Origin of the sequence: Mobilitalea sibirica (genome assembly GCF_015999265.1) — a bacterium.
Taxonomy (GTDB): Bacteria; Bacillota; Clostridia; order Lachnospirales; family Lachnospiraceae; genus Mobilitalea; species Mobilitalea sibirica.
In genome coordinates, this window is sequence record NZ_JAEAGR010000003.1 from 115344 (window position 1) to 230686 (window position 115343).

General features: G+C 36.5%; 98 protein-coding genes, 3 tRNA genes and 1 riboswitch (1 of these 102 only partly in view). Of the genes, 77 read left to right on the forward strand and 24 right to left on the reverse strand.

Annotated elements, in window-relative coordinates:
* Positions 1 to 139 precede the first annotated feature (139 nt).
* From I5677_RS04095 to I5677_RS04115, 5 genes are all read left to right on the forward strand, one after another.
* Positions 140 to 1066, forward strand: coding sequence for an alpha/beta hydrolase (locus tag I5677_RS04095; protein WP_197660301.1), 927 nt, complete (start codon positions 140 to 142; stop codon positions 1064 to 1066).
* A gap of 333 nt (positions 1067 to 1399) precedes the next feature.
* Complete coding sequence (locus tag I5677_RS04100; RefSeq protein WP_197660302.1) at positions 1400 to 1942, forward strand: D-lyxose/D-mannose family sugar isomerase; 543 nt, start codon at positions 1400 to 1402, stop codon at positions 1940 to 1942.
* 336 nt (positions 1943 to 2278) lie between these two features.
* Positions 2279 to 3547, forward strand: coding sequence for a hypothetical protein (locus tag I5677_RS04105; protein ID WP_197660303.1), 1269 nt, complete (start codon positions 2279 to 2281; stop codon positions 3545 to 3547).
* A 152-nt stretch (positions 3548 to 3699) separates the two neighbouring features.
* Entirely contained in the window at positions 3700 to 4365 is a 666-nt protein-coding gene (locus I5677_RS04110) for a DUF6320 domain-containing protein (protein ID WP_197660304.1), read from the forward strand.
* A gap of 42 nt (positions 4366 to 4407) precedes the next feature.
* The gene (locus I5677_RS04115; protein ID WP_197660305.1) at positions 4408 to 5088 is read left to right on the forward strand and encodes a TraX family protein; all 681 of its coding nucleotides are present in this window, start codon (positions 4408 to 4410) and stop codon (positions 5086 to 5088) included.
* A gap of 3 nt (positions 5089 to 5091) precedes the next feature.
* Here the strand turns inward: I5677_RS04115 and I5677_RS04120 are convergent, their stop codons facing one another.
* Positions 5092 to 5268, reverse strand: a complete 177-nt coding sequence (locus I5677_RS04120) for a hypothetical protein (protein ID WP_197660306.1) — start codon at positions 5266 to 5268, stop codon at positions 5092 to 5094.
* 399 nt (positions 5269 to 5667) lie between these two features.
* Between I5677_RS04120 and I5677_RS04125 the strand changes: the two genes are divergently transcribed.
* The 6 genes from I5677_RS04125 (at position 5668) to I5677_RS04150 (ending at position 12622) form a co-directional block, all read left to right on the forward strand.
* Positions 5668 to 6168 carry a DUF5721 family protein gene (locus I5677_RS04125; RefSeq protein ID WP_197660307.1) on the forward strand — a complete coding sequence of 167 codons (501 nt, stop codon included), beginning with the start codon at positions 5668 to 5670 and terminating at the stop codon, positions 6166 to 6168.
* 497 nt (positions 6169 to 6665) lie between these two features.
* Positions 6666 to 8828 carry a molecular chaperone HtpG gene (gene htpG, locus I5677_RS04130; RefSeq protein WP_197660514.1) on the forward strand — a complete coding sequence of 721 codons (2163 nt, stop codon included), beginning with the start codon at positions 6666 to 6668 and terminating at the stop codon, positions 8826 to 8828.
* A 583-nt stretch (positions 8829 to 9411) separates the two neighbouring features.
* Complete coding sequence (locus tag I5677_RS04135) at positions 9412 to 10248, forward strand: DegV family protein (RefSeq protein ID WP_197660308.1); 837 nt, start codon at positions 9412 to 9414, stop codon at positions 10246 to 10248.
* 448 nt (positions 10249 to 10696) lie between these two features.
* Positions 10697 to 11473 (forward strand): sugar phosphate isomerase/epimerase family protein, encoded by a 777-nt coding sequence (locus tag I5677_RS04140; protein ID WP_197660309.1) that lies wholly within the window; start codon positions 10697 to 10699, stop codon positions 11471 to 11473.
* Positions 11474 to 11919: 446 nt separating this feature from the next.
* Positions 11920 to 11993: transfer RNA gene (locus I5677_RS04145), tRNA-Pro, on the forward strand.
* A 128-nt stretch (positions 11994 to 12121) separates the two neighbouring features.
* Complete coding sequence (locus tag I5677_RS04150) at positions 12122 to 12622, forward strand: GNAT family N-acetyltransferase (protein ID WP_197660310.1); 501 nt, start codon at positions 12122 to 12124, stop codon at positions 12620 to 12622.
* Positions 12623 to 12823: 201 nt separating this feature from the next.
* Here the strand turns inward: I5677_RS04150 and I5677_RS17410 are convergent, their stop codons facing one another.
* From I5677_RS17410 to I5677_RS04165, 3 genes are all read right to left on the reverse strand, one after another.
* The gene (locus I5677_RS17410; protein WP_197660311.1) at positions 12824 to 13945 is read right to left on the reverse strand and encodes a glycoside hydrolase family 11 protein; all 1122 of its coding nucleotides are present in this window, start codon (positions 13943 to 13945) and stop codon (positions 12824 to 12826) included.
* 311 nt (positions 13946 to 14256) lie between these two features.
* A tRNA-Thr gene (locus I5677_RS04160) sits at positions 14257 to 14329 on the reverse strand.
* A 256-nt stretch (positions 14330 to 14585) separates the two neighbouring features.
* Positions 14586 to 15455 carry a DegV family protein gene (locus tag I5677_RS04165; RefSeq protein ID WP_197660312.1) on the reverse strand — a complete coding sequence of 290 codons (870 nt, stop codon included), beginning with the start codon at positions 15453 to 15455 and terminating at the stop codon, positions 14586 to 14588.
* Between the two features lie 893 nt (positions 15456 to 16348).
* Here I5677_RS04165 and I5677_RS04170 point away from each other — a divergent pair.
* From I5677_RS04170 to I5677_RS04180, 3 genes are read left to right on the forward strand one after another with little or no spacing between them, the layout of a single operon-like run.
* Complete coding sequence (locus tag I5677_RS04170) at positions 16349 to 17278, forward strand: Hachiman antiphage defense system protein HamA (RefSeq protein ID WP_197660313.1); 930 nt, start codon at positions 16349 to 16351, stop codon at positions 17276 to 17278.
* Between the two features lie 4 nt (positions 17279 to 17282).
* Positions 17283 to 19655 (forward strand): DEAD/DEAH box helicase, encoded by a 2373-nt coding sequence (locus tag I5677_RS04175; protein ID WP_197660314.1) that lies wholly within the window; start codon positions 17283 to 17285, stop codon positions 19653 to 19655.
* Between the two features lie 30 nt (positions 19656 to 19685).
* The gene (locus I5677_RS04180; RefSeq protein ID WP_197660315.1) at positions 19686 to 21338 is read left to right on the forward strand and encodes a recombinase family protein; all 1653 of its coding nucleotides are present in this window, start codon (positions 19686 to 19688) and stop codon (positions 21336 to 21338) included.
* On the opposite strand, the gene I5677_RS04185 is transcribed toward I5677_RS04180, so the two are convergent.
* A complete protein-coding gene (locus tag I5677_RS04185; protein ID WP_197660316.1) occupies positions 21225 to 22028 on the reverse strand; it encodes an ABC transporter permease in 804 nt (267 codons plus the stop codon). The genes I5677_RS04180 and I5677_RS04185 overlap by 114 nt on opposite strands.
* A complete protein-coding gene (locus I5677_RS04190) occupies positions 22012 to 22788 on the reverse strand; it encodes an ABC transporter ATP-binding protein (protein WP_197660317.1) in 777 nt (258 codons plus the stop codon). Before I5677_RS04190 ends, I5677_RS04185 begins: the two co-directional genes overlap by 17 nt.
* A gap of 291 nt (positions 22789 to 23079) precedes the next feature.
* On the opposite strand from I5677_RS04190, the gene I5677_RS04195 reads away from it, so the two are divergent.
* The 7 genes from I5677_RS04195 (at position 23080) to lpdA (ending at position 32836) form a co-directional block, all read left to right on the forward strand.
* On the forward strand, positions 23080 to 25239 hold the full coding sequence (locus I5677_RS04195) for a methyl-accepting chemotaxis protein (protein WP_197660318.1): 2160 nt from the start codon (positions 23080 to 23082) through the stop codon (positions 25237 to 25239).
* A gap of 142 nt (positions 25240 to 25381) precedes the next feature.
* A riboswitch (glycine riboswitch) is annotated at positions 25382 to 25477 on the forward strand.
* A 199-nt stretch (positions 25478 to 25676) separates the two neighbouring features.
* A complete protein-coding gene (gcvT, locus tag I5677_RS04200) occupies positions 25677 to 26771 on the forward strand; it encodes a glycine cleavage system aminomethyltransferase GcvT (protein WP_197660319.1) in 1095 nt (364 codons plus the stop codon).
* Positions 26772 to 27060: 289 nt separating this feature from the next.
* Positions 27061 to 27435 carry a glycine cleavage system protein GcvH gene (gcvH, locus tag I5677_RS04205; protein WP_197660320.1) on the forward strand — a complete coding sequence of 125 codons (375 nt, stop codon included), beginning with the start codon at positions 27061 to 27063 and terminating at the stop codon, positions 27433 to 27435.
* Between the two features lie 59 nt (positions 27436 to 27494).
* On the forward strand, positions 27495 to 28826 hold the full coding sequence (gcvPA, locus tag I5677_RS04210) for an aminomethyl-transferring glycine dehydrogenase subunit GcvPA (RefSeq protein ID WP_197660321.1): 1332 nt from the start codon (positions 27495 to 27497) through the stop codon (positions 28824 to 28826).
* Complete coding sequence (gene gcvPB, locus I5677_RS04215; RefSeq protein ID WP_197660322.1) at positions 28823 to 30262, forward strand: aminomethyl-transferring glycine dehydrogenase subunit GcvPB; 1440 nt, start codon at positions 28823 to 28825, stop codon at positions 30260 to 30262. Before gcvPA ends, gcvPB begins: the two co-directional genes overlap by 4 nt.
* A gap of 154 nt (positions 30263 to 30416) precedes the next feature.
* Positions 30417 to 31412 (forward strand): lipoate--protein ligase, encoded by a 996-nt coding sequence (locus I5677_RS04220; RefSeq protein WP_197660323.1) that lies wholly within the window; start codon positions 30417 to 30419, stop codon positions 31410 to 31412.
* A gap of 17 nt (positions 31413 to 31429) precedes the next feature.
* Complete coding sequence (lpdA, locus tag I5677_RS04225) at positions 31430 to 32836, forward strand: dihydrolipoyl dehydrogenase (RefSeq protein WP_197660324.1); 1407 nt, start codon at positions 31430 to 31432, stop codon at positions 32834 to 32836.
* Between the two features lie 132 nt (positions 32837 to 32968).
* On the opposite strand, the gene I5677_RS04230 is transcribed toward lpdA, so the two are convergent.
* Positions 32969 to 33595, reverse strand: a complete 627-nt coding sequence (locus tag I5677_RS04230) for a response regulator (RefSeq protein ID WP_197660325.1) — start codon at positions 33593 to 33595, stop codon at positions 32969 to 32971.
* Positions 33592 to 34710, reverse strand: a complete 1119-nt coding sequence (locus tag I5677_RS04235) for a sensor histidine kinase (RefSeq protein ID WP_197660326.1) — start codon at positions 34708 to 34710, stop codon at positions 33592 to 33594. Before I5677_RS04235 ends, I5677_RS04230 begins: the two co-directional genes overlap by 4 nt.
* A gap of 342 nt (positions 34711 to 35052) precedes the next feature.
* Between I5677_RS04235 and I5677_RS04240 the strand changes: the two genes are divergently transcribed.
* A complete protein-coding gene (locus I5677_RS04240; protein ID WP_197660327.1) occupies positions 35053 to 35598 on the forward strand; it encodes a hydrolase in 546 nt (181 codons plus the stop codon).
* A 52-nt stretch (positions 35599 to 35650) separates the two neighbouring features.
* Here the strand turns inward: I5677_RS04240 and I5677_RS04245 are convergent, their stop codons facing one another.
* Positions 35651 to 36085, reverse strand: coding sequence for a GNAT family N-acetyltransferase (locus I5677_RS04245; RefSeq protein ID WP_197660328.1), 435 nt, complete (start codon positions 36083 to 36085; stop codon positions 35651 to 35653).
* Between the two features lie 255 nt (positions 36086 to 36340).
* Between I5677_RS04245 and I5677_RS04250 the strand changes: the two genes are divergently transcribed.
* The 7 genes from I5677_RS04250 (at position 36341) to I5677_RS04280 (ending at position 46020) form a co-directional block, all read left to right on the forward strand.
* Positions 36341 to 37273 carry an ABC transporter ATP-binding protein gene (locus I5677_RS04250; RefSeq protein WP_197660329.1) on the forward strand — a complete coding sequence of 311 codons (933 nt, stop codon included), beginning with the start codon at positions 36341 to 36343 and terminating at the stop codon, positions 37271 to 37273.
* Between the two features lie 32 nt (positions 37274 to 37305).
* On the forward strand, positions 37306 to 38439 hold the full coding sequence (locus I5677_RS04255) for an ABC transporter permease (RefSeq protein ID WP_197660330.1): 1134 nt from the start codon (positions 37306 to 37308) through the stop codon (positions 38437 to 38439).
* Positions 38426 to 39601 (forward strand): ABC transporter permease, encoded by a 1176-nt coding sequence (locus I5677_RS04260; protein ID WP_197660331.1) that lies wholly within the window; start codon positions 38426 to 38428, stop codon positions 39599 to 39601. The genes I5677_RS04255 and I5677_RS04260 overlap by 14 nt, the downstream gene beginning before the upstream one ends.
* 382 nt (positions 39602 to 39983) lie before the next feature.
* Positions 39984 to 41393: an ABC transporter substrate-binding protein gene (locus I5677_RS04265; protein ID WP_197660332.1), complete on the forward strand. Its 1410-nt coding sequence runs from the start codon at positions 39984 to 39986 to the stop codon at positions 41391 to 41393.
* Between the two features lie 125 nt (positions 41394 to 41518).
* A complete protein-coding gene (locus I5677_RS04270) occupies positions 41519 to 42868 on the forward strand; it encodes an FAD-dependent oxidoreductase (RefSeq protein WP_197660333.1) in 1350 nt (449 codons plus the stop codon).
* A gap of 233 nt (positions 42869 to 43101) precedes the next feature.
* A complete protein-coding gene (locus tag I5677_RS04275; RefSeq protein ID WP_197660334.1) occupies positions 43102 to 44055 on the forward strand; it encodes a 2-hydroxyacid dehydrogenase in 954 nt (317 codons plus the stop codon).
* Positions 44056 to 44439: 384 nt separating this feature from the next.
* Entirely contained in the window at positions 44440 to 46020 is a 1581-nt protein-coding gene (locus tag I5677_RS04280) for a glycoside hydrolase family 43 protein (RefSeq protein WP_197660335.1), read from the forward strand.
* A gap of 322 nt (positions 46021 to 46342) precedes the next feature.
* Here the strand turns inward: I5677_RS04280 and I5677_RS04285 are convergent, their stop codons facing one another.
* Together I5677_RS04285 and I5677_RS04290 are read right to left on the reverse strand one after the other, a co-directional pair.
* A complete protein-coding gene (locus I5677_RS04285; RefSeq protein WP_197660336.1) occupies positions 46343 to 47029 on the reverse strand; it encodes a response regulator transcription factor in 687 nt (228 codons plus the stop codon).
* A 191-nt stretch (positions 47030 to 47220) separates the two neighbouring features.
* Complete coding sequence (locus I5677_RS04290) at positions 47221 to 48756, reverse strand: sensor histidine kinase (RefSeq protein ID WP_197660337.1); 1536 nt, start codon at positions 48754 to 48756, stop codon at positions 47221 to 47223.
* A gap of 581 nt (positions 48757 to 49337) precedes the next feature.
* Between I5677_RS04290 and I5677_RS04295 the strand changes: the two genes are divergently transcribed.
* From I5677_RS04295 to I5677_RS04310, 4 genes are all read left to right on the forward strand, one after another.
* Complete coding sequence (locus I5677_RS04295; RefSeq protein WP_197660338.1) at positions 49338 to 50777, forward strand: putative DNA modification/repair radical SAM protein; 1440 nt, start codon at positions 49338 to 49340, stop codon at positions 50775 to 50777.
* 89 nt (positions 50778 to 50866) lie between these two features.
* Positions 50867 to 51646, forward strand: coding sequence for a TIGR03915 family putative DNA repair protein (locus tag I5677_RS04300; RefSeq protein ID WP_197660339.1), 780 nt, complete (start codon positions 50867 to 50869; stop codon positions 51644 to 51646).
* 189 nt (positions 51647 to 51835) lie between these two features.
* Complete coding sequence (locus tag I5677_RS04305; protein WP_197660340.1) at positions 51836 to 52282, forward strand: DUF3788 domain-containing protein; 447 nt, start codon at positions 51836 to 51838, stop codon at positions 52280 to 52282.
* 141 nt (positions 52283 to 52423) lie between these two features.
* Complete coding sequence (locus tag I5677_RS04310; protein ID WP_197660341.1) at positions 52424 to 52804, forward strand: hypothetical protein; 381 nt, start codon at positions 52424 to 52426, stop codon at positions 52802 to 52804.
* A gap of 40 nt (positions 52805 to 52844) precedes the next feature.
* Here the strand turns inward: I5677_RS04310 and I5677_RS04315 are convergent, their stop codons facing one another.
* The 3 genes from I5677_RS04315 to I5677_RS04325 form a co-directional block, all read right to left on the reverse strand.
* A complete protein-coding gene (locus I5677_RS04315) occupies positions 52845 to 53264 on the reverse strand; it encodes a Fur family transcriptional regulator (RefSeq protein WP_197660342.1) in 420 nt (139 codons plus the stop codon).
* 125 nt (positions 53265 to 53389) lie between these two features.
* Complete coding sequence (locus I5677_RS04320) at positions 53390 to 54574, reverse strand: GNAT family N-acetyltransferase (RefSeq protein WP_197660343.1); 1185 nt, start codon at positions 54572 to 54574, stop codon at positions 53390 to 53392.
* 434 nt (positions 54575 to 55008) lie between these two features.
* Entirely contained in the window at positions 55009 to 55404 is a 396-nt protein-coding gene (locus I5677_RS04325) for a putative ABC transporter permease (protein WP_197660344.1), read from the reverse strand.
* An 87-nt stretch (positions 55405 to 55491) separates the two neighbouring features.
* On the opposite strand from I5677_RS04325, the gene I5677_RS04330 reads away from it, so the two are divergent.
* The 10 genes from I5677_RS04330 (at position 55492) to nifJ (ending at position 67743) form a co-directional block, all read left to right on the forward strand.
* Positions 55492 to 55986, forward strand: coding sequence for a CYTH domain-containing protein (locus I5677_RS04330; RefSeq protein ID WP_197660345.1), 495 nt, complete (start codon positions 55492 to 55494; stop codon positions 55984 to 55986).
* A gap of 172 nt (positions 55987 to 56158) precedes the next feature.
* Positions 56159 to 56293, forward strand: coding sequence for a hypothetical protein (locus I5677_RS17305; protein WP_279380740.1), 135 nt, complete (start codon positions 56159 to 56161; stop codon positions 56291 to 56293).
* A 14-nt stretch (positions 56294 to 56307) separates the two neighbouring features.
* Positions 56308 to 56472: a hypothetical protein gene (locus tag I5677_RS04335; RefSeq protein ID WP_197660346.1), complete on the forward strand. Its 165-nt coding sequence runs from the start codon at positions 56308 to 56310 to the stop codon at positions 56470 to 56472.
* Entirely contained in the window at positions 56469 to 57107 is a 639-nt protein-coding gene (locus tag I5677_RS04340) for an HDIG domain-containing metalloprotein (RefSeq protein WP_197660347.1), read from the forward strand. The genes I5677_RS04335 and I5677_RS04340 overlap by 4 nt, the downstream gene beginning before the upstream one ends.
* 519 nt (positions 57108 to 57626) lie before the next feature.
* Positions 57627 to 58514: a sulfide/dihydroorotate dehydrogenase-like FAD/NAD-binding protein gene (locus I5677_RS04345; RefSeq protein WP_197660515.1), complete on the forward strand. Its 888-nt coding sequence runs from the start codon at positions 57627 to 57629 to the stop codon at positions 58512 to 58514.
* Between the two features lie 121 nt (positions 58515 to 58635).
* The gene (gltA, locus tag I5677_RS04350) at positions 58636 to 60021 is read left to right on the forward strand and encodes an NADPH-dependent glutamate synthase (protein ID WP_197660348.1); all 1386 of its coding nucleotides are present in this window, start codon (positions 58636 to 58638) and stop codon (positions 60019 to 60021) included.
* A 39-nt stretch (positions 60022 to 60060) separates the two neighbouring features.
* A complete protein-coding gene (locus I5677_RS04355; RefSeq protein ID WP_197660349.1) occupies positions 60061 to 61620 on the forward strand; it encodes a putative bifunctional diguanylate cyclase/phosphodiesterase in 1560 nt (519 codons plus the stop codon).
* Positions 61621 to 61633: 13 nt separating this feature from the next.
* The gene (locus I5677_RS04360; protein ID WP_197660350.1) at positions 61634 to 62380 is read left to right on the forward strand and encodes a hypothetical protein; all 747 of its coding nucleotides are present in this window, start codon (positions 61634 to 61636) and stop codon (positions 62378 to 62380) included.
* Positions 62381 to 62747: 367 nt separating this feature from the next.
* Positions 62748 to 63707, forward strand: a complete 960-nt coding sequence (locus I5677_RS04365; RefSeq protein WP_197660351.1) for a DUF5688 family protein — start codon at positions 62748 to 62750, stop codon at positions 63705 to 63707.
* A 493-nt stretch (positions 63708 to 64200) separates the two neighbouring features.
* Complete coding sequence (gene nifJ / locus I5677_RS04370; protein WP_197660352.1) at positions 64201 to 67743, forward strand: pyruvate:ferredoxin (flavodoxin) oxidoreductase; 3543 nt, start codon at positions 64201 to 64203, stop codon at positions 67741 to 67743.
* Between the two features lie 241 nt (positions 67744 to 67984).
* Here the strand turns inward: nifJ and I5677_RS04375 are convergent, their stop codons facing one another.
* The gene (locus tag I5677_RS04375) at positions 67985 to 68236 is read right to left on the reverse strand and encodes a hypothetical protein (protein ID WP_197660353.1); all 252 of its coding nucleotides are present in this window, start codon (positions 68234 to 68236) and stop codon (positions 67985 to 67987) included.
* A 190-nt stretch (positions 68237 to 68426) separates the two neighbouring features.
* Positions 68427 to 68500 (reverse strand) — tRNA-Arg (locus I5677_RS04380).
* Between the two features lie 260 nt (positions 68501 to 68760).
* Here I5677_RS04380 and I5677_RS04385 point away from each other — a divergent pair.
* From I5677_RS04385 to I5677_RS04405, 5 genes are all read left to right on the forward strand, one after another.
* Positions 68761 to 69558, forward strand: a complete 798-nt coding sequence (locus I5677_RS04385; RefSeq protein WP_197660354.1) for a hypothetical protein — start codon at positions 68761 to 68763, stop codon at positions 69556 to 69558.
* A gap of 330 nt (positions 69559 to 69888) precedes the next feature.
* Positions 69889 to 70647, forward strand: a complete 759-nt coding sequence (locus I5677_RS04390; RefSeq protein WP_197660355.1) for a pseudouridine synthase — start codon at positions 69889 to 69891, stop codon at positions 70645 to 70647.
* A gap of 86 nt (positions 70648 to 70733) precedes the next feature.
* Positions 70734 to 72737 carry an NAD-dependent DNA ligase LigA gene (ligA, locus tag I5677_RS04395; protein WP_197660356.1) on the forward strand — a complete coding sequence of 668 codons (2004 nt, stop codon included), beginning with the start codon at positions 70734 to 70736 and terminating at the stop codon, positions 72735 to 72737.
* 130 nt (positions 72738 to 72867) lie between these two features.
* On the forward strand, positions 72868 to 73773 hold the full coding sequence (metA, locus tag I5677_RS04400) for a homoserine O-acetyltransferase MetA (RefSeq protein ID WP_197660357.1): 906 nt from the start codon (positions 72868 to 72870) through the stop codon (positions 73771 to 73773).
* A 213-nt stretch (positions 73774 to 73986) separates the two neighbouring features.
* On the forward strand, positions 73987 to 75393 hold the full coding sequence (locus I5677_RS04405) for a bifunctional diguanylate cyclase/phosphodiesterase (RefSeq protein ID WP_197660358.1): 1407 nt from the start codon (positions 73987 to 73989) through the stop codon (positions 75391 to 75393).
* Between the two features lie 238 nt (positions 75394 to 75631).
* Here the strand turns inward: I5677_RS04405 and I5677_RS04410 are convergent, their stop codons facing one another.
* Positions 75632 to 77209 (reverse strand): putative polysaccharide biosynthesis protein, encoded by a 1578-nt coding sequence (locus I5677_RS04410; RefSeq protein WP_197660359.1) that lies wholly within the window; start codon positions 77207 to 77209, stop codon positions 75632 to 75634.
* A 492-nt stretch (positions 77210 to 77701) separates the two neighbouring features.
* Between I5677_RS04410 and I5677_RS04415 the strand changes: the two genes are divergently transcribed.
* From I5677_RS04415 to mnmA, 4 genes are all read left to right on the forward strand, one after another.
* Positions 77702 to 78178 carry an RrF2 family transcriptional regulator gene (locus I5677_RS04415; protein WP_197660516.1) on the forward strand — a complete coding sequence of 159 codons (477 nt, stop codon included), beginning with the start codon at positions 77702 to 77704 and terminating at the stop codon, positions 78176 to 78178.
* A gap of 29 nt (positions 78179 to 78207) precedes the next feature.
* Positions 78208 to 79386, forward strand: a complete 1179-nt coding sequence (nifS, locus tag I5677_RS04420; protein ID WP_197660360.1) for a cysteine desulfurase NifS — start codon at positions 78208 to 78210, stop codon at positions 79384 to 79386.
* 218 nt (positions 79387 to 79604) lie between these two features.
* Positions 79605 to 80042 (forward strand): Fe-S cluster assembly scaffold protein NifU, encoded by a 438-nt coding sequence (nifU, locus tag I5677_RS04425; protein ID WP_197660361.1) that lies wholly within the window; start codon positions 79605 to 79607, stop codon positions 80040 to 80042.
* Positions 80043 to 80088: 46 nt separating this feature from the next.
* A complete protein-coding gene (mnmA, locus tag I5677_RS04430) occupies positions 80089 to 81255 on the forward strand; it encodes a tRNA 2-thiouridine(34) synthase MnmA (RefSeq protein ID WP_197660362.1) in 1167 nt (388 codons plus the stop codon).
* 512 nt (positions 81256 to 81767) lie between these two features.
* Here mnmA and I5677_RS04435 read toward each other — a convergent pair.
* Together I5677_RS04435 and I5677_RS04440 are read right to left on the reverse strand one after the other, a co-directional pair.
* Positions 81768 to 82583, reverse strand: coding sequence for a histidinol-phosphatase HisJ family protein (locus I5677_RS04435; RefSeq protein WP_197660363.1), 816 nt, complete (start codon positions 82581 to 82583; stop codon positions 81768 to 81770).
* A 63-nt stretch (positions 82584 to 82646) separates the two neighbouring features.
* On the reverse strand, positions 82647 to 84419 hold the full coding sequence (locus tag I5677_RS04440) for an Rqc2 family fibronectin-binding protein (protein WP_197660364.1): 1773 nt from the start codon (positions 84417 to 84419) through the stop codon (positions 82647 to 82649).
* Positions 84420 to 85075: 656 nt separating this feature from the next.
* Here I5677_RS04440 and gdhA point away from each other — a divergent pair.
* The 11 genes from gdhA to I5677_RS04495 all read left to right on the forward strand — a co-directional run bounded on the left by gdhA (position 85076) and on the right by I5677_RS04495 (position 97196).
* Entirely contained in the window at positions 85076 to 86410 is a 1335-nt protein-coding gene (gene gdhA / locus I5677_RS04445; RefSeq protein WP_197660365.1) for an NADP-specific glutamate dehydrogenase, read from the forward strand.
* Between the two features lie 342 nt (positions 86411 to 86752).
* Positions 86753 to 88630 carry an urease accessory protein UreH domain-containing protein gene (locus tag I5677_RS04450; RefSeq protein ID WP_197660366.1) on the forward strand — a complete coding sequence of 626 codons (1878 nt, stop codon included), beginning with the start codon at positions 86753 to 86755 and terminating at the stop codon, positions 88628 to 88630.
* 132 nt (positions 88631 to 88762) lie between these two features.
* Positions 88763 to 89263 carry a DUF2318 domain-containing protein gene (locus I5677_RS04455; RefSeq protein WP_243456493.1) on the forward strand — a complete coding sequence of 167 codons (501 nt, stop codon included), beginning with the start codon at positions 88763 to 88765 and terminating at the stop codon, positions 89261 to 89263.
* Positions 89264 to 89397: 134 nt separating this feature from the next.
* Positions 89398 to 89604 carry a copper chaperone CopZ gene (copZ, locus tag I5677_RS04460; RefSeq protein WP_197660368.1) on the forward strand — a complete coding sequence of 69 codons (207 nt, stop codon included), beginning with the start codon at positions 89398 to 89400 and terminating at the stop codon, positions 89602 to 89604.
* Positions 89605 to 89838: 234 nt separating this feature from the next.
* Positions 89839 to 90540: a response regulator transcription factor gene (locus tag I5677_RS04465; protein WP_197660369.1), complete on the forward strand. Its 702-nt coding sequence runs from the start codon at positions 89839 to 89841 to the stop codon at positions 90538 to 90540.
* Between the two features lie 3 nt (positions 90541 to 90543).
* Positions 90544 to 91932, forward strand: a complete 1389-nt coding sequence (locus I5677_RS04470; protein ID WP_197660370.1) for a sensor histidine kinase — start codon at positions 90544 to 90546, stop codon at positions 91930 to 91932.
* A gap of 119 nt (positions 91933 to 92051) precedes the next feature.
* Positions 92052 to 94532, forward strand: a complete 2481-nt coding sequence (locus I5677_RS04475) for a heavy metal translocating P-type ATPase (protein ID WP_197660371.1) — start codon at positions 92052 to 92054, stop codon at positions 94530 to 94532.
* Positions 94533 to 95028: 496 nt separating this feature from the next.
* Positions 95029 to 95346, forward strand: a complete 318-nt coding sequence (locus I5677_RS04480) for a PadR family transcriptional regulator (protein WP_197660517.1) — start codon at positions 95029 to 95031, stop codon at positions 95344 to 95346.
* Between the two features lie 132 nt (positions 95347 to 95478).
* Entirely contained in the window at positions 95479 to 96132 is a 654-nt protein-coding gene (locus I5677_RS04485) for a hypothetical protein (protein WP_197660372.1), read from the forward strand.
* The gene (locus tag I5677_RS04490) at positions 96129 to 96983 is read left to right on the forward strand and encodes a DUF4097 family beta strand repeat-containing protein (RefSeq protein WP_197660373.1); all 855 of its coding nucleotides are present in this window, start codon (positions 96129 to 96131) and stop codon (positions 96981 to 96983) included. Before I5677_RS04485 ends, I5677_RS04490 begins: the two co-directional genes overlap by 4 nt.
* Positions 96984 to 97013: 30 nt before the next feature.
* A complete protein-coding gene (locus I5677_RS04495; protein ID WP_197660374.1) occupies positions 97014 to 97196 on the forward strand; it encodes a PspC domain-containing protein in 183 nt (60 codons plus the stop codon).
* 280 nt (positions 97197 to 97476) lie between these two features.
* Here I5677_RS04495 and I5677_RS04500 read toward each other — a convergent pair whose 3' ends face one another.
* The 3 genes from I5677_RS04500 to I5677_RS04510 are packed head-to-tail and all read right to left on the reverse strand — an operon-like array spanning position 97477 to position 98919.
* Complete coding sequence (locus tag I5677_RS04500; protein WP_197660375.1) at positions 97477 to 97632, reverse strand: hypothetical protein; 156 nt, start codon at positions 97630 to 97632, stop codon at positions 97477 to 97479.
* Between the two features lie 30 nt (positions 97633 to 97662).
* On the reverse strand, positions 97663 to 98019 hold the full coding sequence (locus I5677_RS04505) for a response regulator (RefSeq protein ID WP_197660376.1): 357 nt from the start codon (positions 98017 to 98019) through the stop codon (positions 97663 to 97665).
* A 12-nt stretch (positions 98020 to 98031) separates the two neighbouring features.
* Positions 98032 to 98919, reverse strand: coding sequence for a chemotaxis protein CheX (locus tag I5677_RS04510; RefSeq protein ID WP_197660377.1), 888 nt, complete (start codon positions 98917 to 98919; stop codon positions 98032 to 98034).
* A 362-nt stretch (positions 98920 to 99281) separates the two neighbouring features.
* Between I5677_RS04510 and argS the strand changes: the two genes are divergently transcribed.
* The 6 genes from argS to pyrF all read left to right on the forward strand — a co-directional run bounded on the left by argS (position 99282) and on the right by pyrF (position 106754).
* Positions 99282 to 101051, forward strand: a complete 1770-nt coding sequence (gene argS, locus I5677_RS04515; protein WP_197660378.1) for an arginine--tRNA ligase — start codon at positions 99282 to 99284, stop codon at positions 101049 to 101051.
* Positions 101052 to 101101: 50 nt separating this feature from the next.
* On the forward strand, positions 101102 to 102457 hold the full coding sequence (locus I5677_RS04520) for an ATP-binding protein (protein ID WP_197660379.1): 1356 nt from the start codon (positions 101102 to 101104) through the stop codon (positions 102455 to 102457).
* 14 nt (positions 102458 to 102471) lie between these two features.
* Entirely contained in the window at positions 102472 to 103806 is a 1335-nt protein-coding gene (locus I5677_RS04525) for an ATP-binding protein (RefSeq protein WP_197660380.1), read from the forward strand.
* 56 nt (positions 103807 to 103862) lie between these two features.
* Positions 103863 to 104255, forward strand: coding sequence for an NUDIX domain-containing protein (locus tag I5677_RS04530; protein WP_197660381.1), 393 nt, complete (start codon positions 103863 to 103865; stop codon positions 104253 to 104255).
* A 77-nt stretch (positions 104256 to 104332) separates the two neighbouring features.
* Positions 104333 to 105622, forward strand: a complete 1290-nt coding sequence (locus I5677_RS04535) for a dihydroorotase (RefSeq protein WP_197660382.1) — start codon at positions 104333 to 104335, stop codon at positions 105620 to 105622.
* A gap of 202 nt (positions 105623 to 105824) precedes the next feature.
* Positions 105825 to 106754 (forward strand): orotidine-5'-phosphate decarboxylase, encoded by a 930-nt coding sequence (gene pyrF, locus I5677_RS04540; RefSeq protein WP_197660383.1) that lies wholly within the window; start codon positions 105825 to 105827, stop codon positions 106752 to 106754.
* A gap of 254 nt (positions 106755 to 107008) precedes the next feature.
* Here pyrF and I5677_RS04545 read toward each other — a convergent pair whose 3' ends face one another.
* Positions 107009 to 107533 carry a peptidylprolyl isomerase gene (locus I5677_RS04545; RefSeq protein WP_197660384.1) on the reverse strand — a complete coding sequence of 175 codons (525 nt, stop codon included), beginning with the start codon at positions 107531 to 107533 and terminating at the stop codon, positions 107009 to 107011.
* Positions 107534 to 107629: 96 nt separating this feature from the next.
* On the reverse strand, positions 107630 to 108886 hold the full coding sequence (locus I5677_RS04550; RefSeq protein ID WP_197660385.1) for a cytochrome P450: 1257 nt from the start codon (positions 108884 to 108886) through the stop codon (positions 107630 to 107632).
* Positions 108887 to 109090: 204 nt separating this feature from the next.
* Here I5677_RS04550 and I5677_RS04555 point away from each other — a divergent pair, with 204 nt between their 5' ends.
* From I5677_RS04555 to queA, 8 genes are all read left to right on the forward strand, one after another.
* Complete coding sequence (locus I5677_RS04555; RefSeq protein ID WP_197660386.1) at positions 109091 to 109495, forward strand: secondary thiamine-phosphate synthase enzyme YjbQ; 405 nt, start codon at positions 109091 to 109093, stop codon at positions 109493 to 109495.
* Between the two features lie 184 nt (positions 109496 to 109679).
* Positions 109680 to 110450, forward strand: a complete 771-nt coding sequence (locus I5677_RS04560) for a dihydroorotate dehydrogenase electron transfer subunit (protein ID WP_197660387.1) — start codon at positions 109680 to 109682, stop codon at positions 110448 to 110450.
* Positions 110447 to 111349 carry a dihydroorotate dehydrogenase gene (locus I5677_RS04565; RefSeq protein WP_197660388.1) on the forward strand — a complete coding sequence of 301 codons (903 nt, stop codon included), beginning with the start codon at positions 110447 to 110449 and terminating at the stop codon, positions 111347 to 111349. The genes I5677_RS04560 and I5677_RS04565 overlap by 4 nt, the downstream gene beginning before the upstream one ends.
* Before the next feature lie 214 nt (positions 111350 to 111563).
* On the forward strand, positions 111564 to 112241 hold the full coding sequence (pyrE, locus tag I5677_RS04570) for an orotate phosphoribosyltransferase (RefSeq protein WP_197660389.1): 678 nt from the start codon (positions 111564 to 111566) through the stop codon (positions 112239 to 112241).
* 26 nt (positions 112242 to 112267) lie between these two features.
* A complete protein-coding gene (locus I5677_RS04575; protein ID WP_197660390.1) occupies positions 112268 to 112420 on the forward strand; it encodes a hypothetical protein in 153 nt (50 codons plus the stop codon).
* A gap of 284 nt (positions 112421 to 112704) precedes the next feature.
* Positions 112705 to 114078 carry an endo-1,4-beta-xylanase gene (locus I5677_RS04580; RefSeq protein ID WP_197660391.1) on the forward strand — a complete coding sequence of 458 codons (1374 nt, stop codon included), beginning with the start codon at positions 112705 to 112707 and terminating at the stop codon, positions 114076 to 114078.
* A 298-nt stretch (positions 114079 to 114376) separates the two neighbouring features.
* Complete coding sequence (locus I5677_RS04585) at positions 114377 to 115018, forward strand: undecaprenyl diphosphate synthase family protein (protein ID WP_197660392.1); 642 nt, start codon at positions 114377 to 114379, stop codon at positions 115016 to 115018.
* 223 nt (positions 115019 to 115241) lie between these two features.
* Positions 115242 to 115343: the 5' portion of a tRNA preQ1(34) S-adenosylmethionine ribosyltransferase-isomerase QueA gene (gene queA / locus I5677_RS04590; protein WP_197660393.1), read on the forward strand. The gene runs 954 nt beyond the window's last position; the window shows 102 of its 1056 coding nt (coding positions 1-102); the start codon lies at positions 115242 to 115244; its stop codon lies beyond the right edge, outside the window.

A 115343-nucleotide genomic window follows, 5' to 3' on the forward strand; every position in this document is an offset into this window, starting at 1 on the left:
AAAGGTAAAATTATATATGGTTCATGAGTTTATACTAATTGATATCTTTCAATCCTAATACAAGCCTGTGATATTGTTTTCGTTTGACTTTTAGATTTAACTTGGTTAGAATGTAGTTAACAAATATTAGGGGGATTTTATGGCAATCAATAAAGCTATGAGGTTAGCACTGAAGGCATTGTCGTATCCGGACTTAGACCTTAAGAAGACCTATAAGTTGCAGAGGCAGATGACGAAGGCCATCCATCCGTCACTTAAGCCTCTTTATGAGATGTGGGATCATAAGATAGCCGGAACAGACCATGAAATCCCGGTAAGGATATTCTTCCCGCCGGAGACGGAGGAAGAGAATAAGATCCTGATATTTTTTCATGGAGGAGGCTGGGTAATCGGCAATATTGACAGCTATTCCACTGTATGTTCTAATATGGCGAAGATAACAGGGCATATTGTAGTATCCGTGGATTATCGGTTAGCCCCTGAGAATCGTTTTCCGGCAGCCCCGGAGGATTGTTATACGGTTGCAAGAGAGATATTTTTGGATTCAGAACTTTTTGATGTGAAGAAGGAGAATATTACTTTGATTGGTGACAGCGCCGGAGGTAACCTAGCAGCCGTCGTCTCTATGATGGCCAGAGATCGGGGTGAATTCTTACCATCCAAGCAGATTCTTATCTATCCGTCCACCTATAATGATCACAGTAGCTCATCTCCATTTGCCTCTGTTCATGAGAATGGAACAGGGTATTTACTGACATCGAAGAGGATATGCGATTTTATTGAGCTTTACATTAGTTGCGAGGAGGATCTTAATAACCCTTATCTGGCCCCCTTGTTAGCCAAGGATTTATCTGGGCAGCCAAAGACCCTGATCATCACAGCGGAATATGATCCCCTTAGAGATGAGGGTGAGGCTTTCGGAAGGAAACTTCATGAACATGGGAATCAGGTAGAGGTATACCGGATGAAGGATGCTCTTCATGGTTTTATCTCACTTCCAAAGCATTTTGTCCATGTGAAGAGAAGCTATGAATTAATCAATCGCTTCCTACGCAATGAGGACTAAATCCAGCTATACTATAATGATATGTCTGGTATTTGTTAATATATAGATTATGTATCATTGACTCTTCATCAAATAGTAGCGATTAATATGATGGGACTACTTACAAAGGAATTTTCACAAAGAAAACACTCACAAAAAACTCACAAAGAAAACATTTTCAAAGAGAATTTATATAAATAATACATTTTCACGGTTATTTGTGTGATAAAATAGATTTTAAATTAATTGATAAAGGTAATTATCTTAGTATGATAATATGCTTTCATGAATTTGTGTATGGATTACAAAAAATAATTTGAAGCAGATTAAGTTTGTTTGCATATGGAGGTTTTTATGAAACATGATGTATATGAAGCGGCAAGATTAAGAGCGATTAAGCTCTTTAATCGGGCAAGTATTGTACTGACAGAGGAAGAGAAGTCATCAATTGAGGTGGCTGATTTTGGATTAGATGATTTAGAACACGTAGGTCTTCAACTGGTGACTTATGTGAATACGAAAAGGTGCTGTGCGAAGGAGTTGGTGCTATTCCCAAGACAAACCTGCCCGGAGCATCGCCATCCCAGGATAGGGGAATATCCCGGTAAGGAGGAGACCTTCCGAGTTCGTTACGGTGAAGTCTATCTCTATGTGGATGGACCGGATACAAAGGATATCAAAGCCAGAATTCCGGACAATGGCAAAGAATATTATACGGTGTTTCATGAAATCGTTCTAAAACCCGGTGAACAATACACCCTTGCACCAAACACAAAGCATTGGTTCCAGGCCGGTGATAATGGGGCAGTGGTTTCAGAATTCAGTACGACCAGCTATGATGAGGATGATATCTTTACGGATGTTAGGATACAGAGAATTCCGGAAGTTGAAGATTAGAAGAGATTTTATTCGTTATATATATTAAATAGGATAAATGAATTGTCCTAAGACTACACTTGGTATAATTAACGAACTGTTTACGCTAATCAATATCACATTCGTTATAATCGTAAGCTGATACAGAGAAAGCGAAGTATAGGAATATTCTTGGGACAATTGTTTACAATCAAAGGATAATCAAATGAAACAAATGATATTTTTAATACAATATTTGCTCTGGACGAATTAAATGATGTTCAAATGATAATGAATCATATTTTTCATATAAAATTAGTTTAGACGAAGGATGTCTATAAAAGAAAAGAACCGGAAGGGAGGTTGGGAATAGGTTTTATGACGAAAAAGATGCCCGTAGAATGGACAAGACTTGATAATGCGGCCAAGATATTTCCTCCAACCACGAATGAGAAGGATACGAAAGTATTTCGTTTTGTATGTGAGCTTAAGGATGACATAGAACAAAAAAGTTTGCAGGAAGCCTTGGATAAAACCATGGTGTTATTTCCGTTTTACCGTTCGGTACTTAGACGGGGAGTTTTTTGGTATTATTTTGAGAGTACGGATATAAAGCCTGTGGTTATGGAAGAACATAAGCTACCCTGCAGCATGCTATATCACCACAACCGAAGAAACCTGCTTTTTGAGGTCACCTATTATAAAAAGCGTATTAATCTGGAGGTTTATCATTCTCTGACCGACGGTACCGGTGCTTTGGGATTTTTAAAAACCTTACTTTATTATTATATAATTATAAAATATAAAGAAGATTTTGGTGATAAGCTTCCCACTTTGGATTATGATGCCTCCATCTCACAAAAAATGGATGACAGCTTTTTAAAGAATTATAACGGAGATCAAATTCCAAAACGATTCAAGCTTACAAAGGCTTATCACATCATGGGAAGGCGTTCTATTGATAACCGGCTTAAGGTAATTGAAGGGGTGATGCCGGTGAAAGAAGTGATTGATCTGGCCCATCGATATGATACCACTATGACCATATATTTAACGGCTTTATTCTTAAAAGCAATTCATCAGGAGATGCCCCTTAGAAGCAGAAGATATCCAGTAGTTTTATCTGTACCGGTTAATCTGCGTACTTATTTTCCTTCGGTTACGGCCCGTAATTTCTTTACCACGATTAACATTAGATATAATTTTAGCAAAATGGGAGATGACCTGGAGGATATTTTAAAAGAGGTTAAAGAGGGTTTTGCCAGGGAGTTAACCCAGGATAAGCTTCGAGAGCATATGAACCGCCTATCGGCCCTAGAACATAATGCATTCATGCGGGTGGTTCCGTTATTTCTGAAGGATGTAGTTCTTCGCTTTGCTAACTTCTTAAACGATAGGGGAATAACGGCTGCCTTATCCAATGTTGGTAAGGTGAATGTAACGGAGGAATTAAGTACCTATATTCATATGTTTGATTGTTTTACCAGCGCGAAAAGACCTCAGATTTGCATCTGTTCCTTTGGGAACAATCTGGTCATCAGTTTTGCTTCCCCCTTTGTCGGTACAGATATCCAGAAGAATTTCTTTCGAATGCTCTCTCAGGAGGGAATTTCTATTACAGTGGCTTCCAATACAAAGGAAGTATAAGAACTCCGGTAGCATAGAAGATGGATGAAGGGTTACCAGGAATTGCTTATTCTAGGTGGATTGACTAGGTTATGTGGGTTTTGTGTGAACCTATGAAGTAAGAGATCTTTTAAGCTATAGATTATAATTTCCTATGAAATGGAGGAAATAAAGTGCAGACTTGCGAGTATTGTAAGATAACAACAAAAGGAGAGAACAGTATCTGTCCTCTCTGTGGAGGTATCCTTAAGGGACAGGGTGATTTAGAGGACGAAGTATTTCCTCATATCCCTACGATATATCAGGAATTTAACATTTTCATCAGGGTTCTGATTTTAATCTCCATCGTTGCCATAGCGGTAAGCTTTTCGATCAACGCGATATTTACGAAGGATTCGAGATGGTCTCTATTGGTGGCAGCAGCTATTTTGTGTATGTGGGTAAGCTTGTTTTTTATTATCCGAAAGAAAAACAATATACCAAAGACCATTGTATGGCAGGTTGTATTAATCAGTGTGTTATCTGTGTTATGGGATCGCTCCATGGGATGGCATGGTTGGTCCATTGATTATGTAATACCGTCGATGTGTGTTATAGCCATGATTGTAATGGCAATCGGAGGGAAATTACTAAAAATCGGAGCACGGGATATGATTGTTTATCTTCTGGTAGATGTTGTGTTTGGATTTATTCCGGCGATCTTTATTCTCTTGGGAGTCTTGAATGTCTTATATCCGTCCATTATCTGTGTAGCGGCCAGTGCAATATCCTTATCTGCATTGATTTTATTCCAAGGGGATAATATCAGGACTGAATTGAATAAGAGAATGCATATATAAATTAATAGATAATAAGAAAATGTAAATTGAAAGGAAACCTATATGAGCTCATTTGTACTAAAATTAATTGCCATTATTACTATGTTAATCGACCATGTCGGAGCAGTGTTTATCACGAACAGTAACACCATTGAATGGTTGGTGTTTCGTGGAATCGGACGTCTGGCATTTCCGATCTTTGCTTTTTTAATTGTAGAGGGATTATATCATACGAAGGATGTATATAAATATATTACCAGAATGGGTATCTTTGCATTGATTTCAGAAATCCCCTTTGATCTGGCGTTCTATGGATCGGTACTTGAATTCAAACATCAGAATATTTTCTTTACCCTGACCTTGGGTCTGATTGTTATAAATATTATGCACACGGTAGAAGAAAAGTATCAAAAAGATATATTAAGGATTAATATTATCAACGCTGCCTTAACATTAGCATTTAGTTTCTTAGCAGCTCTTTTAAATTTGGATTATCAGCATCTTGGAATTCTTTTGATTGTAGGTTTTTATCTGTTCAGAGGAAATAAAGTTCTTAACGTTATGTCCATCCTGATTGTATTAGGATATCTAAACGGTGACTTTTTGTTCGGCATCCTAGCTGCCTGTTCCATGTTCTTTATCGGCTTTTACAACGGCGAACGGGGCAAAAACATAAAATATTTATTTTACGTCTTTTACCCCGCACATTTGGTAATCATATACCTGATTGATCGGTTCGTATAAATATTAAAGATCGTATTGTTTTTCTCGTTCCTGTACATGGTTTGTGGTCTTGTTTTCTAACCGGGTACTTTCTTGTGAATATCCGGGTTTATCGGGGAAATAGTATCTTGAATCAAGGGCATTTATACTATCTGTGGAAGGGAAACGATAATATGTTTTTTTTGATGGCTGAAAATACATGATTACAATCCTCCTAACTGATGAGAGAGTATTATAACTTCTGATTTGAAAAGTCTATGATATTATTGTTCGTAATTCAAAAAATTATATACTAGTAAATTGATGAACACCTTGAATTTACGTGAAGTTTACGCATTTATTCGTGAAAAATCGATAAGGTTATTGTATCTAATAAAAAGATTAGAAAACATTTAATCCATTAAAATAAATATTTAAATTTTTGTATAATTATTTTAGTGAAAGAAAGTGTATTATGTAAAATGAAACTGTAACATATTTAATATATGAAATTTTTTGAATGCTATTAAAATCTTTTGTACTGTTGTTAGCAAAACGAATTTAAAATCGTTTTAGGCAAACTTTTTGTTCTAACTAAAAAATGATTACCGGGAGATACTTATGATATCAGTTAAAATATCTGAGGTTAAGAACTTTATGGCAAAGCTTCTTACCAATTCCGTATTTGATCATCTTCTGTTAAGGGAAATGGATGTTCAGACCTTTACAGGATTTCAGATCTCAGGCCAGTTAAATGATGCCTTCTTTTCATCAGAGGAACTGGAGGAACGGGGCAACCAAAAATATATATTATGGGGTGAAGTTAGAGGAATTGCTTATTCTATGATTAAAGGAAGTAAGACTCCTTTGTCCTTAAAGATTGTGTTTCAACTGCCGCCGCAGTATACCGAGGAATTGGTGCAGAAACTGGCAGGAAGATTTCGAAACGAGGATATCGGCGGCTTATATATGAATATCCGCTTCGAAAAAGGCGGACTCCATATCATTACCGGAACTGCAATAAAAACCTTTACTATGGATAAGTCACTGGAACAGGAATGGGATCATATGGTGAAGGAGTTTTTGAAGAAGCAGGAAATCGCCTTTGAAGAGGAAACTTAAGACAATGATATAGAAAAAAATTATCAATTATTAGCACTCTAGTTAAATGAGTGCTAATTTTTTCTTGACATTTTTTTTCAGACGTATTATCATATCAAAGGAAGGCGATTTCTTACATTCGATAGATAAGCCGGTTTATATGGAGCTGTTTCAGTTTGGTTTAGTAAACTGCTTCGGAGATAAGCTTCTGTGATTTAAGTAAGATTTTCCTAAACATATTTAGGATATCTGATTATTCATGAAAAGTGAAGTGGCTTGCCGGTTTTCTCTTGTTTCGGTTCTATTAATATGCTGATAATATGCTGATTTTTCAGCATGAAGGCAACATGGTGAGTAGTATATTAGGGATAAGACGAACTTTACGAAAACTACAGCTATAAAACAGCAGGACGATTAAGAAATTGCCCATTACGAAAAAAATAAAAAATTAGAATAATAACAGTAGGAAAGGAGGATTTATTAAGTGCTTTAAAAGAACGCACTTGATAAAGCAAAATATGAGTACAGAACGCGGTAGTTTATCAATTCATTCAGAGAACATTTTTCCTATTATCAAGAAGTGGTTGTATTCTGACCATGATATCTTTGTCAGGGAGTTAATCTCCAATGCCAGTGATGCAATTACGAAACTTAAGAAGTTAGAAATCATGGGAGAAGCCAATATTCCTGAGGATAATAAATTCAAAATCACAGTAACAGTAAATCCTGAGGAAAAGACGATTCGTTTCAGTGATAACGGTATCGGTATGACAATGGAGGAAGTGAAGGAGTACATTAACCAGATTGCATTTTCCGGTGCACAGAAGTTCCTTGAAAAATATAAGGATAAGACGAATGAGGATCAGATTATCGGTCATTTTGGACTTGGTTTCTATTCCTCCTTTATGGTAGCAGGTAAGGTAACTATTGATACCCTGTCCTGGCAGCCGAATGCAGCTCCGGTTCACTGGGAATCCGAAGGCGGCACAGAATATGAGATGGGTGAAGGAACCAGAACCGAGCGGGGTACTGAAATCACTCTCTATTTAAATGAAGACAGTTATGAATTCTCCAATGAGTACCGGGTAAAAGAAATTTTGAAAAAATACTGTTCCTTTATGCCGTTTGAGATTTATTTTGTGAACGCCAATGCTCCTGTGGAAGAAGAGAAGGAAGCGGATGAAGATATCATTGATACCACAGTGGATGAAGATGGCAAAGCCTCTGAGGATGGCAAAGCGGATAATAAAGCAAATGAGAAGAAAAAACCGCAACCGATTAATAATCCAAATCCTCTCTGGGCAAAACATCCGAATGACTGTACCGAAGAAGAATATAAAGAGTTTTACCGTGATGTGTTCCACGACTATAAGGAGCCTTTGTTCTGGATTCATCTGAATATGGATTATCCGTTTAACTTAAAGGGTATCTTATATTTCCCTAAGATTAATACAGAATATGATTCCTTAGAGGGCTTAATCAAATTATACAGTAACCAAGTATTTATCGCTGATAATATTAAGGAAGTTATTCCTGAGTTCTTAATGTTATTAAAGGGTGTAATTGACTGTCCGGATCTACCCCTTAACGTATCCAGAAGTGCACTGCAAAATGATGGATTTGTAAAGAAAATCTCGGATTACATCTCTAAAAAGGTTGCAGATAAACTCTCAGGCATGTATAAGGTAGAAAGAGAAAACTATGAAAAGTATTGGGATGACATCAGTCCTTTTATTAAATTCGGTTGCTTAAAGGATGATAAATTCAGGGATAAGATTAAGGATTCTATCATCTATAAGAATCTGGAAGGTAAATATATCACCCTGGCTGAATATGTGGAGGCCGCGAAGGGCAAGAAAGCGGAAGATAAGGAAGAAGCCGCTGATAAGAAGAACAAGGATGAAAGTGTTAATGAGGTAACAGATGCGGATACAAAAGAAGCATCTGTTGATGAAAAAGATAAAGATGTTCATGCAGCAGAATGCACCCATGATCATGAGCACGGAGAAGAATGCGGCTGCGGACACGATCATTCTCAGGATAACGGCGAAGAAGTAAAAGAAGAGGATAAAACACTGGTTTATTATGTGACTGATGAAAAACAGCAGAGTCAGTACATTAATATGTTTAAAGAGGCTGGGCTGGATGCGTTAATCCTTACCCATAATATAGATCAACCGTTTATTACACAAGTTGAATATCAGGATCAGAAGATTAAATTCCAGCGGATTGATGCGGATATCACCGACAGCTTTAAGGAAGAAACGAAGAAAAAGGATCAGAAAGTATTAAAGAACAATACTGATGCTATGACCAAGTTATTCCGTAAAGTATTAGGAAAAGAAAAACTGGAGGTTAAGGTTGAGAAATTAAAGAATGAAAAGGTATCCTCTGTTATTACCCTTTCCGAAGAAAGCCGCAGAATGCAAGAGATGATGCGTATGTACAGTATGAACGGTATGGATCCTAACATGTTCGGTGGTGGCGGAGAGACCTTGGTACTTAATGCCAATCATAAGTTGGTTCAATATGTTATTACGAATGAAAATTCTGAGAATACACCTATGATTTGCGAACAGCTGTATGATCTGGCACTCCTAAGTCATAAATCTCTGGAACCGGAAGCTATGACGAAGTTTGTTCAAAGAAGCAATGAAATTATGATGTTACTGGCGAAATAAATGATATCATTCTTTCATAATAAATAGAATAGGAAAATTACTAGTGATAGGAGTCTCCTTTTTTGGGAGACTCCTTTTTATGATGGGTTATAAGTCACAAATAAAGGAAAAACGTTACCATGATAAGTTATATTATTACCATGTCGTAAGAGAAAATTAGAATTTGGAAAACCTCATTAACTAGAAAACGATTTGTGTTGTTAGATTGAATTTAAAGAAGAAGTAATAAATAATTAATTTATAAATTAATCAACATAAAGATCAATATTAAAATTAACATATAAATAGTTACCTAAGATTTTAAATGATATTCCTTCGATTATATACCGCAATTTTGGAAATCCTATTAATTAAAATATAATACACTTAAGTGAATGCTGCTTCCTAGATAAAACATAAAATTTCTATAAAATACTTTTCAAAATATAATGTTTGTGCTATTATATATAGTAATTAAAACTACATTGTATAGAATTGTTTCTGCAACACGCGTCTTTGATATTGCGACATGTAAATATATGGGTGATAGTTGAGGGAACATCTGAATATAGAAATATTACGGATATAGCAGGAGGATGAGCAAATGTCATATAGGATAATAGGAGACAGTTGTACGGATTTACCAAAGGAATTGAAAGAAAACGAGCATTTTAGACTAGTACCGCTTACGCTTATTGTTGAAGAAGAACAAATCAGAGATGATGAGACCTTTGATCAAAAGATGTTTTTAAGCAAGGTGAAGGCAAGCCCTCACAGTCCAAAATCGGCATGTCCTTCACCGGAGGATTACATGAAAGAGTTTGACTATGATGGGGATATCTATGTGATTACGTTGTCATCGAACTTAAGCGGTTCTTATAATAGTGCTCAATTAGCTAAGAATTTATATCTGGAAGAGCATCCGGATAAAAACATAGAGGTGATAGACTCCCGTTCTGCTTCTGTTGCTCAGACCTTGATCGCGATGAAAATTAAGGAACTGATTGAAGGAGGAACACCTTTTGATAAAGTGGTAGAGAAAATTCATACCTTTAGGGATAATATTAAGACGAAATTTGTATTAGAGTCATTAGAAACCTTAAGAAAGAATGGACGTCTTACCGGTCTGCAGGCAATTATAGCCAGTGCACTTAATATCAAGCCTGTTATGGGAGCAACACCTGAGGGAACTATCTATAAGTTGGATCAGGCAAGAGGAATTGTCAAAGCACTGATAACAATGGCAAAGCAAATTGAGCAGGATGTATTAAAGCCCCATGAAAGAATACTGGGAATTTCCCATTGTAATAATTATGAGAGAGCCCTCTTTGTTAAGGAGGAGATTCTTAAGAGAGTACCGTTTAAAGATTGTTTTATCGTTGATACAGCGGGAGTCAGCTCATTATATGCCAACGAAGGCGGAATAATTACAGCTTATTAATTCAATAGCTATCTACTACCAATAAAGTCCTACAATGAGCATAAACGGTTCTACCACAAGTATAAATAATAATTTCATAGACATTAGTTCTAAAACGCAGGAAAAGTCGTGCCTTTCGCACACCTTCACCTGCGTTTTTGTCATAGACAAATAAGCCTTCCAGGCAGGATGAACACTCGCGCGTAAGGAATTTTGTCGGTTTACCGAACGCGTGCAGCGCGGGAGTATGCCAAGGCTAACTCTTTGTTCTGCTTTATCCCATAATCAGAGTAATTCCAAACATCTGTACATGAGTAATTATGGAATAACACAGTAGTAAAATGTAGACTTTAATGTTATTATGAATTAATAAAAGGTAAGTGGATATATTTGATTTATAAGATTAGGTTATCAATGGAGCCAGAGTACCGATTTACTATTTAAATTAGTCTTGTGGGGAGGATATATAATGCAATTTGGTATGCCAACATTGATTGAAAATAAAGATTTGGAAGAAACGGCTCTCTTATGCAAAGAGTTAGGTTTGGGTTTTATTGAATTAAATATGAATCTCCCACAGTATCAGATTGAATATCTTGAAAAAACAGATGCATTTAATAAGATAGCAGATCAATATGGAGTTTACTATACAATACACCTAGATGAAAATTTGAATTTTTGTGATTTTAACCGAACGGTTTCAAAAGCATACTTTGATACTGTAAAAAGAACGATAAATGTTGCAAAGAAAATGAGAGTACCTATAATAAACATGCACATGAATCGAGGTGTTTATTTTACGTTGCCGGATAAAAAGATCTATCTGTTTGAGAAATATAATTTAAGTTATATGTCTGATATTAAAGATTTCAAAGAGCTATGTAATGAGGCTGTTGGTAATTCGAAGATTAAGATCTCAATAGAGAATACAGATGGATTTCAGGATTTTGAATTAACGGCAATTGAATGTCTATTAGAAAGTGAAGTTTTTTCACTAACATGGGATATTGGACATTCCTATACAGCCGGTAATATTGATGAGCCGTTTATTTTAAAACATTCAGATAAGTTAGGGCATTTTCATATTCATGATGCGGTTGGTGATAAAAACCATTTAACCCTTGGAAGTGGCGACATCAATTTGAAAGAGAGAATAAAAATAGCCAATGAATATAATTGCAGATGTGTTATTGAGACGAAAACAATAGAGGCATTAAGAAAATCAGTAAAATGGCTTCAAAAGTAATAATAGAGAAAAGATAGAGTGTAATATATTTATCTACGTTATGTATAACTATTTAATCACCTACGATAGAAGAACTGTAAATTAGTATAAGTGTATGCCTTGGGGGTAAAAGCTGATGAAAAACAAAAGACTATTCTATGGAATCATTGGAATACTGATCCTTGCTATTGTACGAAACAGGTAGCAGTGTATCTGAATGGAAAATATATAGGGAAAAAGAGATAAAAAGTGATAAAATAACTTATTATAAAGAAGGAAATGTTAGAAGAAAAGGTATCTGAAGATGGTAGTGAACTGATTCAAATTCGCCCTATGGATGAGGAAGGTAATGTGATATCTTCCGGTGGTTTTCAGTTAAAAACCTTAAATTAGTAGTTGACTTTTTCGCCTTTTTGATAGATAATATCTATTGCGGTGCTTTTATAAAAGCACTTAAATATCTAATTCGAGGCGTGGCTCAGTTTGGTAGAGCGCTGCGTTCGGGACGCAGAGGCCGTGGGTTCGAGTCCCGTCGCCTCGATGCTTTGAAACCTGTAAGATTAGTAACAATCTTATGGGTTTTTTGATTCTTGTTGACAACAGATCTATTCAGGTATTATTATTACTTAACCTGAAATATAAAAATGATGAAAGCGATGGGAAGTTAACATGGATATTATACTTAGGGACATGAAAAGAGAAGACTGGGAAGCAGTTGCTTCCATATATCAGGAAGGTATGGATACAAAGAGAGCTACTTTCCAGACGAAAGCTCCGTCCTATGAGGAATGGGATAGAGCACATCTATCATATTGTCGTTTTGTTGCAGAGTTTGAGGGTGAAGTTGTTGGTTGGACGGGTATTAGTCCTTATAGTTCTCGCCCAGTTTATTCCGGAGTGGCTGAGGAAAGTATTTACATAAAAACAGGTTATCGTGGTAAGCATATCGGAGAAAAACTGTTAAGTAAATTAATTGAAGAATCTGAAAAACAGGGTATATGGACGTTACAAGCAGGCATTATGGAAATCAACGAAGCCAGTATTGCTCTTCATAAGAAGATGGGCTTTCGTATAGTGGGACATCGTGAACGAATAGGTAAAGATAGTAACGGCGTATGGCAGAATACAGTACTTATGGAGAGAAGAAGTAAAACAGTTGGTATTATATAAAAATATATGACTATAATTATCTATCATAAGAACAAGGGTACCGTTTTCTCATATCAATAGGTGAATACAACGTAAAAACCCGGCAGGAAAGATCCCGCCGGGTTTTTGTTTAATCATACGGAGTTCCTTCAAGATGAATTGATAAGGCAATTCTCTTGTTTGATTTAGCACTTAAAAATAATATATATTACTTCTTAGGATTTACCTGATTTCCAGGTAATCAATGAAAGCATCCCATGATCCGTTATCAGCAGTAACAACAAGCTGAATCTGTTGATTACCGGTTCCATGGCTGACATTATTAATGGTGTAGGACGCAGGATAGCTACCGCCAAAGTAGAAGGTACCCTTCGTCTGTCCTCCTATTCTTAAGTCAACCCTTGCCATATTGGAGTTGTTTGAACAGCCACGAAGGGTGAAACTATGGTTGCCGCTAGCAAAATACTGCGTATAGCTTACCATATCATTGTTAGCATATAAAGCGACTCCATTGAAAGGCGAGCTGATATTACCGGTGTACTGACCACTCTTACTCATACTCTCGCATTCCGTTCTCGTAGCTGTTCCGCCACCGCCACCACTTGGAGGAGGGGTAGGGGTAGGAGTAGGATTAGTGCCGCCACCGCCGCCGGAGCTACCACCAACGCTAAAGGTATTGCTATACACATTAGCACTACCGCTACTCTGGTAACCTTCTACACAAAGGGATACTTCATACATTTTTCCTAAGGTCATCCCTCTGCTTGCCCATGCATTGAAATGTTGGGTAACAGAGATGGTTCCGCTGGTACGTTTTGACGTACGAACACTCCAAAATTGCTTAAAAGTTGCAGTACCTTTAATGGATGGCTGGTTGGTACGAGTAGTTTCGTATATGTCATATGTACCTCCGTCAACGTTAATGGTACCCTTTGAAGATGCCCCCGGCGGACGCCAGTTACCCCAGCTGTCAACAATGTAAAACTCTACGAGAGGGTCAACAGACCAACCATAGATGCATAAATAGGAATTGCCGTTTGGATTATAAGTGGCACCGTAGTTAACTGATATGTTTCCGATTTGCTGATAGGTCTGTGTCTCGTTGAATTTTCTGCCTTTACGGAATAGCGCATTATTGATGTTACTCCATTGGCAACTGAATGTACCGCCACTGTTGAGAGTCATACTTGTGGTTCCGTTGTCCTTCCACAACTCATAATAATAACCGTCTTGTGTACCACTCTGATTTGACGTAATCGTTGTAGCCGCCAGTACGTTTACAGCAGGTAATGTAAGCGCGATGCACATTAAGATTGCTAAAAATGCCTTCTTGGATTTCTTCATAACGAACACTCCTTTCATTAAAAATAATAGTTACATTGCTTGCAAGCAACATTATCATAACACAAAATTTGGAAATATACAAGCATTATTGTACAAAAATACTTAATAATATACTACAATGTAAAATAATTTATAGCATTATTTTATAATATTGTACACAAATATACATATTGAACTGATATTATATTCATTTAATACATTTATCCCAATTTATTTACAAATTAATTTATATTTTATATAGCTTATAAAAATAAACAACAAAAAAACACTCTGAAGAGTGCTTTTATTTTTGAATTATTGAATTCCTTAAGAGCTGGAAATCGGACTTGAACCGACGACCCCTTCATTACGAGTGAAGTGCTCTACCGACTGAGCTATTCCAGCATAAAATTTCATGACATATACAGTCAGGAACTGTTACTCAACTATTCTATTATAAACCATAAAAAAATTCAAGGTTTTTTTTAATAGTAGCAGGCAATATGGTAGTAAGTTTAGAGATAAAATTATACAGTAGAGAAAAAACCGGTAGACTTAGACACATAAAAACGGAAGCTGGCAATTAATGATAACAGCTTCCGTTTGAGACTTTAGAAGTATTTTATTATTAAAAAATATAGTGCATCAAATATGAAAACACCTATCTTTTTTCTCCCCTAAAGCATAAACCAATTGCTCCCGGACCGGAATGAGCACCGATACTGGGGCTTATCGTATTCATGATAATTGTTTTATGAGGAAGACGTTCCTTAATTAAGTCAGCTAGGTACATTGCGTCCTCTAAATCATCTCCATGGGCAATACAGACAATGTCTTTCTCTTCCTTAAATTTACCCATGCTATTCATCATATTATCACAGATAGCAGTTAAAGATTTTTTTCTGCCTCTTGCCTTATCCAAAGGAACTAATTGTCCTTCATTATTCAGATATAGTATGGGCTTTACATTTATCATAGAACCAACAAATGCAGTTGTTTTCGAGATACGTCCGCCTCTTTGTAGATGACCTAAATCATCAACGACAAAGCGTACACAATACTCCAGCTTGTGGGTTTCGATCCATTCAGCGATTTCATCGATAGTTTTGCCTTCTTCTTTAAGCTCAACCGCTTTCATGACAAGCATGCCTTCACCCATGGATGCATTGAGGGTATCTAAAACTATAATTTTAGCACCGGGATTTTCCTCACATATTTCTATCCCTCCGGTCATAACATTACTGCAACCACCACTTAAGGCAGAGGAGAAACTAATATGTAAGATGTCCAGATCACGATCAACATAACCTTGGAAGGTTCTTCGGATTACCTCAGGATTACTTGCCATAGTTGTAGGCATAATACCTCCCCGCATCTTGTCATAGAACTCTTTCGGAGTTAGGTTAACTTCATCTCCGTAGGTCACACCTTCTAAATCATAATAATGGGGTATAATACCGATTTCTTTATCTTTTATGTAATCTTCCAGTAAGTCGGAGTTCGAATCCGTTGTTATAACAAAATCTTTCATATTTTTATAACCCTCCTTCTTAATATTTATACAGTTATATTCTACTAAATGAGCGGACAAACCGCAACTGGATTTTATATATTCTTTATCATATGTTTATAAAAAATTAATGCACAAGCTTTCAGAGGGTATGATATAGCTGAACTTTATGATTGACTTTATAAATCTACCATCTACTAAAGATAAGTTAAATATTACCCATACTATCATTTAGTTTGAATATTATTACTAAGCGAGGTTGTTTGATAAGGAAAAGTTCTTCAATTAATAGAAGTATGACTTACCGTAATAATTTTATGAAGGACATTGTTGTTATGTAACCTGACTCGAACAAACATGTTCGATTATGCAGACATAGACAATAATGTCCTTCGATCTATGAGTCAGGTAAGCCAGATTATTTCTTTTAAGACTAGGAGGTTGTATCTCTTGAATATTTCTTCTCAAAGAAGGCTAATATTTTATACAGTCCGGTTGCGACAATACAGAGAATTACAATTGACATGATAACCCAGTCCAGTTTAAACACCTGAGACTTATATCTAGTAATTACCTAAGAAATAAAAAATTTGGATTTATGTTATATTATTTTAATAATTCACTTATTAATAATTAATTTCATAGAATATATCCATTTGAATAGATTATATTAACATATAGTTTTTTAATGGGTGAATAAATTGAAAGAAAAAGAAAAAAACAACAAGTATGAGTTAGAACGTTTATTATACATATTTAAATATATATTTAAAATTGATTTGATATCAGAAGCTGAATATAAAAGAATATTAAAAGATACAAATACAAAATAAGAAAATCTCACCAATATATTGATATAATTTACAATAAGGTGTAAAATTTTAGTATATTATACGATTATTGGAGGAAAAAATATGGATTACAAAACACTATATGATAATATGATTTGCCAAAAGACAAAGATTGTTATTGTAAAGTATCAAGCATCTAAAAATAATTTTGAATATATACCATTTAGCCACCATTCAAATAAGAATTGGTTAGACGATATGTATGATTTATTAATAGATAATATAGTATTTTATGCATTTTCAGAAGATGAGATTTTAGAACGTAACAAAAAAATAGGATTACTTAATGATTTAAAAATAGCAGCTAAATATGCATGTGAGAATAGGCTACCTAAAAGAAAAAATCCTAATACTGACGGTATAGTAGGAGAGTTATTATTAGATTTGTTGATACAAGTTTATGAAGTGACCTGTTCTAAAATGTTAGCAAGAACAAAGTATAATCAAATGGGGGATAACTCAGAAATTAAAGGATATGATTTGCTGTATTTTGTTAAGGATGAAAAAGGTAAAATTAGTATGTGGCTGGGACAAGCTAAAGCAGGCGCATATAAATATTGTAAGGAGGGAATCCGCGATGATTTAAATCAAAAGTATATTAATAAATATTTCGCAGATTCTATGTTTTATGTTGCTGATAAATCTGACAACTTAGATTTAAGTTACCTTTTAGATGGAATAAATAATATTTTATTTGAAGCAATTGACTATAAATATAAGGTTGATGAAAAAGAAAAAAAATTATTTGAATATTTAAAAAAAGAGAATGTTTCAATTAAAATACCATGCTTATTAGCATATACCAATGATATTTATAAATGCGAATCCGAGTTACAAATGAATATAAATGAGTGTATTGATAGTATAAAAAAATATTTCGATACAAAAGTTTTTAATATAGAAATTGACATTGATTATGAGATAATATTTTACGTATTTCCAATAAAAAGTGTTCCTGAACTAAGAGAAAAAATAATGTACTTTAAGAGGTGAGAATATGAGTTATTTACAAAGATTATTATATTGTATTAATCATTTTGATAATTCGGATAAATTAATAAGTGAGATGAGAAATCTAATATGCTTTTTATCTGATAATGAAAATTATAGATATAATGAACCATATCGTTCAATAATTTTTGAAGCGGCACAAAAAATGAGAACTTTCGGTTATATTAAGGGAGTTAATAAAATCTCCATAGATGATCTTGCTTCTAATGATATTATTGATATAAAGCAACAAAGTATTCAGAGCTATTATTCTTCTAGTGTATACCCTAATAGCATTTTAGATAAAAGACAGAAAGATATAATTAATTTATTTCAAGAATTACATATAAAAAGGTTGCTTGTAAGCGCACCTACTTCTTTTGGCAAAACATTTCTTTTAAATGAAATAATTTATCTAAACAAAGAACGATATAAAAATGTTTTATTAGTTTTTCCAACAGTGGCATTACTTAATGAAAATACAGAAAGAATTAAAAAGCTAATTGAGGATAGAAACCTAAATTATAAAGTTATAAATAATGTTTATAGTGATGTTAACGAAAATGACCGTAGTATTTTTATACTGACACCTGAACGAACATTAAAGATTCTTTCAGATAAAAAATATCTTAATATAGATTTTTTCTTCTTTGATGAAATGTATAAGATTGACGAAGATTTTAATGTGGATGAAGAAACATTAAATGGAGATGAACAAGAGTTACAAAATAAAAAAAATAAAATATTAGATAATAGAGCAAAAGCATTTAGAATAGCTTTATATATTTTATCACGTGAGGTAGGTGAATATTATATTGCTGGCCCATATCTAAATATTAACAATTCTAAAGAGGGTATGAAAAAATATCTTAAAGAAAACAATATTACATGTTTTCAGGTAGATTTTGAACCTACTATGAGAGTTGAATTCGATGCATGGAAAAAGAATACAACATGTCATCATCCTATACTAGGATTAAAACATATTGATATATTTGATAATAGTAAATTAAAAACGATAGATAAGATAAGGGGGGTTATAACGTATATAGTACATAACAAGTTAGGTCAGGCTATATTATATTGTTCGAAACCAGCTAAAACCATTGAGTATTCAATGCAAATAATTAAAGAGCTACCTAATGACAACATGATAGTAAAAAAATATGAGGATTTTATTAATCATTTAAAGAAAAGATATGGTGTTGAAAAATACCTTAATAACAAAAGAATTTTCACTACAGATTATTGGAGTCTTATAAAAATACTTCAATCAGGATATGGAATACATCATGGAAAATTTCCTAAGTATATTCAAAAAGAAATTCTTAATATGTTTAATAATGGTGATATTAATTTTTTGTTTTGTACTTCAACAATAATAGAAGGTGTTAATACAAATGCGAGAAATGTAATAATTATTAATTCTAGTGTTGGTAGGAACAAACTAACTTCGTTTGCATTAAAAAATATAAAGGGTAGGGCTGGAAGATACTATCATCATTTTATAGGTAATGTGTTCTATTTAGCAAAGGAACAGAGAGAGATAGAAAATGAAAAGGATAGAGAACTAGACTTTTCTATTTATAGTAATCGTAGAATTTTAGATGTAGATATTGATAATGCAGAGTTTGGTAGTTTAAGTGAAGTTAATAAAAAAGTTAAAAAAGAAAGAGAAGATATTCTCAATAAAGATAAACTACCAGATTATGTGTTCATTAAAAACCGTTTATATGATAGAAAGCTTCAAGAGCATTATTTATACTATCTGTTAAAGAATGATATTTTTAATCAATTTGTTTGTATAATCAATCAATCTACAAATATAAAATTCATTTTAGAAAAAAAGATTATTAATACTATTTTAGATACTTTAGTTGTTACTGGTATTATTGATGAGTATAAAGGAGTTTATTATCAGGGCGTTATTACGTCATATAGTTTTAAAGGAATTGTAGGATTACTAGAATATCAGTTAAATAATATAAGTCAACCAGAAAAACAGATTGATAGTATTTATTTGAAAGTATTTGAGCAAATCAAAACGGTGGTTGAATATGAAGTACCTAAATTATTGTGCTTGTTTGAAGCAATTTACTCTTGCGCAGGTGAAATAAAAGGGTATGACATGAGTGGTTTTTCTTTATCCGCATTAATTCGTTTTTACGAACTTGGGGTAATGACTGCTTTAGGGCTCAGGCTAGTAGACTATGGGTATCCTATTGATACTATTAGAGAACTAGAACGGAAATTTCCTTTACTAAATACTATGGATTATGAACAAAGTAGAGCGTTTATAATAAGTCAAAAAAATGTAATCAAGAAAGCGCTAGATAATTATGAATGGAATTTATTAAAGTTAGCTTTGAAAATAGACTAAAATTTATATGACAGAAAAGGGTGAGATATAATGAAAGCAGTTTATTATTGCAGAGTTAGTACAGAAGAAGAGAGTCAAATTAATGCGTTGGATAAACAGGTACAAGAAGCGGAAAATTGTATTAAAAATAATAATTGGGAGTTAATAGATACTTATATTGATGAAGGCAAAAGTGGTACATCTACATATAAAAGAGATGAATACATAAGGCTTTTTGAAGATATTAGTACAGATAAATTTGATATAATTGTTATTAAATCTCAAGATAGATTGATGCGGAATGTAAAGGATTGGTACCTATTTATTGACAAATTGGTAGTAAATAATAAAAAGCTATATTTTTATCTTGAAAACAGATTTTACACCCCAGATGATTCTTTGATTACTGGAATTAAAGCTATTTTAGCCGAAGAGTATAGTAGAGAATTAAGCAAAAAGATAAAAAATGCCCATAAAAATAGACAAACCAGTAAGGGTAAACCTGTCATTACATCAAATACATGGGGATATGATAATATTAATAAAGAGATACATATTAATGAGAAAGAAGCAGAAATAGTTAGATTAATATATGATTTATGTATAAAAGGCTATGGTAGTAGGTCTATCAGTAAAGAACTTAGTAACAGAGAGGTAAAAAGTAGGACAGGAAATGATTTTGCGGAAATAACTGTTAGGCGTATAATTAGAAACCCCTTGTTTAAAGGAACTGTCGTTATGAATAAACGACGTATAGATTTTAATACAAAAAAAACTGTTCATGTACCTGAAGATGAGTGGATAATACATGAAAACGCAGTTCCAGCAATTGTTTCTTCAGATATATGGGAACGTGCAAATAGTATGATGGATGCTAGATCTACAGAAGTAAATGCAAACGAATTTAAACAACAAAGAAACGGTAAGAACATAGGAAAATATAATCTGTCAGGTAAAATTTTTTGTGGTATGTGTGGAGAGGTGTTCTGGAGAAGATATAGGAGAAAAAAAAGTAATTATGAGCAAATAGTAGAATGGTCTTGTTGTGAATATATACGTAGAGGGAGAAAGACTAAAACTGATAACAGGGGTAAAGAAAAACAAAAGGTAAGTAATGAAAAATCAGGATGTGATAATATTCATATCAAAGAAGAAGACTTATATAACCTCTTACTTGAAATATCGAAAGATATTTTTGGAAATAAAAAGGAAGACATTATAAATAAAGCCATTACAATTTTAAGAGCTATTTTTTCAGAAGATACTATAGCTGATGAGAGAAAAAGTATAGATGACGAAATGAAAAAAATACTTAATCAAAAAGATTTATTAATGGATAAACTATTAGAAGGGGTTATTACTAATGAAGATTATAAGCGTAAGGATGCTGATTTAGAGAAAAGACTTACTAATATTCGAAATCAGGAGTTAGAACTTATAGAAAAAGAAAAGGAAGCAAATGATATTGAAAACAGACTATTATCTATAAAAAAAATACTTGAGAATAGAGGTGCAGATTTAGCATGTGTAAACCAATTAGTAGACCATATAGAAAAAATCATTGTATTTAACGAACATTTAGAAATATATTTAGATTTCTATGAGCCTATTCAGGCAAAGATATATGGACAAGGGAAGGCGAAAAAGTACCAGTATGTAGACACAAGTAAACACCTGACTTCCATAGATAATCAGATAACCTAAACCAGCTTTTGCTGCCAGGAATTCTCCGATTACTACACCGACTAAGGATAAACCGATATTAACTTTCATCTGACTGATAATTGAGGGTATATTAGATGGAATGATAACTCTGAATAAAACATCCCGTTTATTTCCCCCAAGAGTATGAATTAATTTAATCCTGTCCTCTTCAACCGACTTAAAATCATTGTAAAGGTTTATAATTGTTCCGAACACCGCAACTGAAACCGCCGCTACTATAATCGTCTTCACATTATTACCCAACCATACGATAAAAACCGGTGCCAGAGCTGATTTTGGTAAACTGTTTAATACAATTAAATAAGGTTCCAAGACCTTAGAAAGGCTATAATTCCACCATAGGATAACTGCTACAGCAATTCCAAGAAAGTTAACCAGGAAAAAGCTGACAAGGGTTTCCAATAGGGTGATACCGGTATGATAAAAAAGCTGCCCACTGGCGCCCATTGAAATAATAGTTTTCATTACCCTGGAAGGACTGGAAAAAACAAATGAGTTAAGTATTCCATAATGCGCTGTTACTTCCCATAAGGAGATAAAACCGATTAAAATAACTATTTGATAAATCCTGATCCTACGAGTACGTAAAACGTGTCTTCTGATAAAGGCTAGTTGAGCAGTGGAAATGTCTAAGCTTTCACTTGAAACGTTTCTATTCTTTCTGCTCATTATGATTTAACTCCTTCCATATCATATTAAAATAATCCTTGAACTCAGGAGCACTTCTGGCGGCAAAGGGAGTTCGATTTTCTATGGAAAGATTAATATCAAAGGTTTTCTTTACAGTTCCCGGGCGAGAGGATAGAACGATTACCCGGTCTGCCATACTAATCGCTTCTGAGATGTCATGGGTGATAAGGATGGCTGTTTTTTTCTCCTTTCGAATGATACCCCAGATATCATCAGCAACCTCTAGTCTTGTCTGATAATCCAAGGCTGAAAAAGGTTCATCCAGAAGTAAAATATCCGGTTCTAATAAAAGTGTACGGATGAGAGCCACCCGTTGTCTCATGCCACCGGATAATTCAGAAGGATATGAATTCTTAAAGGTGATTAACCCGTAGGTATTCAATAAATCATTAATCTGGACGTAGCTGTTATCCGTTAGCTTATGTTGGATTTCCAAACCCAGTGTTACATTTTTTAGGGTATTACGCCAGTCTAACAAATGATCCTTCTGTAGCATATAGCCGATATTTTTTCCGGAAGATTTGATATCCTTTCCATTAATATATATAGAACCGCAGCTTGGAGAGAGTAAGCCTGCAATCAATGACAGCAAGGTAGATTTTCCGCAACCACTTGGTCCGACGATACCTAGGAATTCACCATCCATAACATTAAAAGAAACATCGAATAACGCCGGTGTCTCTCCTTCAAGGCTATGATAGGAATAACTAATATGATCAATTTTTAGAAGTTCGCTCATATTGTTCCTCCATTTTTGCTTATACAGTATTATATGAAAGGACAAATGAGAGGTTACATTGGATGTATATGAAAGCGTAGCTACAGGGGTTGGAGGTGTTTAAGTGTTATTACATAAATAGTAATATGAAGAGTGATTAGATTATAAACTTGTTAGGTTGTTCAACAATAGAATTGATTTATCCAATTATTATTTGATAATAATTGACAAAGGATACTGTTTTTGCTATAAATAGAAATGTATTTGATGGATAGATTAACTTATTATAATACTTAATTAAGGGGAAAAAGCATGGCAAAAAGACAGAAGAGTAACAGAAAGATCACTTACTTAATTCAAACAATTGTTCGTAAATTGAGTCAAACAAAACATCAGGCTAATCAAGGGACACGGAAGAAAAAGAAGAACCGTTTTAAATCGAAACTTATGACAAGATTCTCTGGTATACGGGCTAAGTTATTATTTGCTTTTGCAATACCAATTATCTTAATGTTGGTGTATGGTATCGTTTCATATAATAAATCTTCCGATGCAATTATATCAGGTTATGAAAAAAGTGCTACCGATACTCTGGAATCAGTAAAAGATTATTTATCCATAGGTGTTGATGCGGTTGCGTCCAAAGCATACGAAGCTGTTTATAATGAAACGTTAAAAAATTACTATAATAAAGCAGACGAAATGAGTAATGAAGAAGAGAAAAGTAATTTTAATGCGGTGAAGGGTATCTTAGCCTCTACAAAATCCTCTCACCCCTTTATATATGCCGTACATGCAATCGGCAAATTAGGTAGTAGTACATCTACGGTGGGAGCTTTTCCGGATGGAATATATGAAGGGTTTCTTGAGAGCCCCTTAGGACAGCAAATTCAGACATCGACACAGCGTCTTATGTGGATTGGGAATCATAGTTACATAGATGAGAAGCTTGAGAATAAGCAAACCTCATACTCGTTATCCATCATTAGAAAGATGGCGGAAAACAACGGTTTTATTGTCGTTGATATCCAAACGAACGAAATCTTAAAATCATTATCGAAAATCAATTTTGCCGAAGGAAGTATTATCGGATTTATTACGGCAGATGGAAAGGAAACCTTGGCAGAAGCTAAGGATACGAATGTATTCGTTGATTTACCTTATTACAAAGCGCTTGCGGATAGCAAAGAGCCCAGTGGTTTTTCCTATGAAGAATATAATGGTGAGAAATATATTTTCCTATACACGAAACTTGGTGATACTGGAGCAGCGTTATGCGCCTTAGTACCGGAACATGCAATTTTGGCACAGGCAAATGAAATTCGTTCATTAAATGTTATCTTTGTAACGATTGCATGTATTATAGCAGGGATTATAGGTACTATTATAGCAGCCGGAATAGGAAGAGAGATAACGAAGTTATCCGGATCAATTGCGAAGGCTGCCAATGGTGATTTAACAACCAAGTTTGAAACCAAACGTAAAGATGAGTTTCGTATTCTGTCAGACAGTTTAACTGATATGATAGGAGGTATGAGAAAACTAATTGAAGAGGTTTCTGCTGTCGGGACAAGGGTGAGTTCTTCTGCAGACAATCTGTCCCATACAACTTCTGATATTTTGGGTTCTACAAAAAATATATCTTTTGCGATAGAAGAGATAGGTAAGGGAGTAGTGCAACAAGCTACGGATACGGAGCAGTGTTCCAATCTAATGTCCGGCTTATCTGAAAAAGTGAATCATGTATATGATAATACGAATGAAATTGAGCAAATTGCAATTGATACAAAATCCATCGTCGGAGAAGGTATTGTAACAATTGATGAACTTAGTAAAAAGTCCAGTGCAACAACCGATATCACCCATGTTGTAATTGATGAGATAGAAGAACTGGAGTTTAAATCCCGCAGTATAGAACAAGTAATCTCAGTGATTAATGATATTGCATCACAGACAAATCTTCTTTCGCTGAATGCTTCCATTGAAGCGGCCAGAGCCGGAGAAGCAGGTCGGGGATTTGCTGTCGTAGCTGAGGAAATCAGAAAGTTGGCAGATCAGTCAGTGGCAGCATCAAATCAGATTAAAGTAATTATTCAGGATATCCAAACTAAGACGCAGGGAACGGTAGCTTCAGCTAAGAGAGCAGAAAGTATTGTGGAATCTCAGATGGAAGCACTGGATAAGACCATAAGTACCTTTGAGGATATTAATCAACATGTGGCGAAATTGGTTCATAACCTTGATAATATCTCACAGGGTGTGAAAGGGATTGAAGCGGCAAAGGATGAGACCATGGATGCGATTAGTAATATATCAGCTATTTCAGAAGAGACGGCTTCCTCCTCAGAGGAGGTAAGTGCAACAGCAATAGAGCAGATTACATCCGTTGAATACTTAAGTAACTCAGCAATAAAGTTGGCAGAAGACGCCAAGATATTAGAAGAAGCTATAAGGCAGTTTAAATTGTCATAGTAAAACTATAACAGCGATAAATTATATTTAAAAAATTTGTTTTGTAGCTATCCATAAATTATCCTGGGATTGTTCATAAATTCTCTTGATGGGATGTTATTGACTTAATGAATTCTTCATACTATAATAAAACTATCATCGGATGAAGAATTTGGGAGAGACTGTAGAAATAATATATTATGCTACAGCGCCGAAGGGGAATGCGAAAACTCTCAGGCAAAAGGACCAGATTTGGACGATACTCTGGAAAGCGTAATGGCACCGACGAAGCAAATCTTTCAGGTAAACCAACAGAGGCGTATTGATTGATTCAGTACGCCTTTTTTTGTTGTAGAAAATTCTCCGGATTTCCTATAGCATTGGCTTTTACATTAAGTAATCATCGGTGTATATAAATCAATCACATAAGTAAATTGAATAATATAGGAGGAGACAGTATGGAGATGAAAACTCCGCTTTATGAATGCCATGTTAGGGCTAAGGGTAAGCTGGTTCCCTTTGCCGGGTATTTATTGCCCGTACAATATGAAACCGGTGTGATAGAAGAACACATGGCAGTTAGGACTGCGGCGGGATTATTCGATGTATCTCATATGGGGGAAGTAACTTTGACGGGAAATGATGCGCTTTTCAATGTACAGAGGTTGGTTACGAATGATTGTAGTCAGATGGTAGACGGACAGGTAAAGTATAGCCCGATGTGTAACGAAGAGGGAGGTATCGTGGATGATCTTCTGATTTATCGAAAAAGCAGAGATTCCTATCTGTTAGTTATTAATGCGGCAAACCGCCATAAGGATGTTGCGTGGATAAAGGAACATCTAACCGGTGAAGTTGATTTCGAAGATATTTCTGATCAAGTGGCTCAACTTGCCCTACAGGGACCGATGGCAAAAAGTATATTAGGTAAGATAACCGAGGAAGCCCAGCTTCCCGTGAAGTATTATAGCTTTGCCGAACACCTTATGATTGCAGGAATTGATTGTCTGGTATCAAGAACCGGTTACACCGGGGAAGACGGATATGAACTCTATTGTCATAGTCAGGATGCTGTAAAGTTGTGGAAGGTTGTGATGGAAGCCGGAGAGCAATTAGAAGCAGGTTTAATTCCTTGTGGCTTGGGAGCCAGAGATACCTTACGACTGGAAGCAGCTATGCCTCTCTATGGTCACGAAATGGATGATACAATCTCACCGTTGGAGACCGGTCTTGGCTTTGCGGTAAAACTTAATAAGGAAGATTTCATTGGGAAAGCAGCGATTATTGCCAAAGGAAAGCCTACGAAGGTAAGAGTTGGACTTGATATTACAGGCCGTGGAATTGCCAGAGAAAATTGCCCGGTTTATTACAAGGAGGAGTTAATCGGGAGAACAACTTCCGGTACCCACTGTCCGTATCTTGGTCGACCGGTTGCTATGGCCTTACTGGATTGTAAGTATAGTGAGGCTTCTACTCAGGTTGAAGTTGAAGTCCGGGGTAGAAGGATATCGGCGCAAATCGTAGATTTACCATTTTATAAACGAAGCAGATAGATATTAGTTCATATAGATTAATAGTCGGTAACTGATTTAATAAAAATACATATATAAATTATAAGAATTTACTTCATAATAGTAACGATAGATAAGTGAAGATTCATCATTCTCTTAACACAGAAAAATAGGACTAGACATGTTTGTTATATGAATATTTTCTTTATATTAGTAAAACATGGATTTCTAAGAACGATGCATTTTATCTAATATTAATGATAAAAGTTGCTATAAGAAGCTTTATGACTTCATAACTTCGGATAAAACAAAAATTGATAGGAGGATTTATATGTCAAATCAAGGTATGTTATATGCAAAATCTCATGAGTGGGTACAGTTTTTAGATGAAACAACAGTAAGAGTGGGTATCTCGGATTATGCCCAAAGCGAATTGGGCGATTTGGTATTTATCAATCTACCGGAGGTAGGAGATGAAGTAGTAGCAGGAGAACCCTTTGCCGATGTGGAATCTGTGAAGGCTGTTTCCAATGTATACAGCCCGGTTACCGGAATCATAAAAGCAATCAATGAGGAGTTGTTAGATCAACCGGAATTAGTTAATTCAGATCCTTTCGAGGCCTGGTTTATGGAAGTTGAAGAAATCAGTGATAGGGTGGAGTTAATATCAGAAACAGAATATGATGAAATGATTCATAATAATTAATTATTAAGAAAAAGACTTAATTATGGGATACAAAATATGAATTGGCAGGAGGAAGGATTATGGGTACCTATATTCCTAATTCAATAAAAGAACAGCAGGAAATGCTTAAGATCATAGGAAAACAAAGTATGGAGGAGTTATTTATCCACATACCCAACGAGGTGAAGCTTAACAGACCTTTTTATTTACCGGAGGGGCAATCGGAAATGGAGGTCAGGAGAAAGATCACTGCTATGGCCGGTAGAAATATAGTATTCACTTCTATCTTCAGGGGTTGCGGAGCGTACAATCATTACATACCGGCTATCGTGAAGCAAGTAACTTCTAAGGAAGAGTTTGTAACAGCATATACACCCTATCAGGCTGAAATCAGTCAGGGGATTTTACAATCGATCTTTGAATATCAGACTATGATTTGTGAGCTTACAGGAATGGATGTATCCAATGCTTCCGTTTATGACGGAGCTACCGCTGCGGCTGAGGCTGTTATTATGTGTAAGGAAAGAAAAAGAAGGAAGGCTGTAATCTCGCAGACAGTAAATCCTGAGACAATAGAAACGATCCGAACCTATTGTCAAGGAACGGGGCTAGAGGTAGTGATTGCTCCTGCTAAGGATGGAAGAACAGATATAGAACAACTTAATAGCTTGGTGGATGAAGATACAGCCTGTGTACTAATTCAACAGCCCAATTATTTTGGACAATTAGAGGAGACAGAACTCATCGGCAGTATGGTAAAAAATAGGGGTGTAAAATACATTGCCAGCTGTAATCCGATATCTTTAGGGGTATTGAAAACACCGGCTGAATATGGAGCAGATATTGCTGTAGGAGAGGGACAGCCCTTAGGAATACCCTTATCCTTTGGGGGTCCTTACCTTGGCTTTATGGCTGCAACTAAGGAGCTGATGCGAAAATTACCGGGACGGATTGTCGGTGAGACAAAGGACGCAAAAGGAGAAAGGGCATTTGTCCTAACCCTTCAAGCCAGAGAACAGCATATTCGCAGAGAAAAAGCCTCCAGTAACATCTGTTCTAATCAGGCTTTATGTGCCATGACGGCTGCGGTATATCTCAGTACAATGGGTAAGAAAGGCCTTGAACAGGCGGCTGTTTTATCCATGTCCAAGGCGCACTATCTGGCAAATCGCTTGGAGGAATTAGAGGGCTATCGGTTGGTTTATTCAGGTGAATATTTTAATGAATTTGTGACTACCTGCAAGGGAAATGTGGATAACATACTTTTAGCACTGAAAGAACGGGGATATCTTGGGGGATATCCTCTGAAAGGTCAGTATGAGGGACAGCTTCTTTGGTGTGCAACCGAGGTAAATACCAAGGAAGAAATAGACTCCTTGATTACTATATTAAAGGAGGTAGAAAGTCTATGAAATTGATTTTTGAGAAGGGTATGGAAGGAAGAGGCTGTGAAGTGCTTTCCCCTTGTGATGTACCGGTAATCGAAATCAAGGAAGATTTAAAGCGCAAAAAGGAACTTCATCTGCCTCAGGTTTCAGAGACTGAGATTAGCAGGCATTATACACAACTTATGAAGCGGACCTTCGGGATTAATAACGGTTTTTATCCCTTAGGCTCCTGTACTATGAAATATAATCCAAAGATTAATGAAGAAATGGCGAAGCTACCTGGTTTTACTGATATTCATCCTCTTCAACCGGAGGAAACCATACAGGGGTGTCTGGAGGTTATGAAGCTGGCAGAGGATTATCTTTGTGAAATTACGGGGATGGATAAGATGAACTTCCAACCGGCAGCAGGTGCCCACGGAGAGTTTGCTGGTCTAAAATTAATCTGGGCATATCATCAGGACAGACAGGATACAAAGAGGGATAAAATCATTGTACCGGATTCGGCCCATGGTACAAACCCGGCCAGCGCAGCAATGGCAGGCTTTTCTGTCATTAATGTCCCTTCCACAAAGGATGGACTGATCGATATACGGGAACTGGAAAAAGTAGTCGGTGACGATACGGCAGGTTTCATGCTGACGAATCCCAATACTTTGGGATTGTTTGAAGAAAATATACTAAAGATTACTAGCATTATCCATGAAGCCGGAGGATTAAACTATTATGACGGTGCCAATCTAAATGCAATTATGGGTATCACCAGACCGGGAGATATGGGTTTTGATGTGGTGCATTTAAATCTTCATAAGACTTTTTCCACACCCCATGGAGGCGGAGGTCCCGGAAGCGGACCGGTTGGATGTAAAAAACTTCTTGCTAAATATCTTCCCTCCCCCGATGTGATCTGTGAAAATGGTAACTATGCCTTCAACTGGGATAGGGAAGGCAACATCGGTAGGGTGAAAGCCTTTTACGGTAATTTTCTTGTGGTTGTTAAAGCTCTGACTTATATGCTTACGCTAGGAGGGGACGGCCTTAAGGCAGCTTCTGAAAATGCAGTATTAAATGCGAACTACATGATGCATAAGCTGAAAGATACCTTCCATATTCCCTTTTCTGATAACTGCATGCACGAGTTTGTAATATCAACAGAGGGGATTAAGAAGGAAAAAGGAGTGTCAGCCCTGGACTTTGCTAAGACCCTGCTGGATTATGGTATGCATCCGCCAACCATGTATTTTCCTTTAATCGTTCACGAAGCCTTAATGGTGGAGCCAACGGAGACCGAGAGTAGAGAGACCTTGGATGAGGCGATTGCAGTATATCGCGAGATCTATGAAACAGCATTAAATAATCCCGAGACATTACAGGTAAGACCTACTAATACCCCCGTTGGCAGACCAGACGAAGTAACCGCCGCCAGAAATCCCGTGCTCAGATATGAATTTATAAAGTAGAGTGTGTAGTAGTCTTATTTCTAAAATACAAAAAGGTTATCCTGTACAAATTTTGGTATAATAAATAAGATTGTCTGCGAAAGCAACCGGTTATTATTGGCATACAAGTACGCTGAGCATAAATAAAATAGAAAAAGAACAGGAGAAATGAATTTTGATAAATCAAATTCAGTATATCATTACAACTCAGACAAATCCTTATGAGAATCTTGCATTGGAGGAGTATTTGCTAGAGAAGGTTGGAGATAACGAAGTTATTCTGTACCTTTGGCAGAACGAGAAAACCGTTGTAATCGGTAAAAATCAAAATCCATGGAAGGAATGCAGGATAAAAGAGCTTACCACGGATGGCGGTAGGTTGGTCCGTCGATTATCCGGAGGTGGAGCTGTTTTCCATGATATGGGAAATCTTAATTTTACCTTTCTTGCAACGAAAGAAAATTATGATGTAGATAGACAGATGGAGGTTATCTTAAAGGCAGTGAATAACTTGGGAATACCTGCTATCAAGACCGGAAGAAATGATATTACGGTTGAAGACAGAAAGTTTTCCGGTAATGCCTTTTATTCGGACGGTAATCAATGCTATCATCATGGAACCTTATTGGTGGAGGTTGATATGAGTAAGCTATCCACATACCTTAATGTATCCAGGGATAAACTGGTCTCCAAGGGTGTGGCTTCGGTGAAATCAAGGGTTGTGAATCTAAAGGAATATCATAGCAACCTGGATATTGACAGGATGAAGAAGGAATTAATCCAAGCCTTTGGACAAGTATATGGGTTAGTACCTAATAAGATGGAATTAAGCCAGATGAATCCCATCGAGATAGAACATAAAAAAGAGAGGTTTGCCTCTTGGGAATGGAATTTCGGCAAGAAACAGGAGTTTAACTATTCTTTTGGAAAGCGATTTACCTGGGGTGATATCGATATCAAGTTGCAGATAGAATCGGGTGTAATTAAAGAATGTGTGGCCTATTCGGATGCTCTGGAAACCAGTTTTTTCGAGCAATTACCGATATTCCTATTAGGATGTACCTTTCACACGGATGAAATGATACGGTCACTGAAACAGATGCAACTTTCTGATGATACGATAATGATACAAGAAGATATCATTTCTTTGATCAGGGAGGAAAGACTTTAATAAGCGGAGGAAAGCAAATGGATCAGTATAATTTAATTGTAATTGGATCCGGACCCGGAGGATATGTAGCAGCTATAAAGGCTGCAAAGCTGGGGATGAAGACGGCTTTAATTGAGAGCGGACTAATCGGAGGTACCTGCCTGAACAGAGGTTGTATACCTACCAAGACATTGATGCATAGCTCTCATCTATTCTACGAAGCCTCAGCCTTGCAAGATGTCGGAATTACTTATACAGGGTTGAGTATTGACTATACCAGGATGCAGATGAGAAAGGACGAAGTGGTGGATAAAATCCGTAACGGAATTACCGGACTTTTAAAAGCCAATGGAGTTACGATTTATCAAGGGACAGCAGTAATAAAGCGAGAGCGCAGGGTTTTAGTTAAAGCGCCGGAGGAAGAACGGACATTAAAAGCAGACCATATCTTAATTGCTACAGGATCGAGACCCATAATCCCGAAGATCGAAGGCGTTCATCTTGAAAATGTTGTAACCAGTGATAACCTTCTCTCTTCTGATGGAAAACTTTATCAGAAACTACTGATTATCGGCGGAGGGGTTATCGGGGTTGAATTCGCTACCCTTTACCGGGAGTTGGGTTGTGAAGTAACAATCATAGAAGCCATGGAACGCATCCTTCCCAATATGGATAAGGAGATTTCCAGGAGTATTGCTATGGGCCTTAAGAAAATGGGTGTTAATATCCATACCGGGACTAAGGTATTGGGAATCACAAAAACAGAACATAATGAGCTCTGCTGTGAATATGAAGAAAAGGAAGTAAAAAAACAATTATCGGCGAAGGGAATATTATTATCCGTAGGACGAAGAGCCAATACAGACGGGTTGTTTGATCCGGAGATAAACATAGAATTTGAGGGGCCGTCTTTGAGAGTAAATACTGATTTTGAGACAAGCTATCCCGGAGTGTATGCCATAGGTGATGTAATCAAAGGAATGCAGTTGGCCCATGTGGCTTCTGCTCAGGGAATAATAGTGGTTGAGACGATGTGCGGTAAAAAGCCATCCCTTAATTTATCAGCGATACCCTCCTGTATCTACACGTCACCGGAGGTGGCTGTTGTCGGAATGAATGAGGAAGAAGCTGTTTCGCAGGGTTATAGGATTAAGATTGGAAAATACCCCATGCTCGGTAACAGTAAAACGATATTATCTAGCGGAGAGCGGGGTTTTATAAAGGTAATATGTGAAGAAGAAACAGGTCAGATTCTGGGAGCTCAGCTTTTGTGTGATCGGGCAACCGATATGATTGGTGAGTTTACTACAGCTATTGCGAATGGTTTAAACTACCATGATCTGGCTTCAGTCGTTCGTCCCCATCCCACCTATAACGAAGCTGTATCAGAGACGGTGGAGGACGTGGAGGGTATGGCTATCCACCTGTTACCAAGACAAAGATAATGATTATAAGCCTAATAAATAACAGGAAATATGATAAGGGGTTGTTGCAAAAACGATCTATTTTGCAACAACCCCTAAGATTATATACCTGCTTATTCATTATAAAACATCTTTATTTAAGACTTCTAAAAACTATTTCATATTTTTATAATAGAAGATTGCTATCTGTGTACGGTCTCTTAAGTTTAGCTTCTCGAGTATCGTACTGATGTTATTGCGTACGGTACCTTCACTAAGATACATTAGTTCTGAGATCTCCTTATTGGATAGCCCATCGGCTATTTTCGTAATAATCTCATATTCTTTTTCAGTAATCCCATATTGATCAAGGCTTTTTGTATCGTTTGCTTTCCCAATAAGATCAGGAAGTTTTGTGATTATTTCATCTCCGTATACATTTTGCCCGGCATAAACAGCTTTTAAGGCAGGCAGAATAGACTCATAATTCTGCTTTAACATATAGCCTTTGGCACCGATATGTAAAGCTTTTATGATGTATTCGTCATCTAAGAATGTGGTAAGATATAGGATACGGGCTTCAGGGAATTCTGAAATAATCTTATCCCCCGCCTCTAAACCGCTCATAATTTCCATACGTATATCCATTAAAAGGACGTCAGGTTTAAGTTTTCGGTACAATTCAATACCGTCTCTGCCGTGATACCCGGTACCCACTACTTGAATATCAGGATCCGCAGACAGGATGATCTGTAAGGAAGAGCAGACTAGTTTATCATCATCAATTAGTAATACCTTCATTTAATATTCCTCCGATCCTTATCTTTCGGTATCATTATAAATAATTTAAAGCCCTTATCCAGGGAGATATTTGTGTTTCCTTCAAAGCCTTTTACCCGCTCGTATATATTACGCAGTCCCATACCTTCTCCAAAATCATGATGCTCTTGTGTTTTTAAGAGTTTTGCTTTGTCAGATTCATCTATAGTGCCGTTATCCTCAACAATCAACTGATACATAGCCGGATGCTCTCTCAAAAGAAGGGTTACCTTGGTTGCATTGGAATGTTTTATGATGTTCGCCAGGGCCTCCTTTATTATGGTAATGAAACCATATTTGACAGATAGGGGGGGAGGATTCTTAATATCATACAGATGGCTAATCTCACAAAAGGTAAAATCCTTAACCAGTTTTTCAATCTGTGTATACAGATCAATCGATTCATCATACATTTTATGAATGCTGTTTCGAATTTCATCCATGCCCCCGGATAGAGATTCTTTTAAAGCTCCAAGCCCTTCTTTGGTTGTATCCTCCTTTGAGATTGTTATCAGGGCGCCCACCTGTAATAGAGCACGGGATAATATATGACCGATATTATCATGGATTTCTTTCGATATACGATTGCGTTCATTTAAGGTTGCGAGGTTAATTTCATAATGTTGATTTTTCAATAAGCTGCGGTTCTTCTCCTCTAACAGTTGAGAAAGAGAGGAGGAACTGTCACGCAGTTCATTATATTCATTGGTAAGAGAATTTAGCTTATTGGTTTTTTGCTTAAGGACAAAGGATAATAACAGAAATACAATACTGTAAATGATAATTGTCAGTGAATAGTGTTCCTGGTTCGATATAAATAACAAAAGCAGCAGCAGAACATTAAATTGATATTTCGTAAAATGGGTATCATATAGCAAAACCGGTAAGAAGATGATATAACCGGGTAGAAATAGGCTGAGAGCACTATAGAAAATAGTTCCGTATAAGCGGATTCGGTCATCATCATAATAATAGGATAAACAGCTGAGTAACACTACTAAAATTACCGGTATGACTGCGAAGCTGACATCCATATGAAAAAGATATAAGGTTAGACAGCAGATTAATAATAACAATTTATCTATAATTTCGTACATGAAATGCTCCTATTTCATTGCTTTTTCCTGTAAGTAGTGACAATTTTAGTATTGCATGTTGTCCATATTATGTCAATAAAATTCTTGGCATTAAAATTATCCGTTAGGTGATTGAAACCATGGAAAATGGATGTTATAATAATTTCTATGTCTAGAAGAAACACGATTAAATTTATATATATGAAACAAAACATAGGGAGTATGTTATATAAGTGAATAGCAAGTCAATGCAATTATTTCTATAGTGAGATATTTATTATATAAAATGATAAAGATTTAAGAAGACAATATAATTAAAACCTATGACAAACATAGGTTTCATAACAGAAAGGAAGAAAACACATGAGAATATTGGCAGAAGACACGATGGCATTGGTGATTGATTTTCAGGAACGTCTGGTTCCGGTAATAAAAAATGCCAACGGGCTCCTTCATAATACGGAAATCTTGATGAAAGGTTTAAAAGCTTTGGGTATTCCAATGATTTTGACTCAGCAGTATACGAAAGGAATCGGAATGACAGTGCCTGTCATTGCGGAAGCGTTGGGTGAAGATTTTAATTATATGGACAAAGTATCCTTTAGCTGTGTGGATGATGAGAACATAATGCAAAGAATTCATGCCACAGGAAAGAAAAATATCATTGTCTGTGGGATTGAAGCCCATATCTGTGTATTGCAAACGGTAATAGATTTAATTCAACAAGGTTTTCATGTAATTTTAGTAGAGGATTGTATCGGTTCCAGAAAAGAAAACGATACGAAAGTAGCAGTTTTAAGAGCTGCTGCTGAGGGTGCCGTGATTACAACCTACGAATCGATTTTATTTGAACTGACCCGTTATGCAAAATCAGATGTATTTAAACAGATATCAGCACTGATAAAATAATGAACTAATAAATTAGCCCCTCACTTGGACTAATCCGTGCTAACATCATCTGTCATTTATCTAACGGCATACAGAATTTATAGTGGGAGTTTTCCATGCCTTGTTTTTGATAAAAATCATGGCCGGAGCTCCTTTTTTTGTTACAGCAAACTTCTAATTGCATACAGCCTCTAATGATGGCAGTTTCAACAGCCTTTTCAAAAAGCAGATGGCCGATTCCATGTCTCTGATAATCGGAAGTCACAATTAATTCCTGGATTTCTGCTATTCTTCCTGTATGGTGCAGTAAGCTTTGAATATGTAAGCTGATAAAGCCTATTATTTTCTGGTCATCCATTGCAATAAAATAAGAGATAAGATTATTATTAAGATTTTCTTTATATACCATCTCGAAATCAACTCTTGATAGCTTTGAATTCTCCAGCTCATTCATTAAATCGTATATTTTGATTAAGTCATTTACTGTAGCAAGCTTTATTTCATACATGCCATCACTTCCTTTTTATTATTTTACATATAATCATGACTGTCGTTTTTGACAAATCATCAATTCGCATTCCTTTTCTTATAAATATCATATGTCTATCTTCTTTGTAATACAATCTGAAATATTACTTAATAAGAGAATGACATATGTCATTTCATATCGTGACACAGTTCACTTCAATTTCATATTTCGTTTTAGTATAGTATAGTCAGAAAGAAAAATAAAAAGTTTAGAAAGCATTTAAGGAGGAAAGTTATGATAGTAAAAGTAGAAGGATTAGTAAAACGTTATGATAAACTTGTTGCACTGGATTATCTTGATCTGGAAGTAAAAGAGGGTGAGATATTCGGTCTTCTTGGACCAAATGGCTCGGGAAAAACAACTGCAATCAATTGTATTCTTTCATTACTTAAGTATGATAAGGGAACCATTGAGGTGTTTGATAAGCCCATGGGGCCGGATGAGTATAAGCTAAAAAAAGATATCGGACTGATTATGCAAAATGTTGCGGTATTCGATGAACTCACCGTATATGAAAATATCTCTTATTTTTGCAGCCTTTATATTAAGGATAAGAAGGAAGTAAAAAGATTAACGGAGGAAGCCATTGAATTCGTGTCCTTAGATGATTATAAGAAATTCTATCCCAAGAAATTAAGCGGTGGTCTTCTAAGACGTTTAAATATTGCCTGCGGAATTGTTCATAAGCCGAAGCTAATTATCCTGGATGAACCAACCGTTGCAGTGGATCCGCAGAGTAGAAATAAAATTCTCGAAGGTATCAAAAAACTGAATGAAGATGGAGCTACCATAATCTATACCTCTCATTATATGGAAGAGGTAGAGCAAATCTGTAGTAAGATTGCCATCATTGATAAAGGAAAGGTAATTGCTCAGGGAACGAAGGATGAGCTTAAGTCTATGATTTCCGTAGGAGAGAAAATTACGATTGAGGCTTATCAAGTTAACGATTTACAACTAAATACAATAAAGAACCTTCCGAATATTTATTCCGTAGAATACCGCGAGAATCAATTAGAGATAAAGACTGGAAGAGGAAATAACAACCTGGTTACTATACTGGAGTATATGGCAGAGCAAAAGATAAGCTTTGGCAGAGTGATTACAGAACTTCCTACATTAAATGATGTATTTCTTGAGATAACCGGGAAGGAACTTAGAGATTAACAGATGGAAATGATATGAAAGGTGGAGAGAAAATGAGTTTTTCTTTATATATAAACAGATTAAAATGTCATATTCGTAATAAAGAGAACATGTTCTGGAGCTATCTGTTTCCAATTGTTCTAGCTTCCTGTTTCTTCTTTGCATTCAATAATCTATGGACCATAGATTCTTTTGAAACTATTAAGATAGCTTATGTGAGCGAAATGGTAGAGACAGATCCCTTAAAACAGGCACTTAACGAAGCAAAAGTATCTGAAGGGGTATCCATGTTTTCTATAACTTACAGTGACAAAACGAAAGCTAGTACTCTTTTGGAAGAGGGAGAGATTGAAGCATACATTGTTGGTGGTGAGAATCCGGAGCTTTTTGTGAAAGAAAACGGGATGAATGAAACGATCATGAAATCCTTTTTGGATAACTATCGCAGTGTATCTTCCACAATAGGTACGATACTTGCTTATAATCCCAACGCCATAAACGAAGGGCTGATGCAGGACTTAATGCAGACGGATACCTTTGTGGAAGAACAGGCAGATATGAAAAAGCCGGATGCTATGTTGGTATACTTTTATGCTTTACTGGCTTTTAACTGCATATTTGCGGCAAATTGGGGTTTAGTAGAAGTAATTAATATTCAGGCAGATCAGTCAACTCGAGGAGCAAGAGTTAGTGTATCCCCTATCCATAAGATGAAACTTTTCTTATGTAATATAGCAGCTGCCTTTACGGTTCATACTGGTAGTATCCTACTTTTGCTTTTTTACATGAATAATATATTAAAGATAAACTTTGGTGATCAATTTGTTCTAATTATTATAACCTGTCTGATTGGATCTATAGCAGGTATAGCACTGGGGGCTACCGTAGGAATATTAGTTCGGAAAAAAGCTTCCGTGAAAGATGCAATCTTAAGCGCAGTCATAATGGCAGGAGGATTTCTGTCAGGTATGATGTATGCAGATATGAAATATATTATAGCTACAAAATTACCTATACTTGGTTTTATAAATCCTGTTAATCTGGTAGCTGATACCTTATACAGCTTATATTATTATGATACAAATGAACGTTTTTACTTAAATATGGCAATACTTGGTCTGCTAACCGTTTTGATGGGAGCTGTATCCTATGCCGGATTAAGGAGGAAGACATATGCAAGTATTTAAAACTTATTTTAAGATATTAAAGAAAAACTTAACATCGGTTATTATATTTGGTGTGATATTTATAACAATAACCCTGGTGATTACCCTAACGATGTTTCATGAGGATAACGGACAGTTTAGTGTAAAGAAGGTTCCGACTCTGGTAATTAATCAGGATACAGACAGTAATCTTGTAGACGGATTTTTAACTTATCTGGAACAATACGCAACCTTTGTAGATATTGAAGAAGATGAAGAAATTCGCAGGGATGCATTGTTCTATCGTAAGGTGTTATATATCCTTACAATACCGGAGGGATTTACCGAGGATTTTCTTGCCGGTAATGAGATTAATCTGATCAAAGAGACCGTGCCGGATTCTGTGGAAGCTATGTCCGTTGACACAGCTGTTAATAATTATCTGAATACAGCAAAGATATATATCAAACACAATCCTGATGTTGACCTCAATAAATTAGGTGACTTCATTCAACAGGATTTAGGAACAGAGACAAAGGTAACCTTTGATGTAAAACAAGAGGATGATACGACGGCTGCACATATGTTTAACAGTTTCTATTATAATTACTTGGGATATATTATAGTAGCATGCTTTATTGCCGGAGTTAGCACGGTTATGCTTTCCTTCCACGGATTAGACATTCGAAGAAAGCATTATGCAGCACCTCTTTCTAGCCGTAGATTTAATATTCAGTTAATTAATGCGAACTTGGCTTTTGTTATGTGTTATCTGTTGGTATTCATAATCGCGGGATACGTATTTAGTCCTGTTAAGTTAATAGATCTAAATCTTGTATTTATGTGGTTGAATGCATTTGTATTTAGTCTGGCTGCTTTAAGTATCAGTTATTTAATCGGAATTTCAGTGAAAGCTAAAAATGCAGTTCAGGCATTATCCACAATGCTTTCCTTAAGCTTAGCCTTCATCAGCGGTATGTTCGTTCCACAGGAGTTTCTGGGTGATGCGGTATTGAAGCTAGCCAGCTTTACACCATCTTACTGGTATGTAAGAGCGAATAATACCATAGCACATATTAACAATTTTAATTTAGACAATATGGGCGAGATTTTTGGGTATATGGCAATCCAAATTGGTTTTGCGGCAGCTATCATCTCAATTGCATTGGTTGTAAGTAAGAGAAAAAGACAGATGGCTTATTAAATAGAGTGGGCATCTAGAAAAAGTTCTTTTTATAATGACTTTTAGAAACGTTATAAATATAATAATCATTTAAATAAGTATGACTTCTATCTTAATAACAGGATAGGGGTCATATTTTTGGCGCGAAAGTAAGGCGAGTATTCTTGAGATAGAGTTATATATGCTATATGTGAAAGAACAGTTCTATTATTAGAAGAATTAGATAAGGTGGATTATGGTATGTCTAATAGAACTACTAATAAGGTGTATCAAAAATACAACTGAATAAAATGATAAATTGACAGGTAAGCATATAGGGTTGATAATAATTCTAACTTATCTTTTTTGTTAATTTAAGTTATAATACATTTGGAGCTTCATACTGTCTCATGAGGAGGAAAGCATGAAAAACACGATAGAAAAAGCAGTTATTGTGCTTATGACTGTTTTTATTAGTATTATTCTATTGGCAGGCTGTAGTAAGAATGACAGCATTGATGAAGAATTTGCAGATGACAGTGATACGAAAACCGGTATCCGGATGGAAAAAATCCGGGTATGGACGGATAATGCCCATGAAAAAGACTTAAGATTGCAGCAAATCGAAGAGTTTAATAATACCATCGGAAAAGAGAAAGGTATTACAATTGAATACACGGTTTATGGATCAAATTATCAGGATACGATAAAGAAAGCAGCTCAAAGAGGGGAAGCACCTGAATTATTCAGGCCTACTGGTGCATTTTTACTGGATTTTGTGAATTCAGGATATATGGTTCCTATCTCGAACCTTCCCGGAGGGGATGCTCTAATAGAACAATATGAAGGAAGCCTTGTAAATAATCAGCATGTATTCGATGGGAAAACTTATGCGTTACCATATAATTTAACTACTTATAAATTTATTATTAATGAAGATTTATTCGAAAAAGCAGGTATCAAAGAGTACCCCAAAACATGGGAAGAGGTCAGAGAAGCCGCCAGATTGATTACAAACGCAGGAGATGGTAAAGAGTTTGGCTGGGTTTTAGGACTGAAATCCAATTGGATGATGAGCACATATTTAACCCGACCGAACGGAACCAATGTAGGTCATGTAGGATTTAATCATGAAACTATGAAATTTGAGTTTTCTGCTTTTGCTCCGGTAATAGAGGCAGTGAAAGGAATGATTGATGATGGCAGTGTATTTCCGGGTTTTGAAGGGCTTGATGCTGATGCTGCCAGAGCGCAGTTTGCAGAGGGCAGGATAGGTATGATACCCGGGGCAAGCTTTGATACCGGAGTTTACAATGAACAGTTTCCGGCAAAGTGTAATTGGACTGTAATTAATATTCCCTCTTTTACAAAGGATGGATCACCTTATAAAGAATTTGCGGACGCAACCTCCCTTTTGGGAGTAGGAACTGCAGCTCTGGATAAGGCAGAAAAAACCTTTGAAGTATTAAAATTTTTCTATTCGGATGAAAATGCGGCACAGATGTATGAGCATTCCCTATATATACCGTTTCGGCAGGAAGCAATTGATTTAGCTACTTCAGAGCCGGTACAAAAAGGTTTTGCAGATTTTGCCAATGTACCGAACAAGGTTATCATGTTACCGTTTCCTGACACTCATATTACGGTGAAAGGGGATGCCTACCGAGAAACGATTATGAAGATTTTTGCCGGAGAGTATGATAATAAGGATGTGGATACAGTACTCACGGATATGGATCGACGTTATAATAAAGCATTATATGAGTTATCGCCCCAGGAACTGGAGGCATTTAAACAAACGGCTGAGATATTGGAAGGCTTTAAAGCAAGATAATACTTGGTTTGAAAAGTGTTATTTGTCCATGTATTAGTGACTTTAATAGAAAATCGTATGTAATGAAAGTAAATTTATTATATAATTATGACTTTATGATGAGCAGACGAATGGAGGATATGAAAATGCAATTTACAATTAAGGAAAAACATGTAGATGTGAAAAAGGAAGTGGATGTTCTCGTAGTAGGAGGCGGGCCTGCCGGTATCGGTGCTGCAGTTGCAGCAGCGCGAAGCGGACAAAAGGTTATGCTTTTAGAGAAGAGAGGTTTTTTGGGTGGTAACATCACAGGCTGCTATGTAGAGACCTGTAATCACTTTTTACATGGTACCTCTTTCGAAGCCCACGGTATCTACGCTGAAATAGAAGAGAAATACAAGGAGCAATATGGGAGATCCCATGATATCAGAATAAATTCACCTCATCGTTTTAGCAGTGAATATCTTAAGGTGTTTCTAGATGAGTTTCTGCTAAAAGAGGGAGTTGAGCTTAGCTTTCACTCCTTTGTAAATGATGTTATTGTAGAAGAGAATAAGATTCAATGTGTGATTATTCAGAGTAAGAAGGGACCTGTGGCAATAAAGGCAGCTGTTGTAATTGACGCATCCGGTGATGGAGACGTTGCGTTCAGTGCGGGGGTTCCTTTTGAACAGGGTAGGGATACAGATGGACTTTGTCAACCCGGTACTGTTAACTTTAGGCTTGCCGGAGCAGACGTTAATAAGTTAACCGGTGAAGTAGATCAATTAAAAGTTATTGGCAAAAGGTTTAACCAAGACTATAGAGCAGGAAAGACAGGGTTAAGCTGTAAACGTCAGGATTTACCCTTTGGCCGCTTAACTCCCGGTGGACAGATAACCTATGTTAACTATCCCTGTGCCTATAAGATAGATCCTACGGATGTGGAGGGACTCACGAGGGGTGAACTGGAATGCAGACAATATATAATGGAATTTTATGAGTATGCAAAGAAGAATTTTGAAGGCTTTGAAAATATTGAACTGGCATCCATCGCTCCGGAAATCGGATTCCGTGATAGCAGAAGGATAAAAGGCCTTTATCGTCTTACAAAAGAAGATATCGAAGCGCAAAGAGTCTTTGATGATGCTATCGCTCTTTACCCTCGTATTTATGATATGCTTGCTCCGGATGCCTACATGGACGGTGATGGAAAGATGGAAGGAGAAGGCTATAAGGGACATATTTATGAGCCGATTACGGATACCAGAACCTATACCATTCCTTACCGCAGTCTACTTCCCGTTGATATTACGAATTTAATCGTTGCCGGAAGGTGTATCTCTGCCGATCATGTGGCAGAAAGCAGTATCAGAGGAATTTCCTGTTGTATGTTAACAGGACAGGCAGCAGGAGCAGCTGCAGGCTTGGCAAACAAGTCAAAGGTAGCCCCTAAGGATATTGATGTAAAGGAGCTTCAAGCTGTATTAAGAACCCAGAGAGTTGTACTGCCTTAAGCATTAGATAGTTTATAGTATAGAATGCATGAGTGGATGGAGGATAAATTTCTATAGTAATATGTCTCTCCTTCTAGATTTTAATAAGACATGGATAACATGATTAAGTGTCAAAAGGTGCGCTACACATTTCTACAAACATATGGCAATATATTGTATATGGAAAGCATGGAAGATAATTTTGACACTTTGTTATAATAATATACAAATATTAAATAATTGGAGGTTATTTTATGAAAATCGCAATGTTGGAGCCTTTGAGCGTAAGTGATGAAATTATTGTTGAATTATCAAAACGATTAAAAGATGAGAATCATGAGTTTGTCGCTTTTGATACAGTTACACGGGATGTGGAAGAGTTAAAGAAACGAGCTGAAGGAGCAGATGCTTTAATTATCGCGAACAATCCCTTACCGGGTGAAGTGATTAAGTCATTGGATCAGTTGAAGTTTATCTCTGTCGCTTTTACAGGAATTGATCATATAGATAAAGCAGCCTGCGTTGAAAAGGGTGTTAAAGTGTCCAATGCGGCAGGTTATAGTAATCAATCCGTAGCCGAGCTTGTTATTGGTATGATTATAAGTAAATTAAGAAACCTGGTGGAGTGTAATACGGTTGTAAGACAGGGCAAGACCAAAGATGGTCTTGTAGGCTTTGAACTGGCAGGAAAGACGGTTGGTATTGTTGGTACCGGTGCAATCGGTTTAAAAACAGCAGAATTACTAAAAGCTTTTGGATGTAACCTCTTAGGTTATGATACAGTAGAAAAGGAAGAAGCGAAATCATTGGGCATTCAATATGTTGGTTTGGAAGAGCTTTTAAAGGAAAGCGATATCGTAACGCTTCATGTACCTCTGATAGATGAGACCATAGGTCTTATCAATAAAGACAATTTGAAGCTTATGAAACCGAACGCACTCTTGATTAATTGTGCAAGAGGTCCGGTAATTGATATTGAGGCAACCGCTCAGGCATTAAAGGAGAAGAAATTGGCCGGTGCTGCAATTGATGTATTTGAAATTGAACCGCCGTTACCGGTAGACCATGTTCTTTTTGGTGCGGACAACGCTCTGTTAACACCGCACGTTGCTTTTGCAACGAAAGAATCCATGGTAAAAAGAGCACAGATCACATTTAACAACATTTATTCCTGGTTAGAAGGAAATCAAATCAATAAGATGCTGTAAAATTATTGCCATTATCATTACGGTAGACAAAAAAAGTATACCGAATTCATTATTTACTCCCCCTCAATAGGTGCTGATGCAAATATATAAATTTGCAGCAGCACCTATTTATACAAAAGCAAGACAGAAAAACACAGGAGAATTATGGGAGCTATGGATGGATTTGAATGAAAAGTAAATGCAGATGAGAATAATAAATATGCATTTTAATAAAATCGAAAATGAACGAAAGCGTTTTAATTAAGATATTACTATGTTAATATTGGTAATATGATTAAAAAAATTATCTTTTTTATGGACCACTTCATATGGGAAGAGAAGTGATTAACGGATAAGATAAAATTTGATAAAATCATATACAATATCATGCGAGGAGGAAATACATTGAATACAATTACGAATCCAATTTTAAAGGGCTTTAATCCGGATCCCTCTATTCTTCGTGTTGGGGAGGATTATTATATCGCTACCTCTACCTTTGAGTGGTTTCCAGGAGTACAAATCCATCATTCCAAGGACTTGATAAACTGGAAGTTGATTGCCAGACCATTAAATAGAGTATCACAATTGGACATGCGAGGTGCGTCCGGTTCCGAAGGAGTATGGGCCCCTTGTCTGTCCTATGATAAGGGTGTTTTCTATCTGATTTATACCAATGTTAAGCTTTGGACCTATGGCGGAGCTAGGGATCTTCATAATTATCTGGTTACAACGACAGATATTACCGGGGAATGGTCGGAACCAATTTATCTAAACAGCAGTGGATTTGACCCATCCCTTTTTCATGATGACGATGGACGAAAATATCTGGTAAACCAATTATGGGATCATAGAAAAGGTAAAAATCAATTTGCCGGTATTGTATTACAGGAATATTCACCGGAGGAAGAACGTTTGGTGGGTCCTATTACCAATATCTTTAAAGGAACAGAGCTGGGTCTGGTGGAAGGACCACATTTATATAAAAGAAACGGATATTACTATCTGCTGACAGCAGAGGGAGGAACCCGCTTTAAGCATGCAGTTACCTTTGCCAGATCAAAGGATCTTTTAGGTCCCTATGAAGTTCATCCAACAAATCCAATTTTAACCTCCTGGACAGATCCAACCTTAGTACTGCAAAGAGCGGGACATGGGGATTTAGTGGAGACCCCGGAGGGAGAATGGTATATGGTTCATTTATGCGGAAGGCCGATACCCTCAAGAGGACGCTGTATTCTCGGTAGAGAGACAGCAATTCAAAAGATGGTTTGGCGTGAGGATGATTGGATCTATCTGGAGGCAGGAGGTAATAAACCACAGGTAACTGTTCCTGCACCGAATGTTAAGGAAGTGAAATGGGAGGAAGAACCCCATAGAGATGATTTTAACAGCAGTGAGCTAAATATCCACTATCAAACTCTTAGGATGCCTCTTGAAAAAGAGTATTTATCTTTAACAGACAGACCCGGATATCTGCGGCTTAGGGGAAGCGAATCCTTAGGTTCAAAGTTCCATCAAAGCTTGATCGCCAGACGTCAGCAGGCCTTTTGTTATACTGCCTCAACCGTTGTGGAATTTGAACCGGATATCTTCCAGCAACAGGCCGGTCTGGTTACAATGTATGATAACAATAATTTCTATTATCTGCATATTACCTTAGATGAGGAGAAGGGTAAGGTTTTAGAAATTCTAAAAAGGGATGCAGGAGTATTTGACGAACCGCTGAAAGAGAAGATCGTAATTAACGATTGGGAGAAGTGTTACCTAAGAGTTGAAGTAGATTACCATATTCTGCAGTTTTACTACTCCAAGGATGGCGAAGAGTGGATTAAAATAGGGCCGGAATTTGATGCCAGCATCTTATCGGATGAATATACTGAGCCGAACCGATTTACCGGAGCCTTCGTCGGATTATGCTGCCAGGATTTATCGGGGCAGAGAAAAGAAGCAGATTTTGATTATTTCGAGTATATAGAAAGATAAAGTAATCGTGATAACTAAGCCGCTGTTGTATAACTGGGCTGATAGGAGAAAAAAGACAGGGTTGTTTCCTATACTAACTGATTTGAATTAAGACGGGACATAAGGTTTCCCACACACACTCGTTGGAGTACACCTTCCCTAAATTGCTCTGCCTGATACGTACATTCCATGTTCGCATCAGGCAGACAATTTAAAGAAGATGTTCTCCAAATAGTGCATTTAGGGAAATCCTATGTCCCGTCTTATTATGAATTATAATCAGGAAACAACCCTGTCTTTTTTCGCTCTCTGTTATATAACAGCGCCTTATTATAAAGATTTGCTAGGTCATAGTTCCTTTGATGATCTCGGAGAAATTCATCTGTTTTAAGAGTTTTACAACATCCTTCATGGTTTTCATTTCGAATTTTTTAAGGATGGAATTCACCTGACTTTTTATGGTTGCCTGAGACACAAATCTGGTCTCTGAGATGGTTTTATAGGAGTTACCCTCATAAAAACATTTGAGGATCTCAAATTCACTGTTGGTTAACTTTGAAATAATATTTAATATATAGATAAGACTTTCCTGTTGTGTTTTTAATCGGGTAAACTCATCTATAATTTTATCTGCTACACCGGGACGAAGCATTAATTTGTTCGCATATACCGTTCGTATGGAGTTTAGAATCTGTGTTATAGAATCGGTTTTAACGATATAATCCATAACCCCTGCACAATAAGCTTGGAATAAAAATTCATCTTCCTCGTGTATCGTTAATATAATAACTCTGATATTTGGATTGAAGCTTTTTATTGCATTGGTAGCATCAATTCCTGCGGTTCTGGTTTCCATCTGAATATCCATAAGAATAACATCAGGCTTTAATTCTCTGGCCTTTTGAATGGCTTCTACTCCGGAGGAGGCTAAGCCTACGACATCCATGTCCGGTTCTTTAGACAGAATCATGGAAAAATACTCTCTAATATCTGCTATATCATCTACAACTAATATCTTGATCTTATCCATATAAACCTCTTTTCTATTGCTGTTTGTTCGCGGTTTCTATTAAACATCAATCTATAATTCACTTGTTATCATAAGTTAAATGTAAACATAACAGAAATATTAATTACATAGAATAAGGCATCAATATTCTGTTAAGTATTTTCTTATTCATAACTTTTACCACATAATATCAATTATAATACAAGGAGATGCTATTTTGTACTCCTGGGTAACAGAATCTCAACATTGGTATATTCACCGGGTTTACTTTTAATACGGATATGGCCAAAGTGAGAATTGATAACTCGAAACACATAGGATAATCCTATTCCCCAATTGTTTTGCTTTGATTTCGTAGAAAAATAGGGATTAAAGATCTTATTAAGTAATCTCTTGGGTATTCCACAACCACTATCTTGTATGGATAAATAAATCCAATCCTTACTGGAATCAACGATAATGTTAATTGTTGCATTACTGTTTTCACGGCTTTTAATAGCATCGATTGAATTGGTAATCAGATTAGCAATTACCTGCGTCATATGATACATGTCAAAATTACAAAACACATTGGTATCATGATATGTTTTCGTTACAGTAATGTATTCAGGGATAGCGGTTTCACTCAGTGCCGTTTCAACAGCGTCGATTAAATTGTTTTTAATTGTGCGCATCTTTAATTCACGGATATTATCCAGTGCTTTAGAGATAGCATTCATGTGACTGTCGCTTAGGGCTAATATTTTCTCCAGTTTTTTCTGTCCCTCAGATGTTCCATAATTATGAATAGCTTCCTGAGCTAAAATCTTCATATTAAACATCACATTCTTATTGGAATGCAGTACATCCTTTAAGTTGGAATTTAATGAACTTAAATTTTTCTTTATGGACCGTTCTTTAATTCCGTTAATCAGACTATCCGTCTTAAACTTAATCGTAATATACAATATGATCATTAATATGATTAAGGACAGTACCGGCATTGCTGTTGCATAATAGGTAGGAACGATTACGGCCAGCTTATAGCGCCAAAAGGCTGAGCTGAACACAGAATTAACCGAGGTTTTAAAAGCTCCTGTAAAGAAAACCATGAAAAATATCGAGTTTAGCAGGCTTAAGCTTAAGGCTAGGCCAAGAAGCTGTTCTGAAAAAAAGGTGATTTTATTCTTTCTGTGGCTAAGGATTAGTAATACAACGGGGTATAATAGGTAAAGGAAAGCAATACAAACCATAATAAAATCGGTAATGGTTACAAGTCTGATCCACAATAATTTACTGCTTTCATCCTGTAGAGAATGTCGAAATAGGTAGAAATTATAAGCTGTATTCGGATGATAGAATACATAATATAGGATGGGATATGCAACCAGTCCTAAATATCTGATAAAATGTCCAACCGGTTTGATTCCCTGATGTTTGCTTTTTACATTGGTACTAAATGTTATAACGAACAGCATTATGGCAATCAGATAAGTAATAATTCCTAAGTTTCGAAGTATTAGCAAATTGCTGAGAGGAAGTCTAAAAACCTGACTTAAGAACAGAAACATCTTGTATTCAATCCCACTATATACATAATAGGATGGAACCAGATAATTACTGCTTTTGTATATTTCGGAAACGATGGTAAACATAGAGATGCTCATTCCCAAAACCATAAGAATAAATAGAAGATTATTACGATTCTTATAATTTCGGATAGCAAGAACGATTGAGAAAAATATCATAAAAATAATAGTAAGAGCCATATATCCTCCAAAGTTCCATCTTCTAACACGTTTTCGTGTAAAGGTTTGCTTTACTTTACGTAAAATAAAGTATTCCAAATATATTATATCACAGATTGTGACAAAAAAAAGGTGTATAAAATATACAACTAATTGGGTGGTTTTTACTTATATGATGCGTAGACGGTTGATAAGATTTCTATCTTACATTTAGATAAATAGATGATATAATAAGCTTAACTTAGCTGCTGTCTTATTTTCAACTAGTTTCAAGACGAGAATTATGGATAAGAGGCAGCTATGATTAAATTAATCTCTTGATCCCCTAAATATATACATAGAAAAAGTACTGTTCATGGACAACCATGAACAGTACTTTTTTGCGCCCAAGATTAAGCGTGCGAATGGTTTGAAGACATTGCAAAAATTTATCATGTATTAGGTCTAAAATAGAATAAGACATTGCGGTATAATAATTAGGAAAATAAATCGTATACGATGGAAACAACAGAACAAATGTTTTAGTTTTGATTGACAAAAAATAGATATTTTGTTACAATGGCATAGTAAGAACAAATGTTTGCAACCACAGGAGAATTGATATGGTAATACAGGAGAATATGTCCCTTCAGAGAAAACTTGAAATATTGTCAGACGCTGCAAAGTATGATGTAGCCTGTACCTCAAGCGGGGTAGACCGCAAAGGATCTCAGGGAAGTATGGGCAATAGCGTTGCCTGTGGCATATGCCACAGCTTTTCAGCTGACGGTAGATGCATCTCCCTTCTAAAAATATTATTTACCAATGAATGTATTTTTGACTGTAAATACTGCATTAACCGATCCTCCAATGATATAGTCAGAGCTTCCTTTACTCCGCAGGAGGTATGTGAGCTTACGATGGAATTTTACAAAAGGAACTATATTGAAGGTCTATTCTTAAGCTCCGGCATCTTAGTAAGTCCCAATTATACGATGGAATTAATTCTGGAAACGATCAGGCTTCTTAGAGAAGTGCACCGTTTTAACGGATACATTCATTGCAAAGCTATTCCTGGAGCAGATCCGGTGTTGATTGAAACCTTGGGATGGTATACGGACCGAATGAGCGTGAATTTAGAACTGCCCACGGCTGAAAGCTTGAAAGAGCTTGCGCCCCATAAAAACAGAAAGAATATTTTAAAGCCGATACGTCAAATTCAGTTAAGAAGGGAACATAATAAGGAATTTATTGGGATAACAGACAATACAGTATCATCTCCAAAGATGATAACTGGTAGAGAAGATAATGATATCAAAGAAATTGTTACAACCAAAACAAGTCTGGTTCCTTATCAGAAGCCGGTTGGGATTAATCGCAGATATGTTCCTGCCGGTCAAAGTACCCAAATCATTATCGGTGCAACCAAAGAAACCGACTATCAGATTATGTCTGTGTCACAGGCCTTGTATGATAACTTTGATTTAAAACGGGTTTTCTACTCTGCTTTTATGAATATAAATCAGGATAATAGATTACCTGCTACCACACAGGGACCGCCACTTCTTAGAGAACACCGGCTTTATCAAGCCGATTGGTTATTGCGGTTCTATGGTTTTCATACAAATGAATTGTTGGATGAAAAAAATCCCAACTTTAATGTTCTTTTAGACCCGAAATGTGATTGGGCATTGCGCCATCTGGATTTGTTTCCGGTAGAAGTGAATAAGGCAGATTATTATACCTTACTTCGTGTTCCTGGAATTGGTACAAACTCAGCCCGTAGAATTATTATGGCGAGAAAAAGTGCGGTACTTGATTTTAAGGATTTAAAGCGTCTGGGAATTGTTTTAAAGCGGGCAGTTTATTTTATCACCTGTAATGGTAGAACGATGTATCCAATTAAAATAGATGAGAATTTTATTACCAGACAGCTTCTGTCTATAAAAGACAGGCTGCCCTTTGGTATTGATAAAGATATTACTTATCAGCAACTTTCCTTGTTTGATGATGTTAACTTCCAAATTAATCCAAGCCAAGCCATGAAAATTGCAAATATATAGCACAATAGTTTATAAAAATTATTGGGTAGGTTATCTTTAATACAATATAATTAGTCTCTAAATATGATAGTTTGATAAGGTTGGTAGTTATGAGTACGATAAAGATTTTTTTGTGTGAGAACAGCATAGATGGTATCTTTACTGCGGTGTACGTAGCTTGGAGCTCAGGATATGGGCATTCGAATGTTAAAATCGAAGAAGAATGTGAAGATCATAGTTATTCTAATATGGAACTATTTTCAGATTATATTACGGTGAAAACGGACTATGATTTAGCGATGAAGGTCTCGAGATCGATTAAAAATAAAATTTCTGAAGAAGTTTATCAGATTGTATGCAGGGTGGCCCTGTCCAATCATATAGGAAAAGCCGACTTAATTTATCGTTTTTTAATTCGAGGCTTTCAAATTGGGTCAGGTATTATGGAGCATTTAAGCGAAGAGGTTGTAAGTACGGTTTTCAAAATCAACCGCTATGTTAGTTATGAAGCACATCATTTTTTGGGATTTGTCCGTTTTTCAAAACAGGAGTCCGGTTTACTTACATCGGTGATTCACCCCAAAAATAATGTATTATCTTTGATTTCTTCTCATTTTGCAGATCGATTATCCAATGAAAAATTTGTCATATATGATGAAAATCGTAAAACAGCCTCCGTTCATATTCCGGGCAGACCTTGGTTTATTGTACAAATATCGGATTATAATGTTAATCTCTTTGAAGACATTTCTTGTGAAGAGGATGAGTATCAAGACTTATGGAAGACTTTTTTTGATAGTATCGCAATAAAGGAACGAACCAATCCTAAATTACAACGTAATAATCTTCCTTTGCGTTTTCGTGGTGATATGACTGAATTTAAACCATAATCAGACAGATTAAACTCTAATATATAGCATATATATCTTACTCAGAAAAAATTCTTAAAAGTAATATATACTACGTACACTTCAGAATTAAATGTTTGATTTTACAAGCATTTTCATAGTAATACATTTAACTCACACTAAATCAATTATTTATGCGATGTTAGTATACATTGCAGAAGGAGGATTATTATGGAGTGGAAAGAGCTATTTCCGTCTGAAAAACAACCAACCATGACTGAGATTGAAGAGTATATCGGTGGCGATGCAAAACTATTATGGAAAACGCTAATGGACTATATGAATGACGCATATAAAGCAAAACCGAAATTAACTTACAGTATATGTTCGGGTAAGCCGGGTTGGAATATTAAATTTCAAAAGGGCGGGCAATCCTTTGGTACTTTATATCCTGAGGAAGGAGCATTCTCTGTATTTATGGTTATCAGTTATAAATTACATGAAAAAATGGTGGATGTTTTACCGGATTTAAGTACAAAGATGGCCGATATTTATAAACAGGCCGGTGATTATATGAAAATTGGAAAATGGTTTATGTTTCAAATAAGAACTAGAGAAGATCTTGAAGATTATAAAACTTTAGTTACTGCAAAATTACCACCAAAGTATACAAAATAATCCATTAAAGTATATAATTGTGAGATTTTGAATATTTTGATATGGGAACAAGTTCTTTCGTAAAATCGTATAAGAATAAATCAAATAATCTGTGAGATACTAACCACGTAAAAGATTTTTAAATTAATAGGAGGAGTATCCATGAAAAAGAAATTTGGTTTATTATTAGCTTTATGCTGTATTTCATTGGTTGCTTTTTCCGCTTGTACTGCTGATGGGGATAATATGAATAATTCCGCTACCGAGGATGACAACAATGGTATGAACGGCGGAACAAACGGTACGACAAATGGCGGAACAGCAAACGGAACGGTGAATGACACTACAAACGGCACGAATACAAATGGTACAATTAATGGAACCAATGGTGGTGGTAATGGCGGAGCGAACGGAGGTGCCAACGGAGGTCAAGGAGCAGCTACAAACGGAGGTACTGACAACGGTACCAATGCCAATGGCGGAAATCAAAATAACGAAACAAATGGTACCGGTACCGGCAATGGTAATGGAGGAACCAGATAATAATGTCACAAAAGTAAAACCTGCCATATTATGGTAGGTTTTATTTGTGTCTTTTTGTATTGATCTGTTTACGACCGGCACAATTTTTACATATACCTGATATCTGTATTTGGTGTTTTTGTATGATAAAGCCTTCTTCTTCCATTGCAGTTTCAATATCGTGGATAGGGCAGGATGGAAGATCAAACATTTTATTACATTGATCACACATTACATAATGCTTATGTTCATTTTGGTCAGCTTTAATCCGATAGAATATCTCATTATCATGAAAATGATATTTATCGATCAGATCTTGCTTAAGAAGTATATCTATATTACGATAAATTGTCGATTTTGCTATAGATGGGAGTTTTTCAATTACTTTATTATAAATTTCATTGATAGATATAGGTCTATCTGCTTCCATTAATATAGATAAAATTAATTGTCTTTGTTTGGTGTTTCTTTGGATTTTCATATTATCTCCATTCTACCAATACATTAAGAAGTCATTCACATTGTGATATAATCCTTGATTTACCACATTAACTCCGTACATCTTAATATAATTATTAGGTTATTTAAATCCGATTGTTTCGGTTTTTAGGAATGATTTTTTATTATATATCTATAACAGTTTCGATTATGCCTTTTTAGTTCATTTTCCTTTGTCATTCCAATTCGACTGGCCAGACGGTTGGAGGGGACATTCTCTCTGTCAATTACTGCAACGATATAGGGTACCTTATATTTGATGAAAAAATAGGATAATATTTCTCTTGCGCATTCCGTTGCATAACCGCACCTCTGGTATTGTTTTCCTATCATATAGCCCAGTTCGTACTCGCCGATATCGCCAATATTCTTGTATTCAATACCGCAACGACCGATTAATTGACCGGTATCTTTTAAGAAAATTCCCCATAGTCCGTATCCATAATATTGGTATACATTTTTTATGTAGGCTTTGTGCTTTGCGATTTCAATCTCCGGTGAATCCTTAAAATCATCCAGAAAAATCTCAATATCCGGATCTTTACTTAATTCATATAAGACTTTGATATCCTCTGCAGTTAACTCTCGGATCACTAATCGCTCAGTTGTCATTATAGTTTTCGGTTCATTTATAACCATACCATATATGTTCATAATATACGCATAATTTATCTCTTCAAATCCTTCGATTAGGTAGGATGACTTACTTAAATTTTGCTTACCAGAATTGGGATTCATAAAACCTATGCAGGCTATATCGGCTGCAGCAGCTGCATTCACTCCGTTAGCTGAATCTTCGATAACGATACATTCCTTCGGCCCAAGACCTAATCTTCTTAACGCTTCCATGAATATATCCGGAGCCGGCTTTGGGTTTTTTACCATCATACCTGAGACATATCCTTCAAAATATTGTTTTATATTAAGAGAAACCATTACTTCTTCGATTGCTTTGGCTGGTGAGGAGGATGCTATGATTAACCTCATACCATTTTCATATAAATCCTGTATTAAGTTTATAATATAAGGCACTACCTTATACCCTTCTGTTTTTAATAAATATTGTTTCATATCCTCATTTGCCTTTAATAGCTCTTCAGGAGTAACCTTTAGTTTGAAGTCATCTACCATTATTTGGCACATATAATAGGTAGTTGATCCAATAAATTTATAACAATATTCGATAGTAATATCAATATTATATTGTTTTGCTGCCAAAACAGCTGCTCTCGCATGCATGGGCTCACTGTCTATGATGACGCCATCCATATCAAATATGACTGCTTTTAACAAAGTTTACGCCTCCTAAATTATGTCGAATAAAAAAGCATATTCATTATTTATTATTGTTAGTATATGTTAAGTTTTCCGTTTGCTATTAATCTTAAAAATATTATTCATGACCTAAAAATCAGTATACAACTTTTTTACTATCCTTTCAACCACTCCTATATACTTATTCATTAAGTCAGAAACAATTATGCGTTTTATTAAACATATGCTATTCCTTACTTCATAATTTCATATCAGTAGGGATTGCAATTTTTAAATTGCATGTATTACAACATCGTTGTTATAATATATCATAAGATGGCTTTAAGAAAAAAGAGATGTAGCAAAATACAGTATTTATACATTGCAATGAAGAACAAGACAGAGCAGTACTCATTGCTTGAAAGATACCACTAATTTTGCTACAACGCTGAGGTAGTGTAAAAAAGCTTTTATTATTTACTTAAAATCTTTTCGAAGAAGAGTCCGGCCAAAAACCAGGCAGGAGCATAATCAAGTCGAATGACGCCTTTATAATGTAATTTGGCTTTGCTGTAATCCCAGGGACATGCTTTGTATTTTTTCAGAATAACACCGGTTGTGTATTCCGTAAGAAAAATTAATAATGCGTATACACCTCCTCGATAGAAAGCATTTTTCCTCTTTATTTTTTTACAAATGGGGGTTAAGCATGCGGCCATTCCATAGATAGGAAACATCCATACAGAGGTATGGCAGGTTAATGTCCGGTCCTTATGCTTTCGTATGGAATCCAATCCTGTCCATAAGCATTCCATACACCAGCCGCAGAAGCCACAGGTTATAAAGTTATATAAAAATTTATTTTTCATAGCCTTAGTATCCGTCGTTAAGAATTTCCTATACAATAAAAATTATGGAATCATGATACATATGTAAAACAGAAAAGGAGAAATTAAATGGAAATTGAACGTAAATATGCAATAAAGAATATTCCGGATAACTTGGAACTTTATAAAAAGAAGAAAATAGAGCAGGGCTATCTGTGCAATAATCCGATCCTAAGAATAAGAAAAAGTAATGAGGAGTATATTCTTACCTATAAATCGAAACAAGGTTTGAATAGTATAAAGGAAGGCAGCGCAATTATCAATCATGAGGTTGAATTACCATTAACAAAAGAGGCTTACGAGAAACTTAAGAACAAAACAGATGCCAATATGATATATAAAACTCGTTATTTAATTCCTTTGAGTGAGGATTTAACCGCCGAACTCGATATTTTTGAAGGGTTACTTAGTGGTCTTATATTTGCGGAAGTCGAGTTTCCGGACGAGGAAACTTCCAATAAATTTATACCTCCGAAATGGTTTGATAAAGAGTTAACCTCAGACCGTCGCTTTTCAAATCATTATTTATCAAAACTTTCCTCATATAAGGAACTTGGCATATAACTTCATTGTATTATATTCTTTCTTGGATAGGCTGTCGACTATTGAACATACTATTCTTGTAATGATTTATACTACTTTGAATGCAGTACTGAATAGATCACTGTTTTAGGAAAACATTCATTCATTAGTATATTTCCAAGAGTAGGTATCTAACAATATTAGGAGGTAGTATATGCCAAAAGACAGCCAGCCGGATAATAAGAAGGCCAGGATGAAGAAGGCTAAGGGACAAACGCCCCTTACCAGAGAGAACATGCAAAAGAATAAAAATGCAAAGAGGCAATCAATTGGTCACAATGATGTATAACCAGGAGGTGTAAGATGGCTAAGGCAGGTATGAGAAGACCGGATCCGGAAGAACCCCATGGCACAGAAGGTCATCCGGGAATTCACATCCAAAAGAATAAGGTAGAGCCGGTTCCGGAGATACAGGGAAGAGCAAAAACCAGTAAGAGAAAAGCGAATCCAATCGGAGAACCAAAATGATAGCACAAGAGAATCGGATACAAAGTTTATATGAGGAAATTACTCAGCATATTTTAGAAGATAAGAAACCCTCTGATTATTTAAATAAGCTTTCCGAGGAAGCGATATTTAAGGAGTATCCTTTTTATATGCTTTTAAAGCTTAAGTCGACAGAACAGAGTAAAAAGTATCATCCGGAGGGTAGCGTATGGAATCATACGATGCTAGTCCTTGATGAGGCTGCATCGGTGAGAGACAAAAGTAAAGATCCTAAGGTTTTTATGTGGGCAGCCCTCCTTCATGATATAGGAAAACCGGATACAACCAGAAACAAAAAAGGTAAAATTACTTCCTACGACCATGATATGGTAGGTGCAAAGCTTAGTGAAGATTTTTTGCATGCCTTCACTAAAGATGAAAATTTAATAAAAAATGTTTCAGTTTTGGTAAGGTACCATATGCACATGCTTTATATCCTAAAGGGACTACCTCACGGCAATCCAAAGAAGCTCATTGAAGAGGTGGATATTCATGAAATTACTCTGCTTTGCAGGTGTGATCGTATGGGTCGTACCGGAGTAAACCGACAGGAAGAAGAAGATAATTATCGGGAGTTTATAATAAAACTAAGGAATATGTCGGAAACAAGAATTTAATATGTCAATGAAACTTCGTATATAATGATTGTGCATCCAATATATGTAATGAAGTGTTTATGTTGGTGACATTAAAACCAAAATATCTTATGCTTTAATGAAACTGTATCTGTGAAGTTTTTGTATACAAAATAACAGGCGTGAAATATTAATGTATAGTTATGCAAACATTATCCAAAATTGTGTATCGAACTAATACATCAATTATTTCAAAGTCTGTTATATTTTTTTTATAACAAGTGAAAAGGCTACTGAATAAAAACAAGGAATTATATGCTTTTTTTTACATTACATGTATGAATTGAGAAATGTGAATTACATAACGTTGAATAAATATACAAGAAAGCACTGAATACAAGCATAATTTTATATGTAATATGCCGAAATACGCTATAGCAAAGGTATCCACTAAAAATATACTGGATTTTTTATAGTAACTATTTTATAATAAACCTAATATGGATTTATCTATGTTGGATTATGGAAGAAATGAGGTTAATAGAAATGGCATTGGATTACATGTATACAATTACGAAGAAGAAAAGCTTGGCAAATTCCATTTATCTTATGGATGTCAAAGCACCCAGAGTAGCGAAAAATTGCTACCCAGGACAATTCGTGATTATAAAGATGGATGAAAAGGGCGAGAGAATTCCGCTGACTATATGTGATTATGACAGAGAAGAGGGTACGGTAACTATAGTATTTCAAGCGATTGGATCCTCAACCCAGTTAATGGCACAATATGAAGAAGGGGAAGCTTTTCGTGATTTTACCGGCCCCTTAGGCCATAGATCAGAACTGATAGATATGCCGAGAGAAGAACTTAAGAAAAAGAATATCCTTTTTGTTGCCGGTGGTGTTGGTGCAGCACCTGTTTATCCACAGGTAAAATGGATGAAGGAAAACGGCTATGATGTGGATTGTATCATTGGTGCCAGAAATAAAGAGCTTATAATACTGGAAGATGAGATGAAAGCTGTTGCTAAGAACGTATACATAACGACGGATGATGGAACCTACGGTTTTCATGGAAATGTAAATGACTGCATCAAAGATCTGGTGAATCATCAGGGTAAGAAGTATGATCTGGTGATTGCAATCGGACCTATGATTATGATGAAATTTGTTTGTATTCTTACCAAAGAGCTTGGTATCAAGACAATTGTAAGTATGAATCCGGTTATGGTAGACGGAACCGGTATGTGCGGTGCATGCAGACTGACTATCGGAAATGAAGTGAAATTTGCCTGTGTTGATGGTCCTGAGTTCGACGGTCATCTAGTAAACTTTGATGAAGCAATGAAACGGTTACAGATGTATAAAACCGCGGAAGGTAAGAAGGCTCTTCGACAAAAAGAGGGGGATACCCATCACCATAAAGGTTGTGAATGCCACGAGGAGTAAATTGTCTGCCTAAATATATTTTGGTACAGATAATCTGTAAGGCTATATGAGCTTTCATTATCTGTTCTAGGAAAGTGATATGTTAGACTGACTGTAGAAAAGGTTTTGGAGGAAATAATAAATGGATGTATTGAAAAAAGTTCCCATAAAAGAACAGGACCCACAGGTTCGGGCGCATAATTTTGATGAAGTATGTCTGGGATATGAATTAGAAGAAGCAATGGAGGAAGCTTCCAGATGTATACAATGTAAGAACCCAAAATGCGTTAGCGGTTGTCCGGTTTCTATCGACATTCCCGGATTTATTAAAGAAGTTGAGAATAATAATATAGAGGCTGCCTTTAAGATCATTAGTGACTACTCTGCTCTTCCTGCCGTATGTGGAAGGGTATGCCCACAGGAAACCCAGTGTGAACAAGTATGTATCAGAGGAATTAAGGGAGATCCCGTATCCATTGGAAAGCTGGAACGTTTTGTAGCTGACTGGGCAAGGAATCACAATATTAAACCGGAACCTCCCAAGGAGAAGAACGGTAAAAAAGTGGCAGTAATCGGTTCCGGTCCAGCAGGTCTTACCTGTGCAGGAGAATTGGCAAAGCTCGGGTACGATGTAACTATATTTGAAGCACTTCATGAGCCGGGAGGAGTATTATTATACGGAATTCCGGAATTCAGACTTCCTAAGGAAGAGGTTGTAAAAGCAGAGATTAATAATGTGATTTCACTTGGTGTTAAAATTGAAACTAATGTTATTATCGGAAGATCCACTACGATAGATGAATTAATGGAAGACGAAGGCTTTGAAGCAGTATTTATCGGTTCAGGAGCAGGACTTCCCAAATTCATGGGAATACCCGGAGAGAATGCCAACGGAGTATTTTCAGCCAATGAATATCTGACTCGTAATAATCTGATGAAGGCTTATGATACAAGCTATGATACGCCTATTATTACAGGTAAGAGGGTAGCCGTTGTCGGTGGAGGTAATGTAGCCATGGATGCTGCCAGAACAGCACTGCGTCTTGGAGCCGATGTTACGGTAGTTTATCGTAGAAGTGAAGCAGAGCTTCCGGCAAGAGTGGAAGAGGTGCATCATGCGAAGGAAGAGGGAATTAAATTTAAACTTCTTACGAATCCAACAGAAATTCTTGTGAATGAAGATGGATGGGTATCCGGTATGCGTTGTGTAGAGATGGAATTGGGTGAGCCTGATGAATCCGGCAGAAGAAGACCGGTAGTAAAGAAAGACTCAGAATTTGTTATGGAACTTGACACAGTAATCATGTCCCTCGGAACAAGTCCGAACCCTTTGATTTCTTCTACAACAGAGGGGCTTGAGATTAATAAATGGAAATGTATTATTGCGGATGAAGAAACAGGTTTAACCACCAGAGAGGGTGTGTTCGCCGGTGGAGACGCTGTAACCGGAGCGGCTACGGTTATACTGGCCATGGGGGCAGGAAAGGCTGCGGCGAAGGGAATACATGAATATCTGACTTCGAAATAACAAAAGAGAATATGTTTTGGGGAACATATCGGAGGACTTATGGGAGATTATATGATTAATCGAACCGTCGGAACCTTAATCATTGCAACAGCAGTTATTATGCTTTTGCTATTTACCGTTTTATTAGCCAGATTAAGAAAATTAAAGCAAACGGTGGATCTGACAGAACAGGAAAATCAAAAAATAAAGCAAAGTCATAAGGAACTGGAAACGGTATATCATACATCTCTTAGTTCCTTAAATGAACTTACGTTAAAATACGAGGAGCTTAACCGTAACAGGGATAATATGAAAAAGTTAGCATATACCGATTATCTTACGGAGCTTCCTAATAGAACAGCTTTTACTGAGATGCTGGATAATGTAATGTTAACCTTACGCAGCGAAGAAATCGTTGGTATCATGGATATTGATCTGGATAATTTCAAGAATATCAATGATACTTTAGGACATTCCTACGGCGATGAGCTTTTGATTGATGTGACGTATCGTTTAAAACAGGCAATGGACGAGAATGATTATCTTGCAAGAATCGGTGGCGATGAGTTCATAGTTCTTACACAAAATATAAAAGATACGGCAGATTACGAGGATAAAATAAAGAAAATACGCAAGGTATTTTCCTATCCATTTATCTTGTCAACAAAAGAGTATTTTGTAACGGTCAGTATCGGTGTGGCTTTCGCTCCAAAGGATGGAAAAACGTCTCAGGCTTTAATTAAAAACGTAGATTCTGCGATGTATGTTGCAAAAGCAAATGGGAAGAATACTTATACGTATTTTGATTTCTCCTTTAATCAAAAGCTGACTGAAAAAATTGAAACGCAATCAGAACTTAGAAAAGCGTTAGAAAGAAATGAGTTTATTTTGTTTTATCAGGCTCAGATGGATCTTGTTACGAAAAAGGTAGTAGGTTTCGAAGCGTTGATACGCTGGAATCACCCTTCAAAGGGACTGGTTAATCCAGATGAATTTATATACCTTGCGGAAGAGACCGGACTGATTGTGCCTATAGGTAAATGGGTACTACATACTGCCTGTAAACAGTTAAAAGCATGGGAAGATGCTGGATATAAGGATATAACCATGGCTGTGAACTTATCAACCAGACAATTTAAAGATAAAGATTTTGTTAAGCAGGTTTTTGATGTAATTGAAGAGACTGGTGTTAATCCTAAAAAACTGGAACTGGAGATTACGGAATCCATTGCCCTTGACGATTTGGATTATACAATTTCTACGATTCAAGAGTTGAAAAATGTCGGAGTGCACTTCTCCTTAGATGATTTTGGAACAGGATATTCTTCTATGAATTATCTGAAGCGGCTTCCGGTAAGCAATTTAAAGATCGATAAGAGTTTCCTTGATACGGTTATGGAGGATCAATGTGATCAGAAGATCATTCAGACGATTATTACTCTGGCAAGAAATTTAGATCTATTTGTAATTGCAGAAGGTGTAGAACGAAGTGATCAGGAGTTGTTTTTACAGGAAGCAGACTGTGATAAAGCCCAAGGCTTTTTATACAGTAAGCCGGTTCCGAAGGAGATAGCAGAACAGTTTCTGAAAAAATTAGACAATTCACCTAATATCCAATAGGGAGGAAAGACATTTGAAGCCTTGCGCTGTGCGAAGAATAATAAGATATTTATTTCTGACACTGCAAACGGTATTATATTTGGTTTTTCTATCCTTTGATCTTTCCGGTGATAATACGGTGTTATCGAACCGCATAAAATTCAGTTTGATTATAGTGTGCTTTTGCTATGTGCTATTCAGAGATGGAGGCACAAGCAAAAGCCATCTTTATATACTTAGAACAGCACTTTTTCTTACGGTAATTTCAGATTTATTTATATTAATTTTAGACAATTATTTATTTGGGATATGGACCTTTATCATAGTTCAACAGCTATACGCTATACGTCTGAATCTCTTAGGACTTTCATTTACTCCCGGTGATAAAAAACATAGGAAATTGTTGCGTGCTTGGGTCATTAGAAACATATTTCTAACAATAATAACAATATTGCTATGCAGTATGCTAAAAGCCTTTGGCGTTATTATTGATTGGCTTTTGATATCATCTTTATTTTATTTTGTAAGCATTGTTATGAATGTCTTCTATTCTATTAAGATAGCTATTTTGAAGCCTTATAAAATCAGTAATATAGTGTTTGCTTCAGGAATGGTACTATTCCTGCTTTGTGATATTAATGTTGGTATCTTTAACCTTACAGATTTTATTTTCCTTCCGCAACATATCTATGAAAAAATGTATTTGTTCTCTTCATTTCTAATGTGGGCATTCTATGCTCCTTCTCAAATATTGATTGCCCTGAGCGCTGATTATGAGTAAATATTGAGCAATATAGATAAATTTTTACGAAATAATTATGTAAAAATATGTAAAATAAAGCTTGCAATTTATGGGATGTTTTGTTAGAATATGATTAGATAAGTCATATTTTACATGATAATCAAAATTAGTAAGCCTACTAGGAAGGAATTTCAAATTGTTATATGTAGTATCAGAGGCAGTTCTATTGATGGTTTATCCATAGTAATTCAAACTTCTTAAATTATCTTATCATATTAATCCATTCTCGTTTCATTAGTTTCTTTTTATATTTCATGATTGTAAATTCAAATCTTTTGGTATTTCACAAATCCAGAGTTTTCTATGTGAGTTATACCGTAACAATTTTATAAGGAGGAAGAGTTATATGCTTCAATTAGTAAAAGAGCAGACAACAGACTATAATTTTTTTGTTGGTGCCATTAAGCAGAGGGTAAATGAACTTATGGGTGATGGTTATTCTGTCAGGATTTATAAGGTGGTGAAAAATAATTCTTTAGAGCTTGACAGTCTGGTGGTTTTAAAGGAAGGGAAAAATTTTGCACCGAATATTTATCTTCTACCTTATTATGAATCTTATCTTGAAGGAACTTCAATCGAGGAGTTGGCCAAACGTTTATGTTGTATATATCAGCATTGTTCAGTCCCTTCCATGGATCAGAATTTCTCTTATGAATTGGAAGAGATGAAACCTTTCATCTTTTATCGTATTATCAGCTATGAACGAAATAAAAAGCTGTTAAATATGGTGCCTCATGTTAAATATTTGGATTTAGCACTGACCTATCACTGTCTGGTTCGAAATGATGATGAGGGCATAGGGTCGATACGTATTACAAATGAACATATCAAACTATGGGATATTACCGTTAATGAGCTGGATGCTTTGGCCTATCATAATACGAAAGCATTATTTCCTGCTACCATACGCAGTATGGATGAGGTATTACAAGGAATGTTGTATGACGAATTTAGAGGAATTGAAGAGGATATTCCGTCAGACTTAATAGACCATTTGAATAGCAATTCCTATGTTACAAATCAAATTAAAATGTATGTTCTGTCAAATCAAAAAGGCATTAATGGTGCCTCCTGTTTAATCTATACCGATATTATCGGTGCATTTGCCAATCAAATCAATTCTGATCTTTATATTCTTCCCAGTAGTATACACGAGATTATCCTAATACCAAAAGACAAATTCTGTAAAAAAGAAACTCTTACTAGAATGGTAGAAGAAGTCAACAAAACACAGGTGGCTTATGATGAGGTATTATCCAATCAAGTTTATCTTTATTCCAGAAAAGAGAATAAAATAGTAATGTGATTTTATATGTAATATTAAAATATAAATCTTATAATCAATTTATATACTATTGAAATAATTTCCTTGAAGGGGCTGTTGCATAATGATAACACAGGGAGTGTGAGGTGAGTCATATTTCCTAAAGTTTTATTATGCTATAGCCCCTAATTGCATAAGTCAAGGATATAGTTAAAATATTAACAAGAAAAATACTTGAAATCATTGAAATTTTGTTCAAGTTTTTGCTAAATATATTTATTTTTTTTATTTCAAAAAATTATATAATGTGTTATAATTATGAATCGACGAATAAAAACATAAATTGATTCCCATCAGTTTATCATATTTGATAGGAAAATATATCTTATCGAATAAAAAGAATAGTGATAAAAGTACCCCACGAACAAGATGAATACTTAAAAAACAGAGTACATAAAGGTCGAAAAATTGTTTTCATTTTGTTCGTGTGATACTTTGTCACTAATCATAGGTTAATTTTAAGGAGGACATTTCAATGGCAAGGAAAATGAAAACAATGGATGGTAATACTGCCGCGGCTCACGTCTCATATGCGTTTACCGATGTTGCAGCAATCTATCCGATTACACCTAGCTCGAATATGGCTGAAGTGACCGATAAATGGTCTGCTGAAGGTAGAAAAAACATCTTTGGTCAAGAGGTTAAGGTTGTTGAGATGCAGTCAGAAGCAGGTGCGGCAGGAGCAGTACACGGTTCCCTGGCAGCAGGTGCTTTAACAACCACTTATACTGCATCACAAGGTTTATTACTTATGATTCCCAATATGTTTAAAATGGCAGGTGAATTACTTCCGGGCGTTATTAATGTATCAGCTCGTGCGGTAGCAAGCCATGCATTATCTATTTTTGGTGATCATTCCGATATTTATTCATGCCGTCAAACTGGTTTTGCTTTTTTAGCAAGTAGCAATCCTCAGGAAGTTATGGATTTAGGTGCAGTTGCTCATATGTCAGCTATCAAAGGCAGAGTACCTTTCTTACATTTCTTTGATGGTTTCAGAACGTCTCACGAAATTCAGAAAATTGAAACTTGGGATTATGAGGATCTTAAGGAAATGGTGGACATGGATGCAGTAGATGCTTTCCGTCGCCGCGCTTTAAACCCGGAGCATCCCGTACTTAGAGGTTCTGCTCAGAACCCTGATGTGTTCTTCCAGGCAAGAGAAGCATGTAATACATACTACGAAGCAGTACCTGCTATCGTAGAAGAATATATGAATAAAGTAAATGCTAAAATTGGTACTGATTACAAACTGTTTAATTATTATGGTGCAGCTGATGCTGAGCATGTAATCGTTGCTATGGGATCTGTTAATGATACCATTGAAGAAACAGTTGATTATCTTAACGCAAACGGTGGTAAAGTTGGTGTGATTAAGGTACGTTTATATCGTCCTTTCAGCACAAAACGTTTTGTTGAGGCAATCCCTGCTACAGTGAAAAAGATTTCTGTATTAGACAGAACAAAAGAGCCGGGATCCCTTGGTGAGCCTCTGTATCTTGATGTAGTGGCTGCATTAAAGGATACAAAGTTCAGTAATGTTGTGGTATACAACGGACGTTACGGTTTAGGTTCCAAGAATACAACTCCTGCGCAGATTATTGCAGTATACAAAAATACTGATAAGAAGACATTTACTATCGGTATCAAGGACGATGTTACAAACTTATCACTTGATATTAAGGAAAGCCCGAACACAACACCGGAAGGAACAATCAGCTGTAAGTTCTGGGGTCTTGGTGCGGATGGTACCGTTGGTGCGAATAAAAACTCTATTAAAATCATCGGTGATCATACCAATATGTATGCTCAGGCTTATTTTGATTATGACAGTAAGAAGTCCGGTGGTGTTACCATGTCTCACTTGAGATTTGGTAAGAAACCGATACGCTCAACCTATTTGATTTCTGAAGCTAATTTCGTAGCTTGCCATAATCCTTCCTATGTTAATAAATACAACATGGTTCAGGAATTAAAGGATGGTGGTACCTTCTTACTTAACTGTGGATGGGATATGGAAGAAATCGAGAAGCATTTACCGGGACAGATGAAGCGTTATATGGCTGAACATAATATTAAGTTCTACACCATCGACGGTATCAGTATCGGTAAAGAGATTGGTCTTGGCGGACGTATTAATACAATCCTCCAGGCGGCATTCTTTAAATTAGCTAACATCATCCCTGTGGATGAAGCAGTGAAGTATATGAAGGACGCAGCTACTGCCTCCTATAGCAAGAAGGGTGAAGCTATCGTAGCTATGAACCATGCAGCAATTGACCGCGGTATTACCGATGTAAAAGAGGTTAAGGTTCCTGAAAGCTGGAAAAACGCTGAGGACGTAGAACTTCATACTAAGGTTACCAAGGGTAGAAAAGAAGTTGTTGATTTCATCAATAACATTCTTATGCCGGTGAATGCACAGCAGGGTAATGAGCTTCCTGTCTCTGCATTTGTTGATAACGCAGACGGAACACTTCCTCAGGGATCATCTGCATATGAGAAACGTGGTATTGCAGTAGATGTACCGAATTGGGTTCCTGACAATTGTATTCAGTGTAACTTCTGTTCTTATGTATGTCCTCACGCAGTTATCCGTCCAGTAGCATTAACCGCAGATGAGTCTGCTAAAGCTCCTGCAGGTATGAAGAAGCTTCCTATGACCGGTGTTGCTGACATGGAATTTGCAATAACAGTATCCGTACTTGACTGTACCGGATGTGGATCCTGTGCAAACGTTTGTCCTGGAAAGAAGGGTAACAAGGCACTTATTATGGAGCCGCTTGAGACCAAATTAGAGGAACAGGAAGTATTTGATTATAGTATTGATTTAGATGAAAAACCTGAAGTGGCTGAGAAATTTAAAGATGTATCTGTAAAAGGAAGTCAGTTTAAACAGCCGTTACTCGAGTTCTCAGGTGCTTGTGCAGGTTGTGGTGAGACACCTTATGCCAAGCTGGTAACTCAGTTATTTGGTGAGAGAATGTATATCGCCAATGCAACCGGATGTTCCTCTATCTGGGGCGGATCCATGCCTTCCACTCCTTACACTACCAATAAGTCAGGTAAAGGACCGGTTTGGGCTAACTCCTTATTTGAGGATAACGCAGAGTATGGTTATGGTATGTACCTTGCTCAGCAGACAATGAGAAACCGTTTAAAAGCTAAGATTGAAGCGTTAGCAGCTTCCACAGATAAGGAAGACGTTAAGGCTGCGGCAGCAAGATATATTTCTAGCTTCGAAAACGGTCGTGAAAATTCTGGAGCTGCAAGTGCTTTAGTTAGAGCATTAGAGGCTTGTGAATGTGCAGAAGGAAAAGACATCTTAAAGGATAAGGATTTCTTATCCAAGAAGTCAACCTGGATCTTCGGTGGTGACGGATGGGCTTATGATATCGGTTTTGGTGGTTTAGACCATGTAATCGCCAGCGGTCAGGATGTTAATATCTTAGTATTTGATACCGAGATTTACTCCAATACCGGTGGTCAGTCCTCTAAAGCTACTCCTACCGGTGCGATTGCACAGTTCGCAGCAGCAGGTAAGGATGTAAGAAAGAAAGATTTAGCACAGATTGCTATGAGCTACGGATATGTATATGTAGCACAGATTGCTATGGGTGCTGATTACAACCAGACCATTAAAGCACTGGTTGAGGCAGAAAGCTACAACGGACCTTCTATCGTAATTGCTTATGCTCCTTGTATTAGTCATGGTATTAAGGGTGGTATGTCTACCGCTCAGACAGAGGAGAAGAATGCTGTATTATCAGGTTACTGGCATAACTTCCGCTTTGACCCTCGTCTGAAACTGGAAGGTAAGAATCCTTTCTCCTTAGACAGCAAAGCACCTACAGCAAGCTATAAGGACTTCTTGATGAACGAAGTTCGTTACAGTGCTCTTAGCCGTCAAAATCCTGAGAGAGCGGAGAGACTATTCGACGCTGCTGAAAAGAATGCCAAAGAGAAATATGCTCATTTAGAGAGATTGGTTACTTTGTACGAAACAGAGAGTGAATAATATAATACTGAATATGTAACCCTGATGTATCATTAGGTGTTAATAAAAAAGGCCCGGTATTAACTATAATACCGGGCCTTTTCGTGTTATAACATGATAAGCCTAGGCAGGATGCGCACTCGCGCGTAAGGAATTTCCGACTTTATCTACCACGCTCAGCGCAAGAGTTTTCCTTGGCAAACTTTTGGTTCAAACGCTTTCATTTATTTCTTATTGATAAGAATAGCAAATTAACAGAACATTATTCAAAGGGCGGTAATGTTAATTCTACTTCTCCCGCAGAGGGTGAAACAGGAGGTAAATCGAAAGAATTACTTGAATTATTATTACCGGTATCGTTTGTTAATTCTGCTCTTTTTACTGTAATGGTAGCTAATGTACTGGCTAACTGTCCCAATGCAGCTGTTAAAATGGGTAATTCCTCCTCCGGAACACATTTTGCTATAGCACATGCAAGTGCTGTTATCGTAGATACAAGTTCACAAGAATTCATACGCTTCACCTGTTATATCTATATGATGTAAATTTTATTTTGTTACTGTAAGGATATGTTAATTCTAATTGATTGAAACGCTAAGTATCATGGGTAAAGATAATAAATAACCAGATAAAAAAACCACAGGGAACCTGTGGTTATATAACAGAGATATTAAATTTACCTTTTCTATGGTTTTTTGATGAAATGCACCTGACTGGATTCGAACCAGCGGCCTCTCGCTCCGGAGGCGAACGCTCTATCCAACTGAGCTACAGGTGCAATAAAATAACAATGCAATTCCAAATTCTATAGGATGAAAACCATAGAATTATTTTTCTCGGACTATGATATTATATACTAAACAAATTATAAAGTAAAGAACGTATTTTAGTATGAGAGGGTAATATTTTGACACATATGTTACAAAAGTGTTAAATCATGTTACATAAAAATTAAAAAATACAGTTGATTTTTCCTTTCGCTTTTGATATTATAAGAGTGACATTTTATTGTATGCATTATATTTTGAGGAGAATATTATGAAACTGAAATATAAAAAGATTATATTGTTAACAACAATGAGTACTATGGGTATTGGTTTGTTAACTCTTTCCATAAGTCAGGACAGGCCTAAAGCGGAAGAAAGTTTGAAAACTGCCAGTAGCCAGGAGGCCGGGTTATTGGAAGACCAGACCGACGATGAGGTATCCCTGATGAGTGCGGCGGCTGAGACAGAGGAAGAAGTAATACCATCCGCTACACCAACGCCTACCCCGACTCCTACACCGACGCCTACCCCTCTTCCTGTTTATGAGATTGAGGAGGAGGCATATCCTGAGATAGCAGAGCTATTTAGCGATTATTATGCTGCTAAAAACTTACCTGATGTAGGTAAGTTAAGAAGTATGTTAAGTGACCCGTCAAAAGTTGGCTCTCAAGATCAATTGATTAAAAAGACGGAATATATTGATGATTATCGTAATATTAAGTGTTATACGAAGAAGGGTTTTGAAGAAGGCACCTATATCGTTTATGTATATCATGAGATTAAGATAACAGGTGTGAATACGCCTGCTCCGGGACTTGCTAAATTCTACCTAGTTACAGATGATGAAGGGAATTTAAAAATCTTCTCGGATGATATGGATACTGAGTTGGAAGCCTACTATAATGCCAGAAATGAAGATGAGGATGTCAAAAATATAATCCAGATGACAGATGATAAGTTTGAAGCAGCGAAGTCAAAGGATGAAGATTTGTTTAATTTCTGGAAGGCAATTGATGATATGGCTAATAAAGATGATCAGCAAAATTCTGAGATAGAACAAGAAGAATAAAATGTATAGAACTCCTTATACTATAATTTAGGAAATAGTATATGGAGTTCTTTTTGTGCGAAATTAAGTGGAAGTAATGTAAGTAAGCATAGAAAGAAGCTAAATGCTTACCCGTGATTTACAGGGGCATATTTTTCATAATATTATTAAAAATAAAGCTGCTGCTTCGGCCCTGTTTGTCGGTTCAGCAGTTTTAGTATATAGTCATATATAAAACAGTATAGGTAATTATAGAAACTCCGGCGGTTAAAAACAAGTGGACGAACAATTAGAAATAAAGTATAATTACACTCGAACATAGGTAGATTATGGACGGAAAGTAGGAAGCATATGGCAAAGAGATCAAAAAAATTAACCGCCATGGCGGAGGAAAAAGATGAAATCAGGATTAATAAGTTCCTTAGTGAAGCCGGAGTTTGCTCCAGACGAGAAGCGGATCGGTATGTTATGGAAGGAAAAGTTAAAATTGATGGAATTACAGCACAGATGGGATCTAAGGTAACTGGGGATAATGTGGTTACTTTTATGGGAAAACCGGTTAAAAAAGAAGAAAAACTGGTGCTGATAGCGTTCAATAAACCTGTAGGAATAGTATGTACGACTGATCCGGGTGAGCCGGATAATATTATAGATTATATTAATTATGGCATGCGAATTTATCCAATCGGAAGACTGGATAAGGATTCAGAGGGGTTAATTTTACTTACCAATGACGGTAATATTGTAAATAGTATTTTACGTGCAGAGAATAAACATGAAAAAGAATATATCGTTTCGGTGAACAAAGATATCACACAGGATTTTCTAAAGAAAATGTCCCAAGGAGTTCCGATACTTGAAACAGTAACCAATCCTTGCGAAATTCATCAGATTGATAAAAGAACCTTTCGAATTATACTTACACAGGGACTCAATCGACAAATTCGGCGCATGTGCGAACATTTTAGTTACCGGGTTGTAACCCTAAGAAGAATTCGCATTATGAACATTCATTTAGGTAGATTAAAAACCGGGGCCTGGCGTAATGTAACGGAGAAGGAAATTAGGGACTTAAATCGCTTAATAAAAGCAAGAAAAACGAGAAGTTAGTCATACAGTCAAAAAGTTAATTATTATTTACGTGAGATAAAATAATATAGATTTAGCATTGATATAGGAAAGGTGTGGGTATCGCTATGGATATAAAACAGGAGATCGAGAGTTTGAGACAACAGTTGGAGTATCATAATGATCGATATTATAATCAGGACGATCCTGAGATTTCCGATTATGAATATGATCAATTGTCCTTAAGACTTCGAAGGCTCGAAGAAGAAAATCCCGAGTATAAAATGGCGGATTCTCCTACTCAAAAGGTTGGTGGATATGCGAAACGGGAAGCCGGAATTCTGGTTAAGCATAATGTACCCATGTTAAGTTTGCAGGATGTATTTGATAAAGAAGAGGTTTATGGTTTTGTTGAAAAAATCCTAAAGGATCGTAAGGATACCGTATTTGTGGTAGAGAAAAAAATTGATGGCCTATCCGTTTCTCTAAGATATAGGGATGGTGTCTTAGAGCAGGGTGTTACCAGAGGTGACGGTATTAATTATGGCGAAGATGTTACTGAGAATATAAAAGTTATTAAAGATGTTAAATTAAAACTGAAAACCCCCATTCCTTATCTTGAAGTCAGGGGTGAGGTTTATATGAGAAATGATGATTTTGAAGCTGTAAATGAAAGATTGGAGGCTGCAGGAAAAAAATTATTTGCCAACCCCCGTAATTGTGCGGCCGGAACATTACGTCAATTGGATCCGGGAATTGTAAAGGAGCGGAAACTTTCTTTATTTGTATTCAATGTTCAGGATTCGGAGGGTGTCTCATTTAATAAACATTCAGAAAGTTTGGAGTGGCTAAAAGCACAGGGGATTAAGACCAGTGAGGATTATAAGCTATGCCATACAGCAGATGAAGTATGGGAGGCAATTAATGAAATTGGTGAAATGAGAGGAAGCCTGGCTTATGACATTGACGGTGCCGTTGTTAAAGTGGATAATTTAGCAGATAGAGAATATTATGGTGCTACGTCTAAGGTACCTAGATGGGCAATCGCTTATAAATATCCGCCGGAAGAAAAAGAATCCGTAGTGAGAGAGATAAGACTTACCGTTGGACGAACCGGTAGGATTACGCCAACTGCTATTTTTGATCCGATTAGACTTTGTGGAACGAATGTTTTGAAGGCCACACTTCACAATCAGGACAGAATTAATGAATTAGATGTAAGAATTGGTGATACCATTCTTGTAAGAAAAGCCGGAGAGATTATACCGGAAGTATTATCCGTAGTAAAAGAGAAAAGACCGGAGGGAACGAAACCCTATCATCTGCCCTCCATCTGCCCTTCCTGTGGCGCGCCGACTGTTAAGGATGAGAATACGGCAGACACCAGATGTATTAATTTAAACTGTCCGGCTCAATTAGTACAGCATATCTTAAACTTTGTTGGAAGAAATGCTATGGATATCAAAGGTTTTGGTGAAGCTTATGTCGAGACCCTCATCAAGGAAGGTTATATTAAGGATATCGCAGATATCTATTATCTCTATCAATATAGGGATGAGTTGATAGAAAAAGGATTAATTGGGAAAGAAAAGAATACGGATAAGCTTTTAAAAGCAATTGAAGATAGCAAAAACAACGATATTGACCGTCTCATTACAGGACTGGGAATTCGCAATATCGGAAGACAGGCTGGTTCTGAGCTTAAGAAACATTTTAAGTCTCTGGAGGACTTAAAGAATGCTTCCTTTATGGATCTGGTTGCGATTGATGATGTGGGTGATATAACCGCCAGCTCCATCGTTGAATTCTTCTCTAATCAAGACAATCTTGATATTATTAACAGGTTGGAAGCGGCGGGTGTTAATTTGAACTCCCTTCAGGCTACTCCAAATGAAGAACAAAACTTATCCGGCTTTACCTTTGTTATTACCGGAACCTTGCCTTCTATGGGAAGAAAAGAGATGGAAGAGTTCATAAAAATTCGTGGCGGTAAAGTATCCGGCAGTGTATCGAAAAAAACCAATTATTTAATCGCCGGTGAAAATGCAGGTAGTAAGTTGACAAAAGCGACAGAATTAGGTGTTCAAATTTTATCAGAAGAAGAAGCACTTAAATTTATATCTGGTAATTAGTGTCAAAGAGGTATATTCTAAATAAAAAAAGGAATAATTTGGATGTTTTTCTGGAATATTAGTTGATTTATTCGGATAAACATGTTATGATAAGATTTGCTATCAAAAAACGACGAAGATGGTGAGTAATATGCCGATTAAGGTTCACAGTGAATTACCTGCTAAGAGAATATTAGAGGATGAGAATATATTTATAATGGATGATACCAGGGCTATGCATCAGGATATTCGTCCATTACAGATTGCTATTTTAAATCTGATGCCAATTAAGGAAGATACCGAAGTGCAACTTCTTCGCAGTTTATCCAATACTCCGTTACAAGTTGATGTAACCTTTCTTACTACGGGAACGTATGTGGGGAAACACACGCCTACCAGCCATTTAGACCAATTTTATCTAACCTTTGAAGATGTGAAAAAACGTAAGTTTGATGGTCTTATTATTACTGGGGCTCCGGTTGAACAGATGGAATTCGAAGAGGTAAACTATTGGAACGAATTGGTTGACATTATGGAATGGTCAAAATCCAATGTTACATCGACATTGCATATCTGTTGGGGAGCGCAGGCAGGATTATATTATCATTATGGAGTTCATAAACAGGCCCTTAATAAAAAGATGTTCGGAATATTTGAACATAGAGTTTTACAAAGAAAAGTTCCTTTTGTCAGAGGGTTTGATGATATGTTTTATGCACCTCATTCCAGATATACAACGGTATCAAAGGAAGAGATTGATAAATGTAAAGAGCTTACTGTTTTGGCAGAATCGGAGGAAGCCGGTGTATTTATTGTAATTGCCGGGGAGGGAAAACAGATTTTTGTGATGGGACACCCTGAGTATGATCGGGTATCCTTAGATAAGGAATATAAGAGGGATATCAATAAGGGTTTGGCGATTGAATTACCTCGGAATTATTATCCCTTTGATCAGCCGGAACATCGGCCCAATCTGGTGTGGAGAGCCCATGCCAATGCCATGTACACTAATTGGCTGAATTATTATGTGTATCAGGTAACTCCTTATGAATTATAGAAAGGAGCCCTGCCTTTTTACGTGTACAGATTAATTTGGTTGCAATAAGAAATAATGGTTTGTTGGATATATAATAGGGGAAAATGCAAAAATACATAATATACGATAACAGATAACTGCTGGTCTCTTATGAAGGAACATCAAGGTACAGCATAGGTATAGACAATAGAATACTAGGATGCATTGTTGTTTTCAGTTTTTGGGGGAGGAAATATGAAACTGCTTCATGAATTACAGAGCAATCCGACATTCTTTTTAGCACTTGTTATTTCTATTGTAATTATATGTATCATAGTTATGATCATTATAATACTTTATAAACTGGAAAGTGAAAAGAGAGTTACGAAAGCTGCTCTGGAATTAAAAAAAATTACAAATAGCATAAGAGCAGGACTAGTACATTTTGTTCTGGAGGATAACTGCAAAATATTATATGCAAGCAGAGGTTTTTATGACTTGCTAGGTTATAGCAGAAAGGAAGCCAAAAGTGAGAATAAACTTAGTCTTTTAGACTTCATTGATCCAAGGGATAGAAGCATATGTTCTGATAACTGGCTGCAATCTGTAGGTGATTCGATCAGCCTGGAAATTCGTATGATAACTAAGGAAGGGAAAAGCCTAGTTACGTTAATCAATGGAAATATTGTACAGGGGCGAGATGGGCGACACACGATTTCAGCTGTTTTTGTGGATATATCGGAGCAGAAGCAGATGCAGGAGATGCTTATGCTGGAAGGAGAACGATACCGCGTTGCTACAGAACTGTCCAATGACGTATTGTTCGAGTATGACATAAAAAAAGATGAGATTATTTATACCGGTAAATATAAAGATTTATTTGGAGAAAATACTTTCATTCCGGACTTTAATGCAAGTTGTGAACTAAGACGAGACTATATCCATCCGAATGACTGGGGTATCTATCTGGAATTCTGTGCTGAATTGGCTGAAGGCAAAGCTATGGTCGAGGCTGAATTTAGAAGAAAGAATAAAATGGGTGAATATATCTGGTGTCAGTCTATGGGCAAAACCATATATGACGATGATAAAAATCCGATTCGGGTGATTGGCAAGATAGTGAATGTTGATGTTCATAAAAGAGAACTGGAAGCGTTAGAATACAAGGCGACTAGGGATCCCTTGACCGGAGTATATAATAAAGAAGTAACAATTAAGAAGATTGATAAATTTATTAGCGGAAATAAAAATGGAAGGCATATACTTATGCTGATTGATTTTGATGATTTTAAAAAGGTTAATGATACGTATGGTCATTTACATGGCGATAAAGTCCTTGTTTATGTTATAGGTAGAATTAAAAGTGTATTTAACGAAGGTGAAATTATCGGACGAGTCGGTGGAGATGAGTTTGTAGTATTTGCCGGGAATGTAACTGATATTGATGATATATTAAAAAAAGCAGATGCATTAATTGAAGCGTTGGATACTACTTATATAGATGGCGGTAACGAGATACCTATATCTGGAAGTATCGGAATAGCATCTTATCCCGAGGATGGCTTACATTATGAGCAATTACTGGATTGTGCGGACAAGGCCCTTTATAAGGTAAAAGAACAAGGAAAAAACAACTATATGATCTATACATCAATTATATAAACAACGGCGAACGGGCTGTCGCATATATAGTCTATAAAGAGAAAGCGGATGATTGAGTTCCCACACACACTCGTTGGAGGACATGTTCTTTGATTTGTTTGCCTGTGTTACGTACATACATGTTCGTAACAGTCAAACAAATCAAAAAAACATGTCCTCCAAATAGTGCATTAAGGGAACATCAATCACCCGCTTTCTCTATGACTAATTATACTATGCGACAGCTCCTATCATCGCTTTACTTGAAATCCTTTTTTGTTACCGCCTTCGTTATAATGAATAAACCAACGCAGGCGATGCAGAATAGGATACAGAAGGAGAGAATTAAAACAGCCTCATCGATCTGAGATATTTTTATGACATATTCATAGGTTTCTTTTAACAAAAAACCACATAGAGCTACGATAATACCCGGTTTCAAGAGGCTATTTACTGAGTCGAAATAAAATCGGATATTTTTTATTACGGCAAAGGAATCCATAACAGTAATGATTAATTGTCCAACAAGCAAAGCGATGAGATATCCGTTAATCCCCTGTCGGGGTATTAATATAACAATAAGAAGTATTTTAAACAAAGTCCCAACAACCGAATTAATAAATGTGATATGAGCCTTACCCAATCCATTAATGATACTTCCAAGTGTTGTGGTCAGATATATAAAAGGACATAGCCATGCCAATATCACAAGGTAGGTACCTGCTGCTTCATTATGGAAAATTGCATTACCCAAATCTTTTCCAAATATGATAAAAATGCCGGTACTAATAATGCCGATAATTAAACTATATTTGATAGATACAGCTGTTGTTTTCCCGATTAATTTATCATTTTTTACGGCCTGGGCCTCCGATACCGTTGGTAGAAGTAACACTGCCAGGGCATTAATCAGGGCAGTCGGAAACAAAATGAAGGGGACGGACATACCGATGAGTACACCGAATATACTTAAGGCATCGGAAGTGCTGAGGCCGAACCTTCGTAACATCGTAGGTATCAATACGGCCTCTATGCTATGAAGTATGTTGATTAGAAACCGGTTTGCAGAAAGAGGGATGCTTAATGAAAGGATATCCTTAATAATTACTCTCTTTCGGGTAGATATTGCATTAGGGTCCGGACCAAATAAAATCAGTTCTTTTGGGGATTTGGTCACAAACAGGGAGAAAAAGTTATATAAGCTAGATGCAATCTCACCGATCACAATACCCAGTACGGCCAATTCACAGGTTACCGCAATATTACCTTTTCCTGTATAAAAAGCAATTGTATATACGATAATGACGCGAAGGATTTGTTCCAGTAATTGTGTAGATGCCGGTACTCCGGCTTTTTTTAGACCGTAGTAATAACCATTAATACAGGAGGTTACTCCACAAAAGGGGAATACGGTAGCAAGAATTCGAAGGGAACTTGCACTACGAGGCTCTAATAAAAAACGTCTGGCGATGTAGTCGGAATAGAGATAGACGAATATCGCAAGCATTAGGGCTAGGACAACAGATAGTAACAGACCGATACGAAGGATTTTGTATACATTTTTATGATTTCTTTTCCCTATTTCAGCTGCAACAAGTCTGGATATTGAAGTCTGGATACCTGTTGCATATATTGTAAAACAAATACCATAAACGGGAAAAACTAATTGATAGATTCCCAATTTTTCTGCGCCCATGGTATTGGATAAAAATATTCTATAGAAGAAACCGATAATCCGGGTAACAAAGCCTGCCAAAGTCAAAATAAGGGTCCCTTTAAACAGATTGCCTCTTAAGGATTGCCCGTTATTATTAATGTTTTTCCTTTTTACAATCATAAATGAAACCTCAAAATTCTTTCTATAAATATATTTCTATTACCAGTAACTTATGTTATCCGGAGAATTAAAGTTGCAGATGTGTCAATAAAGTGGAGTTCTCTAACCGTAATAATCAAAAGTGTATTGATTGTTTAAAGTGTGAAAGGTGCTACGCGTTCATCAAGATATAATATATTACGATGTATGTCTACTTGCGGATGAATGGCTATGGAACTGGAAAATTGTAAGTGTTTTGACACGAATGATTCAATGAATAATGTATGATTTGATTTTGATAAATAATTTAATTGGAAAATTACAGGTTATATCTTGACAAGAAAATAGCATAGTGCTATATTAATAACCAAGTGAATTAATAGGAATTAAATTAATAGGAATTAAAATAGTAGGAATTAGAGTATCAACTATAATATTGTAGGTATAATAAAGAAAATATTAATAAATAAAAAACGGTAGCAGGCAAATTCAATCGGAGAAGGGATGAGAGGAATGAAGTTATCTACCAAGGGACGATATGGTTTAAGAGCGGTACTTGACCTAGCCGTGCAGACAGAGGATGAAGTAATTGCATTAAGTCAGATTGCAGAAAGACAGGGAATATCAATGAACTATCTTGAGCAATTGATTGCGAAGCTTAAGAAAGCCGGTATTGTGAATAGTATCAGAGGTGCACAGGGAGGATATAGTCTGGCACTTCCGGCAAATCAGATATCCGTCGGAGATATCTTAAGAGCCTTGGAAGGGGATCTTGCTCCGGTGGATTGTTCAGAGATTAATAACAGTGACAGTGCTTGTAGCAACGCGGATCTATGTGTAACAAAATATGTATGGAAGCGTATTAGTGATAGTATAAATGATGCAGTGGATGGAATTATGCTCTCAGAACTTGTTGAAGTGAGCAGAAAGGTACAAGCAGAAGCGGGTACTTCAGATACGAACCGATCAAAACAGATATGTGGACAATAAATACGAATATATATTAGGAGATGACAATAATGGAGAAGAAAATTTATCTTGATAATGCTGCAACAACAAGGACCAGACCTGAGGTTGTAGATGCAATGCTTCCTTATTTCACTGAGAAATTCGGCAACCCATCCAGTGTGTATGAATTTGCATCACAGAATAAAAAGGCAGTTGATGAAGCCAGAGGTACTATTGCAAAAGCTTTAGGAGCAGATATAACGGAAGTATATTTTACCGGCGGAGGAACAGAAGCAGATAACTGGGCGATTAAAGCAACAGCGGAAGCTTATAAAGCAAAAGGAAATCATATTATTACCACAAAGATTGAACATCATGCTGTTTTACACACCTGTGAGTATCTTGAAAAGAACGGATATGAAGTTACTTACTTAGATGTAGATGAATACGGCATTGTAAAGCTGGATCAATTGGAGAAGGCAATCAAACCCACGACAATATTAATTACCATTATGTTTGCTAATAACGAGATCGGGACAATCCAGCCGATTAAGGAAATCGGGGAGATTGCAAAAAGAAATAAAATACTGTTCCATACGGATGCAGTGCAGGCATTTGCACAGGTAGATATTAATGTTAATGATATGGGAATCGATATGCTCAGTGCCAGTGCACATAAATTAAATGGTCCGAAGGGAATTGGTTTCCTTTATATTAAAAAAGGTGTTAAAATTCGTTCTCTAATTCATGGAGGTGCCCAGGAAAGACAGAGAAGGGCCGGTACAGAAAATGTGCCTGGTGTTGTTGGATTTGGCAAAGCGGTAGAGATAGCAATGGCTACTATGGAGGATAGAGCAAAAAAGGAAATCGAGTTAAGAGATTATCTGATTAAGCGTGTTCTGGCAGAAGTACCTTATACCAGACTGAATGGTGACAGGGTGAAGAGACTTCCGAATAATGCTAATTTCAGCTTTCAATTCATCGAAGGGGAATCCCTTTTAATTATGTTGGATATGAATCATATCTGTGCTTCCAGCGGGTCAGCTTGTACCTCAGGATCTTTGGATCCTTCCCATGTATTATTGGCAATTGGATTACCTCATGAAATTGCCCATGGGTCTTTGAGACTGACCTTAAGTGAAGATAATACGGTAGAGGAAATTGATTACACGGTGGAAAAGATCAAAGAGATTGTTGATAAACTCCGTAAAATGTCACCTCTTTATGAGGATTTCACTAGGAAAAGATAAAAAGAATACTTTAAAGAATTGAATAACAGGCAATAAGAAATAATAATTCTTTAACGAAGCATACAGTTATTATTTCATAATAATGATAAGTAATGGCTATAGGTAAGAATAATGTAACATTAAGAAAAACAATGTAGCAATATAGGGAAACAAGGTAACAATATAACGTTATAATATAACAATATTTTATATGATAAAGCGAATACTGGAGGATGCTTATGTATACGGAAAAGGTAATGGATCATTTTTCAAATCCCAGAAATGTGGGTGAAATAGAGAACGCCAGCGGAGTTGGTACGGTTGGTAATGCAAAATGTGGAGATATTATGAGGATGTATCTGGATATTGATGAAACCGGTGTGATACAGGATGTTAAATTTAAGACCTTTGGCTGCGGTGCAGCAGTAGCTACCAGCAGTATGGCGACAGAGCTAGTTAAGGGTAAAACAGTTGAAGAAGCCTTAAAGATAACGAATAAATCCGTTATGGAGGCTCTGGATGGTCTTCCACCGGTAAAAGTTCACTGCTCCTTATTAGCTGAGGAAGCAATCCATGCTGCCTTATGGGATTATGCAGAGAAAAACAATATTAAGATTGAAGGGTTGGAAAAGCCTAAGTCAGATATCCATGAAGAGGAAGAAACCATAGAATATTAAAGAGCTTTTAAGTTGGACAAAGTAAAAGCCATACATGGAGGTTGTAATGGAAAAAGTGGTAGTAGGAATGTCAGGAGGAGTTGATTCCTCTGTGGCAGCATACCTATTAAAAGAACAGGGATATGATGTCATAGGCGTTACTATGCAGATTTGGCAGGATGAAGATATCTGTTCCATGGAGGAAAATGGTGGTTGCTGTGGTCTCAGTGCGGTGGAAGATGCGAGAAGGGTAGCATCTGCACTTAATATTCCTTACTACGTCATGAACTTCAAACAAGAATTTAAGGAAAATGTTATAGACTATTTTGTAGCGGAATATCTACAGGCAAGGACACCAAATCCGTGTATCGCATGTAATCGATATGTAAAATGGGAATCTCTTTTAAAAAGATCAATGGATATCGGAGCTTCCTATATTGCAACCGGACATTATGCCAGTATAGAAAAATTAAACAACGGAAGGTATGCGATAAAAAAGTCGGTTACCAGAGCGAAGGATCAGACCTATGCCTTATATAATCTGACGCAATTTCAATTGGAACATACCCTGATGCCCGTTGGTGCCTATGCCAAAGATGAGATCAGGGCCATGGCAAATCAGCTACAGCTTCCGGTTGCCAATAAACCGGATAGTCAGGAAATCTGTTTTGTATCAGACAATAATTATGCCGGGTTTATCTCCGATTATTTAAATAAAGAAGATGATAGCTTAGCAGGAAGCGTGAAAACGAAGAATGCAAAAAATATAATGAATACCACCAGTTTAATTAAAAATCAATATAATGGTTTAACCCCCGGTAACTTTATTAATACTGCCGGAGAGGTAATCGGACAACATAGAGGATTAATCCATTATACGATTGGACAGCGTAAAGGGTTAAATCTAGCAATGGGACAACCGGTATTTGTCCTAGAGCTTCGCCCGGAGACCAATGAAGTGGTTATCGGTAATTCCAATGAGGTTTTTACAGACCGATTGTATGCCAATCGATTAAATTTTATGGCGATTGAAGATATCGTGGATGAGATTACAGTAGAAGCTAAGATACGCTATAGTCATAAGGGAGCCCGTTGTAGGGTCAAAAGAACGGCTGAAGATGAAGTGTTATGTATCTTTGAAGAACCCCAGAGGGCTATAACCCCAGGACAAGCAGTAGTTTTTTACCAGGATGATTATGTTGTCGGAGGCGGCACCATAATGAGTAAACGGTAGAAAAGAGCGATAAAAGAACGATAAAAAAACTATAAAAGAATATGTTAGAACTATATAGAACCTAAAAGAGTGTATAAATGAACTAGAACTATAAGAACCAAATCATGAAAGTACAACTATAAAAGAACTAAGATAATAGAACTATACTAGAAATATAAAAGAAAGAGCTATCAAGAACTACAAAAGAACTATATGAAATAAGAATGAACAATGATAAGAGAAACTGTTATTTCTCTTATCTAATAACGAATGAAGAAAGGGCTATTTCATATTATATTCGTATCTGAAAAAGACGGGACATAGGATTTCCCTAAATACACTATTTGGTGAACAACTTTTATGAATTGTTTGACTGTTACGTACATTCAAGTACGTAAACCAGGCAGACAATTCATAAAAGTTGTACTCCAACGAGTGTGTGTGGGAAACCTATGTCCCTTCTTGTTAACATAGATTAAATAGAAATAGCCTTTTCTTCATCCGTGTTTCCGTTATACTAATCATCAGTTCTTTTATAGTTTTTCGAATATCGGTTTACCATCCTTAAAAGTGGTATAGTATTTGAAACCGATGGACTTTAATAATTCAGCTGTTTTTAGAAAATCGTAACCCAGATGCTCCGGTCTATGGGCGTCGGAGCCTATGGTTATAATTTCACCACCAAGTTCTTTGTAACGGACTAAAACCTCGGTCTTGGGATGTGGATGCCCAAGGCCGTATTTGTATCCCGCTGTATTTACTTCAATCCCTTTTTCGTGTAACAAGATGGTTTTAAGGACTTCATCCAAAATATCCGCATATTTTTCATAAGGATAGGTAAGATATTTCTTTTTCGTACTGGGAGCATAGCGGACAATATAATCAATATGGCCATATATATGGAAGCCTTGATATTGGTTACAATTATCGATAATTGATTGAAAATACTCTGTGATACCTTCCTCCTCCGTTTTATTTATCCAGAATTGTGGATAAAACGGATCAAAATGATCCACTACGTGGGAAGAACCAATAATAAAATCGAATGGATATCTATCAGTAAGAGCAGTCATACGGTCTGTTATGTGTGGCTGTAATCCCAATTCGATACCGGTTAAGATCTCGATTTTAGATTGATACTTTTGCTTCATTAAGGATAATTTATCCATATAAGCCTCGATATCAAATTCAAAATTTAAATTACTTACCGGCGGATAATCGTAATCCATATGGTCCGTAAAACAAAGCTTTTTCATACCCATAGAAATTGCTTGTTCAATCATTGTCTCCATAGGCGCATTGCAATCACTGGAGAAGTCGGAATGTACATGATAATCGGCTAAAATCATAAATAATCCCCTTTTTATTCATAGGTTGATTGTTATCTGTTTATTTATATATTAATTCCCTATTTATTCTATCTGGGTGATACCGGTAATGTCTGTATCGGATATCATTGAGTAATTAGTATAATATACGACAAATCCCGGTTTGCCTCCACCGGGCTTCTTTATATTCTTCTTTAAGGTATAGTCAATTTCTACTTTGTCAGCATCTCTTGCCCCGGAATAATACGCTGCCAGTTTGGCTGCCTCCTCGAAGGTACGATCAGGCAGTTCATCTCCTCCGGCCTTTACAATAACATGGGAACCGGGTAATTTCTTCGCATGGAACCACCAATCGCCGCCATCGGCAAACTGGAAAGTAAGTTCATCATTTTGAAAATTATTCTTTCCGACATACATATGATAGCCGTCGGAGGAGATATAATGAAACGGCTGGCTTTTACTTCCAGTTTTCTTTTGATTGTTCTTTTTATCCGGTTTGTGGGATCTGTTAGAATACTTACGCTTGATATAACCATAGTCCATCAATTCCTGTTTCAACTGCGTTAAGTCATGCTCCTCGGTTGCGATATCAAGAGATGTTTTAATGGATTCTAGATGGGACAATTCATCCGCCGTTTCCTTTATCAGGGTGGTCAAAGCATCATAAGTACGTTTAAGCTTGTTATACTTCTCAAAGTAATGCTTGGCATTCTCCATGGGCGTTATGGTAGGATCGAGGGGAATGGTTATCTCTTCGTTGGTATAATAATTAACGGTTTTTAATTCTTTCGCTCCCGGTTGCAGCTCATAACCATAGGTGGTAATCAGTTCACCGTATACCTTGAACTTATCCCGCTTATCCGTATCCTTTAACTGTTTTAACTGTAAATCGTATTTTTTAGCAGCACGATCTATGGCATTGGCTACTATTTTTCGAAGATCAGCCGATTTTTGACGAATCCTGGCCACCGAACTTTTCGAGGCATAATATGTCTCCAACATGGCGGATACGGAGTCAAATCTCTGAATCTCATGTCCATCATAACAGGTTAACATCACACTGGAGAATTCAACGGGACTTCCATCCAGCGATATGATATTTGGCACAAAAGCATGAGTTTTTACTTCCTCCATTAACCGTTCCAGATTGCGATATAAATGAATGGCAGTAGCTTCGTTTAGGGTATTCATCGAATCTTCTGAATCTAAAGAAGCCCTATGACAGATTTCGTTGGCTATTAGAGGGCTGATGCCGGTCAAAGAAGTATATAACGCTTTCCCGATTGGTTGGGGTTTACTTACTATGGTTGATTGAAACGCATCAAAATCAATTGTTAAAGGATCTGCTTTTTGTGTTGTTTCCGGTATAAAATACTCTCTGCCGGGCAGTACCTCACGGACGGAGCTTATGAATTGATTCACTCTTTTTATGCTGTCAATGATAGTCATATCTTCATTACAAAAAATGATATTACTATGCTTTCCCATCAACTCTATGATTAAAAATTTTACCTTTACATCTCCCAGTTCGTCCAAATGCTCCAACTTAATATTAACAATACGCTCCAAGCCGGGTTGTGATATATCCAGTATTCTTGCATTGTTTAGATGCTTGCGAAGCAGCATGCAAAAATTTGGCGCAGTCAGGGGACTGGGCTTGGTGTTCTGTGTCAGATAAATTAAGGGTAGACCGGCTCCGGCAGATAAGAGTAGCTTATATTGCTCTCTGGCCTGAGCTTTTATAGTAAGAATTAGTTCATCCTTTTCCGGTTGGGCTATTTTATTAATTCTGCCGCCAAGCAAGGCGTCTTGCAGTTCCTTTACAACATTAGCTATTACGATACCATCTAAAGCCATAACGTTCTCCTTTATTATAATGGTTAAGAAGCTTAACCTGAGATTAATTTAATATAGTATTCATATGAAAACCGATGCATTCTATTGTATAAGAGCAATAGCGAGTAATGTATGATACACTACTTAAGAATAATACCTGTAAACAGGCAGTACGAGTATATTTGAAGTTACAATCTCTATACTTGTGTATTAATTATTCTTAATAATACGGTTGGTTTATGCATGAATTATATCATACTCATTTTGAAAAGAATACCACTTTTCCAGGGAAGATGCAAATTTAAGGTTTCTTCTTCATAGGAAATCCAATCTGGTAATGAAGGTGATAAATAGAAAATGATATTTGTAGGAAATATCATGAAAAAATTGAATAAGAAAGCAGAAATGGAGCAATATAATAAAAAGTTGAATTTATATTATAAGCCCAGGAATAAAAAGTAAAATAATTTGCGAATGCCCTTGATCATAAACGGTCAAAATGTTGATGCTGGGTAAATATTAAAATAAAATTTATATTTATGCAATAAATTTAATAAAAGGACTTGCATTAAATGGAAAACCCAGATATAATGGAAAAAGGCAAATACAAAGGCGCATTTGTTTTTTTTAATGCACCTTTTTTTTGTAATCTAAATTTAATCAAAGGAGATTAAAGTATGGGATACGTTGATGAAGTAATTGAATTAGTAGTTAAGAAAAACCCGGCAGAGCCGGAATTCCATCAAGCCGTTAAAGAGGTTTTGGAATCTCTTAGAGTGGTAGTTGATGCGAACGAAGAGAAATTCAGAAGAGAAGGACTCCTTGAAAGACTGGTAGAACCCGACAGACAGATTAAATTCAGGGTACCCTGGGTAGATGACAAAGGAAATGTGCAGGTTAATACGGGATATCGTGTACAATTTAATAATGCGATAGGACCTTACAAGGGCGGATTACGTTTACACCCTTCCGTAAACCTGGGTATTATTAAGTTCCTGGGATTTGAGCAGATCTTTAAAAACTCTTTAACCGGACTTCCGATCGGTGGCGGTAAGGGTGGTTCTGATTTCGATCCTAAGGGTAAATCAGACAGAGAAGTATTAGCTTTCTGTAAAAGCTTTATCACAGAGCTTTACAAATACATCGGTGCAGACGTAGACGTTCCTGCCGGTGATATCGGTACAGGCGGTAGAGAGATTGGTTACATGTATGGCCAGTTTAAGAAAATCAAAGGAACCTACGAAGGTGTGTTAACCGGCAAAGGTTTAACCTATGGTGGATCTCTTGCCAGAACAGAGGCTACTGGTTATGGCTTATTATACTTAGTAGAAGAGATGTTAAAATGTAACGGTAAGGATATCAAAGGAAAAACAGTTACAGTATCCGGTTCCGGTAATGTTGCTATCTATGCAATTCAGAAGGCTCATCAGCTTGGTGCTAAATGTGTGACCGTAAGCGATTCCACAGGATGGGTATATGATCCGGAAGGTATTGATCTTGAGGCACTTAGAGAAATCAAAGAAGTAAAAAGGGAAAGATTAACTGAGTACAAAAAATACAGACCGAATTCCGAATACCATGAGGGCAGAGGCGTTTGGACTGTAAAATGTGATATCGCACTTCCATGTGCTACACAGAACGAATTGTTCATAGAAGATGCCAAGGCATTGGTAGCTAATGGATGTTTCGCAGTAGCAGAAGGTGCTAACATGCCTACAACTCTAGATGCAACTGAGTACTTATTAGCAAATGGTGTATTATTTGCTCCAGGTAAGGCAGCGAATGCCGGTGGTGTAGCTACTTCAGCACTTGAAATGACTCAGAACAGCGAAAGATTAAGCTGGACCTTTGAAGAAGTAGACTCAAAATTACAGCAGATCATGGTAAATATCTTCCATAGCATGGACGATGCTGCTAAGAGATACAATGCACCCGGTAATTATGTAATAGGTGCGAACATTGCAGGCTTTGAAAAAGTAGCAACTGCTATGATGGCACAGGGCATTTGGTAAAATAATATAATAGATGAAATAAGAGATATTTAATTAGTAAATAGTTTAATTGTCTCAATGAAAATGTATTCTTAGAGGGCCGAAGAAAGGTACTCTAAGGATACATTTTTTTATTTAATAGGAAAGTTCTCCGAACTTACCTATTAAATAAAAATCACTCCATGAAGGATGCACACTTCGCGGTTAAGAATATGTTGCTTCGCAACCCGCTCAGGCGCAGAGAATGTGCCTAGGCACATTCTTTGTTCTACTATAAGCTTAAAAACACTAATATCTATTCTACATAAATTCTACACAATATGATGTTAAGCTTAGAATGAATTATGTAGAAGGAGGAAGGCTATGTCTGCAGATGTTGTTACAAAAACAATTATAATTGATGGCATGACTTGTGTGAGTTGTGAAAATAGGATAGAGCAAATGCTATCAGATACAGTTGGGATTGAGCAAGCGAAAGTAAGCTATAGCAATGGCACGGCACGTATTACATTCTACCCGGATATTCTTAATTTAGATCAAATCAAGGGAAAAATTGAAGAGTTGGATTATCAGGTCAGAAAATTAAATGTACAGGATCCGGCGAAAAAGAGTAACATGAGCATTACTACTTTTTTAGGTGTAGCAGTGATTCTATATGCCCTATATCTTATAGTAGACCGTTTTGTTGGATTTGATTTTTTTAACGCATTTCCAATTGCGCGGGAGGGCATGGGTTATGGCATGCTATTTATCATAGGATTATTAACTTCGTTCCATTGTGTAGCCATGTGTGGAGGGATCTGTCTTTCTCAATGTGTACCAAGGAAGGAAATCGAAGGAGAGAAAGAAAACAAACTCTCTGCCTTAAGACCCAGCTTATTATATAATCTCGGACGGGTCATTTCCTATACGGTAATCGGTGGTCTTGTGGGAGCGCTGGGTTCTGTAGTAAGCTTTACCGGAAGTTTTAAGGGGATTGTACAAATAATAGCCGGTGTTTTTATGATTATTATGGGATTGAATATGCTTAACCTGTTCCCATGGCTAAGAAAATTAAACCCAAGGATACCAAAGGTTTTTGCTAAAAAGATTCATAGTAATAAAAGAAATAACAGTCCGCTCTATGTAGGGCTCTTAAACGGATTAATGCCTTGTGGGCCCTTGCAAGCGATGCAGCTCTTTGCTCTTTCCACCGGCAGTCCTGTAAGAGGAGCCTTAAGTATGTTTTTATTCAGCATAGGTACGGTGCCTCTTATGCTCGCATTTGGAGCTCTTAGTTCTTTCTTAAGTAAAAAATTTACGAACAAGATGATGATGGCCGGCGCTGTAATGGTTGTAATACTGGGTGTTGTTATGTTTAATAACGGATATAATCTTTCCGGATTTACAGTTCCAACTGCTATCGGAGGTACCAGAAGCAGTACAGCAGCTGTTATAGAAGATGGAGTCCAGACGGTAAGGACGAAGCTTTCCTCAGGAAGGTACGAACCGATTACAGTACAAAAAGGGATACCGGTAAGATGGATTATTGAAGCTGAGGATGGAACCATAAACGGCTGTAATAATAGTATCTATATACCGAAGTATGACATGTCCTATGATTTCGTTCCCGGTGAGAACGTTATTGAATTTATTCCTGATGAAAGCGGTGTTGTTCCTTTCACTTGCTGGATGGGAATGATACGAAGTAGAATTACTGTGGTTGAGGATCTTAGTAATACAGATGTCGATACAGATCAAACAGCATATATAGAGGATACTGATTCTGAAATAGGCTATCCTTTTGAAGAAAACGGTCTTGATGAAGTTGACCAATTTGCTAATTATACAATACCTACGGATGAAATTGCGATAGCTGAAATATTAGATGGGATACAATATGCCACAATTAATCTTAATGGGAGTCGGATATCTCCGGCAGTCATAGTGGTTCAAAAGGATGTAGAGACTACGTGGACAATCAATGCAACGAATATTAATGAGAGCAGTGAAGCACTGATATTCCCCTATTATTATACTAGTCTTCCCCTAGAGGAAGGTGAAAACCCGGTATATTTTATTCCTGATATAGATTTTGATTTCTCTGCTGTCGATTATAGCTTTTTCGGTTATGTTAAAGTAGTAGAAGATATTAATAATATTGACATAGATGTAATAAAAAATGAAATCAATTTTTATATACCTACAATTCAGGAATTTGATGGTGGGCCATTTATAGGTGAGGGACCATCTTGTCATTAAAAGAAACCTTAGCTTTATAAAACCTTAAAGAGAAATGAAAACAAATCAAGATTAAGAAATTAAAAACAATATAAGAAAAATTAGATATCAAGATTAGAGTATAAAAAAATGAATGTTAAGGAGAGGCTTAAAATGAAAAAAGGTTCTAAATTTAATTATAAAAATATACTGTTTGCATTTGGTGTAATTGCAGCGGTGGTAGTAATCGTTTATCTACAAAATAAACCGGAAGACTCCAATAACAATACGATTAAAGCAGAGACAGTAAAGGATAGCGATATTATAATACCTATTAGCAGTGTATCGGAAACGGCAACTTATTATCCTGCTGAGATTAATGGTACGCAATTAGAGGTAATCGCGGTAAAAGCGCCGGATGGAACCATAAGAACGGCATTTAATACCTGTCAGGTCTGCTATAGCTCTGGAAGAGGTTATTATATTCAAGAAGACGATGTTTTAGTATGTCAGAACTGCGGTAACCGATTTGCAATGGATGATGTTGAAGTAACAAGAGGCGGTTGTAATCCGGTGCCAATTACAACGGATTACAAAACAGTTGATACAGATAATATTACGGTATCAAAGGATTTTCTGGAACAGGCGACTGTAATTTTTCAGAATTGGAAATAAAGTTAAGGATTAAGAAACGAATACTCTGTTTATTAAATTATTATAGTAGACATTTGTTTATATCTTATGGATAGAATATTTAATATATACTATAATAGTATTAGCAATACAAATAAGATATTGGAGGAATTTATATGGAAAATATTGTACTCAAAGTTAACGGTATGTCTTGTTCCCACTGTGAAAATGCAGTAAAAAAGGCAGTAGGAACCATGGATGGAGTAGATAAGGTTACAGTAAGCTTGGAGGATAAAGTGGTTGTTGTGGATTATGATAATTCAATCGTATCCTTAGATAAGATCAAAGAAGAAATTGAAGATCAGGGATATGAGGTAGAATAGAAACGAAAAACAATCATTCTTGTGTTTGAAAGGTTTATCACTCAGCTATGCCGAGCATAAAGTATAGTATGAGTGATAAATCTTTAATTGGTAAATCACTGAAAGTAAATGTAAGATTATAATTTACTGATAAAGTTTTATACGAAAGAAAAGTACATTAATCTATAGCCTATTATATAAAATATTTAGTCTGTAAAGGCTACCGGATTATATGTAGTAATCGGAGGTAACTATATGAATCAGTCTTTCAAAAAAATACTGGTGATCGAAGATGAAGAAAAAATTGTAAGTGTTTTAAAGTCCTTTCTGGAAAGTAAGGGCTTTTTTGTAATATGCGCCAATAATGGCAAACAAGCTTTAGACTTATTTAATAGTGAAAGGATATCCCTAGTTCTTCTAGACTTAATGATACCCGAGCTTTCCGGGGAGGAGGTCTGCAAAACCTTACGTCAGAAATCAAAGGTACCCATCATAATGTTAACTGCAAAATCCAAAGAAGAGGATATGCTGAATGGATTAGGAATTGGTGCGGATGATTATATAACAAAGCCTTTTAGCTTAAAAGCTTTGTATGCCAGAATAGAGGCAGTAATGCGAAGAGCCGGAGATACGTTTGAGTCTGAAAATAGTATCAAATCCTATAAAAACAAAGATCTTACTATCGATTATGATAGCAGAATTGTAACTAAGCAGAATGTAGAGGTTAAATTAACTCCAAATGAATATAAAATACTGGCAACCTTAACGAAGCATCCCAATAAGGTATTTACCCGTGATGAATTAATTGCCTCTGCTTTTGGAGATGAGTTTGAAGGATTTGACCGTACCATAGACAGTCATATTAAAAACCTGCGGGCTAAGATCGAAGACGATACAAAAAATCCAACTTATGTGAAAACGGTTCACGGTGTTGGATATAAGTTTGGGGGTGAATAATTTTTGAAAAAAATTAGCACAAAATTAACCTCAGCCATGTTTGTATTGGTTTTATTCACAGTTTCCGTTATTAGTTTTTCATCAAATCATCTGATTAACAAGCAATTTACGCAGTATATTTCCCGTCAGCAACAACTTAGAGAACAAATTATTACCTCCAGTCTAAGTCAGCAATATGCAAGGCTAACAGATCAATGGAACCTGGATTACATTCATACGATTGGAATGTTTTCACTTTATGAGGGATATATTCTGAAGGTATATGATAATGAGGAAAATATATTGTGGGATGCACAGGCTCATGATATGGAGCTTTGTAATCGTATTATAGCTGATATTTCAAAAAGAATGAGAATTAAATATCCGCAGATGGAAGGTGAGTTTACAGCGATTTCCTATCCGCTAACACAGTCCGGAATTGTAATAGGCTCCGTAAGTATTAGTCATTTTGGGCCTTTTTTTCTATCGGAAAATGATTTTCGTTTTTTAGATTCCCTGAATAAGGTACTATTAGGAGTGGGTTTTATTTCTTTAATCATGGCGGTATTTCTCGGTAATCTAATAGCAAGACGAATCAGCCATCCGATTTTAAAGACAATTGATATTACGAAGGAAATTGCAGATGGAAATTACCAGGTTCGTCTTAAAGAAGCAGCAAACAGCAAGGAACTGAATATGCTAATCACCTCAGTAAATCATCTGGCGTCTTCTCTTGAAACTTTAGAGAAGCTACGTAAACAGCTAACAGAGGATGTAGCACATGAACTTCGGACACCAATTACAATATTACAGTCTCATATCGAAGCAATCATAGAAGGAGTTTGGGAACCCAACACAGAGTGGATGCAAAGCTGTTATGACGAAACAATCCGGATAGGTAAACTTGTTGACGATCTGGAACAGCTGGCAAGGATTGAAAGTAGCAATCTGAATTTGAATAAAAAAGAGTATCTTTTGAAGGACTTGATTCAAAAAACAGTGACAGGTTTTGAAGGTGAACTCTTCAATCAGAATAGATCAATTAATGTGCTTGGGCCTGAGGTTAGTGTTAGAGCAGACTATGACAGATTACAACAGGTACTTATCAATCTTATTTCCAATGCAGTAAAATATTCGAAAGAGAAAGGAAATATTATCATCGAAGTCTTTGAAGCAGAAAACAACGTAGGTTTTCATGTTAAGGATGACGGGATTGGCATTCCGGAAGAAGAACTGCCCTTCATCTTTGAACGATTTTACAGAGCCGATAAATCACGTAACCGACTTACAGGAGGTACCGGTATAGGGCTAACAATTGTTAAATCTATAATAGAGGCTCATGGGGGTCGTATTCTATTAAAAAGTAAATTACATGAAGGAAGTGTATTTACAGTTATATTACCAAAGAATTGATATGACAATATACTAATATATTACGTAAACATACTTGACTTTAACATAATTCATGTTATAATTAACACATACCCCCCACCCGTGTAGGGTATTAATAATATCATGAAGGGAGAAACCCAATGAAAAAAGAAACAGTGGGATTTAAAATCGAAGGAATGTCCTGCAGTAGCTGTGCTGCTAATATTCAGAAAAAATTAAATTCTATGGATGGAGTGATCAATCCAAATATTAATATAGCAATCGAAAAAGGACAGGTGGATTATGATGCTGATATTATCAGTGCTAAGGAGATTTTTAAGGCAGTTGATGATTTAGGCTATAAAGCGATACCGGAAACTGATCAAAGCAAAGAAAAGATAACTATGAAAGTCAATGGTATGACCTGTTCTTCCTGCTCTAACAGAGTTGAGAAGATGTTAAACAAAACAGAGGGTATTGTGACAGCTAATGTTAACTTTGCATCAGAAAAAGTAACAATAGAGTATAATCCGAAAGAAATCCGTTTAATTGATATGCAAAAGAAGGTGAAAGACTTAGGTTATGAACTGGTCTATGAGGAAAATACCGATGAAGGTATCGATGAGGATGAAGTAAAGATTCAAAAGACGGCCAGAACCATGAAGATCTCTGCCATCTTATCCGGTACTATCATGGTGCTGATGATGTATCATATGTTTGTTCAGATGATACCCGGATATCTTATTATAACAGCAATCTTAGGTGCACCAATTATATTCGGTACCGGCTGGCATGTCCATGTTGGTAGTTTCAAGGCTCTTAAGAACAAAAGTCCTAATATGGATGTTTTAGTTACATTGGGATCGCTGCCGCCATATCTAATTGGTTTACTTGGTTTCTTTATGCCGGTACAGACCTTTATTGAGATGGCTACCACCATTATGACGATGCATCTAATCGGTAAGTATCTTGAAACCCGTGCAAAAGGTAGAGCATCTCAGGCAATTAAAAAACTCCTTCAGATGGGTGCTAAAACAGCTAAAATTATTCTTAACGGAGAAGAAGTTGAAATACCTGTAAAAGATCTGCAGGTTGGGGATATCATGGTGGTTCGCCCCGGCGAGAAGGTGCCGACCGATGGTATTATTATGGAAGGTAAAAGCTTAATTGATGAATCCATGGCCACCGGTGAGTCAATGCCTGTAAAAAGAGAGGCGGGGCATGAGGTGATCGGTGCTACGTTAAATAAGCAGGGAATGATTAAAGTAAAGGTTACAAAAGTTGGTAAAGATACGTTCCTGTCTCAGGTGATTAAGATGGTAGAGGAGTGTCAGGGTTCCAAGGTTCCTATCCAGGAATTTGCTGACCGAATTACCGGATTTTTTGTTCCTGCAATTATTCTCATAACCATAGGCACATTTATTTCCTATATCGTATTTCCGGAGTTTCATGCGGGAATTTTAGAATGGGGTTCCTCCTTCTTACCTTGGATTAATCCCGATCTAACCCCTCTTACCCTGGCATTTATTACCGCAACGGCAGTCTTGGTTATATCCTGTCCTTGTGCCCTGGGCCTTGGTACACCGACAGCCCTGATGGTAGGAAGTGGAATTGGTGCAGAAAAAGGTATCTTAATTCGTAACGGTGAAGCGATTCAAACCTTTAAAGAAGTGAAAGCGATTGCTTTTGATAAAACAGGTACCATAACGAAGGGTAAACCGGAAGTTACAGATATTGTAGTAGTGGAAGGAATAAAAGAAAAAGACTTTCTTTATTACGCCGGAACGATTGAAAACGGCTCAGAACATCCTCTGGCACATGCCATAGTGGAAAAAGTCAAGAGTGAAAAGATTGCTTTTGGTAAACTGACTGATTTTAACGTAGTGGTCGGAATGGGTGTTATCGGAGATGTTGACGGAGAAAAAGTTTTGGTTGGTAACAGAAAATTAATGCAGGAGAATCAGATTTCGTATGATGCTTATGAAAATGAATTAATTCGCCTGGAGGAAGAAGCGAAGACTGCCATGATGATTGCTAAGGGTAACCAACTGTTGGGTATCATTGCCGTGGCAGATCCGATTAAAGAAGAATCCGCTGCAGCAATCGCTGAGTTGGAGAAAATGGGAATAAAAACAGCGATGATTACCGGTGACAATAAAAGAACAGCTGCCGCTATTGGCAAAAAAGTAGGAATCAGTCATGTGATTTCTGAAGTGCTACCGGACGGTAAAGTAGAAGAAGTGGTAAGATTACAAAAACAATATGGTACCGTGGCAATGGTTGGTGACGGTATCAATGATGCTCCGGCATTAAAACAATCCAATGTGGGTATTGCTATTGGAACAGGAACTGACATTGCAATTGAAGCTGCTGATGTAACCCTAGTAAGAGGTGAACTGACGGGTATTGTATCGGCAATTAAATTATCCAAAGCAATCTTTCGAAAGATTAGAGAAAATTATTTTTGGGCATGGTTTTATAATGCCATCGCGATACCGGTTGCTATGTTAGGATTACTGCATCCGATGATAGGCGCCGGAGCAATGGCTTTAAGTTCATTAAACGTTATCTACAATTCGTTAAGGCTTAAGAAGGTAAATATTAGTCCGGAATTTAATAATAGTGCTATGAGTAATAAATAGATATTGTTATAGAATAGAAGTATACAGATGAGTGTTTAAGATGAGTTAACTCTTAATATATGAAAAAAAAGAACAAACTGTTACCTACCAGGGATGCAGTTTGTTCTTTTTTTAATTAAAGCTAATTATTGTAACAAGACTTTTTATATTTAACTGTTTGGTTAATCTTGAAGTTCCTCAAGGAAAATTGAAGAAAGAAGTAATAAAACATCGTTAATAATGATATAAAGCTAAAAAAAAGTAAGGTGTACTTTATACTACATAGTTTCTCTTATAGAAATCATAGAAAAACTTTGTGAAGTAAAGCCATTTTAAACTTTAATTTCATTTTCTATAACTACTTTGCGGTATGACACAATAAAATAAATAGAAAATTATTGAAATTACTATTGACATATAATATTATACGATGTATAGTATTGTTAAATCAATAATATTATTTCTGTTATAAATAGTTATGGTTTGAAAAGGAAGGAACTTGAAGGGAGTTGATGTTATGGTATTTAATACCGGTTCAGCCTTGCTGGATGCTATCGTACTGGCTGTTGTCTCGAAGGAACCGGAAGGTACCTATGGATACAAAATAACACAGGATGTACGGGAAGCAATCGAAATCTCAGAATCAACCTTGTATCCGGTACTAAGGAGGCTCCAAAAGGAAGATTGTTTGGAAGTATATGATATGGAGTACGGAGGAAGAAATCGAAGGTATTATAAGATAACGGATAAGGGAATGATACAGCTTAGGTTATATCTGGATGAGTGGATAAGATATTATAAAAAGATAAATATCATATTTGAAGGAGTGAACTAGATGTCAAGGTTAGAGTTTATGAAAGAGCTGGAGGGCTTACTTACAGATATCCCGATAGAAGATAGAGAAGAAGCATTGTAGTATTATAATGATTATTTTGAGGATGCGGGAGCGGAGAATGAAGAAAAGATTTTGAAAGAGCTGGGTTCTCCACAAAGAATTGCAGCAATTATTAAGGCGGATCTTAATAATAACACATCTGACCCGGATAGCAGGGGATATTTCACGGAAAAAGGTTATCAGGATACTGTCTATGTAGATGAAAAGTATGAGATTGTAGATGTGGTTGAGCAACCAAATCAAAAGAATACGAAGGATAATACGAATCAGAAACAAAGTCATGAGAAGGAATATTCTTCGGAAACTAAAACATATACTGCTGCCGATAATACACAAAATAAGAGCAGCAAAACGAACCTTCCGCTTATTATATTAATTGCTCTATTTACCTCGCCAATTTGGATACCATTATTCTTATCCTTATTTGGTGTCGGGATAGGAGTAACCATAGCAGTTGTTGCCACAATCTTTTCGTTGTTTTTCGGTTTTGGTTTGGCAGGCTTATGCATGATGGGAGCCGGTATTGCCCTATTTATTGTTGGTATCATTAAGCTGGGTGTTCCTTTGATTGGGCTTTTACTCTGTGGAGCAGGACTGTTGGTATTTGGACTTGGAATGCTCTTTGTGTTACTTAGTGCGGTAATATTTAAGGCACTTCCTGCAATTTTTAGAGGTTTCATCAATTTATGCAGGTTACCGTTTAAGAATAGGAGTGTGATGGCATGAGAACATTTATGAAAATATGGTTGGCCATTGGTCTGATTTCAATTGGCATAGGAATTGGTTTAACCGCATTGATGACCTTTGTTATAGCCGCTAAAAGTAATAATAGTATTGAAACCTTTACCATTGATGAAACATACGAGAAAGTCACTTCATTGGATTTTCATATTGCCTACGGAGAAGTGTTTATCAAAGAAGGGAAAGAATTTAAGATTACCTCAAATAATCTGATTTTTGATAACTTCGAATCCTATGTTCAAGATGGAACCTGGGTGATAGAAGATAATGCAGAGGATTATATAGATCTCTTCGGTGTTAATTTACCCATAGATAATCTAATTAGTTGGGATGAGGACAATTCTCCTACAATCACAATCACAGTGCCGGAAGGCTTCGTTGCTGAGGACATAGCCCTGCTTCTGAATGCAGGTTATATGGAGGCAGATGTACTTCGATCCAAGAAAGGTACCTTTAAGGTGAATGCAGGAAGTTTAAGACTAAAACAGGTTGAAGTTTATGATTCCTCTGAGTTTCATATAGGTGCCGGTGAAATGATACTTGACGAGATGAAATTAAATGATATCCGCGTGGATGTAGGAGTAGGAAGCATTAAAATGGATGGCAATATAACCGGAACGAATGATATCAGCTGTGGCATTGGAAAAATAGCTATGGATTTGGAGGGGGATGAAAAAGATTATTCCTTTAAAATTGACTATAATTTAGGAAATGTTATAATAAATAATATGAATTTTCATAAAATATTTAATAAAAGGGACATGGTTTCAAATTCAGACACAGAATTTAATTTGGATTGTGGTATCGGAAGTATTATAATAAAAACAAACGAATAATAAATCAATATAGAAAGGAGTTATTTAATTATGGAAGAGAAGAAATTATATCGGTCATCAACCAATAAAATGATTAGTGGTGTATGTGGAGGAGTTGCAGAATACATTAATGTAGATCCTACGATCGTGAGACTTTTATGGGTGATATTCGGCTTGACCAGCATAGGTATATTTGCATACATCATAGCTGCCATAATCATGCCAGTAAAATAAGCAAATGAAAGTTATAGTAGCATCATTTAGATTCTTTTAATTAAATGTAATGAAACGAGAAATATTAATTACAAGTTCTATAATAAGAACAGAGAAAAGACAAGACTTAGAGTAACCCTGTGTCTTGTCTTTTCTAATCTATGAAATACTAAATAATAATTATATGTAGAAAAAGAGAGCGGGAGGCTATGGTATTCCCTAAATGCACTATTTGGAGAACACATTCTAAGATTTATCTGACTGTTACGAACATTTATGTACGAAAACAGTCAGATAAATCTTAGAAGATGTACTCCAACGAGTGTGTGTGGGAACCCATAGCCTCCCGCTCTCTTGCATAACGTATAACAGTAACTACAGGCAAAATAAATGCCAGTATACTGATAATCGGCATACCGGCATAGGAGTAACTATGGCAAATAATTGGATTGCTCATTCATTATAATCTAAAATGTAATACTATGACTTATAATACACGATTAATGATTTCAATGATCTGAGCTGATTCAAAAGGTTTTGCAAGGAACTCTGCAGCGCCATATTTCACTGCATCCACCATTTTGGATTTTTGTCCGGCGGCAGTAACCATAACTACTTTTGCATTTTTGTCTATATCCATTATGTTTTTTAATGCTTCCAGACCATCCATTACAGGCATGGTAATGTCCATGGTAGTAATGTCGGGATTTAATTCTTTGAACTTATTAACAGCATCTTCTCCGTTAACAGCCTCACCTATTATCTGATGACCATTATCTTCTAATATGCTTCTCAGAATTTTACGTGATGTTCTGGAATCATCAACCATTAGTATTCTTGCCATTTTATTAACCTCCTAATTTATCTCAACCTTATTATCTACTACAACAAGTAAGTCAGATTGTTTTCCTTCAATTACAACCGGAACAACATAGATATCACCCTTTGATGCTAATGTCTTATCTTTATAAAATAATGGAGGAGTCATATCAATATGTATATCATCATTGCTTAATTTTGAGGCAAATAAACCGTTGATACAATTAATAAATTCACATACAGAGTCAAAGGAATCCTCATTCATCTCAGTGAATTCCTCTTTAGCAAAGGGATTAGCGATTGTTAACAATTCATCACCTTTTGAGGCAAAACCCAGAAAAATATCATGATCGCCAACAACCTGCTGATATCCTAGATTACCGAAGGAATATTCCTTCACCATATAAGCTTTCTTTAACATGATATTATTATGAATAAATCTTACAATATTTCTAATTGCAATACTGATACATTCACCGCCAAATGGGATATCAGTGTCTACAAATACCGGTATGATTCGGTCAATATCACCGGATTTTAATGCATCTATTTCACTATCAGAAAAATTATGATCACTTTTATATGCTTCCAAATAAATTTCAATTTCATCTATGGTCATTATATGATTTTCTGTAAGCGCTTGAACGAATTTTAGATAAGGATTGCCTTGCATGTTAAGAAGATAGTTCACTTCTTCAGTTAACAGGTAGCCTTTGTCTATTGCGATATCACCAAAACGTCTGTCCATCTGTTTCTGCAATTCATTCACTTCTTGTGCCTGCTTGGTGGTTAATAATTTTTCTGCAACAGCAATAAGCCCCAATTTAACCCGTGAATTCTGTTGCTCTTTTATAACCTCATCAAATTGTGATTGAGAAATTTTATTCTTATCTACTAAGTAACTTCCAAAGTACTGCCCGAACATATTATTTCTCCTTTCGTAATCCAAAATTCTTCCCCATACATTCAGTAATAATAATCTAAGCGATTTTCCCAATACATTACTTAAAATACAGTTTTACTACAGAATGTTCGTATATATAATAATATACAACAATTTATATAAAAAAAATAGTCTTTATTTGAAAATTAAGCATTTTTTTTCAGCATAGTAAATGTATACGTATATTGTTAATTATTTACTTTTGGTATATTGTGAATAGAAGTATTACAAAATTATAATCTATGTGAAGCATAAATTTGATGAACATATAGCATAAAATTAGGATGACAATTATGCCCATCTATGTTAAAGTATTGTTTAAGTTAAGAGATACGGAGGTCAGAATGAAAACTATAATCGAATTAATAACAGAAGAAGTGAAAAATGCATTTGAAGGTAAAGGCTATGAAGGAAAATATGGAATTGTATCCTTATCAAACCGGCCTGATTTATGTCAATATCAATGTAATGGGGCTCTAGCAGCTGCAAAACAGTATAAAACCGCTCCAATTAAAATAGCACAGGAAATTGTGGACTTATTACAAGATAAAGCAATATTTAAAGAAATCGCAGCAATTATGCCCGGTTTCATTAATATAACCCTCAGTGAAGAGTTTCTTGCGGGGTATTTAAATAAAATGAAAGATACTGAAAAATTCGGATGTCAGTCAGAAGGCCAGCCAAAGACCATTATCGTGGACTATGGTGGTCCGAATATAGCAAAACCTTTACATGTAGGACATATGCGTTCAGCAATTATAGGAGAGAGCATTAAGCGCATCCTAAGGTTTATGGGTAATAAAGTAATCGGAGATGTGCATTTAGGTGATTGGGGAACGCAGATGGGTTTAGTAATCGCCGAATTAAAGAGAAGAAAGCCGGAACTGGTTTATTTTGATGAAGCTTATACCGGTGAATACCCCAAGGATGCTCCTTTTACAATCTCTGAATTAGAGGAGATCTACCCCGCTGCCAGTGAATATTCTAAATCAAATCCTGAATTTAAAGAGGAAGCAAAAAATATAACATATCAACTTCAAAATGGTCATAAAGGATACTCTGCGATCTGGAATCATATTTTAGAGGTTTCTGTATCCGATTTAAAAGAAATATATAAGACCTTAAATGTTGATTTTGATTTATGGAAAAAGGAAAGTGACGCCTTACCATATATTTCGGATATGATAAATTATTTTAAAGAAAATAACTTTACAAGAGTCAGTGAGGGTGCACTTGTAGTGGATGTTAAGGAAGAGACAGATACGAAGGAGATACCACCCTGTCTCATATTAAAATCTGACGGTGCCGCGCTGTACCAGACAACCGATCTGGCTACCATTATTGAGCGAATGAAATTATTTTCTCCGGATCAGATCATCTATATTACAGACAAGCGTCAGGAACTTCATTTTGAACAAGTATTTCGTTGTGCAAGAAAGACAAAACTGGTAAAAGAAGATATGATACTTAACCATATCGGTTATGGTACAATGAACGGTAAGGATGGAAAACCCTTTAAAACCAGGGAAGGCGGCGTTATGCGTCTGGAATATCTGATTAAGAGCGTAACGGATGAGGTTTATCGTAAGATAATGGAGAACCGTAGTATGGAGGAAGAGGAAGCCAGGGAAATTGCCACGAAGGTTGGATTGGCAGCATTAAAGTACGGTGATTTGTCAAACCAGATTTCTAAAGATTATGTGTTTGATGTTGACCGCTTCACCTCCTTTGAAGGAGACACCGGCCCTTACATTCTTTATACGATTGTTAGAATAAAATCAATACTGGCAAAATACAGGGAGTTAAATAATGAAGAGGAAGCCGATATCCTGATCTTGCCCGCCGATTCATCAAGTGAACAGGAGCTCATGCTTGAAATCACTAAATTTAATGAAATGTTGGAAACGGCTTATAAGGAGATGGCTCCCCATAGAATTTGTCAGTACATTTATGACTTGGCCAATGCATTTAATACATTCTATCATAATACGAAGATTATCTCAGAGGAGGACACAAAGAAAAAAGCCTCCTGGATATCATTGATTACACTGGTGCAGAATGTATTGCTGATCTGCATTGATTTACTTGGAATTGAAGCACCGGAGCGAATGTAATCAAGGAGATAATACCAGTAGCTTAACGAAAGATTAACAGGGGTGATGGGATGTTAGTAAAGAGAACAGCAGAACTAAAGCTTCTTGAAAAACAATATGATTCCTTACAAAGTAACCTAGTAATTCTATATGGAAGAAAAGGAATAGGTAAGACCTCCTTATTAACTGAATTTATGGAAGGAAAGCCTTCTTATTATTATGCTGGTGTTGAATGTGAAAATAAGATGCAGTTGGAGCGTATAAACCAACAATGGATGGGTTCATTATCGATGGATGGCTTAATTTTAGATTATCATCATCTGTTCCTGTCCATGCTACGAAGACAAAATCAAAAGGCAATTATTGTATTGGATGAATTTCATCTTATCTGGCGTAATAATCCTGAGGTTTTAGAAGCATTTATTAAGCTCTTTGACCAAAACACCCCATTTATGTTGTTGCTTTGCAGCTCCTCCACCAGATGGGTTGAGAATGAAATGGTGGGAAGCATGGGAAACTTCGCGACGTTTATTACAGCCTATTTAAAGCTGAAGGAATTTACCTTTGTGGATTTTGTGAACAGATTCCCCAAATCCTCTGTTGAAAATTGTATCTATATTAATGCCATATTAGGCGGAGTACCTGAGTATTTAAACGAATGGCAGGAGAGCCGTTCTGTTAAGAACAACATTATTGAGATATTTTTAAATAAAGATAGCAGATTGTTCACCGAACCTTGGCAATTTCTTAAGCAGGAATTAAGGGAACCTGCGGTGTATAATACCATTCTTGCCGCATTAGCTGAGGGTAATCGAAAGCTTAATGATCTTCATGCAGTGACCGGTTATTCCAGGGCTAAAATCATCGTATATCTTAAGAATTTAATACAGCTGGATGTTGTTGAAAAATTGGTTCCTCTGGGGGATGAAGGCAGGGAAAATGCAAAAAAAGGCTTATACCGCATTACAGATCATTTCCTTGGTTTTTGGTATCGATTTGTATTCCCTAATATGTCAAGACTGCTTTTGGGACAAGGAGAAGAGGTTTATCGGGAAAAGATCGAACCTAATTTAACCGATTATCTGGGCGAATATTTTGCGGATGTTTGTACAGAATTTCTTAAATTAATGAATCAACACCAGAGATTATCCGGCAATTATCTATGGTGGGATCGCTGGTATGGAAAAAACGGTACCATTGATATTATCGCGAAAGAGCAAAACGGCAATACATTAATCGGTAAGTGTCTATGGGAAAATCGGAATATGGATATCGTTGATTATGAAAAGTTACTCAGCCTATCTAAGGAAGCGGGACTAAAAGAAGATATCTGTTATCTCTTTTCCAAAACAGGCTTTAGTAATGAGCTAAAGAGCTTGGTTCAGGGTATGGATAGAGTTCGGCTGGTAGGGTTGGAAGATTTATAGGAAGAAGGACAGATATGTATCGGTTATTATCAAAATTAGTTGTTTATAAAAACATTGGTGAGGATTGTCTGTTACTTAGGCTATCAGAGGCATTAAAGGAATCCGAGCAATACCTTAATAATCATAAAGATTTCACCATAATAAAAGAAGAGATAATTTCTAAAATCTATACCATAATAAATGAACTCCTGGATTTAGCAACTAATTATGGTTTTAATCATAATCTCTGGCATGATTACCTTAGTTATGTGTTAGCAACCAGTGAAAACCCGTTTAGTATAACCTGTGAAAAGGTTGGTGCTAAGGAAGGCACGGTGAATCAATTTGCGAAAAGTGATTTCAAAATATTCAAACAGCTCTTTGATTACGATTTTGAACCTTTAGAGAAAGGGCTTGGGATTAATTGCTTCTCCGTAATAACCAATTATAAGGCAATTGATAAAAACAGCAACAGATATAATAAAAATGTCAGCGATAAGGTTAGGATGCTGAGTTATAAAATAGAAAATGCCAAGGACGAAGATGAGATATTTCAAATAGTAACTGATTTTTACAGGGATTATGGAGTAGGAAAGTTTGGTTTGAATAAAGCATTTCGGATCAAGAAAGACCATAACCGTACAATCATTTATCCCATTACCAATACCCAGGAGGTAAGGCTCTCTGATTTGGCAGGATATGAGATTCAGAAGAAAAAACTTATAGATAACACCAAAGCTTTTGTGGAAGGGAAGATGGCGAATAATGTTCTCTTGTTTGGTGACAGTGGAACCGGTAAATCCACTATGGTAAAGGCCATATTAAATGAATATTATCCTAAGGGACTAAGGATGATAGAAATCTATAAGCACCAATTTGAAGAATTGTCCACCATAATTTCTCAGATTAAGAATAGAAATTATAAATTTATTATATATATGGATGATCTATCCTTTGAAGAGTTTGAAATAGAATATAAATATCTAAAAGCTGTTATTGAAGGCGGACTCGAGATAAAACCGGATAATGTATTAGTCTATGCCACCTCAAACCGCAGACATCTGATACGAGAGGTATGGAATGACCGTTCTGATATGGAGAAAACAGAAGAAATTCACCGTTCAGATACGGTACAGGAGAAGCTTTCCTTGGTTGCTCGATTTGGTATAACGATTAATTTTTCTGCTCCCGGTAAAAAGGAGTATCAGGAAATAGTCAAATTCTTGGCCCAAAAACATGGCAATATCACTTTATCGGAGGAAGAACTCTTATCAAAGGCTAATCAATGGGAGTTATCCCATGGTGGAATGTCCGGGCGTACGGCACAGCAATTTATAAATTATCTTGCAGGACTAGAGAAGCAGGAATAGGATCAGTATAGGTCTATAATAAGGACGCACTGAAAAATCCTTAAGGGGAAGATACGATGAATAAATATCGAATACTGGTAAAGGGTATCGTAAAATATGAGGATAAATACCTTGTGGTAAAAAAATGGTACGACGATCGGATATCAGAGCCCTATCAATGGGAATTTATTGATGGACACATAGAATTTAAAGAAAGTCCGGATAAGGCGGTCTTACGCCACATCTATGATCAGACAGGACTTTCGGTTGTGATTGATAAGATATTATATACCTGGACCTTTATGACCGGAGATGTCTATAACATAGGTATCAGTTATCTATGTTTAACTACAATTGACAGTATAACGCTTTCCGAGGAATTAACAGATTACCGATTTATTCACCGAGAGGAATTTGAACATTATCTTAGCAAGAAGGTCCTGGAGGATTTTGAAAAGTTTGAAGGATAATTAGCATACCTATTAACCTACAAAGGGATATTATGAGAAGTTTATTACATAGGTAAATATGATAAGGAGGTAGTCTTTTGCTCACTTTAATTAAGAACGGGTATATCATCGATCCAAAAGCGAAACGTGAAGGCATATTTGATATATTAATCGAAGGGGATCGCATTAAAAGGATTGATAGCAATATAATACCTGAAAAATCTGCTACCATTATAGATGCATCCGGTAAAACCATCATGCCCGGATTTATTGATCTGCATGTGCATCTGAGGGAACCGGGTTATGAGTATAAGGAAACCATAAAGACCGGCTCTATGGCAGCGGCTGCCGGAGGATTTACCACCATCTGTCCTATGCCAAACACAAAACCGGCCACGGATTCATCTGAGGTGATTCGCTGGATCCTTGATAGAGCCAAGCAGGAGGCAGTGGTTAATGTTCTTCCCATTGGTGCCATAACCTTAGGGCAGGAGGGTTTAGAGCTTACGAATATGCAGGAGCTTTTTGAGGCAGGAGCAGTTGCAGTCAGCGAAGATGGTAAATCCGTGATGGATACGGCTCTTTATGCAGAAGGAATGAAATTGGCTGCCGGTAACAAGCTTCCGGTATTTGCTCATTGTGAAGATAAAAGTTTGGTTAAGAGCGGGGTTATGAATGCAGGTAAAAAAGCATCTCTACTAGGCCTTGCCGGGATTAGTAATGCAGTTGAGGATATCATTGTTGCCAGAGATATTCTGCTTGCTAAGGAAACCGGTGTAAGGCTTCATTTATGTCATTGTTCCACAAGGGATAGTGTGAAAATGATTTCTCTTGCCAAAGAGGAAGGTATTAAAGTAACCGGAGAGGTATGCCCCCATCATTTTGCTTTAACTGATGAGGATATTCCATCCGATGATTCCGATTATAAGATGAACCCTCCACTACGTTCGGCCGATGATGTAGAAGCATTAAAAGAAGGACTTAGGGATGGTATTATCGATGTAATTGCAACAGATCATGCCCCCCATTCTGAGGAGGAAAAATCAAAATCCATGGCAGAAGCACCCTTTGGCATTGTGGGACTGGAGACTGCTTTTTCCTTATCCGTAACTCATCTTGTAAAAACCGGTTATCTGACACCGGTACAATTAGTTGAAAAACTCAGCGTAAACCCAGCAAAGATACTTGGCATAGATAGAGGAAGTATTAGTGAAGGATGTGTGGCTGATCTGGTTATTGCTGATTTTGATATAGAGTATACAATTGATAAAAATAGCTTTTATTCGAAGGGTAAGAATACACCTTTTCATGAAAGTAAGGTGATTGGACAAATTCTCTATACCTTTGTGGCAGGAAAAGTGGTGTATCAAAAAAGTAGAAATTCGTAAACAAGCAAATGAATGAGAAAAACTATTAAAATTATAGTTTCTATAGAGAAAAAAAACCGGATGAACGGTGACTAATATAATGTGGATTTTATTCTAAGAATTTATAGTTTGGTTAACTGGGCGAAAGTTTGTATTATTAGGTACTTTAATAGGGTGATTCATCACTCATTTTATAAAGAATAAGAATACCGGAGGAAATAAGATGATTAACAGATTAGTTGAAAAAATTGAACAGATGGAAGCGCCGATCGTTGTGGGTTTGGATCCGATGCTTTCCTATATGCCGAAGCATATTCTTAAGAAAGCATACGATGAAAAAGGTGAGAACCTGGAAGGCGTAGCAGAAGCAATCTGGCAATATAATAAGGGTATCATCGATGCCACCTATGATCTGGTTCCGGCTGTGAAACCACAGATTGCCATGTATGAGCAGTTCGGCTTGGAGGGTATGAGTGCTTTTAAGCGGACAGTGGATTACAGTAAAGAAAAAGGTTTAGTCGTAATCGGTGATGTAAAGCGGGGAGATATCGGTTCTACCTCCGAGGCTTATGCAACCGGACATCTTGGTAAGGTTATGATCGGAGGAAAGGAATACCGCGGTTTCGACGAGGACTTTATCACTGTTAATCCATATCTTGGTTCTGATGGAATACATCCTTTCATTGATGTATGTAAGGAGGAGGAAAAAGGGTTATTTATTCTGGTAAAAACCTCGAATCCTTCCAGTGGTGAGTTTCAGGATCAACTAATTGATGAAAAACCACTTTATGAGTTGGTAGGTAAAAAGGTAGCTGAATGGGGTGAGCTTCATATGGGATCCTCTTATAGCTATATTGGAGCTGTCGTTGGTGCAACCTATCCGGAGATGGGAAAAATATTACGTAAGCTTATGCCGAGAACTTATATATTGGTTCCTGGTTACGGAGCACAGGGTGGAAAAGCAGAGGATCTGGTACACTACTTTAATAAGGATGGCTTAGGTGCTATAATAAATTCCTCCAGGGGAATTATAGCTGCTTATAAGCAAAAAGGTTATGAAAAGTTTGGTGAAGAAGGCTATGCCGATGCTTCCCGACAGGCAGTCATAGATATGAGAGAGGATTTAAGAAAAGCATGGATGGCCTCTAAGTAAAAGAATAGGATGCTTTTGAGCTGATACCTGATTATGTTCAGGCCTGCTTTAAAAGCATCCATTTTTTATCCTAGTTTATTATTACTATTATATTTTGCTTTTTGTTAAATCTTAGAGTAATATTATTTCATTAGTTTTTATTACTTGCATTAATGCTATTTCATTATTTTTACTAATGTTCCTGTGTATTTTTTGTGCGAAAGTTTCCATGACAATATTGTTATCATAGATATTTCGGAAGTAATACTAAGAAATTAGCAAGTCTCCGGTTCCGGATAATCTACTCCAAAAGTCTCTACGGTTACTTTTTTCATAATCTGAGGTTCCAAAGGGGCATCAGAAAAATCCGTCTTCGTCTCAGCAATTTTATTGACATTATCAAGACCTTCTATTACTTTACCAAAAGCAGCATAAGAACCATCCAGATGAGGGGAATCTTTATGCATGATAAAGAACTGGGAACCTGCGGAATTAGGACGTTGTGACCTTGCCATAGAGATAACGCCCGCTGTATGCTTAACATTATTCTCAAACTGATTATAGGAGAATTCACCTTTAATTGAATAACCGGGTCCGCCCATACCTGAACCTTCAGGGTCACCGCCCTGGATCATGAAGCCGCGGATTACTCTGTGAAATTTCAGTCCGTCATAGAAGCCTTTTCGAGTCAGAGAGATAAAATTGTTCACTGTATTCGGTGCAATATCAGGATATAATTCTAGTTTAATGATATCACCGTTTTGCATTTCAATTGTTACGAGTGGGTTATTTTTTTCCATATGCATATCCTTTCAAAACGAATTTACCTGCAGAGTTTCACAAGTCATTTGTTGGTAAATATAACATAACAGGATTGTGTTCGTCAAGGGCCCAAGCTATACTAGTTTAATCTTCTGCATAATAAATTTACTTTTTGGCAAGGTAGGCATCCTTCGCAAGCTATAGCCCAAATCCTGTAGAGGAACCTTATATTTTAGATGATTTGCCAGAAAGCTCATACTAACCTTGATGAGCATGGTGGTAATCCACTCTCCGGGGCATCGGTGGCCGGTATCATAATTTCCGCCTCCCTGAGGTATGAAATCATAAGGACTTCCCTTACGATATTTGAAACGTTCCGGCCAGAAATGATTAGGCTGATACCATATACGGGCATCGTGATCCGTTCCATAAAGATCTAAGAATACAAGGGTTCCCTTTCGAAAGAGCTGATGGTTATAGAGGAAATCATTTCTTACCCTTGCACCAAGAAAAGGACCAAAGGGGTAATAACGGCGGACCTCCTGTGCGAACATATGCGTATAATTATCTTCATCATATTGTATTTTTTTCTCACACTCCGGGTTTGTATGCATCGCTACAGCACCAAAGGTAATATAAGTCGCTATTGCAGTAATCGGTCTTAATACATTGATAATCTCTATTCCGGCAATCTTAGGGCGAAGTAATTTTCCTTTTGCATCCCTATAAAATGCAATATCATGTAAAGCAGTACCCTCAGGAACGTAGATTTTTTCGCAGCGGGTATCCTTGATTATCTGTTTCATCCATTTTTCACATCTGTTACGGGCACACCTTCCTTTCCAATGCCTAGGACCCACAGCACCGAAAGCATCAATCATTGCAGAAAAATCCTTTGCCCGCTGCGTTACTTCAGATTTTCTGATTGGAACTCCCGCCCACTGACAGGCAGAGCGGCATAATATTTTTCCCGCCTCGTTAAACAGAATAATTCGGTCTTTCCGTTCCCATTGTTTCGCACTTTTTAACCATTGCTTCTCTGTTATTTTTACAAGTCTGTCCATCCTATTCGGAGTCATCATAGAAAGGAACATACTTTTGCGATGTTTGTGGTCAGGCCCATCCATAGTCTGAATTGCTTTTTTGCCAAAGAGGGTTTTTTGAATTCTCTTTGGTATGGCTCCTTTTCGAGTAAATAAATGATTGTTGTAAAATATTTCTGCAGCATCTTCCCCGCTCAAACAGATTACTTTTTGCCCCATCAGGCGGGTCTGGAACAAATCGGTTTTATATCTTCGACAACGATTTGGAATGAATAAATAACCTTCCATTAAAAGCTTGCAGGTGTTGTCAATACACCTATCCTTAGGAATTGTTCTTTTTGGTATCATAAGCATTATCTCCCATATGTTTTTACATTTTAATTCTATTATCTGCAACAAAGCAAAAAATATTTCATCCCTGCCTATATAATAAAAGACAAGATATTATCTTGTAATTTAAAACTGCCTTGTATATAATAAATAACAAGTTATGGAAAATAAAGTACAAGAAAATGACAAACGATATTACTATGGAAGGAAGTCGGATAGAAAATGAGTGAAGTTTACACCTTTGGGGTTAAAACCGATCAACATACTGCTATGATAGATATTACCAATGAGATAGCAGGTATAGTAAAGAAAAGCAACGTAAAACAGGGGTTATGCGTGGTGTATGTACCTCATACCACAGCGGCCGTAACGATAAATGAAAACGCTGATCCGGACGTTGTGCGGGATTTTATGATGGAAATTAACAAGTTGGTTCCGTTATCGGACGGATATCATCATAGGGAGGGCAATTCAGCTGCCCATATCAAGGCCAGTATGATTGGCTTCTCAGATACGATAATCATAGAGGATGGAAGATTGTTGCTTGGTACCTGGCAAGGGATTTATTTTATGGAGTTTGACGGTCCAAGAATTCGCAAAGTTCATGTAAAGATTATAGAAGGTTAAATTGTATCAATGAATGAATATCACGCAAAAGTGGTTTAGGTGGAAATTTGGCTTTTCAGTTCAGGAAGGGTTAATTTTACCGGAATTTATGATATTATACCTTGTGGTGATAGAAGATTTAGGATATAATGTACAGGATTAATTGGAAGATAAGTGAAGTAAGGTTAAGCATAGGAGAATATATATGGCATCTGCGGATAAAAAAAGAGTCTTGATTACCGAGAACACAGAAATTGCTCAGGGTGTATTCAGTATGTGGATTGATGCCGGTAATATGGCACAAAGTGCAAAGCCCGGACAATTTGTATCTTTATTTTGTAATGATAAAAGCTATTTACTTCCACGACCCATCAGTATTTGTGAAGTTGATAGGGACAATTTAAGATTACGACTGGTTTACCGGGTTGTGGGGAATGGTACGAAGGAATTTTCAAAATTAATAAAAAACAATACGGTTGAGGTAATGGGACCTTTGGGTAACGGATTTACCTTAGAAGAAGGAAAGAAGGCAATTTTAATCGGAGGCGGGATTGGAATCCCTCCCATGTTGGAGCTTTCCAAACAGTTAAACTGTGAAAAACATATTGTGTTAGGTTATCGTGATATAACTTTTCTTAATAAAGAATTTGAAACCTACGGTAAGGTATATGTAGCTACGGAGGATGGCAGCGTAGGGACGAAAGGTAATGTATTGAATGCGATACTTGCTAACTCTCTTACGGCTGATATCATCTATGCCTGTGGACCGACACCGATGTTAAGTGGTATTAAGGAATTTGCTTTAAAGAATGGAGTTAAGGCGCAATTGTCTTTAGAGGAGCGGATGGCATGCGGTATCGGAGCATGCTTGGGATGTGTATGCAAAACAAAAGAAACAGACCACCACAGTAATGTGAATAATAAGCGAATCTGTAAGGATGGACCTGTATTTTATGCCAGCGAGGTGGAGCTATGAATACAAGTGTAAAATTAGCCGGAGTAACCTTCAAAAACCCGGTAACAACTGCTTCCGGGACGTTTGGTTCGGGAATTGAATACAGTGAATATTTCGATCTCTCCAGGCTGGGAGCCGTAACGACGAAAGGAGTTTCCAATGTGGCATGGGCAGGTAATCCGACACCAAGGGTTGCTGAAACCTATGGTGGCATGCTCAATGCAATCGGACTTCAAAATCCCGGGATGAATGTATTTATTAACCGTGATATACCGTTTCTTAGAAAATATGATACGAAGATTATTGTTAATGTAGTTGGAAAAACCACAGAAGATTATTGTGAGGTGGTTGAACGCCTGGCAGATTGTGATGTGGATCTGTTGGAAATTAATATATCCTGTCCCAATGTAAAAGAAGGCGGAATTGCATTTGGACAGGATCCGAAATGTGTGGAAGCAATTACGGCGCAGTTGAAGAAAAGAGCAAAGCAGCCAATCATTATGAAGCTGAGTCCCAATGTCACAGATATCACAGAAATGGCAAGAGCAGCTGAAGCAGCAGGAGCGGATGCACTTTCCTTAATCAATACCCTGACCGGAATGAAGATAGACATTAATCGCAGAGCATTTTTACTGGCTAATAAAACCGGAGGTCTATCCGGGCCTGCCATTAAACCGATTGCCGTGCGGATGGTATATCAGGTAGCCAATGCTGTGCAAATACCGATTATCGGAATGGGTGGTATCATGAATGCTGAGGATGCCTTGGAATTTATTATGGCAGGAGCCAGTATGGTAGCCGTCGGAACCGCCAACTTTATAAATCCGAATGCGACTGCCACCGTAATAGAGGGGATAGAAGAATATATGAAGAATCATAATATCCCGGATATTAATGAGTTGATAGGATGTGTAAAATAAGAGTATTTTTCAGTCATGATAACGAGGATATGAATATATATAAATGTAATGGAATTAGCTGAAACTATATTAATGTAATTCTTATTCAATGCTTCATCAAAGGAACGAAACTAATACATTAATGATTTTTATATGAAAGTGGATACTATAATTTTCTACAGCGATTTAATTATTCAATAATTTATGATACAATAGACTTAGCAGGAGGAAACTTATGGAACAGTACAAAAAAGAATTTATTGAATTCATGGTAGACAGTAAGGTGTTGAAATTCGGTGATTTTACCACCAAAAGCGGCAGAAAAACCCCTTTCTTTGTGAATACCGGTTTTTATCGTACGGGAGGTCAGCTTCGTAGATTGGGAGAATATTACGCGAAAGCAATTCAAAGCAAATATGGTTTAGAATTTGATTTATTGTTTGGTCCCGCTTATAAGGGCATACCCTTAAGTGTTGCTACATCCATGGCAATCAGTGAGTTGTTTCAAAAGGATGTGAAGTATTGTTCCAACCGAAAAGAAGTAAAGGATCATGGTGATACCGGAATATTACTTGGATCACCGATTAGTAACGGAGATAGAATTATTATTATTGAAGATGTTACAACGGCCGGAACTTCCATCGGTGAAACCATGCCAATCTTACAGGCACAGGGAGAAGTGAATGTCCTAGGATTAATCGTGTCGGTCGACCGTATGGAAAGAGGGCAGGGTAAGAAGAGTGCTCTTTCTGAAATTGAAGAAACCTATGGAATTAAAACGACTGCTATTGTAACCATGCAGGAAGTGGTGGAACATTTATATAATAAGCCTTATCAGGGTAATATTATTATAGATGATACCTTAAAGGCTGCTATAGATGCATATTATCAGCAATATGGCGTTCATGAATAAATCATATTCAAAAGGAGGAAATATTTATGATGGAGAAGATTTATCACACTATGAAATCAGTTGGTGTATGGAATCTGGTATTGGGTATTGTATTAATAATTGCAGGTTTATTATCCGGTATTTTTATGATTGTCAACGGAGCGAAACTGCTTAAGAAAAAATCCGATTTGCTATTTTAGTCAGTAAATTATAAAGATATGCCCTGAAAGAAAATTCAAGTTAATTATACTTTCGGGGCATATCCTTTTATTTACACGAAGGCAAAGTGAGAGTGCTTTCAGTTTGTTTTTGACGGAATTTAATAGTTATTTCACTGTTTTTTGTTAATGTATGAGACCATGCTTTTTTATGTCTATGCTATAATAGGATTGATAGTAGAGTCAATATGACTTCATCCGGTTGTTGGTTTTTAGGAAGCATAAATCATTAAATACTATGGTGATATGAGATAAGGAGACATAGCATGAAACGTATAGGAATAGGTAAAAGGGTAATATCAATATTTTTATTTGCTCTTATTGTAATGATATTGATAGGGTGTAGCAAAAAGGATAATAAAGCAAACGCACCTATGTTGCCAATCGGTGAGATTTCATTGAATTCCAACGAGGCTTCCCAGTCAAATGAGCAAGCAGCCACAGGTAAGGAGCAAAAAAATGAACATAACAATGAGCAGACAATTATTTCAAGTGGTGATAAATTGGTGGTCGACGGATATGATATTACTAAAGCCACCACAGGCACCAGTCTTAAGGATGCTTATGCCGGATATTTTACCATGGGAGTCGCAATTAATGGTAGCCATCCTTCCAACAGTACCGTTGCATCCGATGCAATGGCGGAGATTATGAAGTACCATTTTAATAGTACTACCTTTAGTAATTTAATGAAGCCTATGTACTTACTGGATCAAAGAGCCAGCATGCGTAATTATAATTCCGGAATAGAGACTCCTGCTGTGAATTTTTCAAGTATTATTGATGGCATGGAGTTTGCTAAGGAAAACAATATTAAAATGAGAGGCCATGTACTTGTGTGGCACGAACAGGCACCGGACTGGTTTTTTCGTGAAGGCTATGAAAGTAGTGGCAAATATGTAGAGAAAGAAACCATGCTAATGCGCATGGAAAATTACATAAAACAGGTATTGGAATTTACACAAACGCAGTATCCGGGCGTTATATATTGCTGGGATGTTGTAAATGAGGCAGTCGAAAACAACGAAGGGGCATATGAACTGGAAAGTGGTTATGAAATACGTACCAACTATCATAGCGGAGAAAATCTCTGGTATAAGGTAATCGGTGTGGATTATGTAGTAAAAGCTTTTGAATACGCAAGAAAATATGCAGATCCTAAGGTAAAACTATTCTATAATGATTATAACTCATTTCAAGAAGCGAAGACACAAAGTATCTATGATCTGGTTTTTGATCTAAAACAAAAAGGTCTCGTAGATGGCCTGGGTATGCAAGGATACATGGACCTAGTTTATCCGGAAATTAACAGCGGAGTTGATAATGTTAGATCAGCCCTTTCAAAATTCTCGGACTTAGGATTAGAGATTCATATCACAGAGCTTACAATACGCAGTCAAGATAAATCAAGCCAATCCTTTCGGATACAGGCAGATCGTTATGAGGAATTATTTAAAATGCTAATTGAAATGGATACGGATGGCGGAGGACCGGCCAATATTACGAACGTTACTTTCTTTGCCATTATGGATGAATATCTTTTCTACCGAAATAATAATAATCCGGAATATCATCGTCTCTTCGATGGGCAGCTTCAACCTAAGCCCGCATTTTATAGCGTTCTTTCTGTAGTGGATTAAAAGAATAAGGATTGAAGGTAATATGAATTGTAGTAAAGTCACATAATAAAGTGTTATTAGAAGCACTTAAATAATAATTTAGACGGGATATAGGGTTTGTCCACAGGCACCGGTGAGAATATATCATTATATGTTCCTTCGAAATGTGCAGAATGGGATAATCCCATATCTCGTTTTGTTTTCGTTTTATTTTGCGCGAACCCGCTAGGGTTGTGCTAAGGTAAAGTGTGTGTTTCTCTCAGTTGCATAATTCTTTAAAATAAGGGCAGTATTTTTGAATAGAAAGGACGTGTAGATAATGAAAATACCAAACCATATCGGCATTATTCCTGATGGTAACAGAAGATGGGCGAGGGACAGGGGGATGGGTGTGGAACAGGGTTATAATTATGGCTTAAAACCGGGATTAGAGCTTCTGCGCTTAGCAAAGTCATATGGGGTCAAGGAAATTACTTATTATGGATTTACCGTAGACAATTGCAAAAGACCAAAGTTTCAACAGGAAGCGTTTCAAAAGGCATGTATAGATGCAGTAAAATTAATAGCAGCAGAGGGGACTTCCCTTCTGGTGATTGGTAATACAAAATCCCAGTGTTTTCCTCAGGAGCTTCTTCCTTATACAAAACGGACGGACATCAACGGAGGGGGTATGAAAGTCAATTTTCTTGTGAATTATGGATGGGAATGGGATTTATCCGGTTTAAAATCCGATGGAGATTCTAAAAATTCAATTCATAGTAGAATAAACTCCAGCGATATTTCAAGAATAGATCTTATAATTCGATGGGGAAATATGCGCAGACTATCCGGTTTTCTACCAATTCAATCCGTATATTCTGATTTCTATGTGGTTGACGAAATGTGGCCTGACTTTTGCTCCGATCATTTTGAGCAGGCGATAAAGTGGTATAATATGCAGGATATTACATTGGGAGGATAAATATTTATTAGTAAATTACTAGAGAAAGAAGAGTAGATTTTTTGTGAAATTAACTATATAATTATATCCATGCTAATGTATAATAGCCATGGGATATAAGTTTCATGATTCTATACAAATCAAAACTTGAAAAGATGCCATTGGATATAGAATTACACGATTTTATATCTTTAAGTGGTTATGATTGTGATAAACTTAAAAACTATGAAAGATAGGAGTTAACATGAAGACACAAGATTTTTATTACGATTTACCGGAAGAATTAATTGCACAAAGTCCCTTGGAGGATCGCTCGGGTTCCAGGTTGCTGGTACTGAATAAAAAG

Excerpts from the sequence above, each read along its gene's own strand:
- I5677_RS04095 (WP_197660301.1), top strand. The coding sequence starts at position 140 with ATGGCAATCAATAAAGCTATGAGGTTAGCACTGAAGGCATTGTCGTAT.
- I5677_RS04100 (WP_197660302.1), top strand. The coding sequence starts at position 1,400 with ATGAAACATGATGTATATGAAGCGGCAAGATTAAGAGCGATTAAGCTC.
- I5677_RS04105 (WP_197660303.1), top strand. The coding sequence starts at position 2,279 with ATGACGAAAAAGATGCCCGTAGAATGGACAAGACTTGATAATGCGGCC.
- I5677_RS04115 (WP_197660305.1), top strand. The coding sequence starts at position 4,408 with ATGAGCTCATTTGTACTAAAATTAATTGCCATTATTACTATGTTAATC.
- I5677_RS04120 (WP_197660306.1), bottom strand. The coding sequence starts at position 5,268 with ATGTATTTTCAGCCATCAAAAAAAACATATTATCGTTTCCCTTCCACA.
- I5677_RS04125 (WP_197660307.1), top strand. The coding sequence starts at position 5,668 with ATGATATCAGTTAAAATATCTGAGGTTAAGAACTTTATGGCAAAGCTT.
- htpG (WP_197660514.1), top strand. The coding sequence starts at position 6,666 with ATGAGTACAGAACGCGGTAGTTTATCAATTCATTCAGAGAACATTTTT.
- I5677_RS04135 (WP_197660308.1), top strand. The coding sequence starts at position 9,412 with ATGTCATATAGGATAATAGGAGACAGTTGTACGGATTTACCAAAGGAA.
- I5677_RS04140 (WP_197660309.1), top strand. The coding sequence starts at position 10,697 with ATGCAATTTGGTATGCCAACATTGATTGAAAATAAAGATTTGGAAGAA.
- I5677_RS04150 (WP_197660310.1), top strand. The coding sequence starts at position 12,122 with ATGGATATTATACTTAGGGACATGAAAAGAGAAGACTGGGAAGCAGTT.
- I5677_RS17410 (WP_197660311.1), bottom strand. The coding sequence starts at position 13,945 with ATGAAGAAATCCAAGAAGGCATTTTTAGCAATCTTAATGTGCATCGCG.
- I5677_RS04165 (WP_197660312.1), bottom strand. The coding sequence starts at position 15,455 with ATGAAAGATTTTGTTATAACAACGGATTCGAACTCCGACTTACTGGAA.
- I5677_RS04170 (WP_197660313.1), top strand. The coding sequence starts at position 16,349 with ATGGATTACAAAACACTATATGATAATATGATTTGCCAAAAGACAAAG.
- I5677_RS04175 (WP_197660314.1), top strand. The coding sequence starts at position 17,283 with ATGAGTTATTTACAAAGATTATTATATTGTATTAATCATTTTGATAAT.
- I5677_RS04180 (WP_197660315.1), top strand. The coding sequence starts at position 19,686 with ATGAAAGCAGTTTATTATTGCAGAGTTAGTACAGAAGAAGAGAGTCAA.
- I5677_RS04185 (WP_197660316.1), bottom strand. The coding sequence starts at position 22,028 with ATGAGCAGAAAGAATAGAAACGTTTCAAGTGAAAGCTTAGACATTTCC.
- I5677_RS04190 (WP_197660317.1), bottom strand. The coding sequence starts at position 22,788 with ATGAGCGAACTTCTAAAAATTGATCATATTAGTTATTCCTATCATAGC.
- I5677_RS04195 (WP_197660318.1), top strand. The coding sequence starts at position 23,080 with ATGGCAAAAAGACAGAAGAGTAACAGAAAGATCACTTACTTAATTCAA.
- gcvT (WP_197660319.1), top strand. The coding sequence starts at position 25,677 with ATGGAGATGAAAACTCCGCTTTATGAATGCCATGTTAGGGCTAAGGGT.
- gcvH (WP_197660320.1), top strand. The coding sequence starts at position 27,061 with ATGTCAAATCAAGGTATGTTATATGCAAAATCTCATGAGTGGGTACAG.
- gcvPA (WP_197660321.1), top strand. The coding sequence starts at position 27,495 with ATGGGTACCTATATTCCTAATTCAATAAAAGAACAGCAGGAAATGCTT.
- gcvPB (WP_197660322.1), top strand. The coding sequence starts at position 28,823 with ATGAAATTGATTTTTGAGAAGGGTATGGAAGGAAGAGGCTGTGAAGTG.
- lpdA (WP_197660324.1), top strand. The coding sequence starts at position 31,430 with ATGGATCAGTATAATTTAATTGTAATTGGATCCGGACCCGGAGGATAT.
- I5677_RS04230 (WP_197660325.1), bottom strand. The coding sequence starts at position 33,595 with ATGAAGGTATTACTAATTGATGATGATAAACTAGTCTGCTCTTCCTTA.
- I5677_RS04235 (WP_197660326.1), bottom strand. The coding sequence starts at position 34,710 with ATGTACGAAATTATAGATAAATTGTTATTATTAATCTGCTGTCTAACC.
- I5677_RS04240 (WP_197660327.1), top strand. The coding sequence starts at position 35,053 with ATGAGAATATTGGCAGAAGACACGATGGCATTGGTGATTGATTTTCAG.
- I5677_RS04245 (WP_197660328.1), bottom strand. The coding sequence starts at position 36,085 with ATGTATGAAATAAAGCTTGCTACAGTAAATGACTTAATCAAAATATAC.
- I5677_RS04250 (WP_197660329.1), top strand. The coding sequence starts at position 36,341 with ATGATAGTAAAAGTAGAAGGATTAGTAAAACGTTATGATAAACTTGTT.
- I5677_RS04255 (WP_197660330.1), top strand. The coding sequence starts at position 37,306 with ATGAGTTTTTCTTTATATATAAACAGATTAAAATGTCATATTCGTAAT.
- I5677_RS04260 (WP_197660331.1), top strand. The coding sequence starts at position 38,426 with ATGCAAGTATTTAAAACTTATTTTAAGATATTAAAGAAAAACTTAACA.
- I5677_RS04265 (WP_197660332.1), top strand. The coding sequence starts at position 39,984 with ATGAAAAACACGATAGAAAAAGCAGTTATTGTGCTTATGACTGTTTTT.
- I5677_RS04270 (WP_197660333.1), top strand. The coding sequence starts at position 41,519 with ATGCAATTTACAATTAAGGAAAAACATGTAGATGTGAAAAAGGAAGTG.
- I5677_RS04275 (WP_197660334.1), top strand. The coding sequence starts at position 43,102 with ATGAAAATCGCAATGTTGGAGCCTTTGAGCGTAAGTGATGAAATTATT.
- I5677_RS04285 (WP_197660336.1), bottom strand. The coding sequence starts at position 47,029 with ATGGATAAGATCAAGATATTAGTTGTAGATGATATAGCAGATATTAGA.
- I5677_RS04290 (WP_197660337.1), bottom strand. The coding sequence starts at position 48,756 with ATGGCTCTTACTATTATTTTTATGATATTTTTCTCAATCGTTCTTGCT.
- I5677_RS04295 (WP_197660338.1), top strand. The coding sequence starts at position 49,338 with ATGGTAATACAGGAGAATATGTCCCTTCAGAGAAAACTTGAAATATTG.
- I5677_RS04300 (WP_197660339.1), top strand. The coding sequence starts at position 50,867 with ATGAGTACGATAAAGATTTTTTTGTGTGAGAACAGCATAGATGGTATC.
- I5677_RS04305 (WP_197660340.1), top strand. The coding sequence starts at position 51,836 with ATGGAGTGGAAAGAGCTATTTCCGTCTGAAAAACAACCAACCATGACT.
- I5677_RS04310 (WP_197660341.1), top strand. The coding sequence starts at position 52,424 with ATGAAAAAGAAATTTGGTTTATTATTAGCTTTATGCTGTATTTCATTG.
- I5677_RS04315 (WP_197660342.1), bottom strand. The coding sequence starts at position 53,264 with ATGAAAATCCAAAGAAACACCAAACAAAGACAATTAATTTTATCTATA.
- I5677_RS04325 (WP_197660344.1), bottom strand. The coding sequence starts at position 55,404 with ATGAAAAATAAATTTTTATATAACTTTATAACCTGTGGCTTCTGCGGC.
- I5677_RS04330 (WP_197660345.1), top strand. The coding sequence starts at position 55,492 with ATGGAAATTGAACGTAAATATGCAATAAAGAATATTCCGGATAACTTG.
- I5677_RS17305 (WP_279380740.1), top strand. The coding sequence starts at position 56,159 with ATGCCAAAAGACAGCCAGCCGGATAATAAGAAGGCCAGGATGAAGAAG.
- I5677_RS04335 (WP_197660346.1), top strand. The coding sequence starts at position 56,308 with ATGGCTAAGGCAGGTATGAGAAGACCGGATCCGGAAGAACCCCATGGC.
- I5677_RS04340 (WP_197660347.1), top strand. The coding sequence starts at position 56,469 with ATGATAGCACAAGAGAATCGGATACAAAGTTTATATGAGGAAATTACT.
- I5677_RS04345 (WP_197660515.1), top strand. The coding sequence starts at position 57,627 with ATGTATACAATTACGAAGAAGAAAAGCTTGGCAAATTCCATTTATCTT.
- gltA (WP_197660348.1), top strand. The coding sequence starts at position 58,636 with ATGGATGTATTGAAAAAAGTTCCCATAAAAGAACAGGACCCACAGGTT.
- I5677_RS04355 (WP_197660349.1), top strand. The coding sequence starts at position 60,061 with ATGGGAGATTATATGATTAATCGAACCGTCGGAACCTTAATCATTGCA.
- I5677_RS04365 (WP_197660351.1), top strand. The coding sequence starts at position 62,748 with ATGCTTCAATTAGTAAAAGAGCAGACAACAGACTATAATTTTTTTGTT.
- nifJ (WP_197660352.1), top strand. The coding sequence starts at position 64,201 with ATGGCAAGGAAAATGAAAACAATGGATGGTAATACTGCCGCGGCTCAC.
- I5677_RS04375 (WP_197660353.1), bottom strand. The coding sequence starts at position 68,236 with ATGAATTCTTGTGAACTTGTATCTACGATAACAGCACTTGCATGTGCT.
- I5677_RS04385 (WP_197660354.1), top strand. The coding sequence starts at position 68,761 with ATGAAACTGAAATATAAAAAGATTATATTGTTAACAACAATGAGTACT.
- I5677_RS04390 (WP_197660355.1), top strand. The coding sequence starts at position 69,889 with ATGGCAAAGAGATCAAAAAAATTAACCGCCATGGCGGAGGAAAAAGAT.
- ligA (WP_197660356.1), top strand. The coding sequence starts at position 70,734 with ATGGATATAAAACAGGAGATCGAGAGTTTGAGACAACAGTTGGAGTAT.
- metA (WP_197660357.1), top strand. The coding sequence starts at position 72,868 with ATGCCGATTAAGGTTCACAGTGAATTACCTGCTAAGAGAATATTAGAG.
- I5677_RS04405 (WP_197660358.1), top strand. The coding sequence starts at position 73,987 with ATGAAACTGCTTCATGAATTACAGAGCAATCCGACATTCTTTTTAGCA.
- I5677_RS04410 (WP_197660359.1), bottom strand. The coding sequence starts at position 77,209 with ATGATTGTAAAAAGGAAAAACATTAATAATAACGGGCAATCCTTAAGA.
- I5677_RS04415 (WP_197660516.1), top strand. The coding sequence starts at position 77,702 with ATGAAGTTATCTACCAAGGGACGATATGGTTTAAGAGCGGTACTTGAC.
- nifS (WP_197660360.1), top strand. The coding sequence starts at position 78,208 with ATGGAGAAGAAAATTTATCTTGATAATGCTGCAACAACAAGGACCAGA.
- nifU (WP_197660361.1), top strand. The coding sequence starts at position 79,605 with ATGTATACGGAAAAGGTAATGGATCATTTTTCAAATCCCAGAAATGTG.
- mnmA (WP_197660362.1), top strand. The coding sequence starts at position 80,089 with ATGGAAAAAGTGGTAGTAGGAATGTCAGGAGGAGTTGATTCCTCTGTG.
- I5677_RS04435 (WP_197660363.1), bottom strand. The coding sequence starts at position 82,583 with ATGATTTTAGCCGATTATCATGTACATTCCGACTTCTCCAGTGATTGC.
- I5677_RS04440 (WP_197660364.1), bottom strand. The coding sequence starts at position 84,419 with ATGGCTTTAGATGGTATCGTAATAGCTAATGTTGTAAAGGAACTGCAA.
- gdhA (WP_197660365.1), top strand. The coding sequence starts at position 85,076 with ATGGGATACGTTGATGAAGTAATTGAATTAGTAGTTAAGAAAAACCCG.
- I5677_RS04450 (WP_197660366.1), top strand. The coding sequence starts at position 86,753 with ATGTCTGCAGATGTTGTTACAAAAACAATTATAATTGATGGCATGACT.
- I5677_RS04455 (WP_243456493.1), top strand. The coding sequence starts at position 88,763 with ATGAAAAAAGGTTCTAAATTTAATTATAAAAATATACTGTTTGCATTT.
- copZ (WP_197660368.1), top strand. The coding sequence starts at position 89,398 with ATGGAAAATATTGTACTCAAAGTTAACGGTATGTCTTGTTCCCACTGT.
- I5677_RS04465 (WP_197660369.1), top strand. The coding sequence starts at position 89,839 with ATGAATCAGTCTTTCAAAAAAATACTGGTGATCGAAGATGAAGAAAAA.
- I5677_RS04475 (WP_197660371.1), top strand. The coding sequence starts at position 92,052 with ATGAAAAAAGAAACAGTGGGATTTAAAATCGAAGGAATGTCCTGCAGT.
- I5677_RS04480 (WP_197660517.1), top strand. The coding sequence starts at position 95,029 with ATGGTATTTAATACCGGTTCAGCCTTGCTGGATGCTATCGTACTGGCT.
- I5677_RS04490 (WP_197660373.1), top strand. The coding sequence starts at position 96,129 with ATGAGAACATTTATGAAAATATGGTTGGCCATTGGTCTGATTTCAATT.
- I5677_RS04495 (WP_197660374.1), top strand. The coding sequence starts at position 97,014 with ATGGAAGAGAAGAAATTATATCGGTCATCAACCAATAAAATGATTAGT.
- I5677_RS04500 (WP_197660375.1), bottom strand. The coding sequence starts at position 97,632 with ATGAGCAATCCAATTATTTGCCATAGTTACTCCTATGCCGGTATGCCG.
- I5677_RS04505 (WP_197660376.1), bottom strand. The coding sequence starts at position 98,019 with ATGGCAAGAATACTAATGGTTGATGATTCCAGAACATCACGTAAAATT.
- I5677_RS04510 (WP_197660377.1), bottom strand. The coding sequence starts at position 98,919 with ATGTTCGGGCAGTACTTTGGAAGTTACTTAGTAGATAAGAATAAAATT.
- argS (WP_197660378.1), top strand. The coding sequence starts at position 99,282 with ATGAAAACTATAATCGAATTAATAACAGAAGAAGTGAAAAATGCATTT.
- I5677_RS04520 (WP_197660379.1), top strand. The coding sequence starts at position 101,102 with ATGTTAGTAAAGAGAACAGCAGAACTAAAGCTTCTTGAAAAACAATAT.
- I5677_RS04525 (WP_197660380.1), top strand. The coding sequence starts at position 102,472 with ATGTATCGGTTATTATCAAAATTAGTTGTTTATAAAAACATTGGTGAG.
- I5677_RS04530 (WP_197660381.1), top strand. The coding sequence starts at position 103,863 with ATGAATAAATATCGAATACTGGTAAAGGGTATCGTAAAATATGAGGAT.
- pyrF (WP_197660383.1), top strand. The coding sequence starts at position 105,825 with ATGATTAACAGATTAGTTGAAAAAATTGAACAGATGGAAGCGCCGATC.
- I5677_RS04545 (WP_197660384.1), bottom strand. The coding sequence starts at position 107,533 with ATGGAAAAAAATAACCCACTCGTAACAATTGAAATGCAAAACGGTGAT.
- I5677_RS04550 (WP_197660385.1), bottom strand. The coding sequence starts at position 108,886 with ATGATACCAAAAAGAACAATTCCTAAGGATAGGTGTATTGACAACACC.
- I5677_RS04555 (WP_197660386.1), top strand. The coding sequence starts at position 109,091 with ATGAGTGAAGTTTACACCTTTGGGGTTAAAACCGATCAACATACTGCT.
- I5677_RS04560 (WP_197660387.1), top strand. The coding sequence starts at position 109,680 with ATGGCATCTGCGGATAAAAAAAGAGTCTTGATTACCGAGAACACAGAA.
- I5677_RS04565 (WP_197660388.1), top strand. The coding sequence starts at position 110,447 with ATGAATACAAGTGTAAAATTAGCCGGAGTAACCTTCAAAAACCCGGTA.
- pyrE (WP_197660389.1), top strand. The coding sequence starts at position 111,564 with ATGGAACAGTACAAAAAAGAATTTATTGAATTCATGGTAGACAGTAAG.
- I5677_RS04575 (WP_197660390.1), top strand. The coding sequence starts at position 112,268 with ATGATGGAGAAGATTTATCACACTATGAAATCAGTTGGTGTATGGAAT.
- I5677_RS04580 (WP_197660391.1), top strand. The coding sequence starts at position 112,705 with ATGAAACGTATAGGAATAGGTAAAAGGGTAATATCAATATTTTTATTT.
- I5677_RS04585 (WP_197660392.1), top strand. The coding sequence starts at position 114,377 with ATGAAAATACCAAACCATATCGGCATTATTCCTGATGGTAACAGAAGA.